The sequence below is a fragment of the Rheinheimera tilapiae genome (assembly GCF_042432165.1).
GTDB classification, from domain to species: Bacteria; Pseudomonadota; Gammaproteobacteria; order Enterobacterales; family Alteromonadaceae; genus Pararheinheimera; species Pararheinheimera tilapiae.
Map to the genome: position 1 here is coordinate 793,647 of NZ_JBHLXP010000001.1, position 115,343 is coordinate 908,989.

General features: G+C 53.3%; 84 protein-coding genes and 1 pseudogene (1 of these 85 only partly in view). 53 read left to right on the plus strand and 32 right to left on the minus strand.

Annotated features, from left to right (window positions below; all coding sequences use genetic code 11):
• Positions 1-237, minus strand: a 237-nt coding sequence (locus tag ACFFJP_RS03305) for a DUF3081 family protein (RefSeq protein WP_377240495.1), incomplete at its 3' end; no start/stop codon positions are given.
• 334 nt (positions 238-571) lie between these two features.
• Between ACFFJP_RS03305 and ACFFJP_RS03310 the strand changes: the two genes are divergently transcribed.
• The 3 genes and pseudogenes from ACFFJP_RS03310 to ACFFJP_RS03320 all read left to right on the plus strand — a co-directional run.
• Positions 572-2,197, plus strand: a complete 1,626-nt coding sequence (locus ACFFJP_RS03310; protein ID WP_377240497.1) for a methyl-accepting chemotaxis protein — start codon at positions 572-574, stop codon at positions 2,195-2,197.
• 228 nt (positions 2,198-2,425) lie between these two features.
• The gene (locus ACFFJP_RS03315) at positions 2,426-3,361 is read left to right on the plus strand and encodes a PAS domain-containing protein (protein ID WP_446686817.1); all 936 of its coding nucleotides are present in this window, start codon (positions 2,426-2,428) and stop codon (positions 3,359-3,361) included.
• Positions 3,354-3,737: pseudogene (locus ACFFJP_RS03320) on the plus strand (methyl-accepting chemotaxis protein); the annotation flags it as partial. The gene ACFFJP_RS03315 and the pseudogene ACFFJP_RS03320, both read left to right, overlap by 8 nt.
• 42 nt (positions 3,738-3,779) lie before the next feature.
• Here ACFFJP_RS03320 and ACFFJP_RS03325 read toward each other — a convergent pair.
• From ACFFJP_RS03325 to ACFFJP_RS03350, 6 genes are all read right to left on the minus strand, one after another.
• Positions 3,780-4,127 (minus strand): hypothetical protein, encoded by a 348-nt coding sequence (locus ACFFJP_RS03325; RefSeq protein ID WP_377240499.1) that lies wholly within the window; start codon positions 4,125-4,127, stop codon positions 3,780-3,782.
• Positions 4,128-4,199: 72 nt separating this feature from the next.
• A complete protein-coding gene (locus ACFFJP_RS03330; protein WP_377240501.1) occupies positions 4,200-4,454 on the minus strand; it encodes a TIGR03643 family protein in 255 nt (84 codons plus the stop codon).
• 628 nt (positions 4,455-5,082) lie between these two features.
• Positions 5,083-5,988: a pirin family protein gene (locus tag ACFFJP_RS03335; protein ID WP_377243350.1), complete on the minus strand. Its 906-nt coding sequence runs from the start codon at positions 5,986-5,988 to the stop codon at positions 5,083-5,085.
• 17 nt (positions 5,989-6,005) lie between these two features.
• Positions 6,006-7,013: a low temperature requirement protein A gene (locus ACFFJP_RS03340; protein WP_377240503.1), complete on the minus strand. Its 1,008-nt coding sequence runs from the start codon at positions 7,011-7,013 to the stop codon at positions 6,006-6,008.
• Positions 7,014-7,130: 117 nt separating this feature from the next.
• Positions 7,131-7,514, minus strand: a complete 384-nt coding sequence (locus ACFFJP_RS03345; RefSeq protein ID WP_377240505.1) for a low temperature requirement protein A — start codon at positions 7,512-7,514, stop codon at positions 7,131-7,133.
• Between the two features lie 38 nt (positions 7,515-7,552).
• Positions 7,553-8,290, minus strand: coding sequence for a sulfite exporter TauE/SafE family protein (locus ACFFJP_RS03350; protein ID WP_377240507.1), 738 nt, complete (start codon positions 8,288-8,290; stop codon positions 7,553-7,555).
• A gap of 277 nt (positions 8,291-8,567) precedes the next feature.
• Between ACFFJP_RS03350 and tkt the strand changes: the two genes are divergently transcribed.
• Positions 8,568-10,577, plus strand: a complete 2,010-nt coding sequence (gene tkt / locus ACFFJP_RS03355; RefSeq protein WP_377240509.1) for a transketolase — start codon at positions 8,568-8,570, stop codon at positions 10,575-10,577.
• A gap of 301 nt (positions 10,578-10,878) precedes the next feature.
• Here the strand turns inward: tkt and tal are convergent, their stop codons facing one another.
• Positions 10,879-11,826, minus strand: coding sequence for a transaldolase (gene tal / locus ACFFJP_RS03360; RefSeq protein WP_377240511.1), 948 nt, complete (start codon positions 11,824-11,826; stop codon positions 10,879-10,881).
• Between the two features lie 241 nt (positions 11,827-12,067).
• Between tal and ACFFJP_RS03365 the strand changes: the two genes are divergently transcribed.
• The 13 genes from ACFFJP_RS03365 to ACFFJP_RS03425 all read left to right on the plus strand — a co-directional run bounded on the left by ACFFJP_RS03365 (position 12,068) and on the right by ACFFJP_RS03425 (position 33,792).
• The gene (locus tag ACFFJP_RS03365) at positions 12,068-13,750 is read left to right on the plus strand and encodes a ribulokinase (protein ID WP_377240513.1); all 1,683 of its coding nucleotides are present in this window, start codon (positions 12,068-12,070) and stop codon (positions 13,748-13,750) included.
• Positions 13,747-14,439: an L-ribulose-5-phosphate 4-epimerase gene (locus ACFFJP_RS03370; RefSeq protein ID WP_377240515.1), complete on the plus strand. Its 693-nt coding sequence runs from the start codon at positions 13,747-13,749 to the stop codon at positions 14,437-14,439. Before ACFFJP_RS03365 ends, ACFFJP_RS03370 begins: the two co-directional genes overlap by 4 nt.
• A gap of 28 nt (positions 14,440-14,467) precedes the next feature.
• Positions 14,468-15,964, plus strand: coding sequence for an L-arabinose isomerase (araA, locus tag ACFFJP_RS03375; protein WP_377240517.1), 1,497 nt, complete (start codon positions 14,468-14,470; stop codon positions 15,962-15,964).
• 132 nt (positions 15,965-16,096) lie between these two features.
• Complete coding sequence (locus ACFFJP_RS03380) at positions 16,097-16,681, plus strand: HAD family hydrolase (RefSeq protein WP_377240519.1); 585 nt, start codon at positions 16,097-16,099, stop codon at positions 16,679-16,681.
• Positions 16,682-16,796: 115 nt separating this feature from the next.
• The gene (locus ACFFJP_RS03385) at positions 16,797-18,011 is read left to right on the plus strand and encodes an aldose epimerase family protein (RefSeq protein WP_377240521.1); all 1,215 of its coding nucleotides are present in this window, start codon (positions 16,797-16,799) and stop codon (positions 18,009-18,011) included.
• A 3-nt stretch (positions 18,012-18,014) separates the two neighbouring features.
• Positions 18,015-19,916, plus strand: coding sequence for a family 43 glycosylhydrolase (locus tag ACFFJP_RS03390; RefSeq protein WP_377240523.1), 1,902 nt, complete (start codon positions 18,015-18,017; stop codon positions 19,914-19,916).
• A gap of 546 nt (positions 19,917-20,462) precedes the next feature.
• Complete coding sequence (locus ACFFJP_RS03395) at positions 20,463-21,095, plus strand: hypothetical protein (protein WP_377240525.1); 633 nt, start codon at positions 20,463-20,465, stop codon at positions 21,093-21,095.
• Complete coding sequence (locus ACFFJP_RS03400) at positions 21,088-24,645, plus strand: LamG-like jellyroll fold domain-containing protein (protein ID WP_377240527.1); 3,558 nt, start codon at positions 21,088-21,090, stop codon at positions 24,643-24,645. The genes ACFFJP_RS03395 and ACFFJP_RS03400 overlap by 8 nt, the downstream gene beginning before the upstream one ends.
• 87 nt (positions 24,646-24,732) lie before the next feature.
• Positions 24,733-25,701 (plus strand): glycoside hydrolase family 43 protein, encoded by a 969-nt coding sequence (locus tag ACFFJP_RS03405; RefSeq protein WP_377240529.1) that lies wholly within the window; start codon positions 24,733-24,735, stop codon positions 25,699-25,701.
• 257 nt (positions 25,702-25,958) lie between these two features.
• Complete coding sequence (locus ACFFJP_RS03410; protein WP_377240531.1) at positions 25,959-28,799, plus strand: TonB-dependent receptor; 2,841 nt, start codon at positions 25,959-25,961, stop codon at positions 28,797-28,799.
• A gap of 192 nt (positions 28,800-28,991) precedes the next feature.
• Positions 28,992-30,395: an MFS transporter gene (locus ACFFJP_RS03415; RefSeq protein ID WP_377240533.1), complete on the plus strand. Its 1,404-nt coding sequence runs from the start codon at positions 28,992-28,994 to the stop codon at positions 30,393-30,395.
• Positions 30,388-31,347: a glycoside hydrolase family 43 protein gene (locus ACFFJP_RS03420; protein ID WP_377240535.1), complete on the plus strand. Its 960-nt coding sequence runs from the start codon at positions 30,388-30,390 to the stop codon at positions 31,345-31,347. The genes ACFFJP_RS03415 and ACFFJP_RS03420 overlap by 8 nt, the downstream gene beginning before the upstream one ends.
• Positions 31,348-31,368: 21 nt before the next feature.
• Complete coding sequence (locus ACFFJP_RS03425) at positions 31,369-33,792, plus strand: beta-L-arabinofuranosidase domain-containing protein (RefSeq protein WP_377240537.1); 2,424 nt, start codon at positions 31,369-31,371, stop codon at positions 33,790-33,792.
• A gap of 65 nt (positions 33,793-33,857) precedes the next feature.
• Here ACFFJP_RS03425 and ACFFJP_RS03430 read toward each other — a convergent pair whose 3' ends face one another.
• Entirely contained in the window at positions 33,858-34,877 is a 1,020-nt protein-coding gene (locus ACFFJP_RS03430) for an arabinan endo-1,5-alpha-L-arabinosidase (RefSeq protein WP_377240539.1), read from the minus strand.
• 105 nt (positions 34,878-34,982) lie between these two features.
• Between ACFFJP_RS03430 and ACFFJP_RS03435 the strand changes: the two genes are divergently transcribed.
• Complete coding sequence (locus ACFFJP_RS03435) at positions 34,983-35,978, plus strand: glycoside hydrolase family 43 protein (RefSeq protein ID WP_377240541.1); 996 nt, start codon at positions 34,983-34,985, stop codon at positions 35,976-35,978.
• A gap of 50 nt (positions 35,979-36,028) precedes the next feature.
• Here ACFFJP_RS03435 and ACFFJP_RS03440 read toward each other — a convergent pair whose 3' ends face one another.
• Positions 36,029-37,657 carry a sodium:solute symporter gene (locus ACFFJP_RS03440; RefSeq protein WP_377240543.1) on the minus strand — a complete coding sequence of 543 codons (1,629 nt, stop codon included), beginning with the start codon at positions 37,655-37,657 and terminating at the stop codon, positions 36,029-36,031.
• A 382-nt stretch (positions 37,658-38,039) separates the two neighbouring features.
• Here ACFFJP_RS03440 and ACFFJP_RS03445 point away from each other — a divergent pair, with 382 nt between their 5' ends.
• The 4 genes from ACFFJP_RS03445 (at position 38,040) to ACFFJP_RS03460 (ending at position 41,748) form a co-directional block, all read left to right on the plus strand.
• Positions 38,040-38,756, plus strand: coding sequence for a FadR/GntR family transcriptional regulator (locus tag ACFFJP_RS03445; protein WP_377240545.1), 717 nt, complete (start codon positions 38,040-38,042; stop codon positions 38,754-38,756).
• Positions 38,757-38,787: 31 nt separating this feature from the next.
• A complete protein-coding gene (locus ACFFJP_RS03450) occupies positions 38,788-39,567 on the plus strand; it encodes an SDR family NAD(P)-dependent oxidoreductase (protein WP_377240547.1) in 780 nt (259 codons plus the stop codon).
• A 535-nt stretch (positions 39,568-40,102) separates the two neighbouring features.
• Entirely contained in the window at positions 40,103-40,804 is a 702-nt protein-coding gene (locus tag ACFFJP_RS03455) for a sulfite exporter TauE/SafE family protein (RefSeq protein WP_377240549.1), read from the plus strand.
• 41 nt (positions 40,805-40,845) lie between these two features.
• Positions 40,846-41,748, plus strand: coding sequence for an SMP-30/gluconolactonase/LRE family protein (locus ACFFJP_RS03460; RefSeq protein WP_377240551.1), 903 nt, complete (start codon positions 40,846-40,848; stop codon positions 41,746-41,748).
• A gap of 11 nt (positions 41,749-41,759) precedes the next feature.
• On the opposite strand, the gene ACFFJP_RS03465 is transcribed toward ACFFJP_RS03460, so the two are convergent.
• The 6 genes from ACFFJP_RS03465 to ACFFJP_RS03490 all read right to left on the minus strand — a co-directional run bounded on the left by ACFFJP_RS03465 (position 41,760) and on the right by ACFFJP_RS03490 (position 49,788).
• A complete protein-coding gene (locus ACFFJP_RS03465) occupies positions 41,760-43,121 on the minus strand; it encodes a class II fumarate hydratase (RefSeq protein WP_377240553.1) in 1,362 nt (453 codons plus the stop codon).
• Positions 43,122-43,229: 108 nt separating this feature from the next.
• On the minus strand, positions 43,230-43,763 hold the full coding sequence (locus tag ACFFJP_RS03470) for a DUF6702 family protein (RefSeq protein WP_377240555.1): 534 nt from the start codon (positions 43,761-43,763) through the stop codon (positions 43,230-43,232).
• A complete protein-coding gene (locus ACFFJP_RS03475) occupies positions 43,760-46,180 on the minus strand; it encodes a M1 family metallopeptidase (RefSeq protein WP_377240557.1) in 2,421 nt (806 codons plus the stop codon). The genes ACFFJP_RS03470 and ACFFJP_RS03475 overlap by 4 nt, the downstream gene beginning before the upstream one ends.
• A 124-nt stretch (positions 46,181-46,304) precedes the next feature.
• Entirely contained in the window at positions 46,305-48,281 is a 1,977-nt protein-coding gene (locus tag ACFFJP_RS03480) for a propionyl-CoA synthetase (protein WP_377240559.1), read from the minus strand.
• A 250-nt stretch (positions 48,282-48,531) separates the two neighbouring features.
• Entirely contained in the window at positions 48,532-49,050 is a 519-nt protein-coding gene (locus ACFFJP_RS03485) for a helix-turn-helix transcriptional regulator (protein ID WP_377240561.1), read from the minus strand.
• A 9-nt stretch (positions 49,051-49,059) separates the two neighbouring features.
• Positions 49,060-49,788, minus strand: coding sequence for a cytochrome b/b6 domain-containing protein (locus ACFFJP_RS03490; RefSeq protein ID WP_377240563.1), 729 nt, complete (start codon positions 49,786-49,788; stop codon positions 49,060-49,062).
• 362 nt (positions 49,789-50,150) lie between these two features.
• Here ACFFJP_RS03490 and ACFFJP_RS03495 point away from each other — a divergent pair, with 362 nt between their 5' ends.
• The gene (locus ACFFJP_RS03495) at positions 50,151-51,254 is read left to right on the plus strand and encodes an HDOD domain-containing protein (protein WP_377240565.1); all 1,104 of its coding nucleotides are present in this window, start codon (positions 50,151-50,153) and stop codon (positions 51,252-51,254) included.
• A gap of 97 nt (positions 51,255-51,351) precedes the next feature.
• On the opposite strand, the gene ACFFJP_RS03500 is transcribed toward ACFFJP_RS03495, so the two are convergent.
• Both ACFFJP_RS03500 and ACFFJP_RS03505 read right to left on the minus strand, forming a co-directional pair.
• Positions 51,352-53,889: a TonB-dependent receptor gene (locus ACFFJP_RS03500; protein ID WP_377240567.1), complete on the minus strand. Its 2,538-nt coding sequence runs from the start codon at positions 53,887-53,889 to the stop codon at positions 51,352-51,354.
• 99 nt (positions 53,890-53,988) lie between these two features.
• On the minus strand, positions 53,989-54,228 hold the full coding sequence (locus ACFFJP_RS03505; RefSeq protein WP_377240569.1) for a hypothetical protein: 240 nt from the start codon (positions 54,226-54,228) through the stop codon (positions 53,989-53,991).
• A 131-nt stretch (positions 54,229-54,359) separates the two neighbouring features.
• On the opposite strand from ACFFJP_RS03505, the gene ACFFJP_RS03510 reads away from it, so the two are divergent.
• From ACFFJP_RS03510 to ACFFJP_RS03520, 3 genes are read left to right on the plus strand one after another with little or no spacing between them, the layout of a single operon-like run.
• Positions 54,360-54,974, plus strand: a complete 615-nt coding sequence (locus ACFFJP_RS03510; RefSeq protein ID WP_377240571.1) for a c-type cytochrome — start codon at positions 54,360-54,362, stop codon at positions 54,972-54,974.
• A 38-nt stretch (positions 54,975-55,012) separates the two neighbouring features.
• A complete protein-coding gene (locus ACFFJP_RS03515) occupies positions 55,013-56,344 on the plus strand; it encodes a cytochrome-c peroxidase (protein ID WP_377240573.1) in 1,332 nt (443 codons plus the stop codon).
• A 22-nt stretch (positions 56,345-56,366) separates the two neighbouring features.
• The gene (locus ACFFJP_RS03520) at positions 56,367-57,866 is read left to right on the plus strand and encodes a parallel beta-helix domain-containing protein (protein ID WP_377240575.1); all 1,500 of its coding nucleotides are present in this window, start codon (positions 56,367-56,369) and stop codon (positions 57,864-57,866) included.
• Between the two features lie 364 nt (positions 57,867-58,230).
• Here the strand turns inward: ACFFJP_RS03520 and ACFFJP_RS03525 are convergent, their stop codons facing one another.
• The 6 genes from ACFFJP_RS03525 to ACFFJP_RS03550 form a co-directional block, all read right to left on the minus strand.
• Positions 58,231-59,199: a transposase gene (locus ACFFJP_RS03525; RefSeq protein WP_377240577.1), complete on the minus strand. Its 969-nt coding sequence runs from the start codon at positions 59,197-59,199 to the stop codon at positions 58,231-58,233.
• 451 nt (positions 59,200-59,650) lie between these two features.
• Positions 59,651-60,154, minus strand: a complete 504-nt coding sequence (locus ACFFJP_RS03530) for a MarR family winged helix-turn-helix transcriptional regulator (protein WP_377240579.1) — start codon at positions 60,152-60,154, stop codon at positions 59,651-59,653.
• Positions 60,155-60,237: 83 nt separating this feature from the next.
• Positions 60,238-61,269 (minus strand): alpha/beta hydrolase, encoded by a 1,032-nt coding sequence (locus ACFFJP_RS03535; protein ID WP_377240581.1) that lies wholly within the window; start codon positions 61,267-61,269, stop codon positions 60,238-60,240.
• Between the two features lie 117 nt (positions 61,270-61,386).
• Complete coding sequence (locus tag ACFFJP_RS03540) at positions 61,387-61,803, minus strand: organic hydroperoxide resistance protein (RefSeq protein ID WP_377240583.1); 417 nt, start codon at positions 61,801-61,803, stop codon at positions 61,387-61,389.
• A gap of 548 nt (positions 61,804-62,351) precedes the next feature.
• Positions 62,352-64,169, minus strand: coding sequence for a ferrous iron transporter B (gene feoB / locus ACFFJP_RS03545; protein ID WP_377240585.1), 1,818 nt, complete (start codon positions 64,167-64,169; stop codon positions 62,352-62,354).
• 90 nt (positions 64,170-64,259) lie between these two features.
• Entirely contained in the window at positions 64,260-64,532 is a 273-nt protein-coding gene (locus tag ACFFJP_RS03550; protein ID WP_377240587.1) for a FeoA family protein, read from the minus strand.
• A 306-nt stretch (positions 64,533-64,838) separates the two neighbouring features.
• Between ACFFJP_RS03550 and ACFFJP_RS03555 the strand changes: the two genes are divergently transcribed.
• The 3 genes from ACFFJP_RS03555 to ACFFJP_RS03565 all read left to right on the plus strand — a co-directional run bounded on the left by ACFFJP_RS03555 (position 64,839) and on the right by ACFFJP_RS03565 (position 68,368).
• Entirely contained in the window at positions 64,839-65,528 is a 690-nt protein-coding gene (locus ACFFJP_RS03555; protein WP_377240589.1) for a TorF family putative porin, read from the plus strand.
• Between the two features lie 27 nt (positions 65,529-65,555).
• Positions 65,556-67,670: a methyl-accepting chemotaxis protein gene (locus tag ACFFJP_RS03560; RefSeq protein WP_377240591.1), complete on the plus strand. Its 2,115-nt coding sequence runs from the start codon at positions 65,556-65,558 to the stop codon at positions 67,668-67,670.
• A gap of 68 nt (positions 67,671-67,738) precedes the next feature.
• On the plus strand, positions 67,739-68,368 hold the full coding sequence (locus ACFFJP_RS03565; RefSeq protein WP_377240593.1) for a hypothetical protein: 630 nt from the start codon (positions 67,739-67,741) through the stop codon (positions 68,366-68,368).
• A gap of 146 nt (positions 68,369-68,514) precedes the next feature.
• On the opposite strand, the gene ACFFJP_RS03570 is transcribed toward ACFFJP_RS03565, so the two are convergent.
• The gene (locus tag ACFFJP_RS03570) at positions 68,515-69,129 is read right to left on the minus strand and encodes a hypothetical protein (RefSeq protein ID WP_377240595.1); all 615 of its coding nucleotides are present in this window, start codon (positions 69,127-69,129) and stop codon (positions 68,515-68,517) included.
• 24 nt (positions 69,130-69,153) lie between these two features.
• Positions 69,154-71,580: a collagenase gene (locus tag ACFFJP_RS03575; protein ID WP_377240597.1), complete on the minus strand. Its 2,427-nt coding sequence runs from the start codon at positions 71,578-71,580 to the stop codon at positions 69,154-69,156.
• Positions 71,581-72,785: 1,205 nt separating this feature from the next.
• Between ACFFJP_RS03575 and ACFFJP_RS03580 the strand changes: the two genes are divergently transcribed.
• The 7 genes from ACFFJP_RS03580 to ACFFJP_RS03610 all read left to right on the plus strand — a co-directional run bounded on the left by ACFFJP_RS03580 (position 72,786) and on the right by ACFFJP_RS03610 (position 79,714).
• Entirely contained in the window at positions 72,786-73,952 is a 1,167-nt protein-coding gene (locus ACFFJP_RS03580; protein ID WP_377240599.1) for a toll/interleukin-1 receptor domain-containing protein, read from the plus strand.
• A 114-nt stretch (positions 73,953-74,066) separates the two neighbouring features.
• Positions 74,067-74,903, plus strand: coding sequence for a putative phage abortive infection protein (locus tag ACFFJP_RS03585; RefSeq protein ID WP_377240601.1), 837 nt, complete (start codon positions 74,067-74,069; stop codon positions 74,901-74,903).
• A 529-nt stretch (positions 74,904-75,432) separates the two neighbouring features.
• Positions 75,433-76,101: an AbiU2 domain-containing protein gene (locus ACFFJP_RS03590; protein ID WP_377240603.1), complete on the plus strand. Its 669-nt coding sequence runs from the start codon at positions 75,433-75,435 to the stop codon at positions 76,099-76,101.
• 62 nt (positions 76,102-76,163) lie between these two features.
• Positions 76,164-76,871 carry a DUF4184 family protein gene (locus ACFFJP_RS03595; RefSeq protein ID WP_377240605.1) on the plus strand — a complete coding sequence of 236 codons (708 nt, stop codon included), beginning with the start codon at positions 76,164-76,166 and terminating at the stop codon, positions 76,869-76,871.
• A 91-nt stretch (positions 76,872-76,962) separates the two neighbouring features.
• A complete protein-coding gene (locus ACFFJP_RS03600; protein ID WP_377240607.1) occupies positions 76,963-77,778 on the plus strand; it encodes an SRPBCC domain-containing protein in 816 nt (271 codons plus the stop codon).
• A 138-nt stretch (positions 77,779-77,916) separates the two neighbouring features.
• Entirely contained in the window at positions 77,917-78,213 is a 297-nt protein-coding gene (locus ACFFJP_RS03605; protein ID WP_377240609.1) for a DUF6172 family protein, read from the plus strand.
• 106 nt (positions 78,214-78,319) lie between these two features.
• A complete protein-coding gene (locus tag ACFFJP_RS03610; protein WP_377240611.1) occupies positions 78,320-79,714 on the plus strand; it encodes a DEAD/DEAH box helicase in 1,395 nt (464 codons plus the stop codon).
• Positions 79,715-79,787: 73 nt separating this feature from the next.
• Here the strand turns inward: ACFFJP_RS03610 and ACFFJP_RS03615 are convergent, their stop codons facing one another.
• Positions 79,788-80,612: an alpha/beta fold hydrolase gene (locus ACFFJP_RS03615; protein WP_377240613.1), complete on the minus strand. Its 825-nt coding sequence runs from the start codon at positions 80,610-80,612 to the stop codon at positions 79,788-79,790.
• Between the two features lie 331 nt (positions 80,613-80,943).
• Here ACFFJP_RS03615 and ACFFJP_RS03620 point away from each other — a divergent pair, with 331 nt between their 5' ends.
• From ACFFJP_RS03620 to ACFFJP_RS03640, 5 genes are all read left to right on the plus strand, one after another.
• Positions 80,944-81,408: a GNAT family N-acetyltransferase gene (locus ACFFJP_RS03620; RefSeq protein ID WP_377240615.1), complete on the plus strand. Its 465-nt coding sequence runs from the start codon at positions 80,944-80,946 to the stop codon at positions 81,406-81,408.
• A 95-nt stretch (positions 81,409-81,503) separates the two neighbouring features.
• Entirely contained in the window at positions 81,504-81,983 is a 480-nt protein-coding gene (locus tag ACFFJP_RS03625; RefSeq protein WP_377240617.1) for a hypothetical protein, read from the plus strand.
• A 52-nt stretch (positions 81,984-82,035) separates the two neighbouring features.
• Positions 82,036-82,761: an SIMPL domain-containing protein gene (locus ACFFJP_RS03630; RefSeq protein ID WP_377240619.1), complete on the plus strand. Its 726-nt coding sequence runs from the start codon at positions 82,036-82,038 to the stop codon at positions 82,759-82,761.
• A gap of 72 nt (positions 82,762-82,833) precedes the next feature.
• Entirely contained in the window at positions 82,834-83,052 is a 219-nt protein-coding gene (locus tag ACFFJP_RS03635) for a DUF6500 family protein (protein WP_377240621.1), read from the plus strand.
• Positions 83,053-83,143: 91 nt separating this feature from the next.
• On the plus strand, positions 83,144-83,428 hold the full coding sequence (locus tag ACFFJP_RS03640) for a hypothetical protein (protein WP_377240623.1): 285 nt from the start codon (positions 83,144-83,146) through the stop codon (positions 83,426-83,428).
• A gap of 132 nt (positions 83,429-83,560) precedes the next feature.
• Here ACFFJP_RS03640 and ACFFJP_RS03645 read toward each other — a convergent pair whose 3' ends face one another.
• From ACFFJP_RS03645 to ACFFJP_RS03665, 5 genes are all read right to left on the minus strand, one after another.
• Positions 83,561-85,918, minus strand: a complete 2,358-nt coding sequence (locus tag ACFFJP_RS03645; protein WP_377240625.1) for a GH92 family glycosyl hydrolase — start codon at positions 85,916-85,918, stop codon at positions 83,561-83,563.
• A gap of 2 nt (positions 85,919-85,920) precedes the next feature.
• The gene (locus tag ACFFJP_RS03650) at positions 85,921-88,329 is read right to left on the minus strand and encodes a GH92 family glycosyl hydrolase (RefSeq protein ID WP_377240627.1); all 2,409 of its coding nucleotides are present in this window, start codon (positions 88,327-88,329) and stop codon (positions 85,921-85,923) included.
• A gap of 1 nt (position 88,330) precedes the next feature.
• The gene (locus tag ACFFJP_RS03655) at positions 88,331-89,557 is read right to left on the minus strand and encodes an AGE family epimerase/isomerase (RefSeq protein ID WP_377240629.1); all 1,227 of its coding nucleotides are present in this window, start codon (positions 89,555-89,557) and stop codon (positions 88,331-88,333) included.
• A 282-nt stretch (positions 89,558-89,839) separates the two neighbouring features.
• Positions 89,840-91,078, minus strand: coding sequence for a sugar MFS transporter (locus ACFFJP_RS03660; protein ID WP_377240631.1), 1,239 nt, complete (start codon positions 91,076-91,078; stop codon positions 89,840-89,842).
• Positions 91,078-93,489 (minus strand): GH92 family glycosyl hydrolase, encoded by a 2,412-nt coding sequence (locus ACFFJP_RS03665; protein WP_377240633.1) that lies wholly within the window; start codon positions 93,487-93,489, stop codon positions 91,078-91,080. Before ACFFJP_RS03665 ends, ACFFJP_RS03660 begins: the two co-directional genes overlap by 1 nt.
• 446 nt (positions 93,490-93,935) lie before the next feature.
• On the opposite strand from ACFFJP_RS03665, the gene ACFFJP_RS03670 reads away from it, so the two are divergent.
• From ACFFJP_RS03670 to ACFFJP_RS03725, 12 genes are all read left to right on the plus strand, one after another.
• Positions 93,936-94,943 carry a LacI family DNA-binding transcriptional regulator gene (locus tag ACFFJP_RS03670; RefSeq protein ID WP_377240635.1) on the plus strand — a complete coding sequence of 336 codons (1,008 nt, stop codon included), beginning with the start codon at positions 93,936-93,938 and terminating at the stop codon, positions 94,941-94,943.
• An 811-nt stretch (positions 94,944-95,754) separates the two neighbouring features.
• A complete protein-coding gene (locus tag ACFFJP_RS03675) occupies positions 95,755-98,691 on the plus strand; it encodes a TonB-dependent receptor (RefSeq protein WP_377240637.1) in 2,937 nt (978 codons plus the stop codon).
• A 21-nt stretch (positions 98,692-98,712) separates the two neighbouring features.
• Positions 98,713-101,547 (plus strand): discoidin domain-containing protein, encoded by a 2,835-nt coding sequence (locus ACFFJP_RS03680; protein WP_377240639.1) that lies wholly within the window; start codon positions 98,713-98,715, stop codon positions 101,545-101,547.
• A gap of 194 nt (positions 101,548-101,741) precedes the next feature.
• On the plus strand, positions 101,742-102,656 hold the full coding sequence (locus ACFFJP_RS03685) for a glucosamine kinase nucleotide-binding domain-containing protein (protein WP_377240641.1): 915 nt from the start codon (positions 101,742-101,744) through the stop codon (positions 102,654-102,656).
• Positions 102,653-103,726, plus strand: coding sequence for a glycosylasparaginase (locus tag ACFFJP_RS03690; protein ID WP_377240643.1), 1,074 nt, complete (start codon positions 102,653-102,655; stop codon positions 103,724-103,726). Before ACFFJP_RS03685 ends, ACFFJP_RS03690 begins: the two co-directional genes overlap by 4 nt.
• Positions 103,723-105,675 carry an endo-beta-N-acetylglucosaminidase gene (locus ACFFJP_RS03695; protein ID WP_377240645.1) on the plus strand — a complete coding sequence of 651 codons (1,953 nt, stop codon included), beginning with the start codon at positions 103,723-103,725 and terminating at the stop codon, positions 105,673-105,675. The genes ACFFJP_RS03690 and ACFFJP_RS03695 overlap by 4 nt, the downstream gene beginning before the upstream one ends.
• Positions 105,672-106,427 carry a copper homeostasis protein CutC gene (locus tag ACFFJP_RS03700; RefSeq protein WP_377240647.1) on the plus strand — a complete coding sequence of 252 codons (756 nt, stop codon included), beginning with the start codon at positions 105,672-105,674 and terminating at the stop codon, positions 106,425-106,427. Before ACFFJP_RS03695 ends, ACFFJP_RS03700 begins: the two co-directional genes overlap by 4 nt.
• 99 nt (positions 106,428-106,526) lie before the next feature.
• On the plus strand, positions 106,527-109,130 hold the full coding sequence (locus ACFFJP_RS03705; protein ID WP_377240649.1) for a beta-mannosidase: 2,604 nt from the start codon (positions 106,527-106,529) through the stop codon (positions 109,128-109,130).
• Complete coding sequence (locus ACFFJP_RS03710; RefSeq protein WP_377240651.1) at positions 109,130-110,941, plus strand: sodium:solute symporter family protein; 1,812 nt, start codon at positions 109,130-109,132, stop codon at positions 110,939-110,941. The genes ACFFJP_RS03705 and ACFFJP_RS03710 overlap by 1 nt, the downstream gene beginning before the upstream one ends.
• A 5-nt stretch (positions 110,942-110,946) precedes the next feature.
• Positions 110,947-113,199, plus strand: coding sequence for a GH92 family glycosyl hydrolase (locus ACFFJP_RS03715; protein ID WP_377240653.1), 2,253 nt, complete (start codon positions 110,947-110,949; stop codon positions 113,197-113,199).
• Between the two features lie 64 nt (positions 113,200-113,263).
• Positions 113,264-114,181, plus strand: coding sequence for an endonuclease/exonuclease/phosphatase family protein (locus ACFFJP_RS03720; protein WP_377240655.1), 918 nt, complete (start codon positions 113,264-113,266; stop codon positions 114,179-114,181).
• A gap of 150 nt (positions 114,182-114,331) precedes the next feature.
• Positions 114,332-115,343, plus strand: the 5' portion of a protein-coding gene (locus tag ACFFJP_RS03725; RefSeq protein WP_377240657.1) for a type II toxin-antitoxin system HipA family toxin. It continues 305 nt past the right edge of the window; the window shows 1,012 of its 1,317 coding nt (coding positions 1-1,012); the start codon lies at positions 114,332-114,334; its stop codon lies beyond the right edge, outside the window.

The window sequence follows — 115,343 nt, forward strand, 5'->3', positions numbered from 1 at the left end:
AATAAACTGATCTATCTGCTGCTCGTTTTGTGCATCGATATGATATTTCTGGTGAAAACCTAAAGTGAGGCTGACGCCTTCAGCAAAGAAATATAGGTCATAGCCATCAAAGCCGGTTGCCACCTGCATGCCGGCCAGCTCAAATCCATTGCCCACAGGCGTCTGCGCTGGCGCTCCTTGTTGTTCTACTTTGCTGAATACCTTCATCAGTTGTTTTGCATCGATCAAATTTTGCATTTCCAGCATTCCCGAACTAGTGTTTCCGTAACTGAGACTACACTCATCTTAGTGCACCAGGCAAAGATCGGCCTGACAGTAAGCAGAATACGCAGACAATGGATAGTCAGATGCAAGTAACCCAGATTTTGTTTCAGCAGAATTTTCCTCCTTAGTCATGTCTCAAATGTCCTTTATGTACAAAATTGCTGCCAATTTTAGCGATTGATAAAAAAGCTTAAACGATTTAATTACGTCTCAATTGTTGCTAGTGTCTCAATTGTCCTTTAGATTTATGGTCAGCGGTTAGCAACGATACAGCCAAAATTCGTTCCCCCCAAACGAGGTTGAAGTCATGCAGTTACAAAATGTCAGGATAGGTGTGCGACTCACGATAGGTTTTGCGTTCCTCGGGATCTTGTTGTTGATCCAAGGCGCCTTTGCCCTATACAGCATGAACTCGATGCACAAAATCACCGAAACAATAGATAAAGTCACGATCCCGAGTCTGGAGCATCTGGCGGCATTGAATCTGAATGTGATGCGGATGCGGGTGTTTACGCTGCGCTTGCTGATTGCGCAGAACGACAGTGAGCTGCAGGTTGCCAAAGATACAATTAAAGAAATCAATCAGCACATCGCAGATGCCCGCCAGCTTTATGAGCCGTTGATTTCCATTGAAGGTGAACAAGCAAGTTACGACCAGTTCGGCAGTGCTTTTTTGCGTTACAGCCAGCTGAAAACAGAGGTCGCGACGCTGGTAGACGCGAATCGCCATCAGGAAGCGACGACTTTAGCCAATACCGGCCTGGCTGATGCGGCAAATGAGATGGCCAAAGCACTATTGCAGCTCAATGAGATGATCACCAGGCACGCAACAGAGCAGGCCGAATTGTCAGAAGAAAGCTACGGCCACAGCTGGAGCTATGTGATAGGGATCGTGCTGGTGAGTTTAGCGATGGCGGCGGTTGCATCAGTGGTATTAAGCCGCAGCATCGTGATCCCGGTGCGGCGGGCGTTACGCCTGGCGCAGAAAGTCGCCGGCGGTGATTTAACCCAATCGATTGAAGTCAGCGGCAAAGATGAGATAGCGGAATTGGCCGAATCGATGCGGACCATGCAGCAAAACCTGCGCGAAACTATCCGGCATATCGTGGCGTCGTCGCAAACCCTGGCATCCGCATCGGAAGAGCTCAATACCGTAACCGACAGCGCCGCGGCTGGGATGACTCAGCAAAATGATGAGATCCAGCAAGCTGTTGCAGCCATTACCGAAATGAGTGCTGCGGTGGATGAAGTCGCACAGACGGCCATGGCAACTTCAGAAGCGTCGACTCAGTCTGCTCACAATACACAAGTCAGCAAACAACAAGTCGCACAGACAGTGACAGCCATCAAGGATATCAACAAAGACATGGCGATTAGTGCCGGTCTGGTTGGCGAACTGGCGGAGCAGTCGCAGCATATTGGCAAAGTGCTGGATGTGATCCGGGCTATCGCTGAACAAACGAACTTACTGGCACTGAACGCAGCGATTGAAGCGGCGCGGGCTGGTGATGCCGGTCGAGGCTTTGCCGTCGTGGCTGATGAAGTACGGGCGCTGGCGCACCGCACTCAAAGTTCGACCAAAGAAATCGAGCTGATGGTACAAAACATCCGCGGTGGTACACAGGCTGCTGTTGCTTCGATGCAACATAGCCGGGACAAAGCTGAGATGGCTTTAGACCAGGCGAACAAGGCGGGTGATGCCTTGGACATGATTGCCGCGCAGATCAATCGCATCAGTGACAGCAACCATATTATTGCCAGCGCCGCGGAACAACAATCCAAAGCTGCGCGTGAAGTGGATCGCAATATCATTAATATTAGCGATTTAGCGACACAAAGCGCGGCTGGCGCGCACGAGACCAGCGCGGCTGCACATGACTTGTCGCGTCTGGCAGTGGACCTCAACAGTCTGGTCGTGCGCTTTATCGTCTAACTGAATATCACTTCAGGTGGCCACCCTCTAATTTGGCCGCCTGTTGTTCATGCGTTCGCTGATACATCACCGACCGGAAGCTGGGGGGCCGAAGGAAGTCGATGTAGTCGTGACCGGGGCTCCGGGATGGAGCCCCTTTTTTAGCGGATCACCCAATACTGTTGAGTTGTTTTGCACAGGCATCGAACAACTTTCTGCTGATACAACTTATTCTGGTGAGGTAGTACTATGTTTAGCAACATCTTTGGTCGTCAGAAACAGCAAGCCGAAGCCCCTTCAGCAACTCTTGAGGATTTGTTTTTTAGCGCTGTCCACCAGGAAGCACCGATGTGTGTGTTTACGCCGGATGGTCAGTTCGTTGATGCCAATCCGTTATTTTTAACCATGCTGGGCTACACACGAGATGAATTGCTGGGCCAGCATCACCGGGTGTTTTGTGCGGCGTCTGATGTCAATACGGCAGAGTACAGCCAGTTCTGGCGCCAGCTTGGTCGGGGCATCGCGCAGCCTGGCACCTTCACCAGATATAAAAAAGATGGCCAGCCCATCATGTTGAAAGCAAATTACTTCACCGTCAAAGAGCATGGCAAGGTGCGCTGGGTGGTGAAATTTGCCTCAGATGTGACCGAAGAATATCGTCAGGCAGAAGATCAGCAAGCCATCATCAATGCACTTGATAAATCTCTGGCGGTGATCGAGTTTCAGCCAGACGGCACTATTGTCCGGGCCAATAGTAATTTTCTGTATACAGTGCAATACAAGCTACAAGAAATCGTCGGCCAGCATCATCGTATGTTCTGCACCACAGCTGATCTGGCGCACAATGCCAGGTTTTGGGCTGAGCTGGCCAGTGGCCAATTTAAAAGTGGCCGGTTTGAACGGGTGAACAAAGCCGGTCAAACGATTTGGCTGGAAGCGACCTACAATCCGATCTTTGACGACAACGGCCGAGTCGTGAAGGTCATTAAGTTTGCCAGCAACATTAGCGACAAAGTAACCCATGAACAAGACGTGCAAAAAGTCGCGAATATGGCGTTGCAGTCGTCAAAACAAACAGTGTCTGTGGCAGAACAAAAGCAAAATGCTGTTGCAATCGGTCTTACAGAATTCAGAATCGATTTCGTCAGAGGTAGCACATGCTTTTGGCTCAATCGCGCAACTTGATACCGAATCTAAAGCGATTTCTGCAATTGTGACCACGATCCGGTCCATCGCTGAACAAACGAATTTGTTAGCGCTAAATGCAGCCATTGAAGCTGCCAGAGCAGGGGACCAAGGGCGAGGTTTTGCCGTTGTAGCCGACGAAGTGCGGAATTTGGCGGCGCGGACCAGCGCTTCGACTATCGAGATTGAACGAGTCGTGGAACGTAACATGAAGCTGACACATGACGTGCTCGACAGAATGAAAAATGCCAGCAACTTTTCTGGTAACGGCTTGACCTTGGTTAACGAAGCCTATGATTCACAAGAAAAAATTGAATCGGTGGCCAATACAGTGGCGTCGACTATTGCGAATCTGACGCCGGCTTCAAAACATTAAAGCGCAGGTCTTTTGCTTAATAACCTGACCAATGGGGCGCTGCTATTTGCGCCCCATCCACAACCAAAAACCGACTAAAACCAGCAACATCGCACTGCCGAGCGTCTCCAGCGTGCTGTTGTGCTGTACCCGTTGCAGAGGGGCTGGCACCGGCGCCTCGGTTACAGCGGCTGGCTTGTCCAACTGGACATCCAGTTGCACCGGCATAACATTGGCCGGTGCTGCTACAGTTTCAGCGCAATGTTGTTGTCGTAGTTGCGGTGTCGCGGGGTCTGACTGGTTGAGCTGAGCACAGCGCTCCTCACTCCATTTCTCATCAGTATTTGCTTGCAGATGAAAGCCACAGCTAAGCGACAGCGTTAGCAGAATAAAGCAGGTGATGTTACGCATAGGAGCTTGCCTATGGACGACAGAACATTTGCCAATAGTAGCCGATTTATGGCGCTGGCGGCGAGTGGCCGCTTAGCGTTTGTATTGACTTGGACAATAGCCGCGGTTGATCTCCGGTGAGCGCAGTGCCAGGTGTTTAGTGCTGCGGCCACTGGTGCGGGCGCGCCATAAGCGGAAACTGCCAGCGTTCAGTTCACGTCGCATCAGCTTGATCAGCTGGTGTTGATTCAGACCATATAACAGTTCAATTGCCTCAAACGGCGTGCGATCTTCCCATGCCATTTCGATAATACGGGATAAGTCGGCTGGGCTAAATTTTTCGGACATGGGCAAACGCAGGTTAGTGGGCGATACGCTGGATACGCAGCGGCGACAGAGTTGGACCAATTGCGGACTTTAGCAGTACCGATGTGTGACAACCGTAGTGCGACAACCGTTGTGCGACAACCGGTGGGTTTCGCTTCGCTCTACCCACCCTACGTCTGTCTTTGTTGAGGTAGGGGGCAATGAGCTTGCGAATTGCACCGTGATACCCGCTATGCGATACCTGTTTCCGGTGGGTTTCGCTTCGCTCTACCCACCCTACGTTTGTCTTTGTTGGGGTAGGGTGCAATGAGCTTGCGAATTGCACCTTTGATACCCGTTATGCGATACCTGTTTCCGGTTGGTTTCGCTTCGCTCTACCCACCCTACGTCTGTCTTTGTTGAGGTTGGGGGCAATGAGCTTGCGAATTGCACCTTTGATACCCGTTATGCGATACCTGTTTCCGGTTGGTTTCGCTTCGCTCTACCCACCCTACGTTTGTCTTTGTTGGGGTAGGGTGCAATGAGCTTGCGAATTGCACCGTGTATGCGATACCCGGTATGCGATACCCGTCACAGCATTAGACAATCTGAACCGAATTTCCATAATTCGCTCAAACGATCCAGTCAATGCTGCGTAGATCTGACGTCATCATGGCAACGGAATAAACTCAGTTTCATCGCCGGGCACGGTCGGGAACTTGCCTTGTTGCCAGTCGGCTTTGGCTTGTTCGATGCGTTCGCGTTTGCTTGACACAAAATTCCATTCGATAAAGCGTTTGGCCATGACTTCACCGCCAATCAGGGCGATGCGGCTATCGGTTTTAGCGTGAATGGTCACAATAGTGTTGGCATCTAAGACCGCCATCTCGTATTGGTCAATCTGGTCGTCACGTAGCTGGATCTGGCCACTGGCGACATACAGCGCGCGCTCCGCTGCCTGTGGCAGCGCCAGACATTGGCCGGCTTTGAGGTGGGCTTCGATATACAGCGTCTGGGCAAATTGTTGTACTGGTGACGTTTGGCCATAAGCGCTACCCATAATCACCCGCACCTGCACATCATTGACGCTGACCGTCGGGATCTGGGCGCCCGGGTAATGATAAAATGCCGGCTCTGTTTCTTCGTCGGCTTCCGGTAATACCAGCCACAGTTGCAGGCCATGCAGCTGATGGTCTACTGCCGTCACTTCCGGTCTTTCACGCTCGGAATGCACAATGCCTTTGCCTGCCACCATCAGATTGATATCGCCGGGGACTATTGGCTGCAGGCTGCCGAGCGAATCACGGTGTAGAATTTCACCTTCGAACAGGTAAGTCACCGTTGCCAGATTGATATGTGGATGCGGCCGCACATTGATGCCAGTGCCCGCCGGAAAAAATGCCGGTCCCATATGGTCAAAGAAGATCCAGGGCCCGACCATCTGCTGGCCGGCGACTGGCAACAACCGGCGTACGGAAAAACCACCAAGGTCTTTTTCGCGTGGCCGGATGACTTTTAAAATAGCGCCACAGCCTGAATCTTCGGTGCAGTCGCCGGCACAATTACCTGAATTCATTGGGGTTAAGTTACTCATTATTCTACTCCGGTGACTGATAAATGATGGGCCTGACAACAGGCGTGACTGCTGCGCAGCAACACGGCCAAAAGCGTGAAAAGGGTGATGCACAGTAGCCCGGCAACCGGGCCAAACCCCGCTGCAAATAGGCTGATGGGTAGCAAGGCAACGGCAAAACCCAGCAGTAAATAACGGCTGGCGCCAGCAAAGACAAAACGGTCGCGCACCAGCCAGAGGCCAAACAGGTAAAGGGCGACCGGCAATGCCACCGCACCTGTGGCGACCATACTGCTGATGTGCGCTTTACCGGTAAGCACGTCAACCTGCACGGCAATACCGGCACCCACTGCAGCGCCTGCAGCATAAATCAGTAGATGACCATAACCCCAGGTCAGCGCCATCCGCAGATTTTGTTGCTGCAAATGTTCTTCACGCGAGAAATACAGCCACCACAGACTAAACAACAGGATCATCGCCAACAGTGGCACCAGACCCAGCGTCAGTAAGGGCAAGAAGCCACTTGTACTTTGCGCCAGCTGCTGCAGCTGACTAATCGCAACAGAGCCGGCTAACAAGGTTTCACCAAGCACGATCAAATTCAGTAAACTATAGCGTTCCATCATATGGTGGCGGTGCCACGGCGTAACACCCTGACGTTCAGCGATGGCAGGCACCGCCAGTTCCAGCAAAGTGCCAAAAGCAAACAGCAACAACAACACCGGCAAAGACAGCGGTTGTGCCAGCATCAGACCGACCCAATAACACTGCACCAGCACAAGCCCGAGCGCATAAGTCAGTGTGGTGCGACGCAGCGCCGGATGATGGCGGGCCGCGCGCAGCCACAGCAACACCATGCAGAGTCGCATCCAGACAAAGCCCAGCACTATCAGCTGCAGATCCCCCTGCTGGAAAAACGGCGCGATACCGGCAGACATGGTCAGCGATCCCATCATCAGTCCCATCGTCAACAGGCGGAAAATCGCATCATCATTGTCATAGGCGGAGGCGAACCAGCTGAAGTTCATAGAGAGCATCTTATAGTTTAATAAAGCGGCAGCAGCGATAAGCAGAATGGCCGCAGGCAAGGCAGATTTGCGAAGCTTTAGTGGCTCTAAAGCGAGAAAATCTAACGCCGCATGCGGTCATTCTGCTATCGCCCGTACGGGAGCGCCTGCAAGCGCCTCATGCGGCGTTGCCACAGCTCGAAAGAGCACCACTATTCCTTCGCTGTTGCGCCTTGCCTGAGGCGCTTGCAGGCAGCTCTGCTGTTCGCTTATTAAGCTATAAGGTGCTCTGACCCACCAAATAGCGAAAAAAGCTAAGACAAATTTGCCGGCGCCCTCAAGCGCGTGGCCATGCGCAACGGCATGATGTAACTCGCCGGCGGCTGCGGCGATGGCAATCACCGCCACTAAATCGAACAACAGCTCCAGCGGCGTTGAGGCGCGGTGATGTTCGTGCACATCCCGCGGTGGCATCGCGCGGATCCCCTGACTCCAGTATTGGTTTAACCATTGTTTTTGCATCGGCACTTCCTTGGTCACTGCGAAATAGTATTTAAATCTTAAGACTTTAATGCACCGGCGGTGATCGCCAGGCCACTCAGTAATAACAGCAAATATAACAAGCGGATAAAATACTGTTGTGGCAGGTTGCGCTGCACCCAGACGCCAGCCTGCACGGCGATAAATGCCAGCGGCGTGCAGTACAGAACACGCAGAATATCGGCCGGGTCAAACTGACCGGTCAGCCAGTAAGCCGGTACTTTCAGCAGATTCAACACGGCAAAAAACACCGCACTGGTGGCGATATAGCTGACCGGCGGCAGTTGGCGGGCCAATAAGTGCAGAGATAGCGGCGGGCCACCGGCGTGCAGCAGCGTTGAGCTGACGCCACTGATAAAGCCCAGGCTGATGCCGGCTTTGGCGCCGGCAAACAGACGTAAATCGGCATTGCCATAAAAATAACGCAGGGCGAACAAGGTCGCACCGATACCGATAAACAGCTGTAATTGCTGGATAGTCACCAGCAACAATACAAAGCTGGCTGCAACGATGCCGATAATGGCCGGCAACAATAAAAAGCGCAGGGCAGTCAAATCCCACTTATTCCAGCTACTTTGCAACGTAAATGCATCGCATAAGATCAGCACGGGCAATAGCAGTGCCAATGCCCGGTCAGCCGGAAAAGCCAGTAATAACAACGGCATGGCTAAAAGCCCCAAACTGCCGGCAAAGCTGGTCTTTGAGATGCCGGACAGCATCACCGCACCTGCCAGCGTCAGCCATTGCCACAGATCCATCGTTATTACTCCGTTTTGCGACTGCCGGCTGTTCCGGCGTTCAGTGCTGCTTATCCTAACGCATTGCCTGAGGTAAAACTGATGAAAAACCCATGATATTGTTTCGATTTTTTCGCAAAAAGCTGGCTGAGCTGCCTAGTTGTAAAAGCTGAGGACGTATCGTCTTCGATTAGCATTTGTATCAGTTGTTATGGCTGTCGCAGGCTTTCTTTTGTCGTTGCAATCTTATATTGTATTACAATATTAATAATGTGAAATGCTAACAATGGGTGACATCATGCATGCAACAACATCGCCACGGCAGCTGGCGAACACAATCCGCGTACTGGCCATGGATGCAGTACAACAGGCTAAATCAGGCCACCCAGGTGCGCCAATGGGCATGGCCGATATTGCCACAGTGCTGTGGCGTGACGTGTTAAAACACAACCCGCAGGATCCGTCGTGGCCGGATCGCGACCGTTTTGTGTTATCGAATGGTCATGGCTCTATGTTGCTGTATGCGCTGTTGCATCTGACCGGCTATGACCTGCCGATGAGCGAATTGAAACGGTTTCGCCAGTTACATTCGAAAACTCCGGGCCATCCGGAATATGGCTATACACCAGGCGTTGAAACGACCACAGGCCCGCTGGGCGCCGGGATCGCTAATGCGGTTGGTATGGCCGTTGCGGAAAAGACGCTGGCTGCACAATTCAATCAGCCGGGTTTTCCGCTTGTAGACCATTTCACCTATTGTTTTCTTGGCGACGGTTGCCTGATGGAAGGGGTGTCGCATGAGGCCTGCTCGCTCGCCGGTACGCTTAAGCTTGGGAAACTCATCGCGTTTTGGGATGATAACGGCATCTCAATTGATGGCCATGTTGAAGGCTGGTTTAGCGACAACACGCCACAGCGGTTTGCGGCCTATGGCTGGCAGGTGATCCCTGCGGTTGACGGCCACGACGCTGCGGCGATTGCGGATGCGATCCGTCAGGCGCAGGCTAATCCCGAGCAGCCGACGCTGATTTGCTGCAAAACGGTGATTGGCTTTGGTTCGCCGAATAAAGCCGGCAGCCATGATTGCCACGGCGCCCCTTTAGGTGAGGCCGAAGTCGCCGCAGTGCGCGCCCAACTCGGTTGGCCCTGGCCAGCGTTTGAGATCCCGGCCGAGATCGCCGCGGCTTGGGATCAGCGTGCCAAAGGCGTCGCCAAGCAACAAGTCTGGCAACAGCTATGGCAGGACTATCAGGGCCGCTTCCCGCAGCTGGCCGCAGAGTTCAGCCGCCGCGTACTGGATCGACAGTTACCGCCGCAGTTTGCCGACGTTGCGCGCGGCCATATCCTCGATTGTCAGCAGCAAGCGCAGACGATGGCGACCCGCAAAGCGTCGCAAAATAGTATTGGCGTCTTTGCCGGGATGATGCCGGAAATTCTCGGCGGTTCGGCCGATTTAGCCGGTTCCAACCTGACTTTATGGCCTGCAGCCAAAGCGCTGCATCAACATGCCGACGGTAACTATCTACATTACGGTGTACGCGAATTCGGTATGAACAGCATCATGAACGGTGTGGCGCTGCATGGTGGTTTCGTGCCTTTTGGCGGCACTTTCCTGATGTTTATGGAATATGGCCGCAATGCTGTGCGGATGGCGGCGCTGATGGGGATCCAGAGTATTTTTGTTTATACCCACGATTCGATTGCGCAGGGTGAAGATGGACCGACGCACCAACCGGTCGAGCAAGTCCCTAACCTCAGGTTGACGCCGAACTTATCGACCTGGCGGCCGGCCGATGCCACCGAAACGGCTGTGGCCTGGCAACATGCGCTCGAACGCAAGCATGGCCCGACTGCGCTGGTATTCAGCCGGCAAAATACCGAGGCGGTGGTGCCGAAAGATCTGGATGTCGATTTGATCCGCCGTGGCGCTTATGTGGTGGCGCAGAGCGGTGAACAGGCAGTGCCGGCATTAATTCTGCTGGCGACCGGCGCCGAAGTAGGGCTGGCGTTACAGGCTTATCAGCAATTGGCTGCAGCGGGGACGGCGGTAAGACTGGTGTCGATGCCAAGCACCGATGTGTTCGATGCTCAGGATGCTGCTTATCAGGCCACGGTGTTGCCGGCAGGCAGCAAAATCCTGGCGATTGAAGCAGCGCATCAGGATTATTGGTACAAATACACCGGCCGCGACGGCGCTATCATCGGCATGCGCAGCTTCGGTGAATCAGCACCAGGCCCGGCGCTGATGCAACATTTTGGCTTTAGCGTGGAGAATATTGTGGCTGCTGCGCAGCAGTTGCTGGTCTAGCATTTTGCCCTAGCGGGCGGCGTTGTTCTTTAATCATTTTTGCCTGTGCGGCGAGACCGTCTAGCAAAGATTTCACCTGACGGTGAGTTCCTTTCTTTTGGCAAGACACAATCGGACAAAGTCCGATTGAACAGCTTTAGCTGGCCCGGAGGATGAATGGCACAGCCATTCATAAAAGAAATAGGCTCACCGTCAGGTGAAATCTTTGCTAGGCGATCTAGCGGCTGCAAGCAAAAATGAGTACATAGAGCAAAGCCGCCCGCAGGGCAAAGCCTGCGCAGCGACAAAGCCAAGAGCAGCGTCACAACCCTCGCAGAATATCCTCCAGTTTCTGCTGGTCGGCGGCAAACTGGCGGATGCCTTCCTGCAGTTTGTCGCTGGCCATTTGGTCTTCCAGCATTTGCCAGCGGAATTGTGCTTCAGTCAAGGTCGACGGAGTCTCTTCAGCCGGGACCTCGGCATGTAACCGGCGCGGCACTGGGCCTGTGCTGTCGGCGAGTTCCTGTAGCAGGGCTGGGCTTATCGTCAACCGATCGCAGCCGGCCAGCTGGCGGATCTCCTCGCTATTGCGAAAACTCGCGCCCATCACGATGGTGGGGTAACGATGGGTTTTAAAATAGTGGTAAACGCGGCGGACAAACTGCACACCGGGATCTTGGTCGCCACTGAAATCTTGCGCCGGTTGCTGCTTTTTGTACCAATCGAGGATCCGGCCGACAAAAGGCGAAATCAGATAACTGCCGGCTTCGGCACAGGCGCGCGCCTGAGCAAAGCTAAAAATCAGCGTCAGGTTGCAGCGTACGCCTTGTTGTTCCAAGACGCGGGCCGCCTGGATCCCTTCCCAGGTTGCGGCAATCTTAATCAGGACCCGACTGGTATCTGAGCCTTGTGCCTGATACAGCTCCAGCAATTGATGCGCTTTTTCAATGGTCGCCATCGTATCAAAAGACAGGCGTGCATCGACTTCAGTGGACACATAACCCGGTACCTGTGCCATCAGCTGCTGGCCAATCAGCACCGCCAGTTTGTCCGCTGCCAGTGTGATGCGTGCATCGCCGTCGGTCGTTGTTGCGGCCCACTGTAAGGCTTCCGCCGCCAGATGGCGGTATTGCGCCTGTTCAATTGTTTTCAGGATCAGCGATGGGTTGGTCGTGGCGTCTTGTGGCTGATACAGCTGAATGGCGGCAAAGTCACCGGTATCGGCGACGACAGTGGTGAACTGCTTTAACTGGCTCAATTGGTCTGACATAACTTCCTCATTTATCATATTTAATTGTGGCAAAACGGCCTGAAAACTCTGTGTTTGAGCGCTACTCCTGCATGGGATGACGCTGATTTCAATGCTGTACACCTTATATTTGCTAAGTCATAACGAAAAAATATCAGTGAAAATCAAAATATATTTTTATATGATCTTTACAGTCATTAAATGGTGATATTATCATACAATTAATGATGTGTGATGTCGATGCTGACAGAGAAAGGTACTTATGTCGCTTTATGTAATTGGGATTGATTATGGCTCGGACTCGGTCCGGGCTTTGCTGGTGGATACCAGCAGCGGCCGCGAATTGGCAAGCGCTGTGGTGCATTACCCGCGCTGGAGTCAGGGCTTGTATTGTGAACCGGGCCGTGACCAGTTCCGTCAGCATCCGCAGGATTATCTGGATAGTCTGGAGCAGGTGTTGCAGGCCTTATGGCAACAAGCGCCGGCCGGCAGCAGCAGTAAAGTGGTGGGGCTCAGTGTGGATACGACCGGATCTACGCCGGTCGCTATTAATAGTGCCGGGGTACCGCTGGCTTTATTGCCGGAATTCGCGCAAAACCCAAATGCGATGTTTGTGCTGTGGAAAGATCACACTGCCGTCGCCGAAGCAGCAGAAATTACCGCTGCGGCGAATGATTATGCTGCACGCGCTGTCGGGCCGAATTATCTGCAGTTTATCGGCGGTATTTATTCATCCGAATGGTACTGGGCCAAAGCGCTGCACGTGTTACGCCAGGACGCTGCTGTGCGGGCTGCGGCTTATAGCTTTGTTGAGCACTGCGACTGGATCACGGCAGTGCTGACCGATACCACAGCTCCCGCTGATTTTGTCATGGGGCGCTGTGCCACCGGCCACAAAATGATGTGGCATCAACGCTGGGGTGGTTTTCCGCCCAATGCATTTTTCACCGGCATTGACCCTGTGCTGGACGGTTTCGCTACCCGCCTGAACGCTGACACCCGTACATCCGATCAAACGGCCGGCCGCTTGTGTGCGGAGTGGGCGCAGCGCCTCGGTTTACCCCGTGGCATCGCTATCGGTTATGGCGCCTTTGACTGCCATATGGGCGCGGTCGCCGCCAATGTGCGGCCCGGCGTGCTGACCAAAGTGATGGGAACGTCCACCTGCGATATTACAGTGGCAAGCCCAGAGTTGCTGGCCGACAAGCCGGTACGTGGGATCTGTGGTCAGGTCGACGGCTCAGTGCTGCCCGGCATGATTGGCCTCGAAGCAGGGCAATCCGCTTTTGGTGATTTATATGCATGGTTTCGCGACCTGCTGAGTTTTCCGCTGCAATTGTTAGGTCAATCTCTGACGCCTGCGGCACTGGAAGCCTTGCAGGCGCAGATCATTCCGGCTTTGTCGCTGGAAGCTGCCAAGCTGACGCCGGGACAAACCGGTATCACCGCGCTGGACTGGGTCAATGGCCGGCGTACGCCGGATGCCAGCCAACGGGTGGCCATGGCCATTAGCGGCCTGAAAATGGGCAGCCAGGCGCCGCACATGTTCCGCGCTTTGGTCGAGGCCACCGCCTACGGTTCCCGCGCTATTACCGAACGTTTCCGTGAACAGGGCGTGCCGGTCGATTCCATTGTCGTTATTGGTGGCATCTCGAAAAAATCGCCACTGGTGATGCAGATTTGTGCCGATGTCTGGAACTGCGAGATCGCCGTGCTCGACAGTGAACAAAGCTGTGCGTTGGGCGCTGCCATCTTTGCCGCAGTTGCTGGCGGCGTGTTCCCTACTGTTGCAGCAGCGCAGGCCGTTATGGCTTCACCGGTGTGTCAGACCTATCAGCCTAATGCAGTCAAAGCCGCAGTTTATGACCGTTTATATAAGCAATATCAGCAGCTTGGCGATTTTGTGAATGCCAGTGTTGCCGTGGAAAGTCAGGGGGCTGTATGAGCTATACCGAATTAAAACGCGAAGTATTTGAGGCCAATTTAGAGCTGCAAAAACGCGGATTGGTGATTTATACCTTCGGGAATGTGTCGCAAGTCGACCGTGCCAAAGGCGTGATTGCCATTAAACCGAGCGGTGTGGCTTATGAAGACATGCGCGCCGACGACATGGTGATTGTCGATTTGGATAATCAGATTGTTGAAGGCACTTTGCGGCCATCTTCAGATACCAAAACCCATACCCATTTATACCGCCACTTCGCCACGATTGGCGGCGTGACCCATACCCACTCCACCCATGCAACCGCCTGGGCACAGGCCAAGTTAGCGATCCCTTGCCTCGGCACCACCCACGCCGATTTTGTCTATGGCGAAGTGCCTTGTACTGCAGAGATGAGTGCTGAGCAAGTGGCACGCGACTACGAAGAAGAAACCGGCGTGCAAATTGTGCGCGCCTTCGCCGACCGGGACCCGCTAGCGGCTCCGATGGTCGTTGTTGCCGGTCATGCGCCTTTCACCTGGGGCAAAGATGCAGCGAAATCCGTCTATCACGCAGTGATCCTCGAGGAAATTGCGCGGATGGCTTTTTTAACCCGCACGCTGGCGCCACAGGGCGATCTGTTAGCGCGTTCGGTGATGGACAAACACTATTTCCGTAAACACGGCAAAAACGCTTATTACGGTCAGGCTTGAGCCGGCCGCAGCCAAGAGGAATTTGAAGATGATGAGTAACAAAGAAGTCTGGTTCGTCACCGGTTCACAACATTTATATGGCCCTAAAGTGCTGCAAACGGTGGCGCAGGATAGCGAAATTATCGTCGCTGGCCTCAACCAAAGCGGCAAATTGCCGGTGCGGTTGGTAGTGAAACCAACAGTGAAAAGCCCGGAAGAGATTTTCGCCGTCTGCCAGCAGGCTAATGCCAACCCTGATTGTGTCGGTCTGGTGCTGTGGATGCACACCTTCTCACCGGCCAAAATGTGGATCGCTGGCCTCAATGAGCTGCGCAAGCCGTTCCTGCATTTACACACTCAGTTCAATGCCGAGCTGCCATGGGCTGAGATCAACATGAACTATATGAACACGCACCAGAGTGCCCATGGTTGCCGTGAGTTTGGCTTTATCGGCACCCGGATGCGCAAAGAACGCAAAGTGGTGGTGGGTCACTGGCAAAATCCGACCGTGGTGCAGGAACTGGACGACTGGTGCCGGGCTGCACTGGGCTGGGCTGAAAGCCGCTCGCTGAAAATTGCCCGCTTTGGCGACAATATGCGTCAGGTGGCAGTGACCGAAGGCGATAAAGTCGCAGCGCAAATTCAGTTTGGTTATGAAGTGCATGCTTACAGCCTGGCCGATTTGGTGGCTGTGGTCGACGCCGTGTCTGACAGTGACATCATCAGCCAGCTCGACTTGTACCGGCAGGATTATGAGATTGCGCCGGCCGTATTTACTGATGATTACGCGCTGCAGATGCTGAAAAACGAAGCGCGGCTCGAACTGGGCATGCGCACTTTCCTGGAAAAAGGCGGTTTTAAAGCCTTTACCAACTGCTTTGAAAACCTGGCGGGTTTAACCGGTTTACCGGGTCTAGCTACGCAGCGTCTGATGGCTCAGGGTTATGGTTACGGCGCCGAAGGCGACTGGAAAACCTCGGCCATGGTACGCATCATGAAAGTGATGGGGCAGGGCCGCGCCGGTGGTTGTTCTTTTATGGAAGACTACACCTATAACTTTGGCAGCCGCGACCAGGTATTGGGTGCGCACATGCTGGAAGTATGCCCGTCCATTGCTGCCGCCAAACCACGGCTGGAAGTGCATCGTCATACTATCGGTGTGAAATGTGACGTTGCCCGTTTACTGTTTAGTGCAGCGCCAGGCCCGGCGATTAACGTCTCGCCGATTGATTTAGGCAACCGCTTCCGTATTCTGATCAATGAAGTGGACACCGTTGTGCCGCCGGCAGGCACACCAGAGTTGCCAGTGGCGTCTGCTTTATGGGAACCTAAGCCAAACTTAAGCGTGGCGGCTGCGGCCTGGATCCATGCGGGCGGGGCCCACCATACCGTGTTTAGCCAGGCGGTGACGACGGACATGGTGGTCGATTTTGCCGAAATGGCCGGCGTGGAAACGGTGATCATCGATGATGCCACTAATATCCGTCAGCTGAAAAACGAACTGCGGCAGAGCTCTGCTTATTATTTCCTGAAACAAGGACTGTAATAGTCTGCGGCATTGCCGCGGCTCTCAGACAAACAACAGGCCTGCGGGCCTGTTGTTTTTTATGGCGCTGCAGCGCTGTTTGATAACTCAGCGCTGTTTGATAACAACAATCGCAATTTGACCGGAGTACCGATGCTGGATTTATCCGCTTATCAGGCCATCGTTTTTGATATGGATGGCACTTTAATCGATTCGATGGGCAGCCATGGTATTGCCTGGCGTCAGACGTGCGAGCGCTATGGTTATCCGTTTGACCCGGCCTATATGCATAGCCTTGGCGGCGTACCCACGGATCAGACCGTGGTGCTGCTGAATGAAAAATATGGCTTGTCGCATGATGTCGAAACCGTGGCGCGGCTCAAACGCGAGTTGTGGGAGCAGCTCGATGAAGTGCCAACGCTGATCCCGGCCACCGTCGAAGTGCTGCAGTATTATCGTGGCCGGTTAAAAATCGGCATTGGCACCGGGGCCGACCGAGCTCACGCCCTGAAAATGCTAGCGCAAACCGGACTGCTGACTCAGGTCGATACGGTGGTGACGGCCACTGATGTTACTTTTGGCAAACCACATCCCGAAACCTTTTTAACAGTGGCGGCCCAGCTTGGTGTCGCGCCAGAGCACTGTGTCGTGTTTGAGGATACGGCGATTGGCCAACAAGCCGCCGCCGCCGCAGGCATGGACTGTATTCTGGTACAGAACGGCATGCTGCTGCGCTAGCCCTCCGATAGCGCAGCACGGCGATGAATAAAACGCTGTAGCCCCTTGTACTGAACTGGTTAATTGTATTATAAAACTACAATACAAAAACAAACGAACCAGACAAGGTGTGATCATGAAGATTTTCAAGCGATGGACGCCAGCGCCGCTGTTGTATAGCGCCTGTATCTGCCTGCAATTAACGGCTTGTAGTCCGGCGCCTGCGCCAGGTAACGCCGCAATCCCAACCCCGACCGCCACTTTAGCCGGAACTACCGCTATGACGCTTTCAATCCAACACCAGAGTTTTGGCCAACTGGCGGACGGCCGGGAAGTCAGTTTATACAAGTTAACCAATGCCAATGGTGTTGCGCTCGATGTGACTAATTATGGTGGCATCATTACCCGCCTGGTCACGCCGGATGCAAAAGGCCAGTTCGCAGATATCGTGCTGGGGTACGACAACCTGGCGCAGTATGTCGAAAACAACCCATATTTTGGTGCCATTATTGGCCGCTATGGTAACCGGATCGCCGCTGGCAAATTTGCCTTAAACGGCACCACCTATCAGCTGGCAACCAATGATGGCGCCAATCACCTGCATGGTGGTGTGCAGGGGTTTGATAAAAAGCTTTGGGATGCGAAAACCTTTCAACAGCAAGATGCGGTCGGTGTGGTGCTGAGTCTGGTCAGCCCCGATGGGGATCAGGGTTATCCGGGTACGCTGAAGGTGGAGGTGACTTACCGGCTCACCAACAGTAACGAGCTGCAGATGACCTTTGTCGCCACGACCGACAAAACCACTGTGGTGAACCTGACGCAGCATAGTTATTTTAATCTGGCCGGCGGCGGCGATATTCTTAGCCATGAACTGATGATCCCGGCGGATCGGATCACTCCGGTCGGTGCAGGCTTAATTCCAACCGGCGAGTTGCAGGATGTGACCGGTACTCCCTTTGATTTTCGCAGCGCCAAAGCCATTGGCCGCGATATTGCCGCTGAAGATGCACAGCTTAAACTCGGCCTGGGGTATGACCATAACTTTGTGCTGAAAAATAGCCCTGACTCGCAACTGGTCTTTGCGGGCAGGGTATTGGAGCCTAATAGCGGCCGCGTGCTGGAAGTGCTGACCGACGACATCGCCGTGCAGTTTTATTCCGGCAATTTTCTCGATGGCACGCTCACAGGCAAGGGCCAGACTTATCGGCATCGCAGCGGGTTTTGCTTAGAGCCGCAGCATTTCCCGGATGCGCCCAATCAGCCAGGCTTTGCATCCACAGTGCTGGAGCCGGGTCAAACCTATCAGAGCCGGATTGTCTATCGTTTCAGCACGCAAGCGACGAAGGAGTAACGGATGAAACACTTACTGCTGCCCCTGAGTGCTTTGTTGGTGGCGACCAGTTTCGGCGTCTCGGCGCTTGGAGTACTGGCGCAAGCCGAGACCAATACGGCCAGCACCAGTCCGGCAACGACCATACCGGCAGCAGCTGCCGGTGCTTTTACCAATCCGCTGTTTGAAAATGGCGCAGATCCCTGGCTGGAGTATTTCGACGGCAACTATTATCTGACGACAACGACCTGGACCTCGCAGCTGGTGATGCGTAAATCACCGACGCTGGCGGGCCTTGCGACCGCGACGCCGGTGTATGTCTGGTCAGATACAGATCCAAAACGCTGCTGCAATTTCTGGGCATTTGAATTTCACCGGCTCAAAGGCCCGAATGGTTATCGCTGGTACCTGATGTATACCGCCGGGCAAGACGGCACTTTAGATCATCAGCATCTGAACGTGCTGGAAAGCGCCGGCGATGATCCGATGGGGCCTTACCAATACAAAGCGGCGATGATGCCGGATAGCTGGAACATCGACGGCAGTTATCTGCAACACAACGGCAAACTCTACCTGCTGTATTCGCAGTGGCAGGGCGACGAACAGCTCAATCTGATTGCGCAGATGGATAATCCCTGGACCTTAACGGCTGGCAAAGCGCATCAGGTGCTGACCCGGCCTGTGCTCGACTGGGAGACCAGTGGGCGCAAAGTCACAGAAGGTGCTGCCGCACTGACCTATCAGGGCCGGACTTTTGTCACTTACTCGGCTAGTTTTTGTGACACGCCGGATTATAAACTCGGCTTGCTGGAGCTGGTCGGCGAGGATGCGCTGAACCCGGCGCACTGGAAAAAACACGACCAGCCGGTGTTTAGCCGGACTGAGCAAGTGTTTGGTCCCGGGCATAACGGTTTTTTCAAATCACCGGATGGCAAAGAGCAGTGGCTGATTTACCACGGCAATGACAAAGCCAGTCAGGGCTGTGGCGCCACCCGTTCGCTGCGGGCGCAGAAATTTGATATGGATAAGCAAGGCTTCCCGCAGTTTGGCAAACCATTGGCACCCGGTGTTCAGGTGGCGCGGCCTTCCGGCGAACAAGGCCCGCGCGTGGGCAAAGTACAGGGGCTGGCTTACCAGTTACGCGACAAAAACTCCGGCCAATGTTTATCAGTTGACGACAAAGGCCAGACCAAACTCAGCGCCTGTCAGACGGCAAACCGCTGGCAACCGGATGCGATGGCGACCGATGCCGTGCGTTTGCTGGACAAAGCAACAGATAAAGTGCTGGGCGCCGGTTCTGATCAACAGCCTGGAAGCCAGCAGTTACAGCCGTGGCGTGATGAATTAAGCCAGCAGTGGCAACTGAAAGCGGCCGCTGATGGCTGGCTGACGCTGACGAATCAGGCTGATGCCGCCGAGCTGCGTTGTGGCAGCGGGCAAACCCAATGCGGCCCCTGGCAGCTAGTTCCTGACGCGGTGTTTGCTGTGGTCAGTCAGCAGTCTGGTAAAGTCTTGAGTGCTGCGGGGTGTAGTGCTGAAACAAAAGATCGGGTGACGCAGCAAGGCTGGCGTGCTGGATCTTGCCAGCAATGGCAAGCGACCATTGCCCCAGTCGCGACAGCGGGTGGCGCAGCAGGCCCGGATGGCAGTGTGCAGTTGAAATCATTGCAGCAGCCTGAACTTTGTCTTGCGATCAGGGATGATGCTGTCGTGCCGGGCGCAGCCCTGGAGCAGAGCAGCTGTGCGGCGAAAACCGCGCGTTGGCAGCTACAACCGCAATCGGGTGGGGGTTGGGTTTTGCTCAACGCTTACAGCAAGCAGGTGCTTGATCTACCCAGTTGCGGCCTCGCCGATAACACAGCGCTGGCCCAGGCGCCGGCCAATCGCAGTGCTTGTCAGATTTTCCATCTGCGCGCGGTGAAATAACGCCAGTCAGGCCGTTACCTATTCATCTTATTCAGATCGTAGGTAACGGCAAGCAAAGCGTGCTGGCCGTCAGACTATTCCCAGGACACCCACCGATTCGTCCGCAGATCGTAGGTAACGGCAAGCAAGGCGTGCTGGCCGTCAGACTATTCCCAGGAGACTATTCCCAGGACACCCACCGATCCATCCGCAGATCGTAGGAGCCGGCAAGCAAAGCGCCGCCGTACGCATGATATTCCCAGGACACCCACCGCACTGTCATCGAAAAATTCCCGCTTTGATCTCTTTACAGCAACCCAGATCTTAGTTTATTAATATTGTAATACAATATTTCATTTGCATGGTTCGTAACACCGAACTGTGCCTGACGTCCTCCGGCCTTGTATTCCTTCGCCTGTCTCACTGGCACAGGCAGCGCTGTGTGGCCCACGACTTCAGACCCGCAGTTTTCATGTTTGTGGAAAACCGCAGACAGAGGAGCATCGCCCGTCTATTCGGGCAGATAACAAGGCCACCGCCAGATCGGTGGTACAACAGGAGAAGACGATGAACAAGACACTCCGGCGGTGTCTGCTGCCCATTTTGCTCGGATGTTCCGGCATGGCACAGGCAAGCCTGCTTAACGCTGATTTCAGTCAGGGCTATCAATATTGGCAAGCGGCGGTCAGTTGGACTGATCTGCAAGATGGCAGCTCTGCAACGGAAAGCGGCGACCTTTTTAGTACCTACCCGGCAGCATTCAGCCAGTCTGGCAGCAGTGTGACGCTGAGCACAGCGCTGCAAGCGCAGCGTGAGCTGTGGAGCCTGCTGATGTATCAGGACCTGCAATTAAATGCAGTTGGTGCCGGCAAGGCATTGTGGCTGCAGCTGGATATTCAGGCTGTGCTGAGTAGCACTGATGATTTTTATTTCGCCCAGCTGCGCGATCTGGACAGCAACGACGTGCTGGATTTATCCGCAGGTGGCCGTTTTGATCTGACCGCTTGGATTGGCCGCAATCTGACGCTGGAATTTGGGGTGCAGGACAATGACTTTGTCCTTGGTGATACCCTGACCTTCGGTCAGCTGCAGTTTGACACCCAAGAAGTGCCGGCGCCGGCCAGTCTGTTGTTAGTTTGTAGTGCACTGCTGTTGCTGCGACGCTCTGCACCTACCAAAGGAGCGCAGCATCATGGTTAAGCAGTTGCTTTCATTGATCTTACTCGGCCTGACTCCTGCGCTGCTGTTCAGTGTCCAGGCCGCACAATGGCAACAACTGACCGGCGCGACGGTGCAGCAGGGGGCCCGGGTAACAGTACGAAATGTCGGTTACTACACCGACAACAAAATTCTGCAGGCTCCGGCGCCGACAGCAGAACAGCCGCTGCGCCTGGTGATTATGAGCAGCACCTATGCGGTGACCAATGCGCATGGCAAAGACAGTGCCGGCCGGCCCTATTTTGATGTAGCGGCACTGACCACTCCGGTTCGCGTCTACTTCGCCAACAGTCGTGGCACTTTTAGTTACAGTGCCGCAGTGTTTCAGCAGTTGTCTGACAATAATCTGCCGGATCCGACCCTGCAAACGCCGGTGTCTTATCAAAACGCGACCGTGCATGACCCATCGGTGATCCGCCTGACCGATGGTCGTTTTTACGTGTTTGGTTCGCATTTGGCGGTGGCGAAAAGCACCGACCTGATGAACTGGCAGCTGGTGGCAGAAGGCGTCAACAACGCCAACCCGCTGTTTGCGACCTATCAAAGTGAGGCGGCTGAGGGCATCGCCTGGTCCGGTGGCCATGCCGGTTCCTGGGCGTCCGACGTGATCCAGCTCGCCGACGGCAAATATTATTTCTATTACAACCACTGTGCCTCGCCGGAAAACGGCGAATGTGACTCGTCACGTTCGTATTTGGGCGTCGCGGTGTCAGAACAGATCGAAGGCCCATACCGCAATCTGGGTTTAATGCTGAAAAGTGGCCATCGCGGCAGCGAAAACCCTGGCGTGGACGGCAATGTCTACAACGGCAATATTCATCCGAATGCGATAGATCCTGATGTATTTTTTGATAAAACCGGCCGGCTCTGGATGGTGTATGGCTCTTATTCCGGTGGCATTTTTGTGTTGGAGCTGAATCCGCAAACCGGCTTCGCGTTAGCGGGCCAGGGCTATGGCACCAAGATTATGGGCGGCTATTTCAGTGCGATTGAAGGGCCTTTTATGTTCTACAGCCCGGAGTCAGACTACTACTATCTGTTTACGTCCTTTGGCGGTTTCGCTCAGAAGGACGGCTACAACATGCGCATCGCACGTGCGCGCACGCCACAAGGCCCTTTCTTTGATGCCGAAGGTCGTAACATGCTGGGCGCATCCGGTGGCTGGTCGTCCATTGCCCCCTTTGGTGTCAAGTTGATGGGCGGACACCTGTTTGAGCACAACCCAGGCGATCCGGGGTCCGATCACGGTTATATGGCACCGGGCCATAACTCCGCTTATTACGATGCGGCAACCAAACAACACTTTGTCATTTTTCATGCCCGCTTCCCGGATAAAGGCGAAGGCCATGAAATTCGCGTGCATCAGTTGTTTGTCAATGCAGACGGCTGGCTGGTCGCGGCGCCACACCGCTATGCGCCGGTGCAGGGCGACAATGTGGTCGATAAAACCGATGTGCTGGGCACTTATCAGTTCATCAATCACGGCAAAGACATCAACCGGACCCCGCACCGGTCGGTCTACCTGACATTGAACGCCGACGGTAGCATCAGCGGCGACCTTGCTGGCAGCTATCAGCTTGGCGATAAGCAGCAAATCACGCTGAACATCAACGGCGTAGGCAGTTTTAACGGCGTGCGGTCCTGGCAATACAACGACAATACGGCACAACTGGTGCCGACATTCAGTGCTTTATCGATCAAAGGTGAGGCCGTTTGGGGCAGTCGTCTGCCGGTGCAAAGCGCGGCAGATTTAGTGCAACAAACCCTGAATAGCCTGACGTTGCCGGCTGAAACCGTGACAGATCTGGTGTTGGCAACCCGTGGCGCACAAGGTGCGGTGATCCAGTGGAGTTCATCCTTACCACAGGTCATTGCGGCGAACGGCAAAGTTGAAGCGCCATCGGCGGGCAGCAGTGACGCCGTCGTTGAGTTGACCGCCACCGTCAGTCTGCTGGGCGTCCAGCAACAAAAAACCTTCAGTGTGCTGGTCAAAGCGCGCAAGGCCTACAACCGCACAGCACTGTATCGCTTTGAACAAGACTTGACCGACAGTACGGGGTTGCTAACACCGGGTCAGGCGACCGGCAGCAGACCAGACAGCAGCGGAGTTGTCAGTTTTGCCAGCGGCAAAGCCGGGCAGGCATTGCAGCTTAATGGTCAGAACGGCGTGCGGTTGCCAGATGGTTTAATTCGTAGCCATACCTACACCGTTTCGTTGTGGTTGAAACCGGCAGTGCTGACCCAGTTTACGCCGGCATTTTTTGCTGCAGCCAACCCGGATAACTGGTTGAGTCTGGTGCCGCGCAGCTGGGATCAAAACACCATGCTGTGGAGCGGCAGTCAGGTCTGGTTTGATGGCAGCGCCGGTTTGCAAATTCCGCTCAATCAGTGGACGCACGTGGCTTTTAGCGTGCAGCAGGGCCAGCTCAGTCTGTATATCAATGGCGTGCAGAAGTTCACCGGCAGCAACTTTCGTGACCTGTTCAGTCAGGCGCAGGCAGTGTTCGCGCTGGGGGTGAACTACTGGGATATCCCGTTTAACGGCGCGATCGACGAACTAGCGGTTTATGAGACTGCGCTCAGTGCTGCTGAGATCAAAGCGCTCGATGTGGACCGCTTACAGGACGCGCAGTTGCTGCAAATCGCCGTCAACAACCTCAATCTCGGCGACATCACGGCGGTGCGCGCTGACTTAGCGCTACCACGAAGTGCAGCCTTTGCCAGTGTCGTGCAGTGGCAATCGTCCGATCTCAGCACGATAGATCTGCAAGGCAAAGTGACACGCCCGGGCCTGACGGAGCCGGATCGGCAGGTGACACTGACGGCAACGGTCAATCTGAATGGTCTGCAACAGAGCCGTGATTTTGTTGTGACCGTGCGTTCGTTAGCGCCGCCAACGCCACTGGCGAACTTCAGTTTTGATCTCAGTAACCTTGCCGATGCAACGGGCCGATTTAATGCGGGTAGCAGCACCGGCAGTAAACTGGATCAGGCTGGCGGTGCTTTGAGTTACCAGCCGGGTGTGCGGGGTCAGGCGCTGGTACTCAATGGTAGTTCGGGTGTCCGGCTGCCGGATAACCTCATCACAGACCATAGCTACAGTGTGGCTTTGTGGCTGAATCCGGCCCAGTTAACCAATTACACCACGGCGTTTTTTGGTTATGCCAATCTGAGCAGCTGGGTCAGTCTGGTACCGCGTGGCCATGGCGGCGTTGGCGAAAATACGATGTTGTGGTCAGGAACGGCCTGGTATGACGCAGGGATCGGTCAGCGGGTGGCGCTGAACAGCTGGTCGCATCTGACCTTTGTGGTCAGTGGTGGCACTGTGAAGATCTACCTGAACGGCCAGGTGGTGTTCAGCGGCAGTAATTTCCCGAATGTATTTGGCGTAACCGGCAACAAAGGCTTTGGTCTTGGCGTGAACTTCTGGGACACCCCGTTTAAAGGCATGCTGGATGAAGTGACTATCTACAGCGAAGCGATCAGTGCTGAGGATGTGTTGCAGTTGTATCAGCAAAGTGTATTGCCATGATGCTGTTTCATTTGTTTTAAATAGTACAATATGATGGTCGGGTGCTGTGCGCTGCGCCCGACCAGCTGCATAGAAAAAGGAATCCTGATGCGTCCATTTTTATTTCGATCCTTGTTGCTGAGTGGTCTCGCCATGTTGTTACAACTGGCAGCACCCGCGCAGGCGGCGAATCCGTTGTTTACTGACGTGCTGACGGCAGATCCCGCCGCCCTCGTGCATGGTGATAGGGTCTATTTGTACACAGGTCATGATGAAGCCCCTGATAACAATGGCTTTTTTGTCATGCATGACTGGCTGTTATTCAGCTCCAATGATATGAAAACCTGGCAGCGGCATGGGCCGGTGATGAAAGCGACCGACTTCAAGTGGGCCAAAGGGGATGCCTGGGCAGCCCATGCGATCGCCCGCAATGGCAAGTTCTATTTCTACACCACGGTACGCCATAAAGACGACAAACCCGGCTTCGCTATCGGTGTAGCGGTTGCAGACAGCCCGCTTGGCCCTTTTAAAGATGCTATCGGCAAAGCGCTGGTCACCAATGACATGACCACGCAGACCAAAAATGACTGGGATGACATAGATCCGGCCGTTTTTATTGATAAAGACGGCCAGGCCTACCTGTTTTTCGGCAATGTGGTCCCCAAGTATGTCAAGCTGAAACCGAACATGACTGAGCTCGATGGTGAAATTAAAACCATTGATTTAAAAGACTTTACTGAAGCTGCTTGGGTGCATAGCAAAGGCGATATCTATTACCTGTCTTACGCCTGCGGCTTTCCGGAAAAGATCTGTTATGCCACCAGCCGCAGTATTGATGGCCCCTGGCAATATCAGGGCATTCTGAATGAAATTGCCGGCAATTCAGAAACCAATCACCAAGCGATTATCGAATTTCAGGGCAAATCCTACTTCATCTATCACACAGGCGCAGTGCCACCGGCAGAAGGCCGGCCGAGTGGCGGCCGTTTCCGGCGATCTGTGGCGATAGATCCATTGCATTACAACGCGGACGGTACGCTACAACGCGTGATCATGACGAGTGAAGGGATCCGCTAACGCGGTCCCTTTTTAGGCAGAAAACACCTAAATAATTGATTTAAATCACGAAATAAAAATGTAGTGAAACAGCAACTGTTGTTGACAGTTAAATAATCATACAATAGTATTATAAAACTACAATAATTTGACAGTGCCGGTTTTGCAGTGGTATCAGTGCTCTGCAACTTGCACATGGACAAAACAATAAGCCGGAAGAGTTCGGGTTGTAATGGACTTACACGGCGTTCATACACAATGACGGGAGAAGACGACCCATGTTTAAGCGAAGCCACTTGTCCAGCGCCATCCTGCTGGTCCTTTCCGGCCAGGTTGCCTATGCGCAGGAAGCTGCAACCACCAAAACAGACAAAGAAACCGCTGAATCGATTGAAGTGATTCAGGTGAAAGGGATCCGCAGCAGTCTGAATAAAGCCTTAGCTGTCAAACGTCTGGAAGAACAGATTGTTGACGTGATCGTTGCCGAGGATATCGGCAAATTTCCGGATAATAACGTCGTCGAGTCGCTGCAGCGCGTGACCGGCGTGCAGGTCACCAACCGCGGCTCCGGCGAAGTTTCCGGCGTATCCATCCGTGGTTTAAGTGATATCACCACGACCGTGAATGGTCGCAACATCTTCACTGCTGCAGGCACCGCTGTTGCGCTGCAGGATATTCCGGCCAGCTTGTTAAAGCAGGTTGATGTCTATAAAACCCGGTCTGCCAGCCAGATTGAAAGTGGTATTGCCGGTGCTATTGATGTGAAAACGCAGCGGCCATTTGATTTTGAAGGTTCGAAATTTATCGTAGCCGGCCGCGGCATTTACACTGAACAAAACGAAGAAACCAACCCGACTATCAGTGCGTTGGCGTCGAATCAGTGGACCACCAGCGCAGGTCAGGTGGGTGCATTGGTTAACTTATCCTATTCCCGTCTGCGTTACCGCGATCAAAGCGTGACCGCCGGGGCCATGGTGCCTTTTATGACGGAAAGCACCACCGCGCCTTTTACCCCTTTTGAGCGGGTGTGGCCAAACCGGGGTGGCGTCAGTGAAGACCCAATCTGGCAGGCCGGCTTATTGGAAGGTTTGCCTTCAGCGGCAGGCTCGACTTTTAACATCAATGGCAAAGCCACGCCTTACATGCTGGGCCGTGATGCGATTTTCCAGAGCGATTACAACGGTGAACGTGAACGTCCGGCAGCTAACCTGTCGTTCCAGTTCGCCCCGGATGAAAACTCTGAATACGTGTTTGAGACTTTCTACAACGGTTATCGTAACGAAGGCTTTAACAGCCTGTTTTTCTCCTTCGCCGATTGGTGGGGCGACTATGCCGGTATGAACGCAGCTCAAGCGAAAGCGGCTGGTAACGTGGTGTTGCATCCAGGCACTAATATCGTCAAATCGCGTTCGGTATTACATCCGTGGGTCTTTACCAGCGGTGACTTATCAACCGGTAAAACCGACAGTTACCTGTACGCCTTAGGAGGAACCTGGCAGTTAAACGAAGATCTGACGTTAAAATCAGAAGTGGTGTATCAGGACAGCCAATACGACAGCGATTTCTTTGCAATGCGCTTTATTCGCCCGGGTGCGACTTACAAACTGAACGTGGACTTTAACGAACACAGTGGTGTGCCAGGCTTTAATTTTGAAGATGACCCGGCGACTGCGGCGTTAAACGAAGCGGATATGGTCAATCCGGCGTCTTATCTGATTGATGGCATGTACGACAATGCCAACAGCGACCAGGGTGATGCGGTGACTTTCACCTCAGATCTGAGCTATAGCCGCAGTGGTTTTATCACCCGGATTGATACCGGTGTGCGTTACGACAAACGCGGTGCTGAAACGGCCTTCAGCCGGCAGGATCGCTGCTGCGGCGGTGGTTTGAATGTCGCGTCGCTGGAAGGCCTGGCCTACACCAATAGCGGCTTTATGGATGGCGAAGCCAATGTACCGAGTAGCTGGACGGTCGCCAATGGCCACGAGATCCGCGGCAATGCAGATAAATACCGCGGCATTTATGGCATGACCAAGCTGGGTTTAAACCGCTCTTTTGACATTGAATCCACCACTTTATCGGTATACCTGCAAGGGAAATACGAAACGGAACTGGCCGGCCGTACTCTGGATGGCGAGATCGGTGTCCGTTACACCGGTATCGACACTGATTCGTTGTTTTACCAGGAAACCGCTCCGGGCGTACCACAGCCGGTCACTGGCGGTGACAGCAAAACCCGCAAACTGTTGCCAAGTCTGACCGCGCGTTATGAACTGACCGACGATCTGCAGGCACGTTTTGCCTATACCGAGACCCTGCGTTATCCATCATTCGGCGACTTAAACCCGCTGATTATCTATAACGAAGACGTGACCGGGATCGGCTACGGCACAGCGGGTGGTGGCAATCCGGATCTGGAACCCACGGAGTCGAAAAACTATGACTTGTCGTTGGAATGGTACTTCGCCAAATCCAGTTCGTTATACGGCACGCTGTTCCGCCGCGATGTCGATGGTTTTGTCGTCGGCTTCCGCCGTGCGGTAACGCATGACAAGTCTGCGACAGACCCAACGCCATACAAATTTATTCTGACCCAGCCGTACAACGCTTCCAACGGCGAGTTGTCCGGTGCTGAGCTTGGTCTGGTCTGGTTCCCGGAGAATCTGCCGCAATTGCTGGATGGTTTTGGCGTGCAAGCGAGCTATACCCGTCTGTCGTCGTCGCAGACCACACCGGATACGAACTCTGCAGGTGAAATCACCGGCTACAAAGATACCGATGTGTTTGGCGTGTCGGACTCGTCATACAGCGTTGTCCTGGCCTATGACAAAGATAAGTTAGGCATGCGGTTGTCGTATTCATGGCGTGATGACTTCCTGGCGAACTATGAAGCCGCGCTGTTTGCCAACCCGTTGGAAATGCGCCGTCGTGCTGAAGCCAGTATGGACTTCCAGCTGAGCTATCGCTTAAACGACAACTTCGAAGTGACGCTGGACGGTACCAACCTGACCAACGAGTTGTATCAGAGTTATTACGGTAGCAATGCCACAACAAATAACTTCGGTACCGCCTTGTACAGTCGCACTTTTGCGCTCGGTGTGCGCTACTCCATGTGATAGTTGATTTGGTGTGATGTGTTTTAGCCCCGCCAAGCGGGGCTTTTTTTAACCGGGTTTCAGCGTTAATGGTTGCACCAATTATCCTACAATATTATCTTGAACACACAACAATAAGGCAGCTTCAGGTTGCCAGACACAAGTACGGGTCAATGCATTGCAAGCGCCCGACAGACAGGGGAGAACCGCGTGATGAGCGCGCATAAATTATCGCATCTGGAAAAAATTGGCTTTGGTGCCGGGGATATGGCGGTCAACGTCGTGATCTCGGCGATGATGCTAATCATCACGTTCTTCTACACCGACGTCTACGGCATGAAGCCTTCGGATATGGCACTGATGTTATTGGTGGTCCGGATCCTCGACGCCATTACCGACCCGCTGATGGGCATGATCACCGATAAATATACCAGCCGCTGGGGCCGCTACCGGCCATATTTGCTGGTGTTTGCCGTGCCTTTTGGTCTGTCGGTGTTCTTAACTTTCAGTACGCCCGATCTGGATTACAACGCCAAGCTGGTCTGGGCTTACAGTACTTATATTTTTGTCACGCTGATGTTTACGGCGGTGACGATCCCTTATATCTCGTTGATCGGCGTGTTGACGGACGACCCGAAAGAACGCTTATCCGCCAATGGATATCGCTTGTTCTTTGCCAAAATTGCCGCCTTTTTAGTCACTATTATCGTCCCCATTCTGGCTGGGGCTGACTACTGGCAAGGCGACCGTGCCGCCGGGTATCAGGCAGCCATGGGGTTGATGGCGGTCCTGGCCGTGTTGTTTTTCCTGTTTTGCTTCTTCACCACAACAGAACGGCTGGAGCATCAGGTGGATAAGCAGCCGTTGGCGCAGCAATTTGCGCTGCTGCTGAAAAATGACCAGTGGCTGGTGCTGTGCGGCGTTTGTGTGCTGGGCACTGTCGGTTATGTCGTGCGCGGTTCTGTGGCGCTGTACTACGCCAAATACTATCTGGGCGGTGACACCACCCTGCAGTCGCTGTTTTTGTCGACCGGTGTCGGTGCTGCGATTTTGTCGATGGTGGCTTCGACCTGGATCACCAAAGTGTATTGCAAGGTCAAGTTGTTTAAATACAGCCAGATGGCCGTGGGTGCGCTGAGTTTGCTGATGTTTGTACTGGTCGGCCCCGGCGATGTGGTCTTGGCGTTTGTACTGTTTTTCCTGATTTCTTTTGTAGTGGATTTGCATGCCCCTGTGTTCTGGTCGGCGATTGCAGAAGCGGTCGATTACGGTGAACACAAAACCGGGCAACGCGTGGCGGGTTTGTCATTCGGCGGCATTTCATTCTGCCAGAAAGCCGGCATGGGTGTGGCGGGGGCCGTGGTCGGTTGGTTGCTGGCCGGTTTTGGTTATCAGCCGGATGTCGCGCAATCCGAACTTGCACTGACCGGCATCGCGCTGATGCTGACCGTGATCCCGGGCGTGTTCCATTATGGTGTCGGGGTGCTGATGCAGCGCTATCGCATTACTGACGCCGCATATCGCCAGTTATTGGCTGAATTACAGGTTACGCCGGTGGCCCGGCAAGCCGTTCCCGCTTCATCTGCAGTCCCAGAAGGAACTCCGACTCATGCTTAACAGCGCCGCTTTGAACAGCAATATCCCGTTAATCCCGCAACGTGCTGACCCTTTTATCTACCGGCATACCGATGGTTTTTATTATTTCACCGCGTCAGTGCCCGCTTATGATGGCATTGAACTGCGCCGCGCCCGGCAACTGGAAGATTTAGCGACCGCCCAAACGGTGATGGTCTGGCGTAAACCTGAACAAGGGCCTTACTCTGAGTTGATTTGGGCGCCGGAAATTCATTTTCATCAGGGCAGCTGGTATGTCTATTTTGCTGCGGCGCCAAGCCGCGCCATTAAAGACAATCTGTTTCAGCACCGCATGTATGTGATCCGGGCCACAGGGGATAACCCATTAACAGCGGCCTGGGAATTCGTGGGTCAGGTCGACACCGGCATCGATACCTTTTGCCTGGATGCGACGACGTTTTACCATCAGGACAAACTCTATTATCTGTGGGCACAAAAAGGCCCGGGCATTACCGGGAACTCGAATTTGTACATCGCCGAAATGGCCTCACCGGTGGCGATTAAAGGCACGCCTGTATTGTTGACGAAGCCTGAGCTGGACTGGGAAATTCGCGGCTTCTGGGTTAATGAAGGCCCGGCGGTGCTTAAAGGTCATGGCAAAATTTTTATCAGCTATTCGGCCAGTGCGACGGACGAAAACTACTGCATGGGATTGCTTTGCGCCGACGACAATGCCGATGTGCTGAACCCGGCGAGCTGGCACAAAGCGCAGCAGCCTGTGTTTCAGACCGATGCATCGGTGAAAATGTTTGGTCCCGGCCACAACAGTTTTACCACGCTGGCGGATGGCACCGATGTGCTGGTGTACCATTGCCGGCAATACACCGAAATCGAAGGTGATCCGTTATGGAATCCGGATCGGCATACGTTCGTGAAAACCATTCAGTGGGACCAAGACGGCATGCCGCGCTTTGGTAAACCCGGCCAGCCCTGAGTCTCTTACCCGGAACCGCTGATGCGCCTGATAAGATTTGGTTTTGCGTTGCTATTGGCCAGTGCTTTGTCTTTGACTGCCAATGCCGAAGCACCTGCGGTGCAGCCGTTTGGCCTGACGCAGGTGCGTTTAACGGCCGGACCTTTTTATCAGGCGCAGCAGACCAATCTGCAATACCTGCGCGATCTGGATATCAATCGTCTGCTGGCGCCTTTTGAGCGCGAAGCAGGCTTGACGCCTCAGGCGGCCGGCTACGGCAACTGGGAGCATAGTGGCCTCGATGGCCATATTGGCGGTCATTATCTGTCAGCGCTGGCATTGGCGGTCGCCGCGACCGGTGATGCCGGGCTCGATGCGCGGCTTGATACGCTGCTACAGCGGCTCGGCGCCGTGCAACAAGCCTATGGCAGCGGGACTGATGCGGGCTATCTTGGTGGCATCCCCGGAAGTCGCCTGTTGTGGCAACAAATCCGTGCCGGTCAGATCAACAGCGACTTATTCAGCCTGAACCAGCGCTGGGTGCCACTGTATAACCTGCATAAAACTTTTGCTGGTCTGGCCGATGTGTGGTTACTGACACGCAAACCGCAGGCGAAAGTGCTGTTGCTGCAGCTGGGGCAGTGGTTTTTGCGCGTCAACGCCACACTGACCGATGCGCAAATTCAACAATTACTGATCAGCGAACATGGCGGCATCAATGAAGCGCTGGTTGATCTGGCACAGATCAGCGGAGACTCGGCTTATCTGCTGCTGGCGCGGCGTTACTCACAACAAAGCTTGCTGCAGCCACTGTTAGCGAAAAAAGACCAGCTCAGTGGCTTGCATGCCAATACACAAATTCCAAAGGTGATTGGTTTTTGGCGCGTGGGCGCTGGTGCTGGCTTACCCGAGTGGCAGCAGGCAGCGCAGTTTTTTTATCAAACCGTGACCGAGCGCCGATCTGTGGTGATAGGCGGCAACAGCGTACGGGAACATTTTCATCAAACGGACGATTTTCGCCCGATGCTGGAAGATGTCGAAGGGCCAGAAACCTGTAATACATACAATATGTTAAAGCTGGCGAAGCTGCTTTATCTGCAAAGCGGTGATGCCCGATATCTCAGCTTTTATGAACGTGCCAGTTATAACCATATTCTCGCGTCACAGCATCCGCAGCATGGTGGTCTGGTCTATTTTACCCCGCTGCGTGCCGGTCATTACCGGATGTATTCATCGCATGACCAATCGATGTGGTGTTGTGTCGGGTCGGGTCTGGAAAATCACAGCAAATATGCCGAGCTGATTTACGCCCGCGCTGATCAGGAACTGCTGGTGAATCTGTTTATCCCGTCGACGCTGGCATGGCCGGAGCAGGGGCTGAAACTGGCGCTCGAAACGGCTTTTCCCGATGACATTCAGGTAAAGCTTCATGTGCTACAAGCGCCGGCGTCAGGTGAAATCCAGCAGATTAGTATTCGCCGGCCATCATGGCAGGGTGCGCCGTTGCAACTTCGGCGCAATGGCAAGGCGGTCAATACCCGGGAAGCCAGGCCTGGTTATGTGACTGTGGATCTGGCGTTACGCGCCGGTGATGTGCTGAGTTTTACACTGGATCCGCTGCTGCGGCTGGAGCAATTGCCCGGTCGGCAGACTGGCGATCAACAGGCCAACTATGCCGTGTTGTATGGTCCAATCGCCCTGGCGCAGCCGTTGCCACCATTACAGGGCGAGCAGCTGCGGTTTGTCGCGGATGATAGCCGGATGGGACATATCGCTGCCGGCGCTTTGTGCCCGGAAGGTGCGGCGCCGCTGCTAGTTGGGGAACCGACAGCATTTTTACAAAACCTGCGTCGGCTGCCCGGGCTGTTAGCTTTTGCGGCCCCCGGTCTGCAGGTGGCGCGGCCACAGATCTGGCAACAGCAACCGGTGGCGCAATTGGTGCCATTTTTCCGGGTCCACGACCAGCGTTATCAAATTTATCTGCAGCAAGTGGCCAGCGATGCATATCCGGCTTTTGTCGCCGCAGCGACAGCCAGGGCTGATGCCGAAGCCGCACTGGCCAGGCGGACGCTGGATCAGATCAAGCCGGGTCAGCAACAACCGGAAGTGGAACATCAGTATCAGGGGGCAGACAGTCAAAGTGGCAACAACAATGGCCGGCATTGGCGCGACAGTCGAGCCTGGTTCAGTTATCAGCTGACGGCCCCGGCGGAGCAAGACTTAATCCTGCGGCTGGAATATTTCAGCGGTGACGCTGGCCGGCAGTTTTCCGTGCTGCTCAATGACCAGTTGCTGGCGGACGTGACTTTACAGCCACAACTTAAAACCGGTGTCTACAGCATCGACTACGCCATCGCCAAAACGTTGTTACAGCGCAGCACGAACGGCAAACATCAGTTGAAGTTTATCGCCAAACCCGGCTCGGTTGCCGGCGGCATTTATGGCATTCGTTTGCTAAAACCCTAAATTGTTGAAGGTACTGGACAGCCGGCAGAAGCCGGCTTGGTGAAGGGATGTTATTTGCTGTCGGGTTATTTCGACTGCAAGGTCGTCCGGTACTGATTCAGCGCTTGCTGTTCGACCACAGGCCAGCCGTCTTGCCATTGCATTGGCAGCACTTTTAGTTTTTGCAGTGCTTTATCCGCAGTTTCATAGGCGTGAAACACCAGATAGTCTTTGCCATCAAAGCTGTAAGCGGCGTTATGACCGAGCGCGACCCAGTCTTTATCACCTTGCAACACTAAAGAGCCGCCACCCTGCAGCATGGCTTTACCGGTTTTGTCGACATAAGGCCCGGTCAGGCTTTTACTGCGGCCGACCATGATTTTGTAATCACTATCTTTGCCGCGGCAACATTTATCAAAAGAGACAAACAGGTAGTAATAGCCATTTTTATGGAAGATATATGGCGCTTCAATGGCACCATCACCCGGCTCGCCATCAGGGAGCGCTGGGTTGCGTGGCCGTTTCGCGATGCTGTGCCACTGCTGCGGTTCGGCCACACGGGTCAGGCTGGCGTCCAGTTTGACCAGTTTTAAACCTTCCCAGAACGAGCCGAAACTCATCCAGTGATCGCCGCGTTCATCACGGATAATTGCCGGATCAATGGCATTCCAGTGGTCACGCTCCGGCACTGATTGCAGCACGATGCCCTGGTCCTGCCATTGGTAGTTTTTCGCCGTGGGGTCCAGCGTTTTGTTGGTGGCCACACCAATGGCTGAGGTGTTTTTGCCAAACGCAGAGACCGAATAATACAGATAAAACACGCCGTCTTTTTCGATGATATCCGGCGCCCATAGATGGCCGTCAAAACCTGGCGCTATGCTTTTTGCCCATGCCGGTTCTGTGGCGAACACGCGGCCGGCAGGTTGCCAGTGCTGCATGTCTTTGGACTGATAAATGGTGATGCCGGGGCCTGTGCTGAACACATAATACTGACCACCGGCTTTGGCCATCACCGGGTCATGCACTTCCAGTTGTTTCGCTTGTGTCAGCGTGCTGCACAATAGCAGCGCGAGACTCGTCAATGTGGTGGTGATCCGATCATGCATCTTTGCTACTCCTGCCCGGTTGATTCTTGATAATAAGTAATACAATATTAATAGTACAGAATAGATCCGGCGCTCACAAGAGCGGCGACCACAGGAGATTGAACGATGCGTTTGGCTGTTTTCACTTTGGGCTACTTGCTTGCCTTTCAGGCTGGTGCTGCCGTCACTTTGCCGCAAAATCCATTACTGCTGCAACGGGCAGACCCTTTTATCTATCGCGATGCACAGAGCGGTTGTTATCACTTTACCGCCACAGTACCGGATTTTTCTGCGCTGGAGATCCGATCCAGCTGCAGCCTGGCCGGGTTAAAAACGGCGAAAGCGGTGCAGGTCTGGCAGAAAAAAGCCAGCGGACCGATGAGTGCCAATATCTGGGCGCCAGAGCTGCACCGCATTAACAATGTCTGGTATCTGTATTTTGCCGCGAGCCGCATCGACGCCCCGTTCCACATCCGGATGTATGTGTTATCGAACAAGGCGGCAGACCCAACCCAGGGCAGTTGGCAGGAAGAAGGTGAACTCACCACCCATCTGGATACTTTTGCGCTGGACGCCACCACTTTTGAGCATCGCGGCCAGCGGTACCTGCTGTGGGCGCAACAAGATGTGGCCCAAACCTATAATTCAGCGCTGTGGATTGCTGCGATGGACGGTCCTACGAAGATTAAAGGCACACCGGTGAAACTCAGTGAGCCGACCTTACCCTGGGAAACTCACGGCTATAAGGTCAATGAAGGTCCGGCGGTGCTGGTGAAGCATGGCCGGGTATTGGTGACCTATTCAGCCAGTGCCACTGATCATCGTTATGCCATGGGGTTGCTCTGGGCGGATGCCAACGCGGACCTGCTCAATCCGGCCAGCTGGCAGAAGCGTGCCGAGCCTGTGTTTGCAAGCGATGCTGCGTTAAAACGCTTTGGTCCCGGGCATAATAGTTTTGTGCTGGCCGAAGATGGCAAAACCGACTTGATGGTGTATCACAGCAGAGATTATAGGGACTTGCAGGGCACGCCGCTGACGGATCCGAACCGCCACACCCGGTTGCGGGTGTTGCCATTTGATGCAGAAGGATTTCCAATGTTTGCGCCGGAACAGGCGGATTAAAGCTTGAAAACGGAAGCCGGCAGTGCCGGCTTCCGCACAGCGGTGACTCTTTACCAGAAGCGCCAGTAGATAAAGGCAGTGATCCCCAGAATGATACCGGAATGGATGTAATCCCATTTATCCAGTCCCTGGATCACTTGCTGCATTGTATCTTTGCCTAAGGTCGAGAATGTCAGACCCTTCACATTGTCTTCGCTCGGTGCTTTGGTGACAAAACTCAATGCAATCACAATGATACAGACCAGCACAAACAGCAGGACACAGTAATACAGCCAGTTCATTTCGACGATCCAGGCGATGGGCGTACCTGCAATTGCATCACGGAACGGCAGTAACACCAGACGGATCATACCCAGCACAAAGCCAGCAACAAGACCGACGTAACCGGCGGTCGGCGTGATGTGCTTGCTGCAAATCCCCAGTAAAAACACTGCGGCAATACCCGGCGCAATAAGCGACTGCACGCTTTGCAGATATTCATACAACACATCGGCGATCAGACTCATCACCGGGATCCATAAAATCCCTAGTACGACGACCACCACAGTAGCAATACGACCCACTTTTAACAGCTGCTGTTCAGAAGATTCCGGTTTGTATTTTTTATAGAAGTCGATGGTAAAAAGCGTTGCGGATGAATTGAACAAAGATGCCAGCGAACTCATCAGCGCGGCGACCAGGCCACCGATGACAATACCTTTAACGCCGGATGGCAGCAGTTCGGCCACCAGCGTCGGAAACGCCTGATCGGCGCTATCAAACGAAATCAGACCTTTGGCTTGTAACGCATGGGCGATCAGACCTGGTACCAGAAAAATAAACACGGGCAGCAATTTCAGATAGCCGGCGAAAATGGTGCCACGACGTGCGGCTTGAATGCCTTTGGCTGACAGCACACGCTGCACAATGTATTGATCGGTACACCAGTACCAGAAACCAATAATAAAGGAGCCAAACAGAATGCCCGGCCACGGAAAATCTGGGTCTGTGGCTGCGCGCATCAGGTGCATATTTTCACCATTCAGCCGTTCCATCTCCGCCCAGCCACCGACTTTATCCAAACCAACCACCAGGATCACCACAGAGCCAATAATGAGTACCGGTGTCTGGATCACTGAAGTCCACATAATGGCTTTCATGCCACCGAGTACGGTGTAAATACCGGTTAGCACGACCAGCCCCACGGCCGAGATCCAGAAAAAGTCGATGCCCCAGATACTTTCGATGCCCAGAATGGTTTTAAAGGCGACACCGCCGGCATAGACCGTGACCGCGACCTTAGTCAGTACATAACTGACCAGCGAAATCACCGACAAAAAGCTGCGTGATTGCGAGTTGAAACGCCGTTCCAGAAACTCCGGCATGGTGTAGACATTGCTACTCCAGTAGAAGGGCACAAAAATCCAGCCAAGCAATAAGATCATCCAGGATTGTAATTCCCAGTGCGCCAGCGCCATACCCGATTCTGCACCTGAGCCCGACAAACCGACCAAATGTTCGGAGCCGATATTTGAAGCAAAAATTGACGCGCCAATCACCAGCCAGCCGGCATTACGACCGGCCAGAAAGTAGTCGGTGGTATCTTCTTCTTTTTGTCGCATCGAGGCGACAACCACCCCGATCATCAACAGACCAAAACCAGCCAACACCAGCCAGTCCATCGTACTTAGTTCAACCATGTCCTCTGTCCTTTTTTGAGCACATCGCGCCGCCGTGGCATCAGGACCATGGCACTGGATGAGCAATTATTGTTCATAAAGCATATTATAATACAAAATTAATAATAGGAAGCCTGATCAGTGTGGCTCGTCGGCGGTCAAAGCGGCTGGGCTGTCGCCGGTAAGATGTCGGCGGAAAATCGGTTTAAAGCTTGAATTTCATCTGGTTTTTCGGCAAGTTGTTACATTGCGACATCTGATCTGGACGCAGGCGCTGAGCGAGAGTCGGTGCCTCATTCCATGCGGGCGTGCAGGTGTTTGGCGGATATCGTCACAACATATGTTAATATGACAGCATCCGCGGCAATCAGACGCCAGCCCAACTTTGTCTGGAGGAGCCATCATGGTTCGTATCATTGAGAATTTAAATCTGTCCGAGCAAGTGACCAACGATCTGGGACGTGCCATTGTGGCCGGTGAATACAGCTGCGAATCAGGTTTACCGACGGAAGCACAGCTCTGTGAGGAATACGGTATCAGCCGCACCGCAGTGCGTGAAGCGGTAAAAATGCTGGCAGCCAAAGGCCTGATTTCATCCCGGCCGCGTCAGGGGATCAGTGTTGAACAGCCCAGCAACTGGAACCTGTATGACACCAGCGTATTGAGCTGGTTGCTCGACAGCAGTCCGTCATTACACGTATTAAAAGAATTCCTGCAAATGCGGCTGGCGATTGAACCCCAGGCCGCGGCGCTGGCCGCTGAATTTGCCCTTGATGAAGATATCGCTCAGATTGAAAAAGCCGTTGAAGCGATGCGCGTCGCAGCGGTAGACCCCAGCGCCAGCATGCATGATGCCGATCTGGCGTTCCATACCAGTGTGTTGTTTGCCAGCCGTAACCGCTTCTTTTTCCAGTTACGCGATTTTATCAGCACGGCGCTGAATGTCAGTATTCAGCACACGACACCGGCCAAAGCCAATGATGTAGCGGTGGCAGAAGATCACGCCAAAATCTGTACTGCGATTCGTAATCGCCAGCCAGAGCGTGCAAAGAATCTGATGACGCATTTGATCGATGAAGCCATGACCTTTATCGAAGCTGAAATTAAAAGACGCAGCTAAGCGACTCCACCGGCAGTACACAGGGATCACTATGCAACAACAGCTGAACCACAAAGCGAGTTACCCCAGTTTGAACGGCAAAGTGGTGTTTATCAGTGGTGGTGGCACCGGCATTGGCGCCCGAATGGTCGAACGGTTTTGTCTGCAAGGCGCCAAAGTTGCGTTTGTTGATATCGCCCGGGAAGCCGGTGAAGCACTGGTGCGGCAATTGGGTCAACAAGCTGCGGATGCGCCACTGTTTATGTACTGTGATATTCGCGATATCGCTGCGTTGCAGGCTTGTATTGTGCAGGCACAACAACATTTTGGTCTGATTAGTGTGTTAATCAATAACGCTGCTGACGACACCCGCCATCAAGTGGAAGAACTGAGTGTTGAATACTGGGATGATCGTTTTGCGGTGAATTTACGGCATTATTTTTTCGCCGCGCAGGCGGTGTTGCCGCAGATGCAGCAACTTGGTGGCGGCAGTATCATTAATCTGGGCTCTATCAGCTGGCGGATTAAACAAACCTGTATGCCGGCATATACCACTGCCAAAGCAGCGATTGAAGGCCTGACCCGCACACTGGCCGGGCGTTACGGCGTCGACCATGTCCGCGTTAATAGCCTGATCCCGGGCTGGGTGATGACAGAGCGTCAGCTGGCGCGCTGGCTGGATGCCGATACGGTGAAAGAAATTAACCGGCACCAGGCGATCAAGCAACCATTAGAACCGGACGACATCTGCGATATGGCCTTATTTCTCGCTGCTGACGACAGCCGGATGCTGACAGCCCAAAGTGTCATCGTTGATGGCGGCTGGGTGTAGCCACTCGATATTCCCTTCAGAGCAAACCCGTTCAGTTGCAGCTAGAGCACCATATAGTTTAAAAAAGCGGCAGCAGCGATAAGCAGAATGGCCGCAGGCAAGGCAGATTTTTGAAGCTTTAGTGGTTCTAAAGCGAGAAAATTTAACGCCGCATGCGGCCATTCTGCTATCGCCCGTCCGGGAGCGCCTGAAATTGCCTCATGCGGCGTTGCCACAGCTCGAAAGAGCGCCACTATTCCTTCGCCGTGTCGCCTTGCCTGAGGCAATTTCAGGCTGCTCTGCTGTTCGCTTATTAAACTATATGGTGCTCTAGGTTCGCTTTGTGGCAGACACGATCATTTGACGGGCCAGTCGACTCCTGTATCGCATCGGTGATCTGCAACTCGGCCTTTTCAACGGCAATGTGCCAATCCGCTCACTGAAATTCTCCCGGTCTGATTTTGCAAGTCGATGTCTTCTCTTGCATTTTTATAATTGTATTATAATATTTAAATTGATTTACTTTCTGTGCCGCGATGCTCAAGAGGCTGTCTGATTGATTGAAGTATTACTGGTAAACCTGATCCTGCTGATTGGTGCTTGTTTGCAGGGCTTGTTGGGTTTTGGTCTTGGCCTGTTCAGTGCACCGCTGCTGTTTTTGCTGGCGCCGCAATATGTGCCGGGGCCGATGATCCTGAATGCTTTGCTGTTGACGTTGCTGATGTCGATCCGCAATCATCAGGATCTGCAATGGCGTCAGACCAGCTACGCACTGGCCGGTGGCACTGTCGGTGTGTTAGGTGCGGCCTTGCTGATGTCGGTGCTGATTTTTTCGCAATATCGCATGTTGTTTGGCGCACTGATTGTCATTGCGGTGTTGTTGTCTGTGATTGGTGCGAAACCGCAACTAAGCCCACGCAATAACTTTATTGCCGGTATTTTTTCCGGTTTTATGGGCACCGCCACATCTGCGGGTGGCGCACCGATGGGCTTGTTATACCAGCATGCGCCGCCAAAACTGCGTAATGCGAACCTCAGTGTATTCTTTCTCTATATCAATGTGTTTGGCATGGTGGTGTTGTGGTTAGGTGGCATCTCCGGCTGGGCTGATCTCTGGTTGTTTCTGCAATCTGTGCCGGCATTACTGATTGGTTGGGGCATGTCGGGTTTTGTTGGCCGCCATTTACCGGGCCAACGTTTACGCCAGTTGATTCTGCTGGTAGCCTTTGCTGCCGGCCTGATGTCTGTGTTGCTGTAAACCGTCGCCGGCGCGTCCAGAATTCAAACAACGAGTATCAGATGTCATCCATTCAAGCTATTGCTGCAGACCAGGCGGAAGTCTGCCCCGGAGCCGCCGCCGCGCTGGCAGAGGGGATCCATTGGGATCCCGTGCGACAAAGGCTGTTTTGGGTTGATATTCTGCATCCTTGGTTATATTGGTTTGAACCTGCCAGCCGGCAGGCGGGCCGTATTGCGTTGCAGGAACCTGGCTGCTGGCTGGTCGGTAGTGCAGGGCGGTTATTGCTGTTGGGAATGTGTCGCAGCATTGGTTGGCTTGATCCGGATACCGGTCTGGTGACGCCCTTTGAGATAGCGCAGCTCAGCACAGAGCCAGCAGGGAACCGGCTGAACGATGGTGGTGCCGACCGCCAGGGCCGGCTCTGGTTTGGCACTATGGACAACGCCGAACAAGCACCGACCGGGCAACTTTACCGGCTTGATCATCGAGGTTTGTCTTGTGTCGATACCGGCTATGTTGTCAGCAATGGTCCTGTGTTCAGCGCTGATGGTCGTTATTTGTTTCATGCCAGTTCAGCCAGCCGTGAAATCTATCGTTTTAGCGTCTCTGCTGACGGCGATCTGTCTGATAAACAGTGCTTTATCCGTTTTACTCCCGCACATGGCTTTCCAGACGGTATGGCGCTGGATGCTGCAGGTGGCCTGTGGGTCGCGCAGTGGCAGGGCGGCGGCCTTTGTCGGTTTGATGCAAATGGCCTGCTAACAAATCGTGTTACGCTGCCAGTCAGTAATGTGACGAATCTGGCGTTTGCCGGACCAGACCTGCGCCAGCTTTACATCACCACAGCCCGGGTCGGTCTAACTGCTGTGCAGTTGCAACAACAACCGTTAGCGGGACGGCTGTTCCGGTTTGACGTTGCGATCCCCGGTGTAGCCGTGCCAAAGGTGGACTTGCCCTATTAGACCGGTTACAGCTACACCAGCCGCGCCGGGTCCAGTAACACACGCAATTGCGCTTCCGGTAAACCGGATAGTTCCAGAGCCACCTCCAGAATGGGTCTTTGCTGATGATAGGCTTGTTTGGCGATCAGCGCCGCTTTTTCATACCCAATCAGTGGATTCAGTGCAGTCACCAGAATTGGATTGAGCGCGAGCACCCGGGCGGTGTTGTCGGCGCGCACTTTCATCTGGGCGATACACTGCCGGGCAAAGGCCTCGCAGCTACCGCTGAGTAAATCAATGCTGCCGAGCAGGTTATTGGCAACCAATGGCAACATCACGTTCAGTTCAAAGTTGCCGGACTGGCCGGCGATCGTGATGGCGGCATCATGACCAATCACCTGGGCGCAAGCCATTGCCACCGCTTCCGGGATCACTGGATTAACTTTCCCCGGCATGATGGAAGAACCGGGTTGTAGTGCCGGTAACTCGATTTCAGCCAGACCCGCCAGAGGCCCAGAGTTCATCCAGCGCAGGTCATTGGCAACTTTCAGCAGCGCCACCGCCAGTGTTTTCAGCACGCCGGAGCAGGCCACCGCGGTATCCTGGGTGCTCATGCTAAAGAAAAAATTGCGACTTGGTACAAAGGGCAGGCCGGTGAGCTGACTCAGTTCAGCCGCAAAGCGATTGGCAAAGCCCGGCGCAGCATTCACACCAGTCCCCACCGCAGTACCGCCTTGTGCCAGCTGTTGTAAACGTGGCAATTGTTCCTGCAGCAACACCTCAGCATGATTGAGCTGTGCCTGCCAGCCGGCAAAGACCTGGGCAAATTTCACCGGCATCGCGTCCATCAAATGAGTACGGCCGGTTTTTAAGATGGCGCCGGATATAGCGCTTTGTGTTGTGATGGCTTGCTGCAGTTCTGTGAGTGCCGGCAACAGTTGCTGCGATATGGCGAGTGCCGCACTAACGTGAATAGCGGTCGGCACTGTGTCGTTACTGCTTTGGCCAAGATTGACGTGGTCATTCGGGTGTACCGGTCGGCCCAGCGCCTGACTGGCCAGCGTCGCCAGTACTTCATTAACATTCATATTGCTGCTGGTGCCGGAGCCAGTTTGATACACCGGCACCGGATATTGCGACCAGTCGGTGACGGCGAGCTGGCTGGCGGCGGCGTGGCTAATCGCGCTGGCGATCTCAGTGTCGAGCAGTCCCAGCGCGCTGTTGCTGTGGGCGGCGGCCTGTTTAAGCAATAACATGGCGCGGATAAAACCGGCCGGCATCGGAGTGGGGCTGATGCGGAAATTCTGCACTGCGCGTTGGGTTTGTGCCTGGTACAAAGCGCTTTGCGGCACTTCAAGTGCCCCCATGCTGTCGTGTTCGGTGCGGGTGGTCATCAACTGTCCCTCTTTTTCTGCCAGAGGGAACAGTATAGGCCAGGCTCGCGGCAGCGGCCTGGCCTGAAGCTACAGGGGAAGTTGCAGGTTTAAAACGATGCCAGCAGGTTAATGTTGGGCTGGCGAGTCAGGTTTAGCTTCAGCACTGAAATTAAAGCTTTGCTGCGGTTCCTGCTTGCTCAGCTTCAGTGTTCGCACCTGGCCACGCCCTTCGAGATTGACCACATTAATTTGCGCCGGCCAGATGTTCATCAGGGAATCATGACGCACGCTCAGCGTGTTCAGTTCGGCCTTTGGCAACGCAATTTCCTGATAAACCCAGATATGCCGGCCATCCAGTTCGCTGCCAAGCAGCTTTAACTGCAGCGGTTCGCCATTCAGTGTCAGACTGAAATGCGTCGCGACATAATCGGCAAACTGCGCCCGTGCGGCTTCTTGCTGATGGATATCGGCGGCTTTGCCCTGCAGGTGTTTGACCGCATGTTCAGCATCATGCAGATAAAAACGGTGCATCACTTCGAGCTGGCCGCTGCGATCATTAAACAGCAGCTTGGTGATGGCCGTTTTCATCTGATGCGCCTGCAGCGGCGCAGCAAAGCACAACAGCACACTTAGCAGCAGCCACAAGCTCTGGCGTATCATGGCTGTTTCTCATCTTTGTCATCGGCACTTTTCAGCTTGGTTTTGCTGTCTTGCATGATGTCCCGCTGCGTGTGGCCTTTGCGTTTTTCCCGTTTAAAGGATTCGATCCGTGATTCAATGATCTGCCGTGGATAGACGTTGTTATCAACATCCACATCAGCAGTCAGCCATTTCGGATCGACTTCGGCTTTCACCAATACCTTGTCGCTGACCAGCAGTTTGCTGACCGCATGCGGCGACTGGCGCCAAATCTCGGCAGCGATATATTGCTGTTCGGTTGAGCCGTCTTCATAAGTCAGTTGCAGCAGAATGGGCATCACCAGACCGCCCAAATTACGGAACTGCAGCACATAATAGTTTTTGTCTTCTTTGACCGCACGGTCCAGTACCCGCCGCTCCCAGGGTTTCAGGTCTTTCAGGAATTCCTGATAGCTGTTGCGCTCTTTATTGGTGACAGTGAATTGATCGTTTTTATCATAAAAGTCAGTCACGTCTTTGTTGTTGTCGACCCATGGCGTTTTGCCTTCTTTGACATTCAGCTCAGCGAAGTAGGACGCCGGTTTTTTCCGATCTTCCTGCCGCTCCCGGTCCAGATCGATATCCGGATCTTCCGTGTCGAGCCGCAGTTTGTAGACTTTTTCCAGCGCAATATCGACATGATCAGTGCTGTAGAACCAGCCGCGCCAGAACCAGTCCAGATCGACACCGCTGGCTTCTTCCATGGTGCGGAAAAAATCGGCCGGCGTCGGGCGTTTGAATTTCCAGCGCGTGGCGTATTCACGGAAGGCAAAATCAAACAACTCGCGGCCCAGAATGACGTCACGCAAAATGCCAAGCGCCACAGCTGGTTTGGTGTAGGCATTAGGCCCGAGGCTGGTTACGCTATCGGACTGGGTCATAATCGGTTCTTGCTGGTCGCCTTTCATATAATCGACGACGTCACGGGCTTCCACGCCCCAGGGCATTTTCGGGTCCCACTCTCGACCAGCGACGGCATCTAAAAAGCTATTAATGCCTTCATCCATCCAGGTCCACTGCCGTTCGTCCGAATTCACCACCATCGGGAAATAGATATGGCCAACTTCATGGATCACGACGCCAACCAGGAACAGTTTTTCCGCCAGTGAATAGGTGCGGCTGCCATCTTTTTGCAGCTCGGTGCGTGGGCCGTTAAAGGTGATCATCGGATATTCCATACCGCCGACCGGACCATTGACGGACTGCGCTATCGGGTAGGGGTAATCAAACGCAAAGCGGGAATACACCTGCATCGTGTGGATCACGGCTTCGGTAGAATACTTCTGCCACAACTCACCGCCTTCTTTCGGGTAAAACGACATCGCCATGACAAAAGGCTGCTCGCTGCCGCCTTGCTGATAGCCTTTGGCATCCCAGATAAATTTACGCGACGAAGCCCAGGCAAAATCGCGCACGTTGTCGGCTTTAAAGCGCCAGGTTTTCTGGCTGTTGCTGCCGTCTTTTTCGTTTTCCAGCGCTTCGGCCGGCGTAACCACCATTACCGGACGCTTGGCGGTTTTCGCTTGTTCCAGCCGCTGACGTTGGGCGCTGGTCAGCACATCGGCCGGGTTTTGCAGCTCACCGGTGGCAGAAACAATATGGTCAGCAGGAACCGTCAGGGCCACATCGTAATCGCCGAATTCCAGCGTAAATTCGCCCTGGCCAAGAAATTCTTTGTTAGTCCAGGCTTCGTAATCGGTGTAAGCCACCAGCCGTGGAAACCATTGCGCCAGCAGGAAAATGTCATTACCGCCTTTACGCGCATCGTCCGGGAAATGTTCGTAGCCGGCGCGTTCATTCACCGCATCTTCTTCAGCGATGTTAAACGCGTAATCCAGTGTGAATTCAGTTTGCTGGCCCGGTTTTAACGGAGTTGGCAGGTCAATCCGCAGTTGCGTGCCGACGATGACATAACGCAGTGCTTTGCCATCACTGACTAGTTTATTGATGCTGTAGCCGAGTTCGGTATCGGCCATAAATTGCTGGCGGCGCAACTGGTCGAGGCTAATGCGGGCCGGTTTGCCGTCGCGTAATTCTGCTGCGCCAAAAGTGTCGGTCATTTCCGCCATCGAATCGTTTTTTAATACGTTCTGGTCAAGCTGCAACCAGAGGTATTTCAGCGTGTACGGCGAGTTATTGCGATAGGACACTTGCTGGCTGGCACTGAGCCGGCGTTTTGATTCGTCCAGCGTGGCTTTGATCTGATAATCAACCTGCTGTTGCCAATATTGCTGACCCGGTTCGCCGGCGGCGTTGCGGTAGACATTAGGCGTTGGCAATTCTTCATCAAGCTGACGGAACTTGTCGACAAAATCACCTTTGGTTTGCTGCACTGCAGCGACAGCAACGGTACTGCTGAGCAGCAGGCTCAGCGTGAGCAAAGTTTTTACACCGGACATAACAGCCTTGTTCAGATCGGAATGAGGGAAGATAGAACACCCTAACCGGCGGGGCCGACAGCGACAAGTCGCTGCCGGATAAAATGCGATGACATTCCATTTCTGCTGGTTCAGTGCACAGCCATCATAGCTGCCCGACCAATTGTTTCTCCGCCATGATGTGTTGTATCTCAGCCAGACAGGCCGGATCGTCGATGGTCGACGGAATGCTGTACTCGCTGCCGGCGGCGATTTGCCGTAATAACTTGCGCAGGATTTTTCCGGAACGGGTCTTCGGTAAGCGTTTGACGATAATCGCTTTTTTAAAGCAGGCCAAAGCGCCGATCTCCTTTCGCACCATCGCCGCCAGTTCAGCTTCGAGCACGGATTCTTCGATAACGCTGCCATTTTTTAACAGCACCATCGCCAGCGGTTGTTGGCCTTTAATCGCTTCATGAATGCCAATGACACAGCATTCAGCCACTGCCGGGTGACTGGCGACAATCTGTTCCATTTCGCCGGTCGACAGGCGGTGGCCGGCGACGTTGATCACATCGTCGGTGCGGCCCATCACGAATAAATAACCATCTTCGTCCAGATAACCACCGTCGCCGCTGGCGTAGTAGCCGGGGAAGGTGCGCAGATAACCGTCGACAAAACGATCATCATTGCCCCAAATGGTGCTGAGGCAACCCGGCGGCAGCGGCAATTGGATCGCGATATAACCCTGTTCCTTCGGTCCGAGTCGACTGCCGTCGTCGCTTAAAATCTCCACCTGATAGCCGGGTACCGGCACTGTGGCGGAACCGGCTTTGGCCGGTAACAGCGCCACGCCAGCCAGATTGGCGCTAATGGCCCAACCGGTTTCGGTTTGCCACCAATGGTCAATCACCGGTTTGCCAATCTTGTCGGTCACCCAATAATAAGTCGCCGGATCTAAGCGCTCACCGGCCATAAAAATGTATTTCAGTGCCGACAAATCATAAGTTTGCAGCGCCGCTTCCGGATCTTCTTTACGCACGGCGCGAAAGGCGGTTGGGGCGGCGAATAACACTTTGACTTTGTATTCGGCGCAAAGGCGCCAGAAGGCGCCGGCATCCGGCGTAAATACCGGTTTTCCTTCGTACAAAATGCTGGTGCAGCCGGCGATTAACGGTGCATAGACAATGTAGGAGTGACCGACCACCCAACCGACATCAGAGGCGGCAAAAAACACGTCGCCGGGGCCGCAGTCATAAATGGTGCGCATGCTGTAAGACAATGCCACCGCATGGCCACCGTTATCACGCACCACGCCTTTGGGTTTGCCGGTGGTGCCTGAGGTATAGAGGATATACAACGGATCTGTCGCTTTGACCGGCACACAAGCGGCCGGGCTGGCGCTGGTCATGGCTTGGTTCCAGTCCAGATCACGGCCTGGTTGCAGCTCGGCTACTAACTGTTCGCGCTGAAAAATAATGCAATGTGACACCTGATGCTGCGCCAGTTCGAGTGCTTCATCGAGCAGTGGTTTATAGGCAATCAGCCGGTTAATTTCGATGCCGCAGGACGCACTGACAATGACTTTCGGCGTGGCGTCGTCGATCCGCAGTGCCAGTTCATGCGCGGAAAAACCACCAAATACCACTGAATGCACAGCGCCAAGTCGCGCGACGGCCAGCATCGCAATCACTGCCTGCGGGATCATCGGCAGATAAATCACCACACGATCCCCTTTGCCAACGCCTTGTTGCTGCAACACACCGGCAAACAGTGCCACTTCATCCAGCAGCTGCAAGTAGCTGTAATTGCGTTTGCTGCCGGTGACCGGCGAGTCATAAATCAGCGCGGTCTGATCACCGCGGCCTTGCTTGACCTGACTGTCGAGCGCCAGATAACAGGTATTGAGCACCCCATCGGCAAACCACTGGTAATGATCGCCATCCTGCTGCGTTAAGATCTGCGTCGGCGCTTCAAACCAATCGAGCAGTGCAGCCTGCTGTTGCCAGAACAGTTCCGGCGCGCTGGCGGCATGGCTGTGCAGTTGCTGATAAGTGCTGAGTGGCTGATTACTCTGCTGAGTGTTGTGCTCAGTGCTGTGCTCAGTGTGCTGTTGGTGAAAGTGTTGATTCGAGCTGGTCATGGCAGGCGTTCCCCGGCGAAAAATACCACACAGACTGTAGCGGGTTTTCTCTGGCAAAGAACTTAGACTTTCGGCGGGGGCGATGCGCTATGCAAAGTCAGAGTTATGGCGTTTTGTGGTCGGTTTTCTGGCTCAGGTTGGTGTCTCTGCCGCTTGTGAATTTTGTGACGATGCGCAGGGGCTGGCTGGTCGTCACAAGATCGCCCTTGCCGGCCATCCGCGAAATTGGAGAAAAAATGACACGCAGAGGTTAATGACCAGCGTCTGTTTCAGGCAGCAGGTCCTCAAGAAAAAATGCTGACAATTCAGAGCGGCCATTCAAGCCAGACTTGGCGTAAATCGCGGTGGATTGCACACGGGCTGTTTTTTCGCTGGTATTTCGAAGCGAAGCAATTCCCTTCAGGCTCATCCCTTTGAGTAAGAAAAAGGCAACTTCCCGCTCCGAAGGCGTAAGGCCCCAAGCATGCAGTTGCTGGTCAATCATCACGGATAGGCCTGCCAGATAGGCTTTTGATTGCGCGCGCCATTGTTCAGATTCTTGTTGCCAGGCCGCAGATAGCTGACGCTCTGTTTGCAGAGCGCCTTTGAGCTGAAATTGTTGATGAAGCAGATACAGAATTCCGACCAGAGCAAGAACTCCGGCAGATCCCTCGACCAGAATATGCCACAGAATGACGCCCTGCGAAGTGTCAGTAATAAGATCTACCGCCACAACCAACACGATCAACAGTAAGGTTAACAACAACACCCAGCGTTCATTTGTCTGCATAGTGATTCTCTAATCGTCATCGTTTTCTTCGGATGCGTTTTTGTTGCTGCTGTGTTCCCCGGCTTCACTGAGTTGTAATGTCGTTCCCAACAGATGAAGAGTTCCGGTGGCGGGGGCGAAGTTCTGCTGCAGGTACATACCAAAGCTCAATGTCAGACAGACAAACAGCAACCCTAACAGTCTATGTGAGCGAACACTCAGGGTGCTTTGATCTAAACCCTGTTTATCTCCAGATAGCATGCTTTTACTGAGTTGATCCTGATGTTTCAGGTTATGTAGCACGAGACCTGCAAGATGAAGGAGTACCACGCCAATAAACAGGTCAGCCATGAGTTCATGGGCATCTTCCAGCACGTCTCCTGCTGAACCTGATGCCATCAGATAACCCGACACCCCAAGGCCGATAGCCAGAAGCATCATCAGCATCGCAGCCCAGCTCGACGCTGGATTATGGCCAGCTCTGGGAATATTGTTTCCGGTAAACACTCCGTTAATGTATTGAAAAAGCGCGGCTGGATTGAGGTGAAAATCACTGAATCTCGCGTGCTTCGTACCAACAAAGCCCCAGACTATCCGCAACAGCACAGTAAACACCATGATAAGCCCGGCCAGCATGTGCCAGGCGAAGGCTGTTGATTCATCGTCGATCGTATTGGCGATGGTGAATGCTGTTAAAAAACTTCCGGCAAAGAGCCAATGAAACATACGGGTGGGTAAATCATAAATACGCGTTGTCATGTCGTTCAACCTTCTATGGGCACCAGTTACTGGTTCGGATGCTAGGTTGAACAGCTAAAACTGGATATCAGGCAAATGACCTAGAGGCTGTTTTTCGGCGGTATCGGTCCCCCCTGATAGGGTCCTGCAGGCGTTGTTTGGCTCATCTGTCGCGCTTGTTTCAATTATCTTAATCGATTAAACTGGGCGCAGCGAAAAATTGATACTTTGTGTGGCTCCAATGCAGGGCCACATGCGTAGGTACCAATGCACTGCGAGTGCTTTGGATTTGTAGTGGGAACTAGCTTCTCAGTGCTCAAGTCTGAAGTGATGCTCCGGATAGCTGAACCAATCAGATACATATTCTTGGTTGAAAGGACAAGATGAAAGCCACGGTACTCTTTATCGACGACGACCCGTTTATGCTCAAAGCACTGGAGCGGATAGCCAGAATGTTGCGGCCAGATTGGCGAGTGTTGACTTGTGCTGAGCCCAAAGTCTGGCAGGCAGCATGCATGGATGTGCAGCCCGATATCGTGTTTTGCGATTTTTTAATGCCCGGCTGCAAAGGAGATAAAGTTCTGGCTGAATGCAGAGCAATGTTCCCTAATTGTCTGAGAGTATTGTTAACCGGTGACTTGAGTGAGGAGATTATCAGCGATGCGAGTCATGATGCGCATTTTGTGCTGAGTAAACCGTTTCAAAACGCCGATATCGAAAGTGTCTTTGTGGCCCTCAGCAGATTACTGAGTTTCAATCTGCCTGATGCATTGCGTGCGCAATTAACCAGTGGATTGCGCTTACCGTGCTTGCCGCTCATTGCCAGAAAAGTCCGGGCAAAAGTCCGGCAGCCCGAAGTGAATATCCACGAGATCGCCGTCGTGATCTCGCAAGATACCGTGATCTCGGCGCGGTTAGTGCAGCTGGCAAATTCCGCGTTTCTAGGATTCAAACATCCGACACATTCGCTGGCTGTTTGTCTGATGCGGTTGGGGACGAGTCTGGTTGAAGTGATTGTGACGGCGATGGCGCTCGAATCGCATTTGCCTGAGCATGCGCATTATAGAGCTGCAAATGAAAAAGCGTTCCAACAGGCAACCATCAGCCAGGTGCTGTCAGAGGCACAAGGGCTATGCCATGATGAGCAGGAAAAAATCTTCACCGCAGCCATTCTGTCGGGCTTAGGCCGGCTGGCAGCGTTAGCGCTTAAAGATCAACATGTGCAATTACCGGACTTGCTGTCTGGGATCAAAACCGAAGCGTTGTTAAGTTGGTACTTACTAACGTCCTGGGGCTATGAAGAGGATATCATTCAGCTGATCCTCGACAGCACGAACGATAACTATCTGCAGCAAGACGAATCCGCTTTGATCCTGGCATTATCGGGTTATTTGGTTGATGGCATCAGCGATGAATATTTCAGGAATCTGATTGCGAAGCTTCCAGACAACGCATTAAAGAAAACGCTGAAAGAATGGCCGAATTAGTGGTGAACACAGGTGTTTCTTGCGTGCGGTAAGGTGCAGAAAAAACCTGCAGCAGCAAGGGGAGAGCGCGCTGCCACAGGTTACAGGTTAAATCCGCTCAGAACTGATACTTCACTTCCACACCGGCGGTGCGTGGCGGATTCAGTGACGTGATTGGCGTGCCGAGCACTGCGGCAGCAAAACCACCGATGCCACCGGTCATTTCGTTGTCCGTCAGGTTTTTACCAAAGACTGCGACTTCCCAGTGATCGCTGTTGCTTTGCCAGCTGATGCGCGCATTGAGGTTTTTGCTGTCGGCAAAATATGCCGGAATTTGTTTGGCAATCGCCAGCATGTCCGGGTCGTCGGCGCGGGTGTTTTCTTCATAAACGTAGTCAACATGCACTTTCCACTGGCCATCACCAAAGGCCCAGTCAGGCGTCCAGTCTGCGGTCAGCGTATAGGCATCGGCGCTGGAGTCTTTTTCAGTGTCGGTGACTAAGTCGCCGTCGCCGTTGTAGAACTGCTCCCAGCTGGATTCAGTTTTGCGGTACTCAGTGACCACACCCAGTTTCAGCGCAGAGGTCGCCTGCCAGTCGACAATCAGCTCCATGCCGCGAATATCCTGGTCGCCGTTGATGATTAGCGGCACTGCGACACCGTCGCCCGGCCTTTTACTACTGACAGAACGTTGGCGGTTGGTCAGGTCCATATTATAAATCGAGGTTTGTACCCGCACGCTTTGCCACAGTTCGGCTTTGTAGCCTAACTCGATGTTTTTGACCTCTTCCGGCGCATAGGGATTGGCAGCAGAGGTTGGGTCTAATGAATCATAACCACCTGATTTATAACCAGTAGAATAAGATAAAAACCACAGCTGGTCTGCATCAGGCTGGAAGCGCACCACAGCACGACCAGTCAGTTTGCTCCAGTCTTTGCTGGCTTTGAGGTTCGTCACCAACGGGAATAAAAACTCGGTCAGGCTTGGCAGTGACGCGCCAAACGAGCGTTCGCGGATATCCCAGCTGAAGTCCTTTTCATCGCGGCTATAGCGAAGGCCCGCGGTGAAACCCCACTGGTCGTTGTACTGATAATCGACGTCGGAATAAATGCCGTAGGAATTAAACACGCCATTGTTGATGATGTCTTCACTCCACATCTTGCCGGCGTAGGACGGGCCAAAAATCTCAGCAATGCCAAGGCCACCGCCAATTAGCTGATAAGTCAGGTCGCCGGTGGCGCTGATCGCAGCCGCCAGTTCCGGGCTGAAGGGTTCGGCGCCCAACTGTTGCAGCAGGCCAGCCACGGACGGGTCGACCATCGCCAGAATGCTCAGCACGCTGGCCCAGTCGGCCGGTTTCCAGATATGGTCAATCGGCAGGCCCATCTGCCCCAGTGCTTCGGCCGGCACGCCGGCTTGCATCAGGGCACCACCGAGCATCTGGTTCAGGTTGTCGCTGGTCAGCCGCGCGATGGTATCGGCGGTGATATCCAGCGTGGTGGTCTGGTGCACATTTTCTTTGCTGTAGGTGATACCACCGACGTAGTTCAGCTTGTCGTGGCTGTAGTTAATTTGCAGCTCGTTGTAGAAAATGTCGGAATCTTCGAAGTTAATGGTATCGAGGTAACGGGTTTTATCGGCGGTGCCGTCGGCGTCATCGCGGCCTGACACTTGCCATTGCCGCTTGCTGGAAATCAGTTTGCCGGACCAGTCGCTGTTAAATTCGTGATTAATTTTTAAGGTCCAGGCGTCCATGTCGCGTCGCTCGTGGCCGTCGATCACATCGTTTTCGATGGTGCGGTCAAGCGGGTTCATGCTGTAGGCGTATGGGCTCAGGCCAATCGCCGGCGAATAACCCTGATCCATGTCGTCATAATCGTAACTTAGCTGGACTTTAGTGCTTTGGGTGGGTGTCCACAGAGCGGCTGCGCGGGCGGCCTGGTGGTTGGCGTTGCCGAGTTCTTCGCCACGGTAATCTTGGTAAACGTTGTCGAGATAGCTGTCGCGTTGGTTCGACATCGCGTTGACGCGGATGGCGAACTCATCCGATAACGCGGTATTCGCCATGCCTTCAAAACGCTTTAGGCCATAGTCGCCAAGCGTACCTTTAACAAAGGCTTCGTCGCTTTGCTCTGGCGCGTTTGGCACCATGCTGACCACACCGGCTGCGGCGTTTTTACCAAACAAAGTCCCTTGCGGGCCTTTTAAAATTTCGATGCGCTGCATGTCGGCAAACAACACACTTTGTGCGGCACGCGGCAGATAGACGTCGTCATAGAAAATCGCCACCGACGGGTCGCCGCCGGTGCTGATATTGGAGCTCGACACACCGCGCATTGTGGCCGTCGCCTGAGCCACGCCGTCTTTACTGAATTTAAAACCCGGCGTGTAGTCGGCGATATCGCCAAGCAGCACTGAGTTGGTTTCTTCTAAATCTTTGGCTGACACCGAATCGATGGCGACCGGCACATCCATCAGGTTTTGCACCCGTTTTTGTGCTGTGACTGTCATTACTTCGATTTGTTGTTCGGTATTTTTGTCGTTGTTTTGTTGTTCTAACGCGTTGCTGACCTGGCTGTACAGCGCACTGCTGCAGACCAGACCGATGTAAAACGCGAGGGGAGTCTTCCTGTGTTGCTGGTTCACACCTGTCATCTCTGTTCTCCGGATTATTTTAGTTATGGTCGGCAGATACCGGTCTGCCTTGGTGTGCGCCTGAGCCTGTCATTGGGACAAAACCGCCGCTGCACCCGCTTAGCCGATAATATCGGGGTGCAGGTTGAACGCAACACAGGCCCCGCCGCCATGCTCTGCTGGTAAAGTGGTATAGCGATGCAGATTTTTGCTGGTAATAGCAAGGAGTTGTCGTCTGGATGTCCAGATTTGGCGTGGCTTGCAGCCGGATTTCTGCTTGTTGCTTGCAGGGGGGGCGACGGCTTTGACGATGTCCGGTTTTCGCACATTGCAGGCCCGATTTTGTACACTTTTGTACACTATTTTGTTTGCTGCCAGACAACCGCCGACGCACCCTACAAGCATTAAAGCCTAATCACCGGTGGGGTGTGTGTCTGTACATCAGACAGGGCTGATGCCCATACCTGGTTGAAACCGATGCAGGAGTTCGTGTGAGATTAAGTCCATTCTGCAGCAGTTTGTTTCTGCTACTCAGTGCCACGTTACAGGCCGCCCCAGCGGCGCTGCCGCTGTGCCAGAGCTGTCATCAGACGGATGGCTCCGGCAACGCAGCGCTGCAGGCTCCGGCGTTAGCTGGCCAGCAGCAGGATTATTTACTGCGCCAGTTACAGCATTTTCAAAGCGGCTCGCGTGGTGCGCATGCCAAAGATGCCACTGGCGCGCAGATGCGTGCGGCCTTGCCGAAGGATTTAACCACAGGCGAGCTGACGACGCTGGCCGGGCACTTTGCCGGCTTGCCGCTGCCGGCCAAAACTGCCGCACAGCCGGCAGATCCGCAGCAAGTCGACAAAGGCCGGCGCATCTACATCAATAGTTGCGGTGCTTGTCATGGCGCCAAAGCCGAAGGCGTTGCTGCACTGCAAGCACCGTCGCTGCATCAGCTCGATGCGGCTTATTTAACGCGTCAGCTCGAGTATTTCCGTACTGGCGTGCGCGGCAGCGATAAAACCGATAAACCGGGCCGGCAAATGGCGATGATGGCACGCACTCTTCCTGGTGAGCAGGAGATAACGCAGGTGATTGCTTACATCAGGTCTTTGCCATGAATGCTTTGCTATGAGTGCCTTGCGATGAGTAATTTGTCATGAAAATTTGGCTGAGTTTTGCAGTGTTGTGCTCCGCCGCCACGACCGCTGCGCCACGGCTAGCGGTTACCGGCTTTGTCAGCGCAGATATTGCCGCGACAGTACCGGTACAAATCGAGCTTTCCAGCGCCTGCCCGCCGAGTTTCGAACTGGTGGGCACGCAGTGCAAACTGGTTAATCTGTATCAGCAATATGATTCGTTGCACGATAAAGGAGTTGGAGGCACCAAAACGGCGTTACCGGCGGCACGCGATGGCTTTAGCCCGCAGCAGATTGACCTCGGCCGCTTCCTGTTTTTTGACCCGCTGTTATCTGCCAACAAACAACAAGCCTGCGCCAGTTGCCATCAGCCGGACAAAGGCTTTACTGACGGCAAAGCAGTCAGTACCGGCGCTTTTGGTCAGCAGGGGAAACGCAGCGCGCCGACTTTGTGGAATGTCGGCTTTTTGCAAAAACTGTTTTGGGATGGTCGCAGCCCAAGCCTGGAGCTGCAAGCGGCGGGGCCTTTGTTTGCGCCCGACGAAATGGCCAATACGCCAGAAAAACTACTACACGATTTAAATGCCAATGCGGTGTATCCGCGTCTATTTGCCGAGGCTTTTGCCACTAAAGGACCGATTGAACTGCCACAGGTCGTCACGGCGCTCGCCGCCTTTCAAAGTTCGTTAATTTCCCTCAATAGCCGCTATGACCACTATGCGCACGGCTTTCATCAGGCGCTGAATGAGACTGAAATCAAAGGCATGAACGTGTTCCGCTCTTTTGTCGCGCGCTGCGCCGAGTGCCATACGCCGCCGCTGTTTACCAATCAGCAAATTGCCGTGATTGGCACGCCGGAGCCTGAAGGTAAGCCCTTTGATGTTGGCGCCGGCACCACCGATGAAACCGCTAAACTGCGGGGGGGTTTTAAAGTGCCGACGCTACGCAATGTCGCGCTGACCGCGCCTTATATGCATTCTGGCCGTTTCGCTACTTTAGAAGAAACGGCCGAGTTCTACAGCAAAGGCCGGGGTCATGCCGTGCCAAAAGGCGAGAAGCTGCTGCTGCACTGGCATATCTGGGAGCCCAAATTAAGCGCGGAAGAAAATCAGCAAATCGCGGCATTCTTACAAACCTTAACCGATCAAAGCCTGACACCGCTGCTGCCACAGCGGCTGCCGTCCGGCTTGCCATTGCCGGTGGAGGTACAGCCAGCAGTCGCAGCGACAGCACAACAACAAACCACTGCGTCACAACCACTGCGTGGACACCCACTTCAACCACTGCTGTCTGCAACGTTGCAACGTGGACACCCACACCAAACAACTCAATCGGCCAAGGCGCAGAATTAGCGAAAAACGGGGAGCACAAATAATGAAAACAAACTGGATTTTGGCGGCACTATTGCCGGTCACTTTAGCCGGTGGGTATCTGTGGGGGCAAAAACCGCAGGCGCCGGCGGCCGTGGTGCAAGAAGCCAGCCTGCAAGTCAGTGGCGCCAATTCAGGTGTTAGCAGCAACGCGAAAAAGTCAGTGCTACCGGATACGCCGCCCGGCAAAGTGCATCAGGTCAAACCGGGCATGCTGATAATGGATGCGGTGAAAGCGGCCGCGCCGGGTGATGTGATCCAGGTCTGGCCGGGCGATTACGTTGAAACCGTCTACATCGACAAAGACGGCATCCGCTTAAGCGGCGTCATTATTGATGGCAAAAGACCGCGCTTGTTTGGTGAAGAACGCCTCAACGACGCCATTTTGTATTCAGGCAACAATATCCTGATTGAGAACTTCCTGATTACCAAATACAAAGGCAACGGCATCATGGGCCAGGCCGGTAATAACTTTGAAATTCGCAATAACATCATCGACGACACCGGCGTGTACGGCATTTTCCCGCAGCTCGGCGAAAACGGTCTGATTGAACACAATATTGTGTCTGGTATTGAAGATGCGGCGATTTATGTCGGCATGAGCGACCATATCCATGTCGCCAATAACGAAGTTTTCGACAGCGTGGCCGGTATTGAAATCGAAAACAGCCGCTATGCCGTGGTCGAAAACAACTTTGTCCATAACAACACCGGCGGCATTCTCGCCTTTGTCACGCCGGGCTTGCCAATTAAAGACACCCACACGGTGATTATCCGCAATAACTGGATCCGCAATAACAACACCGCTAACTTTGGTGCGCCAGGTTCGATGGTATCGGGCATTCCTGCTGGTACCGGCATTCTGATCATGGCGGCGGATAATGTGATTGTTGAAGACAACCTGATAGTCGATAACAAAGTGGCCGGTATAATTATCACTGACCATGAAAATGCGCCAAATGCCTCGTTAGATCCGGAATCTGACCCGACGCCGGATAAAATCCAGCTGTTGAATAACCTGATGTATCACAACGGTTTTGACACAATTCCTGAAGCCAAAGTATTACTCGGTGCTGAACTGAAACAAGGTGAGCCGGACATTGTCCGTGTCGGTAAAGTTAATGACAGCTGTATCGCCAACCCTGAGCGTTATGTCACAGCGGGCGTCGGCGGCTGGCCGGCCTGTAGTTTCACCAATACCGATACGGTCGCCAGTTATTTGCTGGAAGCACCGGCTGGCCCGCGCAACACCGCAACGGCCGACAAAGGTAAATATGCCTATCTCGGCATCTGTACCGGCTGCCACGCCTACACCGGCCGTTTAATTGGCCCACCGGTGCAAGTGATCCAGTCTTTGTACATGGATGACCCGCAAGCGTTAGCAAACTTTATCGCCAACCCGGTGAAAAAACGCGAAGACTACCCAGCAATGCCAAAACAGGATTACCTCGACGCCGAAACCCGGCTGGCCGTGGCGAAATACATGTTGAGTGTGGAGAAGTAGGGTTCTATCAAATCTTCTAAAAGGGTGTGCTTTGCATGCCTTTTTTTATGGGGATGGAAGTCGTAGTGACCTTGTTGGGCTGCCGAAATGTTTAATTGTATAGGAGTAGGGGCACCCCTGGTGGGTGCTTGCAATCCACGTGCAAAACAGTGCAAAACAGGACATCCATCGCTACAGTATCCATCGATACAGAGATAAGCAGAGATGACTCCCCAAGTTGTCGGGAAATCGGTGTGTTCTGTTGGTTTGTTGCATATGTAGGGCAAGTTCTGGGGATGGCAGAGGGTAAACACACTGATTTTAAATGTGCGTATCTATGGCTGTTGGCATGCCGGGTGGATTTACAACTTTATAAAGCTAAGCATCAGCCAAAAGCCAACCTTGCTGCTGTGATCCCTACCACTCGCTGTTGTCTCAATTTATCACAGAATTCCTGCAGGCGGGCGCTACTACCAATTACGCGATGATAATCGCGCTCCAGATGTTGGCAGTTATGTAACCAGGCCGAAGTGTTCATTTTCAGCCGCTCAAAAATCGGTGGGATGTTGTCTTTGATGTAACCCCGCTTACCGGCTCTGATTTGTCGGCCAGTCCAATCAACCAGTTGAATGTATTCGATAATGTTGTATGGGATGTGCTCAGGGTTATTGCTCTGATGAGTATCGCCGGCAAAAGGTAATAGCTGCGGTTTCATTGGGGATGGAGACTTATCAAGCCGGTTTTGAATAGACGTGAAGCCACTGTTTTCCAGAGAATCAGCAATCTGTGCACGAATGGGGTTTAAATCGACATAGGCCATGGCCTGTAACTCAGCACGCTCGTCGAGCAAAGCCTGTGATTTAAAACGACCTTCCCAAAACCGGCCGGTACAACCATCTTCCAGATTGGCTATGCGCGCAATCGGCTCATTCAAACACCTCATAAACCAGCTTAAATCGTAAAGCCGTTCACGTCGTATTTCAATTTGTCGCATGGCTTCATCGAGCTCGACGTCAAACATTGCTTCATTGTCTGCGAAACGCTTTGCTAAACACGGCAGAGAAAACAAAGAACTCCAGCGGGCAATCACATCCGAAACAGATAATTCCAATGCCCGTTGTTTCTGAATGCGCACTACCAGATGGTAGTGATTGGCCATGATGGCGTATGCGGCAATATCTATGCAAAACAACTGAGTGAGTTCGGCAAGTCTTGCAACGATAGCATCGCGGCGGTGACTGAAATCTTTGTTATCGACGACACCAAACAAAAAAGTGCGCCGAACACAGCGGCTGACAACGTGATAACTGGGCGTGGTATCGACGGACACCAGCGCTTTACGAGGCATGGGCATAGGATTTCCTTGACGGTCCTTGTCGAGGGTAGCCTTTTACTATGGTTGCTGAAATGTTAATGTCAAGGTGTATCTGGGGCAGGTGGGTGTCCTCGGAATGCCTCTCTCAGATGGATGTCCTCGGAATGCCTCTCTCAGATGGATGTCCTCGGAATGCTCGATGTCAAGGTGTATCTGGGGGCAGGTGGGTGTCCTCGGAATGCCTCTCTTTCAGATGGATGTCCTCGAAATGTTCAGATGGATGTCCTCGGAATGCTCTTTCAGATGGATGTCCTCGGAATGCTCCAGATGGATGTCCTCGGAATGCTCGCTCGTCCTCGGAATGCTCGGAATGTTCGGTGTCCTTGGAGCGTTTCGAATGTTTCTCCTCGGAATGTTTGCCGCGACAAACGATCTCGCAGCAAAGGCGAAAACGTGACAAAGATTCAACAGTTGCCCAGCAGAACCACCCTCACGCTGTTAAAGTCTGCCGTAGCTTAATTAGCTGGTCACGCAGCGCAGTCACTTCAGCGAGCGAATCGCCGCAACTGAGTGCGATATGCTGATTAATCTTCAGCGCTTCCTGCTGCATCGCGCGGCCGGCGTCGGTTAAGCGGATCTCCAGCGTGCGTTCGCTGTGTGGGCTGCGGGCGCGGATGAGTAACCCCATCTCCTGCATCCGTTTTAATACCGGGGTCAAAGCGCCGGATTCGGTATGCAGTTTCTCGGCAATATCACGCAGGGCCACGCCATCCTGTTGCCACAAAATCAGCATCACCAGATATTGCGGGTAAGTTAGACCTATGTGTTCCAGCAGGGGTTTATAGGTTTTGGTCATTGCCAGCGAGGTGGAATACAGCGCAAAACATAGCTGATTATCCAGATGCAAAGCGCTGGCTGGCCAGGCACAGCCGGGATCGCTGAGCAGTGGTTTTAACTGCTTTGGCTCGGATTGGGACTTTTTTGCATCTGCCATTTCAATTCTCTTTTATCTGATTTATTCGCTCTGATGAAACAAGCCGGCAGGGCCGGCTTGTCGGGAGCAGTGTCAAATCTGCCTTATTTCAGGTGTTGTTGCAACGCGCTGGCTGCATGGTCCAGCTGGGCTTGTACAGTTGGGACTGTGCTCAGCGGGTTTAACAGGCCGAAGTCGTGGATCATACCGTTATATCGCACCGAGGTCACGGTCACACCGGCCTGGTCCAGTTTTATCGCATAAGCTTCACCTTCATCTCGCAGGACATCCATCTCAGCGGTCTGTATCAGGGCTGGTGGTAAACCCTGCAGCTGGGCGCTAGTGGCCCGCAGTGGCGAGGCATAAATCTCGTTACGCTCAGCCGGATTGGTGGTGTAGTTATCCCAGAACCAGTGCATCATATTGCGGGTCAGGAAGTAGCCTTGCTGGAACTGCTGGTAAGAGCCGTTCTCAAAGCTGGCATCGGTCACTGGCCACATCAGCAGCTGGAATTTCAGCGCTGGCGTGCCGGCCGCTTTGGCTTTGAGCGCGACCACTGCCGCCATATTGCCACCAACACTATTGCCGGCAACGGCTAAGCGTTTGCCATCGACCTTAATTTCTGCGCCATGTTCAGCCACCCATTTTGTGGCGGCATAAGCCTGGTTAATCGCCGTTGGATATTTGCTTTCCGGTGATGGCGTGTAATCAACATACACAGCCGCTGCGCCGGAGCGGGCGACTAAATCACGGATTAAACGTTCATGGGTTGGGAAATCACCCAGTACCCAGCCACCGCCGTGGAAGAACATAAAGGCGGGTAAGGTGCCTTTGCTGCCGGCCGGGCGCACAATCACCAGTTTTAATTTCTGGCCATCGGCGACAATCCATTTTTCACTGACATCCGCAGCCGGCAACGCTGCACCGGCCTGAGCGCCTATTAACACCGCACGGGCGTCTTTCGGGCTTAACTGTTCCAGCGGTTTGCCACCGCCTTGTGCCAGTACATTTAAAAAGGCTTCAGTATTTTTTTCTACGCCCGGGATCTCCGCCGCGTATAGGGTGTTACTACCAACGGCGCTTAACAGGCCTAATGCGACAATGCTGTAACCAATAGATTTCTGTAAATTTTTCATCTCTAGCTCCGGTATTCAGTTCGCGGCCTGTGGCACGCCTTGGGTTAACATTTGTTAGCTCGACATATATTATCGCGATAACTATTTACTGAAAAAAACGTCCGGGACGGACGCTGGTTACACCAGCGTCAGACGGACTTGAAGTGAGTTACGGGTCGCATTTGAGTACGGACATACCTGATGCGCTTTTTGCACCAGGTCGTTCGCGACATCAGCAGCAACACCTGGCAGGTCGATAAAGAGTTCAACGTCCAGACCAAAACCACCCGGGATTTGGCCGATGCCAACTTCAGCGCGGATATTGGCGTCAGCAGGAATGACGATTTTGCTCTGGCCAGCGACGTACTTCAGGGCGCTTAAGAAACAGGCTGAGTAGCCAGCCGCAAACAGTTGTTCCGGGTTAGTGGCTGCACCACCGGCACCGCCCAGTTCACGTGGCGTGCTTAATTTCACATCGAGGTTGTTGTCGCTGGATACAGCGCGACCGTCACGGCCTGAAGTACTGGTTACAACTGCTTTATAGATAACTTGCATGATAGAGCTCCTGATTATGTTGATGGTTTCGCGTCTTACGTATTCCGCAAAGTATTATCGCGATAACTGTTTACTTAAAAAAACAACCTTTGTTTTGCTGCTGCCCGTATCGTTTTTACCGTGCCGCAGTCTGTTCACCAGGTCATTTGTGTTCTGGCTTGAGATGAAGGTATCGCGATAACAGTTATCGCGCAAGTATTATTTTTTTAGTTTGGATAAATTCGAGTTATATCTTTGATTATTAAGCAATAAATATTTCTTTGATTGCTAGGTTTGCCAGGTGGTTCTGACCTTGCGGCTAGTTAAATATTGGCTTGGTGGCTTTTGTGGACATTAAAACTGGGCTTCATTGTACGGCGACGCTTCGCTCGCTGATACCTTCTAATTCATTCGCAGCGTAGGTATCGGCAAGCGTCAGCGCCGCCGTACAGAACCTGTCAAACGATTACAACTTGCTTCTGGACGCCAAGATCAGCACGGATGGTTACGGTAGATGGAAGAGGAATGGATCGGGCGATTGCCGGTAGCAATCGCCCGATCGGGAGCATTTACAGCAGATTCGCTGCCAGATAGGCCAGTGCGTAGGCGAGCAGGCCATAACCGATGACTAAGCCGGCGGCGATGCGGTTGCTGCCGGTTTCGGCGCGGATGGTGGCGACTGTGGCGACACATTGCAGCGCCACCACGTAGAACAGTAACAGGCCAACACCGGCACCAAGCGCCAGGCCGTCGGCCTGAATATTGGCGGCAAGACCGGCGATGTTTTCGTCGGCACCGTCGATACCAAACAGCGTGCCCAGTGCACCAACAAAGACTTCGCGTGCCAGGAACGACATCAGAATCGCCACGCCATAACGCCAGTCGAGGCCCAGCGGCGCAAATACCGGCTCAATAAAGTGGCCAATCTGACCGAGGTAAGAATGCTCGAGGCCACCGGCGTCATGCGGGAAATACCCAAATAACCAAATCAGCACGGTCACGGCAAAGATCACCGGGCCTGAGCGATACACAAAGCTCTTGGCGGCGCTGATCACGCGCACAATCAGCGGCTTCCAGTGTGGCAACCGGTAGTTCGGCAGCTCCAGAATAAACGGCATATCGGATTTTTCGTCGCGGTTTATCACAAACCGCGACAGCATCAGGCTAACCAGCAGCGCAATCACAATGCCCATCAGGTACAAACCAAAAAACGCCACACCCTGCAGATTGACCAGCCCGCCCAGGTAGGCCCGTTCCGGGATCAGCACCGAAATCAGCAGGGCATAGACCGGCAGCCGCGCCGAGCAGGCCATCAGCGGAATGGTCATCATGGTGATTAAACGTTTACGCGGCGATTCGATAGTGCGCGCCGCCATAATAGCCGGAATGGCACAAGCATGACCGGATAAATACGGAATAAAACTGCGGCCGGACAAGCCGAAAAAACTCAAAGGCCGGTGGCAAATCAGCGCGGCGCGCGCCAGATAACCGCTGTCTTCTAACAGGCCGATGATCAGCGTCAGCATCATGATTTGCGGCACAAACACCAGGAAAGAACCTACGCCGCCAAAAATCGCGTCGTTGAGGAAATCAGTGGTGGTACCTGCACCAATAAAGCCGGTGACGAACTGTGCCAAAGCGCCGATGCCGGCTTCCACCGCGTCCATCAAAGGCGCGGCGAGCGTGAAAATACTTTGGAATAACAAAAACATCACAGCTAAAAACGCCAGACCGCCGCTCAAGTTATTCAGCATAAAGGCGTCGATGCGGTTTTGATTTTTCAGCACCAGACTGGCCTGGATGCCGTATTGGCGCGACAGGCTACGGCTCAGATCGCGTAGTGCCTGTTCATCGCCATGATCGGCTGCAGGGACTGCCGGCTCGGCGGCACTTGCCAGTGCCAGCACGCCCTGGCGGAATTCGTGAATGCCCAATAAGGTTTTGGCGGAAATGGCAAACACCGGGCTGCCAAGCGCAGCACTGAGTGCGACAGTATCCAGCTGATGGCCAAAGCGCTGCAGTTCGTCGGCCATATTCAGCGCAAACACCACGGCTTTTTGCTGGCGACGGGCCAGCGCCTGCACCTGCAAACCAAACATCAGACTACTTTCCAGCCGCGTCGCGTCCAGATTACAAATCACCAGTGCGGTGGCCGGATCCTGCAGGGCGTCGTTGAGTTTACTGACGGCGATTTCTTCATCGCGCGACAAACTGCTGAGCGAATAAGCACCAGGATAATCAATCAGTTCAAACTGCTCAAAACGACCGGATTTCAGTTCGACCGTGACACCGGGGTAGTTTGCAACTTTCTGCCGTAAACCGGTCAGCTGATTAAATAACAGGCTTTTACCAGAATTGGGTTTGCCCACCAGAACGATTTTTTTCATCAGAAGCCTTTTATACAACGTCGCGCCTGTTGCCTGGGCAAGGCGCTTTGGGTGTTGGCAGGTCGGTTGACCTGAGCCCGCAATAACTGTTTAAAGCTGCGGTTGGATCAGAATATGTTGGGCGACTTGCCGCTCCAGCGTGTAGACGCAGTCCTGGATCTGAACGACCAGCGGACCGTTAAAAGGCCCACGACCCAGACTCAGCAGCTGCTGCCCCGGTTCCAGACCCATTTCGCGTAACCGGTTGACCACCAGCGGATTTAAACCAGCCAGCAATTCAACGACTAAGACCGACGCTTTTTTCGGCGCATCCCACAAGGTGTGCCGCACTGGCGTGTGGATAGCGGTGGTGTGAGCAGTCATCAGACACAAACTCCCGGCAAGCTAAATGATAATAATTGTCATTGTCGCTAAATTAGCTGCCGAATTCAAACCCAATTTCTGTTTGTCGCGTTGAATGCTGTCAGGTGGGCGCTGACAGGCTCTGTGGCGTGGATTGCAGCGGTAACAGATCCGAATCAACGGCCCTGGCAGGCGCCACTGTCAATTTACTGCTATAGATCAGTCTCATACTTCAGTGTTTGCAGGATAAACAAACACTTGTCTGCCGTGCAAGGCCCTACAGGTGTTGGCTGACCGGCCTCATTGCCTGCTCCATACGAGGTTTTCATGAGAAAAATTGCACCTGTTTTTTCGGTATTAGCAGTGCTGATATCCGCCGCCGCTCAGGCTGAGCTGAGTTCCACAGTCACGCTGACCAGTGATTATTTGTTTAACGGGGTGACCCTGACTGACCACGATCCGGCGTTGCAGCCAAGTTTGGACTGGAACAACGGCTCCGGTTTATACGCCGGTTTCTGGGCATCCAATGTCAAGTTTGCCGACGGCACCGATCTGGAGCTTGATGCGACGGTCGGCCACTGGTGGCAACTGAATGCCGACTGGCTGCTCGACGCCGGGATCGCGCAGTACACCTACCATGGCTCCGACGGTGCGCAAAGCCGTGGTTTTAATTTCCCCGAGGCGTATCTGAAAATTGCCTACCGCAAAACCAAATTATCCTATTGGTATACCTCCGATTATTTTGGCGCCGGTGGTGGCCATTATATTGTCGCGCTAAATCATGGTATCCCACTTGGTCAGGGGGAACTGTTGTTACAGGTTGACCGCTCTACTTCAACGCAAACCGATAAGTTTATGCGTGACAATGACGGGACTTACCATCATTGGCGGCTGGCCTATCAGCAAGCGGCGTGGGGGATGAATTTCCTGCTGGCGTTTGATGATACAGATCTTGAGTTACCGGTGCTGGGTGATGCCCGGCTGTCGCTCAGTGTCAGCAAAACTTTTCAGTGGTAACTGCCGTTTTTTAGCTTGGGGTGTTTTATGCAGGTCGATTCGTTACGTTTTAAATTAAGCGCCGGTATGGCGGTGCTGATCACGCTGGTCGTGACTTTACTGACTGTACTGGGTTGGTTCTCAACCAAAAGTAATAACGATGCAGCCATCGCACTGCTGCAACAGTCGCTGCAACAACAGGCCGAGGCGACGCTGTCTGATGCCGCCGGCGGTATTGCCCAAGAGACATCTGCGCTGATTAACCGCAATTTTGATCTGGCCCGGTCGATGTCGGCGTTACTGAGTAGCACAGCGCATGGCAGTGCTGATACCCCGTACAGTCGTGAACAGGTACAGCAACAAGCCGGAGTTTTACTGCGCAGCAATGCCGGCATCAGCGCGTTGTACGCCCAGTTTGAAGCCAATGGTTACGATCAGGCAGACAGCCAGCACGACGGCAGTCAGCAACATAGCTCAAAGCAAGGCACCATGGAAATTTATTGGGTGCGCGACGGCCAGGACGTTAAGTTTGTTCAGGTGCCGGATCCGGCGGTGAAATATGTCGAAACGCGCAATCAATATGGCATCCGCGAAGCAGAATGGTATCTGTGCAGCCGCGACAGCCTGAAACCTTGTCTGATGGAACCGTATTTGTGGGAGATCACCCCTGGCAATTCGGTGTTGTTGACGTCGCTGGTCTATCCGGTGGTCACTAACGGGACTTTCCGTGGTGTCGCCGGTGTCGATATGAACCTGCCGGTGTTGCAGGAATTGGTCGAACGGCAGGCGGCGCAGCTGTATGGCGGCAAAGTAAAACTGTATCTGCTCAGTAAACATGGGCTGGTGCTGGCCAGTAATGTGCTGGCAAAGGACCTTGGTAAAGCCTTGCCGGATCTGGATAAAGGGTTGCACCAGCACCTGCAGCAGCATAAAGCCGAGCTTGCCGTGTATCAGGACGATTTAGTGATAAGCAGCCCGCTGCGGGTCGACGCGGCGAATGCCGACTGGCAGGTGGTCGTTGCTGTTCCGCGCGCAGTCGCCCTTGCGGCAGCACGGCAGCTGGAGCAACAACTGAACAGCGCCGCCGACAGCACTTCGGGCCGCATGCTGATGCTCGGGCTGGCGCTGCTGGTGGCAGGGGTATTGATCGTCGCGCTGTGGCTCAAACGTGCCATGAACCCGGTGATGCAGATGGGCCAGCTGATGCAGGAGCTGGCGGGCGCCGAGGGCGATCTGACCCGGCAGCTGCAAAGCCACAAAGCGCTGGAACTGCGGCTGATGGCCGAGGGTTTTAATGCGTTCACAGCGAAATTAAGGCAGATGATCACTGCGTTAAAGCAATCGTCGGTGGCGCTGCAAGGCCAGTCAGATCATCTGGTCAAAATCGGTCAGAAAACCAATGACGCCACGCATTTGCAGGCGGCTGAGGTGCAAAGTGTTGCGTCGGCCATGCATGAAATGACGGCAACGGCGCATGAAGTAGCCAACCTGGCCAGCCGCACCGCCGAAGGCGCACAGTCCAGTCTGCAGTCGCTGCAACAGGCGAATCAGTTGTTCCGCACCACTGTGTCGGCATTCGAAACAGTCGCAGCCGATTTTGAACAAACCCGCCAGGCCGTGCAGTCGGTGTCGCAAAGCAGCCAGCAAATCAACGGCATCATCGAAGTGATCCAGGCCATTGCCGAGCAAACCAACCTGCTGGCGCTGAATGCCGCCATTGAAGCGGCCCGCGCCGGTGAGCAGGGACGTGGTTTTGCTGTAGTCGCCGATGAAGTGCGCTCACTGGCGGCTCGCACGCACAGTTCGACCGACGAGATTAAAAAGCTGATCCACGATCTGCAGAAACAGGTGGCCGGCACCGTCAGCCAAATCACCGCCAACACTAACAAAGTGACGGTCACGCTGCAGGAAGCGGAAACTTCCTACACCCAGTTGTCGGCGGCGACCAGCGGCATTTCGGCGATTGCCGATAATGCGTTTCAGGTGGCGGCAGCGGCGGAGCAGCAGAACCAGGTCAGTGAAGAGATCAACCGCAATATCACGGCGATTGACGATGCCACCCGGCAGCTGGAGCAACTCTCCGGCGACAATCTGCAAATTAGTCAGCAGATTGGCAATATCACCGATGACATCAATGGCCAGCTGGGTCGGCTGCGTAACTAAACACAGGCTGATCCCGGCATAGCCTTTGCAATTCCCGCCTCAGGCATCTTCACCTAAGGCGGATTAACATGTCACTTCAACTCCAGAGCGCAGCCAGTCTGTGGTCGTCTAGCACCGGTTTATCCGGCAATCTTGGCTTACTGCAACAAAATGCCGCTGATCCGGCAGAAAACGGCAACGACCTTAGCGCCGATTTTGCCGCGGCGATGGCGCAATCGCAGACAGTGCAACAGCAACTTGCTGCTGCGCCTGCTGAACAGGAGCAGGTCAGTCCGTCTGGCGCCGGTCAGAGTAACGGTCAGAGTGTCAGCGGCAACAGCCAGACCGGCGGATCTGCAGGCAAAGAAGCCAATAGCGAACAAAACAGCGAGCAGGCGCAGAAATTTCTTGATGGCCTGATGGAGCAATTGTTGGCCAACCGGCTTGGGTTGAATAAAAAGGAAATGGACCGGCTGAAAGAAAAAATTGCTGAGCTGGAGCTTAAACGCAAAGAGTTGATGGCGCAGGCCAGTCAGGGCGGCGATTCGGCTAAACTGACCACCGCCATCGCGCAAGTCGATACGCAGATTAGCCAGTTACAAAAGCAGTTAGAGCAGCTTATTCGTGAATACGAGTTGGCAAAAAACAATCCGGACGATGATAAACGCCGCGAATGGTCGGCACAAAGCCTGGGTCAGAGCCTGGATCAAGCGTTGTAGCAGCACAATAACAAGGTGCAATCATCGTCGGGTTGGGTGTTGTTGAGCGAAGTGCAACGCACCGAACGGTGATAATAAATGGTGATAAAGGTGCAATGCGCTGCGCTTATTGCACCTTACGTGATCTCACCTGGTACCTGACGGATCTAACGCTGTTCGCTGACCTGGCCCGACTGACGCTGGCGCACCAGCAGCAATAACAAACCACACATCAGCAGCAATGGTGCCGGTGCCGGCACTGTGGCGCTATCTGTCACGTTAAAGCTGGCTCCAAGCCAATCCGGCGTTTGTAAATCGCCGCCGGCAGTCAATAAACCAAGATACGCCGGGTCCAGGTTCAGGCTGAACTGGCCGGTACCGAGCGCTTTAAACTTGATAGTCGCCAGAATAAAACTGCCATTTTGCTGCGCTGCCAAAGTGGCCAGCGCTGCCGCCCAGTCGGCATATTCTTCCAGTGCCAGACTGCCGCCGGCCTGATCGGCAGAAGAGAACCGATACGAGCCAAAGCCATCGTCAAAGCCATTACCAAAGCTGAAGTTCTGCAGCGCCAGCTGAGCGGGCTGATATTGCAGCGCCAGGAAAAAGCCGGTCAGTACGTCGCTAAGCGCACTGGCGCGCAGCGTCGCCGTGATCAGCTCGCCATTCTGATAACTGCTTTTGTTAGTTTCAATCTGAATGACGCCAGCTTGGGCCGTGCTGCACAGACCGCAAGCGCTGGCTGCCAGCAACAGGCCACCTAATAATTTCTTGATTTTATTCATGATGTTACTTCCATTGTTAAAAGATTAAGGCGCGATCGCACAACGGGCGCGGTCACAGAGTTTGCTCATCGCAGTGACGTCGCGCTGATCGACTTTTTTGTCGCCGTTAAAATCCAAATCCAGCGTCAGATTGGTTTTAGTGCGCAGGCGCTGGTTAAACAGGTCGATGTCGCGGCTGTCGACAGCGCCGTTTTTATCCAAGTCAGCCGGACGGAACAAACTGCAGTTGCCGGTCTTGGCGATCAGACAATCCAGCCACTGATGGAAACCCACGTCAAAACTGCTGCCCCAGCGCGTCAGGATGTCCTGATAAGGTGTATAAGGTGGCAGCTCAGATTCTGCAGTTTTTTGCTGGCCACAGGTCCAGACCCAGTAGCCTGAACCCCAGGCGCTATCGTCATACAACCAGCTCCAGTTATTGGCGATGGCGGTCGGTTTTTCCTGCCAGCCCCAGGCAAAGCTGCACGGTGCGCTGGAGATCACATATTTGGCAGCGCGTAAGGTTGGCAGCAGTGGCTGGTTGATTTCAGCGCGTTGACGCTCAAACATGTAACGCACCGCCAGATAGCCCCAGTGGTAGGTGCGGCTGGTATTGCTGTTGGCGTAGGTAGTCTGGAAAAGCTGGCTGAGCTGATAGGTTTTTTGTGGCGCTGCGGCTAACGCATTGGCATTGGTCGGCGGTTGCGACAGATATTCGGCCAGGCCTTCGCTCCACCACACCGAGTTTTCCGGCTGATCGCTGAAGCTGCCCCACTGGTTATAACGGCCGTCCAGATAGTGGATGTATTCGTGCTCTAAGTTCCACACCACAAAAGCCGGCTGCAGCCAGGTGGCCTGATAAGCGATAAAACGCGCCTGATTGTCCGGATCTGAAGGTGTACCTTCCAGGTACATCCCGCCATTATTGGTATTAATATCAAAGAATTGACCGGCATAATTCTGGTAGTCGGTGGAGGACTTAAAGATCACCATCTCCAGATCGGTGTTCTGGTCATTGGCCACCGGCTGATTGCTGTTGGTGCCAAACGTTTGATGGAACAGCTGCTCTTCCGCACCCAGTTTGCTACAGATCTGGCTTAAGTTAGCGGCACTGATGCTGCCCTGATAGCGCAGTTTTAACGTTTCACTGCACTGATGTTTGCCGGATAACACGGTCGCTTCAAGATTAAAAGCACAGGCGTTGCCGTACATCGCGCAGTTGGCGCTGTCGTAGGCTTTGACCATGCCTTGCGCATTGACCCAGGCTTGTGAGCCAGTGCCGCCGTAGCTGTAAGTGCTCAGAATATGCTGCAGCGCCGGACGCACGGTATCGGCCACCGCGCCACCGAGCTTCAGCAGCCGGCCCAGTTCAGACACCGCATCATTCAGTTGATATTCGCGGGTATGACCGAGCAGCCACTGGCCATCGCTTAAGACAAAATCACGCAGCCGCGTGACGATTTGCGGCTGTTGCGCCAGCAAGGTTTGCAGCTCGTCAGAACCCTGATTGACTGCATTAAAATAATGCGTCAGCAGCTGGGTCATGCCGTTTTCTTCATAGGCGACGCCCCAGTTATTGGCGCGGTTAATGGTATTGGCATAACCGGTGATTGCGGCGCTGATGCGCGGTAAAAACTGCAGCGGGTTGGTGCCAGAGCTGTTAATTAAAATCAGCATTTCATAACGCAGCATAAAGTTACGCGACGCCATGCCATCAAACTGCACAAAATGCGCGCCATTGACATACTGGCTAAATGCTTGTTGCAGCTGGGTTTTGTAGCTGCTCGGGAAAGTGCGGCCGCCACCGGATTCGGCCCAGTGCACAGCGCGCAGGTAGGTGACCAGCTTTTCCAATACCGCAGCGCCTGTGGCGTCTGAGCCGTCAAAACCGGCCAGTTTGCTGTTGATCGCCGTCGCGACGGTCAGCAGTTTCTGATCGCTGAAATGCGCAGTACCGACATACGCCATGTTGTACAGCTGATACAAACAGCCGGTCAGGCTGCTGTTACTGATCGCATCAATCAATGCCTGATCCTGCAACGGCAACAAGTCAGCCGGGCTGCTACAACCCACAGCCAGCTGGCTGTTATTTTGTCGTGCGTCGTGACTGAGGTTTGATTTTGCTTGAGCGCTTAACGCTGCTGCGGATGGCACATCGGCCGTTAAATACGCCTGCTGCGCCGCTGTTTGCCACTTGGCCGATAATGTCACGCCCTGATGTTCGGCATAAATCTGCGCCTGCACTTTTTCAAATTCCGCCGGCGACATCAGCCGCGGCTGTTGCGGTGCTGTTTGAGCAGTAGGTGGTGCAGTAGGCGTGGCCTTATGCGCTTGTTGCAACGCTAAACGCTGCTGCAGATGTTGTTGCTGTAAATCCTGATTAATTTGTCCCGGATGCGACAAATTCACGTCCTGCGCCATGACCAGGCCACTACCGAGCAAAAGCGGCAGTAGAAGAGGTTTGAGTTTCATTATTTGTTCCCTGTTATGTGTCGTTATCGTTGTGTCGCCTGCGCAGGCATCACAAACTTAGCACAAAGGATATTGTATACAATATCCTTTGTGGATTTATTTTGCGTGGAATTTCAGCTTTTTAAGATGAATTGGTTATAAAAGCAGCGGGGTGGGATTGGATTTAGAGATCGGGTAGGTACGCGGGTAGGTACACGCAAGCAAAGCCCGCTGGCCACCACGTGGCGTACGTTCACCGTCGCGGCAAGCTCAAAGTCCAACTAAAAAGATCGCAAACTCAACAACCAAGATTTTAAACGGACCATATTTTGCGTAGGTACGCGCAAGCGAAGCGCCGCCGTACGATCGAAGCCCGCTGGTCGACGATGGCAACCACGTGGCCTACATTGGTCATCACGTGGCGTGTTATCGAATCCAGCAAGTTCGAGACTCTAGGAGATCGCAATCTCAATAACCTGAATCTTTAACGGGCGTAGGTACGCGCGAGCGAAGCGCCGCCGTACGCGGGCCACCACGTGGCGTAGGTTTCCTCCGTGCATTTACCCATATGTTGTGACTCGCTGGCCACCACCGGCCTAACGTTAACAACTTCCAAATCCCGCGAAACCAAACCCAACCGCCGATCAAAATCAGTCACACCCGCCAATCTACCCGGCCGCAGTTTTAACCGATGATGTAAATGGAAGGTAACCAACTAACTTTGCGGGTTTATCCACGATTTGTGTCTACTGGTCAGACAATATTGGGTACAAACGCTTGAGAGCCTTAAATTTTTGCGTTAGCTTGATGTTATCTGAAAAAGAAATCGAGGATGCACCACGCTTAAAAGCGCGGTCCGCCCTTTTTATGAAGTTGTTAGCCGTTAATCGGTTTTATAGTTTTTGGCTGGTTGTGCAGCTAACGCCAGGGTCGGTGGCTTTGTTCGGGCGGTGCGTTGCTTGGGTAAAGTGCAAACGGAAATTGCGTTCTTCGTTTCCCTTCTGGTAGTTTGCTGTTTACCAATTATTTACAGGCTCCGCTCAGCTGACTTTGGCAGCAAGCTGCCAAAGTCAGCTGAGCGCGGGCTTAATTTTAAATTTGCACGTGCGGCATTGTTTGGGTCTTCGTGTGTCCCTTATTCGAGCTTTCGGCTAACACTGCACGGCACTTGCGGCTCACTGGCGTTCGCGCGCGTGCCCTAAACGTTAAATTTCAAGGAGAGATCCGTGGTTACAAATCCGAAAGTATTTATCTCATATTCTCATGACAATGAAGAGCATAAAGATTGGGTTTATAAACTTGCTACTGAATTGATGGGTAAAGGGATAGAAACGATTTTAGATCAATGGGACTTAGAGTTGGGAGCAAATCTACCTAAGTTCATGGAACATGGACTTCAAGAGTCTGATCGGGTACTGGTAGTTTGTACTGACAACTACAACACAAAATCTAACGAGGGTACAGGTGGTGTTGGCTATGAGAATAATATATTAACTGCTGAGTTGATGTTTAATCAAAGTACTACAAAATTTATTCCTGTAATCAGGTCTGTAAGTACACAATTGAAAACTCCTATTTGCTTAGCATCTAGGCTATATATTGATTTTTCAGACGATAACACTGTTGAAGAATCGTTGAAACAACTAGTTCATGAAATTTATGGCTTAAAGTTAAGGCCAAAACCGAAGTTAGGTCAAAACCCATTTTTGACGAAAAAAGCAACTCTTCCAGAACTGCATGAATCGAGTACATCTCATTTCCATCAGTTATTTTCTTCAGCATTCCCTGGAGTGCGAGGTATAGAGTGGTTTGAAGGTAGTACAGCAAATGAACGTTTAGAAATTTTACTTAAATTGCCGCTAGTATTTTCAGGAACAACACCAATTTGGTGGTGGGGACATGGAGATTTGCAAATTTCAAAGTTTGAGATTGAAGATAATGGCATTGCCCTGATGAATTTTGACGAACTAAAAATAAAAAGAATAGCCGCAGTAAATTGTGGAGCTTATTATCAGTCATTTGTTTATGTGGAAACAGAGGCTATGGAACCAACGGGTCTATATGAATTTAAAGAGGATGATAATATTTTGCATGAACTAGGGTATCGCTCAGAAGAATATGCGAATTTTAGAGGTCAAAAAATCTCAAGAAGCGAATTTGATGATGGCGCTGCGATTATTGATGGTAAACCTGTAGAAATACGCGGGGAAGCTGAATTTAGAGTTAGATATTTGTCCCCTTATAATTTCATTATCGCTCCTCAAGGTACGCCAATAAACAATAATAGTTTCGATTTAAGGCGTAGAGAACTACTTAAAGAAATAATATTTGGTCACCAAACAGTAGAGCAAATGGTAGAAGAGGTACTTAAACTTCCTAAAAATAGAGAGTAATAAAAACTTAACAAGGCATTAAAGTTGGATTCGTAACAGTTGGCTCCGCTTCACATTCTAGCCAACAATTACTAGCCGTTTAAGACGGCGTTAGGCATTCTATATGGAGTATTTATGAAAATAAGGACTTTAAGTTGGCTGATGATCGGCGGGGTGCTTTCCGCCGTCTTAATATATGGATGCGTCCTACTTGCTCTAACTTGGCCAATTAGTGAGTTTTCAATCAGCAGCTCTGGTGTATTCGGTGATAGTTTTGGCGTTTTAACTTCTCTATTTTCAGGGCTCGCTTTTGCGGGTTTAATTATCACAATAGTAATGCAGCGTGACGAACTGGCTTTACAGAGACAAGAATTAAATTTAACACGCGAAGAACTCAGCGGTCAAAAAGAGGAAATGAGGGCTCAAAACGAAACGTTGAAAGTTCAAAGATTTGAAAGTACTTTCTTTAAAATGCTTGATTTTTTAGAGGGTTGTAGACGTGATGTCTTTTATCAAGGATTTCAAGGGCCGGCTGTAGAGGGGCGTGATGCCATCAAAGCGTTGTATGATGCATTTACTGAAAATTTTCTTTGTAAATGGGTTCAAGATTCAAGCTTGGAATACAAAATGGTATTTAAAGATGAGTGTAAAACACTAGAAGGAGTTTCGGTAGAATACAGCAATTTTTATGCTAAGTATGGTGATGAGCTAGGGCAGTATTACAGAACATTATACAACCTTCTAAAGTTAGTAGATCGTGCCGAATTTGTCGATGATAAGACAGTTTATACCAATCTTGTACGCGCACAGCTATCGAGGTATGAACTACTGCTTCTTTTTTATAATTGCATTAGTAGATTTGGCATAGAGAAAATGGCTCCTTTAATAAAAAGATATAATATCCTTAAGCACATAGAAAATACAATGCTGCCAGTAGAGAATAAAAAAATATGGGATATGTTCAATGAATAACAAAGAATCGCAGCGGACAAGCCGCTGAATGCGGTGTTATAGGTAATCCAGATGGATCATGCAGGTTTGGGAGTAAAAGGCATAGACCGGTATTTACCAACACAAAGATCGAAAGTGTTGGCATTTCTCATAATCCCATCAGGCGTGTCAGCATATCCGTTTGTTTTCAATGGAATATCCAAAATATTTTCAGGTTGGACACCAATAGAGCAAATGCTCCTTACATTGCTAATAAGTTTATTCATAGCATTTTTAGCAACCCTAGGTTTAGTTGTTGAGCTCGTTACTGTTAGTTATCAAAAAAGTCATTCACGCATATATCATTATACCTATCACGCACCAAAAATGAATATTAAGTGGCTGATTTCAAACGCTAGGCCAAAAAATTACCTTTTTTATTATTATTGTTTCTTGCTGGGTATTTTTGTGGCCAGTACCTATAACAAGGCGCGGTATTTTGTGGTCTGCGGCCGCAGCGACGCTCACCAAGGTTCGCGCGCGCATAGTTACGTATCAATTAGAGATCAGTATGTACATTGAATACCAGGAACACTTTTCAAATGAGGTATATCAAGCAACTGCGTGTTATGTCATTTGGAAAAACCTCCAAAATGAGCCGGCTAACGATGAAGACCTTCTTAAGGCGATCAATGTAACACCGGTAAGCTGGATCTTTATCCGCCATTCGATGATGGTTAGCCTGATAATGGCTCTCGGGAGGATCTTCGACACAGACGGGGATGCTGTATCAGTCGACGATTTAATCAAAAGCTGCATCACCGATATCAATCTGTTCTCAAAGGAAAGACTCAGGGAAAGGAAGTCAAAGGCTTACAACGCTAGTGAGTGGATCGAGGATTACATGGAAAATGCATACGAACCCACGTGTGAGGATTTCCAAAGAATGAAGCCGCACATCAGGCACTTTCGTGAGATTTACAATACTTACTACAAGCCGCTGAGACACAAAATATTTGCCCATGCAGATAAACAGTATCACTCCAAAACTGATGAGCTCTGGCTGGCGACAAAAAACGCAAACATGGAGGATATGCTCAACTTTCTAGAGGATCTAAACTTCGCGATCAGAGAAGCATACCTAAATGGTCGAAAGCCCGAACTCATAAATCGGAAATTCGATGAACAGTGGTTTGCAAAGGATATCAAGCACCTGCTGGACCGGGTGAAAAATGCGTAACAAACACAGGCAGCACGACGCCGAAAAGCAGCGCATCAGCTGCGAGGGTTAGGCAATAACCCATGCCATTTACCATCTCACACGCCATTGTGGCTTATCCGGTGCATCATCTGGCCCGCAAAAAGATCCGGGTAATGCCTGTTGTGATTGGCAGTATGTCGCCAGATTTCCCATATCTGTTTTTGATGACGCCGGTGCATGCGCCGGGCCATTCTGTGCCTGGCGTGCTCATTTACTGTCTGCTGCCTGCGTTATTGATTCTTGCTTTGTGGTATCGCTGGCTGGAAAAGCCCATTTTGAAATTGCTGGCGCTGCCACGGGCGCAAATATCTTTTAATATCGGCGAGATACTTCTCATTATCCTGGGCGTGCTGATTGGCGCCTATAGCCATGTGTTATGGGATGCGACCAGTCATGCTTATGGCTACTTTGTGCACAATAGTGATTTTTGGCACACTGAGGTTTTTGACCTGCCGTTGTATAAGCTGAATCAATATGGCAGTGGCATACTTGGTCTGTCTGGGCTGGTGTTTTGGTATGCAAAACTGAAAGAAAAAAGCCTGGAAGTGACGGAATTACCTCATATAAAAATGGCATGTGTCATCTACACCTGCAGTATCTTATTTTTTGTGCTGGCCGCTAATCTGCTGCACGATGCTGCGGGCCTGTCTTATATTGCGGTTCGCTCGGCCATTGGCTTGATCAACGGCATCGCCATTGGCAGTGTCATTTATGCACTTTGCGTCCGGCAAAATTTGCATCCAGCCTGACACAGGCCATCACAAAGTGCAGACCGCAACTGATTTAAAACCAGAGGCCAAGCGCTATTACTTAAAACAGAGAAATTGCGGAGCACTATCGATGACCGAGCAAAACACTTTTAGCACCAGCCGGATCCTGCCGTTTTCGGCCAGTGCGATTTATCGCGCTTTTGCCGCGGCAGAGCAATTGGCCGCATGGTGGGGGCCGGCCGGTTTTACCAATAGTTTTGAAGTGTTTGAATTTCAGCCGGGCGGGCGCTGGCGGTTTGTCATGCGTGGCCCGGACGGGCGCGAATACGCCAATGCCAGCATTTTTACTGAACTGCAGCCCAATCACAAAATCGTGATCCGCCATGATTGTGCACCGTTTTTTACTTTAACGGTGTTGCTGACGCCACAAGACCAAGGCCGGCACACGCTGCTGAGCTGGCAGCAGGTGTTTGACGATGCCGACATCGCGCAGGCGGTGCGGCAAATTGTGGAACCTGCTAATGAGCAGAATCTGGACCGGCTGACGCAGTTACTGCAACAGCGCGCCCAACCGGTGTCGCCCTCAGCAATAGCCGCCAGTCTGACCGAGTTATGGTCGCCACGGATTGTCGGCGAAGTGGATGACAGCTATGTCAAAGTCGCCAAAGTACAGGGCACGCTGGCCTGGCACAGTCATGCACTTGAGGATGAACTGTTTCTGGTGTTAAAAGGCCAGTTGCAGATTGAAATAGAAGTCGGTACTGAGGTGCAAACGCTGGTGCTGAATGAAGGCGATATGTATGTGGTGCCCAAAGGCGTGCGTCACAATCCAATCGCGCCAGAGGAGTGCCATATTCTGCTGATTGAACGCAAAACGACTTTGCATACCGGGGATGTCGAGACCGAGAAAACCCGCTCTTTGGCCGAGCAATTACGACCGGTCTGAGCAGCACCTTGTGATGGTAGCAGGCCGATTTCACCGCCAATTCGCAGATATTGGCGGTCAACTGTCGCGTATCCATGTAGAATAGTGACATTAAGCTTTACGCTTTTTACTGTTGACTGCCCCTCTGTAGGAATTCCGATGAAAAAAACCTTCACTTTCGCCCATCCTAAACTGCAACCTGCCCGCGTTGCAGACTCGATCAAACATGAAATTAAAAAATATCTGAACCGGGAACGCCGTAAGCCGCTGCCGGCTGGTATGGATTACTGGACCTTTGATTGTCGGTTTGGCGCGTCCGCTGACACAGCCGCAAAAGTGTTTACCCCTGAAATCAATAAACATATTGATGCGGCAATGGCGCAGGAACTGACTGAGTTTTATGTCGAAATTCTGGCCCGTGCTTGTCAGCATCAGCCACGCACAAACGCAGAGTAAATCAGCCGCGTTGCACAAAATGCAAACAAAGCTCTGCCTGGACGGCGAAATGCTGTATATTCCGCCCCTCATTTTTTGACTGTAGCAATTCTACAGAGGATTTTTTATGCAATTTTCATCTTTAGATTTGGCTCCGGATCTGCAGCGCGCGCTGACAGAATGCGGCTACAGCGAAATGACTCCGGTGCAGGCACAAGCCATTGTGCCGGCGCGTCGTGGTAAAGATTTACAGGTTACGGCGCAAACCGGTACCGGCAAAACCGCTGCTTTTGCGGTGCCAGTATTACAGCGCATGCTGGACACGCCAAAACCTACCCAGGAAAAACGGCCACGCTGCCTGATCCTGACACCAACCCGTGAACTGGCGGAACAAATCGCCGACAATATCACCGCCTATGCCAAACACCTGCCTATCAGTATCACCGCGTTATACGGCGGCGTGAAAATGGGCGGTCAGGCCAATAAACTCAATGCCGGTGTTGATATTGTGATCAGCACACCAGGCCGCTTGTTAGAGCATATGTCGCTTGGCAATGTGATTTTATCTGACGTCGAATTTGTTGTGCTGGATGAAGCCGACCGGATGTTAGATATGGGTTTCAGCGCCGATGTGCTGAAACTGCTGCAAATGACCGCGACTAAACGTCAGACCATGCTGTTTTCTGCCACCACCTCACCGGCGGTGAATGAGCTGTCGCATAAAATTCTGCACAACCACCAGCAAATTCGTGTGACCAAGGTCAACAGTACCGCAGACACCGTGCACCATGTGGTGTATCCGGTGGAAGAAAGCCGCAAAATCGAATTGTTTGAACAGCTGCTGGCCGAGCAGAACTGGTTCCAGGTGCTGGTGTTCACCAGTACCAAAGAGCAGGCCGACCGTCTGCTGGCCGGTTTGCAACAACGTAAAATCAATGCCGCTGTCTGTCATGGTGATAAAAGCCAGGGCGCCCGTCGTCGCGCTATTGCTGAGTTTAAATCAGCGAAATTACAGGTGTTGATCGCCACTGAAGTGGCGGCCCGCGGTCTGGACATTCAGGGCCTCGATTACGTAGTGAATTTTAACCTGCCGTATTTACCGGAAGATTATGTGCACCGCATTGGCCGCACCGGTCGTGCCGGCGCCTCTGGTCATGCCGTGTCTTTTGTCAGCCGCGAAGAAGAGTTGACGTTAGAGCGCATCCAGAAACTGATTGGCAGCAAAATCAGCCGCGTGATCAAGCCAGGTTTTGAAGTCAGCAACCGCGTGTCTTTGCTGAAAAGCATTTCGCGCAAAGTCGTCTCAGGCCGTTCGAACAAAGCCAGTGAAACCTTTATTGAACTGGGCAGTTCCGGTAACGCCCAGCCAAAAGGCAAACCACGTCGCAGCAAACCAGCGCATGAAGTCGGCAGCGACGCAGCGAAAAAACCAGCAGCAAGACCACAGCAGCTGAAAAAGCCAACGGCGCCGAAAAAACCGGCCGCTGGTAACAGCAGTGGCCGTGGCAAACGCGCTTCTTAATTCACTGCTTTGATGTGACCGATGCCGCCACAGCTTGCTGTTGGCGGCATTGTTTTTTTCTACGACGCCTTTTTTACGGCTGGCGGATAAAATTCAGCAAATCTTCAATCAGCCGCAGTTTGTCACTGACAAACAGACCATGCGGCGCGCCGGCGTATTCCAGCAAGCTGGCATGCGCTATCCCTTTGGCGGCCAGCCGGGCCGAGGCGTCGATCGGCACTGTGTGATCTTCGGTACCATGTATGATCAGCGTCGGCACTTTAAAATGAACCAGATCCGGGCGGAAATCGGTGCTGGAAAACGACTTCAGGCAAGCCAGCGTGGCCTTAAAACTGGACTGCAGCGCGATCGTCTGCATCTGCGCCAGTAACTCGGCGCTGACCTGACGGCCCGGCTGGTCGGCGCCAAAAAAGCTGCGGAAAAACTGACTGAAGAATTTGGCGCGGTCGGTATGCAGCAGCCGGGCGGTGTCGTCAAACGCCGATTGAGCGGTACCGGTCGGATTGTCCGGGGTTTTCAGCCGAAACGGGACTACTGAGGAAATCAGCGCTGCTTTGGCTACTGATTTGCCGCCATGGCGCGACATGTAACGCGCCACTTCACCGCCGCCCATCGAAAAGCCGGCAATGATAGCGTCTGAGGAGCCGGTATGGTCGATCACGGCGGCGAGGTCATCACTGAGTGTGTCGTAGTCGTAACCGCTCCACGGTTGCGCCGAGCGGCCAAATCCGCGCCGGTCATAGGCGATAGCGCGAAAACCGGCATTGGCAATTTCCATGGCCACTTCATCCCAGCTGTCGGCCGATAAGGGCCAGCCATGGATTAGAATGACCGGCTGGCCGCTGCCCCAGTCTTTGACATAAAGTCTGGTGTTATCTTTGCCGCTGATATAGTTCATGCCGTTGCTCCTTTTTAGGTCAAATATCGCTGCGGCCATACGTCGCGCCGGTGCTTTGGCTGAATATATCTGTGATCTGCGCTGCGTACTGTGCGCCAGCAAACCGATAGCGTTATGCCGCCAGGCTGTGGTTTTCAGCTGAGGTTTTCAGCTGCGGTTGGCGGCAGGTAAAAGCTTGAGACCGCGAGTTATTTACGGTAGCGTAACGGTCTGTTAAAAAATGATGTTCAGAGGCGCTGTCACGAGGCCGGAATGACTATTTGCGCCGCACGAGAGGGCGAAAAGCTCACGATATCGCCAAATTCAGTTTTTAAGTGCTTACAAGGTTTTTATGACGGACGTGTTATTAAGAAAGGCCGTGCCTGCTGACATCGGGCAGTTGGTCGAGTTGTGTCAGTTGCATGCCCAGTATGAAGGGGCGACTTATGATCCGATGGGGAAGGCGGATAAATTAGCGCAAGTCTTAGTTGCCGACCCTGCTGTGCTGCATTGTCTGGTTGCCGTTTCAGGTAGCACCCTGCTGGGTTATGCCACTGCGACGAAAGAATTTTCTACCTGGGATGCCGACTATTACCTGCATATGGATTGCCTGTATCTGCGCGCCGAAGCCCGGGGGGTGGGGCTTGGTACGCAGTTTATTAATCAGTTGAAAGCCCTGGCGCGGCAGCTGAACTGTTCGCATCTGCAGTGGCAGACTCCGGCGAACAACGACAAAGCCATAGCGTTTTATCACCAACAGCAGGCACGCAGTAAAGATAAAAAGCGTTTTTATCTGGATGCTGGTGTCGAAGAATAAAACGGCATAGTCGTTGAGCCAATCGTTTTTATCGAAGTTAAAACAGGAACACTGATGAAATTTTTAAGTCTGGTTATCATCGTTTGAGGACTTTTGTGTATCTGTTAAATATCAATAAATTAAAGAATAAAATCCTGACAGGTAACTTCGGCGAGCGGGATCGTTTTCTCTATTTGCTGATGTACCTGTTGTTAAACGCGGCGTCAGGAGAGTATTTAACGACTACAGCGCGAGCCGAGGCCGGCCTTCGTGATTATTTGCTGTCGATTTACTCTGTATCGCTGGTTGGTGTTGGCACTTATCTCGCCTACCTGGCCAATGGCGCTGCCGCGGGTCGAGATTTTGTCGGTAAGTTTTTTGCAGTCAGTCTGATCATGACGATTCGTTTTTTGCTGTTCATACTGCCACTGATTGCGGGCTGGGTTTATTTCAGTTTTTCTGCTGCTATGCGCGGTGAGTCGGCTGTTGGTGATGCTTTTATCTTGGTCCCATTTATTGCCTGGGGCTTGTTGTTGTATTACCGGATTTACCGCCATATGGCGGATTTAAAAGATGCGCCGATGGCGCAAAGCTAGTAGTGCTGTCCCGCTAACGCGCGCCTGCCTACTTTTATCAGGAGCTGTATTTATGAAATTCGTTCTCGCTGTCGCCCTTGCGCTAAGTAGTTTTGTTAGTCTGGCCTCGCCGTTGCCGGATTTCCCCTTTGTCGCCGTGACCGGCCAAAGCAGTAAACAAGTGGCGCCGGACAGTGTCACTGTGACCTTTAGCATTACCACCTTTCACCAGACTGCCGAAGTGGCAAATGCGCAACTCAGTCAGGCCAGCACAAAGGTGTTGGCAGTATTAAAAGCCAATGGCGTGAGTGATGAGCAGGTCACTGCTTATGAGCTGGAGAAGTCGGAAAAACGTAAACGCGATGACAACTATAACGAGCTGGAGATTCTCGGTTATGACTTAAACCGCCGCTTTGAAGTCCGTCTCAGCTCATTAAAACAATATCCGACCTTGCTGGCGCAGCTATACGCCGCTGAATACGTGCACAACCTCAATAGTGTTTTTGACACCAGTGAGCGCGATGTGGTTGAAACGGCTTTGATCAGTGCGGCAGCGGCACAAGCGCGCAAAAAAGCTGAACAGATGGCAGAAGGGCTGGGCGTAAAAATCCACAGCGTATTCGCCTTTAATGATTCCGGTTCGTTTAGCAGTTTTTTTGCCACTTTTGGCGTCAGTGATAGCACCTTAGTCAACGCCGAGATGTCGGCGAGCCGAACCGGAGCTGCTCAGCAGGTGTTGGTGCCACAATTTATTGAAATCTCTAAAACCGTCAATGTGATTTATAAAATTACGCCCTGATTTTATTGGTAGTTTTATCAACGAATAAGACCTGGCCGTTAGTGGGCTGTGACAAACAAAACCGGGATAGCGATGCGTGCATCATTAAGGGAAAAAATCCTCGCGGTCTGTGACAAACAAATCCAGGCTAAAGGCGAGACTGTTGGGTTGTCATTTTATGCATTTTTTGCCAATAAAAATGACGATCCGGCGCTGCTGATGGAAGCGGCCAGTTGGTGGATCCAAACGCATCAGCTGGACCATTTTGAAAAAGCCCGGAAAATCAGAACCATGGTGGCTGCGGGGCTTTAAACCGCTTGCTGATATTTTTAGCGGGATCTGGCATGGACAGGTTAATGTTGGATGTGAACCGGTGTCTTGGCATGGTACCGGGAGTGCTTTGATGCTGAACCTGAAACAGCCGCGTTTGGCGCTGGTGACGGTGTTGTTATGGCTTGGCGCTGTGCTGGCTGCTTTGTTCAGCGCTAACCCAGGCTTATTCTCAGTAGTGGCTGCGCTGGCCACGGCGGCGCTGTTTTTCTTCCCAATCCGCTATGACGCGCGCGATGTCGTTGCGGAAAAGGCCCGCACACCATTAACGGTGGCGATTTCGCCGTTATTGTTGTGGGGCCTGCTTGTTGTGTTGTTTCTCGGGTTTTGCGCACTGGTGTTTGGTTTTGGGCGGTGACCGTACGGCGTGTGACGCCCAGCGGGCTGCGCTGGCCGATACCTACGATCGAATTTTAAATGGTAGATACGGTAAGCAACGCGCCACCGTACAAACGCGTCATAGTTAAATGTTCCATTACCTGGTTGTTGATTAATCCTTCGCACTTAACTCCAATACACCGCCTTGCACCAGCGCCTGATGCGTAACAAAGGGCGTTGGCAGCGCCTGTTGATTCCATAACAACTGACCGCTGGTTTTCTGTTTAATTTCAATTATTTTGCCCGGATAAAACTGCGGGTCCAGCGCGATGCGGGCGGCTTTGATGCGGGGTTGAAACAGCGTGTAATTCGGTGTGCCCGGCTCGGTGGGGTAGAGACCAAGCATGCTGAACACCAGCCAGGCCGACAGCGTGCCGGCGTCGTCGTTGCCGGGTAAACCGGCCGCAGTCAGGCCGTAATGCTGTTGGATTAACTGTTGAACCCTGAGGCTGGTGGCGGCGCGGCTGCCGGGGCGATCTGTTTCTAAGTAATTGTATAAAAATGGATAACTGATATCCGGCTCATTCGCCATATCAAACTTTTTTAAATCAAAGGTTTGGTCGAGCGCAGTGCGAAAGGCTTCTGGCCCGCCGAGTAAAGCAATCAGCTGCGGCATCGCGTGCGGCAGATAAAACCGATAATTCCAGGCGGTGCCTTCGATGTAACCTGATGTAGGTTCAAAATTCCTGCCACCATCCGGATTAAAGCCGCTAAGCCACTGACCGTTTTTTTGTTTTGGTCTGAACATGCCGGTGCCCTTTGTAAGAGCTGAGTCAAATAACCGGCTATACAACTGCGCCTGCGCGGCAAAAGAAGCCGCATCGGCATCATGGCCCAGTGCTTTGGCAAACCCAGCCAGATTAAAGTCGGCGAGATAATATTCCAGGCTAGTCGACACTGAGCCATCAAACGGGCCTTCATCATCAACCGGCACATAACCAAGCTGCAGATAATCACTGTTTTCTGGCCGGATCGGGTTTTTTGCCTGCATCCGCGCGGCTTGTTGCTGGCCAGGTTTGGCGTTGAAATCCGGCTTGCTGACGCTGGAAGGGGTCAGCGCGGCGCGGCGCATCGCCTGATAAGCGGCGGCGTGGTCAAAATCAGTCAGGCCACGCTGATAACTGTCGTTGACCATCACCGTCGCCGGGTCGCCGACCATCACGGCTTTTTCCATGCCGGCCAGTTCCCACTTTGGCAAGTAACCAGCTTCAGTGCCCATCGCGACCACCGATTGCAGCATCTGCGTCTGAATGGCCGGATATACCAGACTCAGCAGCGGGTGCAGATTGCGATGGGTGTCCCACAACGAAAACACGCTGTAACGCGGGCTCTTGCCAGTGCTATTGCCGTTGCCACTGCCGGCCGGGCCAAACTTAGGATAATCGCCGTTGACGTCACTAATCACCGAAGGGTGGATCAGGCTGTGGTACAGCGCGGTATAAAAGCGGATTTTATCTTCAGTTGTCGCGTCAATATCGATGCGGCTTAACAACGCATCCCAGGCCATACGGGCTTTATTGCGCGTCTCGTCGAAGGCAAATTGCGCTTGTTCCTGTGCTAAATTTTGCCGGGCATTGGCGATCGAAACAAAAGAAATCGCCAGCTGCAATTCAATCTGTTCGCCTTGCTTCAGGTCATAACTGAAATAAGCGCCGATATCATCGCCGGCCAGCTCCTGGCGGTAATTCGGATATGGCTTGTAGCTTTGATTATGCGAACTCCAGTCTGCTTCGACTGCGCGCACCGCCGGCATTTTTTTATACAGGCCAGCCACTTTGGGCGCTTTGTTGACGCGGGCGACAAAATACACCGGCCGCGCCTGTTCGCTGTGATAACAAAAAGTGCCGATTTGGCGATAGCCTTCCACTTCTGTGTCCGAAACCAGCTTCGCCATGGCGCCGCTTTCATTACTGAGGCCAAGGCCCAAATTCAGCAGAATATGCGCTTCACCGGCCGCAAAGGTGTAGCGGCTAATGCCACTGCGTTGTGTGCTGGTCATCTCAGCACGCGTTTGGTATTTGCTTAAAGTGGTGGCGTAATAGCCGGCATTGGCGCGCTCATCCTGATAAGTACTGCCGTATAAAGCTGGGTCCAGCTGCAACGCGCCTGTGGTCGGCATGGCCAGTAACACGCCGAGGTCCGGGCAACCGACACCGCTTAAATTGACATGACTGAAACCGGTCAAAAATTGGTTTTCTTTGACGTACACCCGCGAATTCCACGCGGCGTCTTTGTCAAACGGATTTAACTTACCGCCCAAAGCCACATTAAACGGCGAGACCGACAACAGCGCATGCGGATATTGGGCGCCGGGGTGGGTGGCGCCAAAATTTGCGGTGCCAATCATCGGGTCGACATATTGGGAAGGCGCCGGGCTATAAGGCGCTGGCGTTGTTGCCGTCGCCTTTGTGGTGGCTAGGGCCGCCGGGACCAGCAGCGAGCTAAATAACAAAACCAAGTTTCTACGCATGGTTAAAAACCCCCGGTTGGCGCTGGACTTGCGCTCATATCAAATTCCAGCACACCGCCTGCCAGCAGCGCCTGATGCGATAACAGCGGCCCTGTCACAGCTCGACCATTCAGCCGGACCACTTTGACATAAGGATGCTGTTCACTTTGATTATTCGCGATAATTTTCAGCACTTTACCATTACCAAGCCGAAGCGTCGCCTGCCGTACCAGCGGCGAACCCAGCACATAGTCGCCCGACACCGGGTCGACCGGATAAAAGCCCAGCGCGCTGAACAAATACCAAGCGGACATCTGACCGGCGTCTTCATTGCCCGCCAGACCATCCGGCACAGGCTGATACAGCGTTCGCATAATCTGCCGCACTAAGGCCTGCGTTTTATCCGGCCGGCCGGCGAGGGCGTATAAATACGGCACATGATGGCTTGGTTCGTTGCCATGCACATATTGGCCAATAAAACCGGAGATCCATTCCGGCAGGCCGTGATTGTCGCCAAGCGTGTCGGTGCTATGCACAGGCGCAGCAGCGCCTTTTTTCTGTTGTCCGGTTAAAAACATCGCATCCAGTTTGGCAACAAAAGCCTGCTGTCCGCCATGCAGGGCAATTAGTCCAGCCACATCATGCGGGACAAAAAAACTGTATTGCCAGGCATTGGCTTCACAATAATCTTCCGGGTGGTACGCCTTTGGGTCAAACGGCAGGCGGAACTGGCCCTGGTTGTCTTTGGCGCGCATAAAGCCGCTGGCCGCATCAAAATGCTGGCGGTAGTTCTGCGCGCGCCGGCTAAATTCGGCGGCGATGTCGGCCTTGCCAAGCCGGTGGGCGAGGCGGGCAATGGCCGAGTCGTCAAAAGCATATTCCAGCGTCAATGCGACGTTCCAGGGTCTTTCGCTAAAAGGCACATAACCGAGCTGGCGGTAGCTCTGGATGCCAAATTGGTCGTCGTTGGCACTGGTCATCGCTGCCTGCAAAATCATCGCGCCGAGCTGGCCATCCGGATCTGGCAATAAACCTTTGAGGTAGCTGTCGACCAATACCGGCACTGCGTGATAACCCAGCATCATGTCGGTTTCATTGCCCTGGAAATTCCATACCGGCAGCCGACCAGCGCTTTGATAATGTTCCAGCAGGCTTAACATCATCGCCTGATGGCGTGGTGTATCAAACAAGGTTTTCCATGGATGCAGCGCGCGGAACGTATCCCACAGGCTGAAAAAGTCATAATGCTGATTGCTGCTTAGCGCCTGCCCGGCGTTGTTGTGGTGACTGCCCAGCGGGGAATTGGCGCGCTGCAGGCGATGCACCTGGCCATCCGGGCCGCGATATTGGCCATCGGCGTCGCTATAGACGCGGGGCGCTAAGGCGCTATGGTACAGCGCAGTATAAAACTGAGTTTGGGTCTGTGCATCCGCGTTTATCTGCACTTGCGACAGTTCGGCGCGCCAGGCGGATTGCGCCTGCGCCAGTGTTGTGGCGAAGTTGCCGGTTTGCTGGTCAGGCGCGGAAGCTGTGGTGGTTTGTGTCGCCAGATCGGCCGCTAAATTGGCCGCAGCTCCGGCCACGCTGACGGAACTGAGAGCAGTGCGCAACAGTACTTCATTACCCGCGCTGGCATCGAGTTGCAGCTGAAACAGCGTTGGTCCGGCCTGTGCGCATTGGCTTAAGTCCGCCGGCAGTGCTGTGGGCAAGCTGCGAGCCGCTTTGAGCGGGACAGAGCTTTTGCTGTAAAAAAACACTTTTTGATCTTTGGCCCAGCCGCTGGAAAAGCGGTAGCCGGCCAGCGTGTAGGCGTCAGGCTGATACAAGCAAGTAGCGGTGGTGCTGTCCCAGTTGCGACTATAAGTGAGATCCAGCTGCAACATCGCCGGCGTGCCAGATTGCAAATATCGGTAGCGCTGCAGACCGGAGCGCAGCGCGGCGGTCAGTTCTACCTCAATCTGACTGTCCTCAAGCAGCACCCGGTAATAACCGGGGCTGGCCTTTTCATTGCTATGGCTGAAGCGCTCAGTCCGCACGCGGGCATCCTTACCACCTGCTGCCGGCAAGGTTTGGAAAAAGTCACCGCTGAACGGTAAAAACGAGATGTCGTATAAATCGCCGGCACCGGTGCCGGATAAATGCAAATGACTGAAACCAGCAATTTGCGTATCCGGGTAAAAATAGCCGCTGATCCAATCCCAGCCGCTGCGGCCATTGTCGGGGCTTAACTGCACCATGCCATAGGGCACTGTCGCGCCTGGGTAAGTTTTGCCTTTGCCGTCGGTGCCAATTAGCGGATTGACCCACTGCAGCGGGTCTGCAGTAGTGAGGGGCGACGATGCTGTCTGTTGCTGGCAACCAGTCAGCACCAGACAGGTGACAGGGAATACAGAGGCCAGCAGTGCCAGCCGGACTTTCTGACCCCGGCCCATGTTAAACCGCACTCCCGTGGTTAGCAGTGTCGCCCAGCGTGGTGACGCCCATACCACGCAGCACTTCAATCACCGCGCACAGCGTGTGGTAGTCACATTTAGCGCCAGCCGCTGATTTTTCATTGCTGACTTTTTGATTGGAGCGGGTCAGCAAGCGGAACCAGGCACCATACTGATGGTCGACCATATGCTCCCAGCTGTATTGCCACAACGCCTGATAAGCAGCCATATAACTGATACTGCCGGTTGCCTGATACAGCAGGGCAGCGGCAGCCATCGATTCGGCTTGCACCCAGAAATACTTGTCGTCGTCACACCAACGGCCGTCCGGCGCGAAACCATAGACCAAACCGCCATGCTGATGATCCCAGGCCTGCTCATAGGCGCGGTCAAACAATGCGCGGGCGCGGTTCAACATCCAGGCTTCGTTTTTGTGCCGGTGCAGAATAAGCAGCAACTTGGCCCATTCCGTTTGATGGCCCGGCTGGAAACCCCAGGGGCGGTACAGGTTTTTCGGATCGTCTTTGTTGTACTCAGTGTCGATTTGGAAATCCGCCGTGTAATGCTCCCAGACCAGACCGTCGGTCAAATCGGCCTGACGCACAGCGATATTTTCCGCCAGGGTCGAAGCACGGTCCAGAAACAGCGTATCGCCACAAGCTTCAAACGCGGCCAGCATCGCTTCACATAAATGCATATTGGCATTTTGGCCACGGTAGCTGCTGAGCACACCTTGCTGGCTCAGCTCGTCCGCGTACAGACCAAAATCAGCCTGCCAGAAACGTTGTTCCAGCAGTTGATACACACGATGCAGCTGCGCTTTGTCGCGCAGGCCAGCTTTGACCGCTGCGGCGTAGGCTAGCATGACGAACGCATAACCATAGGCCTGTTGGGTGTTATCGACCGGCTGATGGTCCTGCAGGGTCCAGGCATAACCACCGGAGCCATCGGCCATTAATTGCTCGCGCCAGTGCACGTGTTCCAGATACTGCAGGCCATGTTCGGCAATAGCTTTGTAGTCGTCACGGCCAAATAACAGCGCCGCGCTGACATAGTTGACGATAATGCGGGTGCTGCTGACCAACTGGCGAAAACCCGGCGCAAACAAAGTGCCGTCATCGAGATAGTTATGAAAATAACCGCCGGACGGGTCGACCACTTTGTCATCGTAAAACTTCAGGATGTCCTGGCAATGCTGTAATAAAAATTCTGTGGTGTAAAAATTCATGGGCTCACCTTTTTGTCGAAATAAATTCAGTTGTCGGGATCTGTATGCAATACCCGTAATGCGATAACCGGTGGGTGTCGCTTCGCTCTACCCACCCTACGTTTTGGCTCTGGCGTAGGGTGTAATGAGCGCAGCGAATTGCACCGTGATATACCCGTTATCCGTTATGCGATAACCGTTATGCGATAACCGTTATGCGATAACCGGTGAGTGTCGCTTCGCTCTGCCCACCCTACGTTTTGGCTCTGGCGTAGGGTGCAAAAAGCGCAGCGATTTGCACCGTCAGTTCCTGCTGGCACGCCAGTGCCACAATGCAAATCCGGCGATATAGATATAAGCCAGCAGCGGCACGATAAAACTCTGTTGCACGCCAACAGTGTCAGCCGCAATGCCTTGCAGCAAAGGGAGCAACGCGCCGCCGACAATGGCCTGACATAACAAACCCGAACCGCGGCTGGTCAGGCTACCCAAGCCGGCGATGCCGTGGGTGAAAATGGTCGGGAACATAATCGAATTAAAAAAGCCGATGGCAATGACCGCCACCGCGGCCAGCATGCCGGTTTGGCTCATCGTCAGCAGTAACAGCGCAATCGCAATAACCGCGTGTACGGCCAGCACCAGTAACGCATTGATATAGCGTGTGATCACGGCGCCGGCAAAGCGGCCCAGCATAGCGCCGCCCCAATAATAACTGACCCAGGTGCTTGCGGTTTGTTCGTTAAAAGCGCCGAGTTCCGGCAGTGCCAGATAGTTAATCAGGAAACTGCCAATCGACACTTCTGCACCGACATACAGGAAAATCGCCGCGACGGCGCCGTAAAAATGCAGTGGCAGCTGCTGTTTGGTTGAGTGTGTAGCCGGTGCTGTGACTGTGACATCAGGTTCAACCTGTAAAGTTGGCAGACGAAGCCGGGCAAATATCACTGTCACCACCAGACAAAATCCAGCCAGTAACAGGTAGGGCAGCTGCACAGCTTTGGCACCGGCACTGGCGGCGCCAAAAATCAGCGCTGCACCAAATAGTGGTGCTAACGTGTGACCCAGCGAATTCACCGCTTGTGCCAGGCTGAGCCGGCTGGCGGCCGTGCGGGCGCTACCAAGAGCTGCAACATAAGGATTCGCCGACACCTGCAGCAGTGTGATACCGCCAGCCAGTACAAACAGCGCGGTCAGGAATAGCGGATAGGTCGCCAGTTCCGCCGCCGGGTAAAACAACAAACAGCCGGCGGCCAGCGTCACCAGACCACTCAGGATGCCGCCTAAAAAACCAATCCGTTCAATCAGGCGGCCGGCCAATGGCGACAGTAAAAAATAGGCGCCAAAAAAACATAGCTGCACCAGCATGGCCTGGGTGTAGCTCAGGTCAAACGCCGCTTTGAGGTGCGGGATCAGAATGTCATTTAGCGCTGTGACAAAACCCCAGATAAAAAACAATGAAGTCATCGCCAGAAACGCGAAATGACCGCGTGGGGTGTCACCAGCGCTGTTTGCCGCAGTCGCGGAAGTGGGCATAAAAGCCATTAGTGGGTGTCCTTGTTGAGGTGGCTGTCCGCCATTGTTGTTGCTTCCGCCGCGGTTGAAACTGAATAAGGCCGGCTTTGTTCATTGACCCCACGGCTGGTATTGGGCGTGGCGCTCATGTCAAACCGCAGTTCGCCACCTTGCAGCAGTTCGTTATGGCGCAGGAAGTTCTGCTCTACCGGTTGACCATTCAACTGCAGTGCCTGCACAAAAGGTCTGTCCTGTTGATTGTTTAACGCATTGATTTGCAGCTGTTTACCTTGCGGCAAGGTCAGAGTGACGGCATTAAACAGCGGGCTGCCAATGACATATTCCGGCACACCAGGCGTCACCGGATAAAAACCGAGCGCCGAGAACACATACCAGGCTGAGGTTTGGCCGTTGTCCTCATCACCGGCATAACCGTCCGGCGCCGCGCTGTAGAGTTTTTGCATGATCCGGCGTACTTCGGCCTGAGTGCGCCACGGTTTGCCGGCATAGTTGTACAGATAAGGCATATGTTGGATCGGCTGATTGCCATGGGCGTAATTGCCAAAATCAACAATCTGCATCTCGCGAATTTCGTGGATGGTGAAGCCGTAGTAGGAATCATCGAAGCCTGGCGCCATGTTAAACACGGTGTCGAGTTTGGCACTGAACAGCTCGTCACCGCCCATCAGTTGCTTCAGGCCAGCGATGTCATGAAACACCGACCAGCTGTAATGCAGGCTGTTACCTTCGGTAAAGGCATCGCCCCATTTCAACGCATTAAACGGGCTCTGGAATTGGCCGTCTTTGTTACGACCGCGCATCCAGCCACTGTCGGCATCAAATAAGAGACGATAGTTTTGCGCTTGTGCGGTAAAGCGTTTGGCATCCTCAGTTTTGCCCAAAGCCGTGGCTAAGCGCGCCAGGTTAAAGTCGGCAAAAGCGTATTCCAGTGTGCGGGCGGCGTTTTCGTGAATGCCGACGTCATAAGGCACATAACCGAGCTGATTGTAAAAGTGCAGGCCTTCACGGCCGACTGATTTGGCCGGCCGGCCGGCTTCAACCCGGGTATTTTTCAGTGCAGCCTGATACAGCGTATCGATATCAAAACCGCGGATACCTTTGGCATAAGCGTCGGCGATGATCACCGCTGAATTCGAGCCAATCATCACGTCGCGATGGCCTGGGCTCGCCCATTCCGGCAGCCAGCCGGATTCCTTATAGGTGTTGACCAGACCTTGCATGATGTCACTGGCCAGTTCTGGATACATCAGATGGAAAAATGGAAACACGGCACGGAAGGTATCCCAGAAACCGTTATCGGTGAACATTTTGCCGGGCAGCACCTGACCATTGTATGGGCTGTAATGCACGGTTTGGCCGGTGGCGTCGGTTTCATAAAAGCGCCGTGGGAACAACAACACGCGATACAAAGCTGAATAGAAGGTTTTAATGTCATCCGGATAACCTTGTTGCACCCGGATGCGGCCAAGTTGTTGTTGCCACTCGGTATCGGCTTTGGCCAAGGTGTCGGCAAAACGGTCGTTGCCAATTTCCTGCTGCAGATTCAGCTCGGCCTGGGCGGAACTAATAAAGGACGACGCCACTTTCACTTCAATCTGTTCGCCTTTGACCGTGTCAAAACCCAGAACGGCGCCGACGTGCTGGCCGCTCTGTTCAATACTGTTCGGCTGTAACTGATAGCCATCGCCAAAGGTATGCTGCAGCTTAAATGGCTTACTGAATTCTAAAACGAAGTAGTTATGAAAGTTGTCCGGCACGCCGCCATGGTTATTGCGGGCATAACCAATAATTTTGCGCTGCTCGGGCAGGATTTTGACCATCGATCCTTTATCAAAGGCATCCAGCACTATGTACGACGCTTTATTTTCCGGGAAAGTGAAGCGGAACTGGGCAGCGCGGGCGGTCGGCGTGACTTCGGCCGTCACGTCATAATCGGCCAGATAGACTTTGTAATGATGCGGTTTGGCCGTTTCGGTTTTGTGCGAGAACCAGGAAGCGCGGTCGTCTTGACTAAACTTCAAAGCGCCGGTCACCGCCATCAGCGCAAAAGCACCGTAATCATTGAGCCAGGGGCTGGGTTGATGGGTTTGTTTGATGCCACGGATTTTGTGCTGATCGTATTGATAGGTCCAGCCATCGCCAATTTTTGCCGTCATCGGCGTCCAGAAATGCATGCCCCAGGGCATCGCGACTGCCGGATAGGTATTGCCGTGTGACAGCTCAAAGCTTGAGTCTGTCCCCATCCGGGTGTCGACATAACTCAATAAGTTCTGCTGCGGCCGGATCTGGTCAGTGGGGAGTGGTGCCGGAAGCAGTGCAGACTGCGTTGCGGTAGCCGTCAAAGCCGGGCCTGGTTGTTGTTGGCAGGCCAGCAGCGTAGTGAAGCTACTGCATAGCAGCAAGGTTCTGATTTTAAACATGAAATTTCAGCCTCTTCTGGAGTCCTTGCCACTTTTCTCAACGCAACTGCACCAGCGATTACGCCGGAATCATTCAGCTAAAGGTTGCAAGGACGGATAAAATTTGCCCGACTGTAATCGATTACATTTAAAATTGTCCAGTGGATTTTCGGCTGGTACAGCCAGTGTGATGGCAGGCCTTGATGTGTATGGTTAGATGTTTTGCTGCTATGCTAAGTTTTGTTCCAATGTTAACGTTTACATTGTGTTGTGCGACAATACTTGCGCATTCGCTTTGGCAGTGGTTATATAGCTTTTGTCGTGTTTGAATTCGCGCTAAGATGGTCAAATAACTTGCTGATCTTTAATAAGATGATCTTGTTACAGTTGTTTCTGTAACAGATGAATCTGAATAACGCGAACAGTCAGATCTGTGTATTTACATTCCGCTGTGGGAAGGTTCCGCAATGACCAATATTAAAAAAGTCAGTGAGCTGGCAGGTGTGTCGACCGCAACAGTGTCCCGCACGCTAAAATCACCGGACCAGGTGTCGGAAGCGACAAGGGAAAAAGTGCTGGAAGCGGTCAAAGCCGCCGGCTACCGGCCGAACTGGCTGGCCAGCAGCGTCAAATCTGGCCGCTCGAATACCATTGTGGTGTTGGTGCCCAACTTGGTGAACCCGTTTTTTATGCGCATTATCGGCGGTATTGAACAGGCGGCGCAGGAAAAAGGTTTTTCAGTGCTGCTCGGCGATACGCAAGGCTCACCCGAACGCGAACATGAATATGCCAGCATGGTGCTGACCAACCGCGCCGATGGCTTGATCCAGCTCGACCATTCGTTTCCATTTTCAGCAGCAGACGCGGATTTAGCCGGTGATTTACCGATGGTCAGTGTCTGTGAGCGCATCCATAGCGAGAAAAAATATCCGGTGATTGAGCTGGATAACTACGCCGCGAGCCGTGCCTTAGCGCACCATTTGTTGGGTTATGGCCACAAACATTTTGCTGCCATTGTTGGTCAGGTCAGCAGTCAGATTTACCGCGAGCGTTTAGCCGGGATCCGTAGTGTGTTGCAGGAAGAACAAATCCCGTTTGAGCAAAGCCAAATCACCGGCGGTGCTTATACCATTGAAGCCGGCATCGCCGGGATAGCGCATCTGTTGAGCTTGCCGCAGCGGCCGACTGCGATTTTTTGTTTTAATGATGATATTGCCATCGGCGCCGTGCATGCGATTAAAAAAGCCGGGCTGCGGGTGCCGGAAGATATCTCCGTGGTCGGTTTTGATAACATCAAAGTGTCGGCGTTTATCGATCCGCCGTTGACCACTGTCGACCAGCCGGCCTATGACATGGGCCGGCGTGCGGTGGATGTTTTGGTCAGCCAAATTCGTGGTGAACCCTTAGCTCGCAGCAAAGAAGTCCTGCCATTTCAATTGATTGAACGCGAAAGCAGCGGCCCGGCGCCGGTGTGATACCCGAGATGTGATACCCAGTTTTCGGTATCTGGTGGGTTTCACTTCGTTCTACCCACCCTACGTTTGTCTCCGCCGTAGGGTGCAATGAGTTTGCGAATTGCACCGTGATACCCGGTATGTGATACCCAGTATCCCGTATTTGGTGGGTTTCGCTTTGCTCTACCCACCCTACGATTGTCTTTGTTGGGGTAGGGTGCAATGAGTTTGCGAATTGCACCGTGATACCCAGTATCCTGTATTCGGTGGGTTTCGCTTCGCTCTACTCACCCTACGTTTTGCCACCCTACGTTTTGCCACCCTACGTTTTGCCACCCTACGTTTTGCCAGCCTGCGAATTGAACCTTGACCTCGCCGTTAGCGATACCCGCTATTCCTGCACATCCAGATGGCTGTTACCGATTACAATTGCCTATCTTTGCCAAAATTTACTGGTCTGAACAGCCCGCAAACGGGCAGTTTTATCGCCGTATTGCACCAATCTGACGCAATAGTCATTATTTATGTAATTGAATTTAAATAAAAAATATTAGATTACATTTTGTTTGCACTGATTTGAACTTTTCGCGATTGTACAGATTGACAGCAATTTGCCGCTTCGCTAGTATCAATGGCGTCATGTAATCGATTACATTTAATCGAACAGCATTAGACGCAACATCCAGATTTTTTTATGGCGTTGCAGGGGAGACGGATTTGTACTGGCCTGATGGCTGGCGGATCCTAAACCAACACCATGAAAAATAATAAAAAATAAAGGGACAAGCCGGAACACACCGGTGCGTTTTCACATCTCACTGTGGAGAAGACCATGGTTAACAGGATAGACAGGACTATGTGGCAGCAAGGATTAAAATTATCTGTGCTGTCGCTGGCGGTGATCGCCAGTCTGAATACGGTCGCCGCCGAACAGGCAGCGCAGACGAAGCAAGACAACACGCCGGCAACTGCTGCGGCTAAGAAAAAAGCCGCCGAAAAAGAAAAAATCGAAGTCATTGAAGTACGCGGCATTTTGTCCAGTATGAGCGAAAACTTACTGAACAAACGCGCGTCCGACAGCGTGGTCGATGTGATCACTGCCGAAGACATCGGTAAATTCCCGGATAAAAACGTCGCCGACTCATTACAGCGCGTGCCAGGCGTGGTGATCCAGCGCGACGGTGGTGAAGGCGCCACTGTTAGTATTCGCGGCCTGTCTTCTGATCTGACATTAAGCCAGCTCAACGGCAACTTTATTGCCTCTTCACCGGGTGAACCAAGCCGGTCTTTCTCTTATGCGCTGTTACCTTCGACGATGATCGAGCGACTGGAAGTATTCAAATCCTCCGAAGCGCGCCTTGATGAAGGCGGCATCGGTGGTACCGTGATCATGCACAGTCGTAAGCCGCTGTCGATGGACCAAAGCTCTGGCGTGCTGAACGTCGAATACAGCAACGCCGATATCACTGACAAAAATGAACCGCAGTACAGCGGTATTTACTCGTGGAAAAACGATGCGGAAACTTTCGGTATGCTGGTGGGTTATACCCGGCAGGACCGTACCAACCGCTCACAAAGTTCGCGCGTCAACATCATGAACAAAAATTTCCTGTATCAGGAGCGTAAGGACAACCAGCTGGTCGCTAATGGCGCCAAAGGGTATGCCGCGCAAAGTATGGTGCAGGAAGTGCTGGAAGAAGAGCGTAACCGCGAAGGGTTCCAATTCACCAGCCAGTGGCGTCTGACCGACAAACTGGAAGTCGGCATGAACTACTTCCGCTTCACACTGGGGCAGAACTCGATTCTGAACCAGCTGGAATATCCGGAGTGGAACAACAACGACAACTACTGGACTGATGTGCGCGTCGATGCAGAGGCCGAGTTTGTTACCGGTATTGATTACTCCACCGGCGTATCTGGCGCGCAGAAACTGTCGCCGATCCCACGGATTAACGGTGAATACAAAATCGAAGAATCGACCTCAGATACCTTTGATTTTTATGCCATATATGAAGGTGACGATGTTAAATCGAAACTGACTTTTGGCCGTACCGAAGCCGAAGGTGGCCCGTCAGAGAAATACCGCGCTGCTTATTATGCCAATGAAGCCTCCGCATTTTACGGCTACGACCTGTCTGGCAAGAAAATGACCACCTACATGGACCCGAACATGATCAATAACCTGGTGGCAGGGATTGGTGGTCAGGCTGACGTAGGCGCGACAGATTCGAGTTTTATCACCGGTACGCAGGAAGAAAAATACGCCAGTTTGGACATCGATTATTTCGCCGACTGGGGCATTATCGACACAGTGCGCTTTGGCGCGAAATATCGCGACGGTAAAATTCACCGTGATTCGCGTAACACCTTTTATCTGGCCAAAGATTTTGATGTGGCAGCGGCAGAAGCGGCTGGTGGCATTGACCTGGACGACGACTATTCACGCAATGGCGGCATCCCGAATATCACCACAGTGGTGCGGCCAGAATCACTGGGCAACTTGTCCGGCGTGATCAATACCAACCTGTTTCCTGCGGTAGACTGGCATAAATATCAGCAACATCTGGTGAATAACTTCCAGAAATATACGCGGATTGAGCCGAACTACGTGTATGGCGTGCAGGAAGAGATCGCCGCAGCTTATGCTCAGGCCGATTACAAATATGAAAACCTGCGCGGTAACTTTGGTCTGCGTTTTGTCCGCACCACAACTACTTCTGGTTCGTCCGACAAAATTCTGTATCGCTTAGACTGGAAAGATGCCAAAGGCAATCAACTGCCGGAAGCGCAACAACGCGTAGAGAATTTCGTTTACATCGAAAAAGAAAACACCGAGAACAAAGTGCTGCCAAGCGCCAACTTGGTGTGGGATATCGATGACAACTGGGTCTGGCGTTTTGCTGCCGCCAAAGTCATTGCCCGCCCGGGTTATGATGATATCGGTCAGTTCCAGACGCTGCGCTATACGTCCAACGAATACTCAGCCGACCGCTCTGCGGCCGATGACTTTGACCCGATTTATGACGGTGAAGGCTGGGTCGGTTCAGGCGGCAACAGCGCGCTGAAACCACTGGAATCGACACAGTTCGACAGCTCTCTCGAATACTACTACGGCAAAGGCTCAGGTTTTGGTGTTGCGGTGTTTAAAAAGGACGTCGACAACTTCGTCGTGCCTTTAATCATCGACACTGTGCGTAACTTACCTGTGGTGAATTTCACGTTACCAAACGCTGGTGGCAAGCAAATCACCGCCGGTGGTGATGGCCTGACGGTACGGAACTTCAGCACAGTCGCCAACGGCACCAACGCCAGCTCCAAAGGCGCGGAAGTGTTCTGGCAACATTTCTTCGGCGGCGGTTTTGGTGTCTATGCCAACTACACCCGCAACAATACCAACCAGGCCAACGTGGAGCTGGACGGCCAGAAAGTCGGTGAGTCGCCATTAATCGGCAGCTCGAAATACCAGCTGAACTTCTCGGCGTTTTATGAAGATGACCTGTTTAACCTGCGGGCCTCTTACAACAAACGCGGGCCAAGTGTCGGCGGTTATAACGCGTCGTGGGAAACCAACTACTACAGCGCGGCTTATGACCAAATCGACCTGAACGCCAACTACAACCTGACCGAAATGCTGGTGGTATCAGCCTCTGTCATCAACCTGACCAAGTCAGAAACCTATGTCCACCTCGGCAACGATACCGACAAGCGCTTTATCCAAAACGCTTATGGCGGTCGTCGTTACTACATGGGTGCCACTTACCGGTTCTAAGGCTCAGATACAGAGGGATTAATGATGAAACAGTTTAAAATCAATATGATGTATGGGGTTGTCGCGCTGGCGCTGACCTCGCTGTATGGCTGCGGTGGTGCTGGTGAAGCAGATCCGGCCAATATTCCGGTGACTCTGGACACCACGGCTGCTGATATCAGCGGCTCGGCGGTCAAAGGCACCTTACGCAATGCCAAAGTCACGGTGTCGCAGCTGAACGGCTCGGCCATCACTATCGGTAGCGGTGATCGTACCGGTAACAATGGCAAAGTGGCGTTTTCGGTGACAGCCAAAGAAGGTTTTGGCCTCAACAGCATGCTCAAAGTGCAGGTGCTGGCTGATGCGCAGTCCAGCATGGTTTGTGATGCAGTCAAATGCGGCACTGTGGCGCTGGGAGATGTTGTCAGTGGCGCCGCACTGACCGGTACCAGCTTCACCACATTGACCTGGGTGCAAATGCCATACGCATCGAAATCAGACGGCGTGGTGGATGCGCGTTTCCAGGCCAATGCCCTGACCACTGTCGCCAGTAAACTGGTAGCCGCGGATGTAGCAGCCGGTCGCAATGTGTCGGTGCGTCCTTTATATGAGATGGCACTGGCGGATAACTCTGCGCTGCTGCTCAAAGCGCTGGGCGTTGCTGTCAAAGCCAACGTCTTCACGACAGATTTAGTCAGTGCCGAGGCCTACCAGAATATGGTGACCGGCGAGACCTGTGACAAAGGCGTCTGTAAAGACACTTTAGTTGCGCCGGATATCATCAAACTGTCGCTGTTAAATGCCGCTTTTGCTGCCATCGGCGAAGGTGAAAACTTTAACCAGCTGATGAACGACGTCGCTGCCGCTATTCCTCTGGCACAGGAAGGTGATGTCACTGTATTAAATCCGCTGCGCGAACGCATGCTGGCCGCGATCAGTGGTCTGCCATATTTGGCCAAAGTCGGCCTGAAAGCTGAAGACGTGGTCGACCTGAAACTGGCGTTTATTGATGCTGCTGTCAGCTCAGGCCCAGTGCGTGAAATCACCACTGACGCGGTAGTCGCCAGTGCCGTGATCACCGGCAGCAACCGCATTAGTGCGGCCGAAGCCGAAGCGATGGCTTTTGATGGCAACAACAACACCAAATGGCTGGATCACAACGACTGGAAAGGCGCGCCAAGCGTGGCCAAACCAAGCTGGGTGCAAGTGAAATTTGCCGAGCCACAAGCGGTCAACAGTGTGCTGATCACCAGCGCTAACGACGCACCGGCACGGGATCCGGAAAACTTCCAGGTGTTAGCGTCCAACGACGGCACGAACTGGGTCACGCTGGCTGAGTTTATCGGTGAAAGCTTTGACAAACGTTTTGAACGCAAGCAGTTCCGCTTCGTCAACGGTCTGGAATTCAGCTATTACCGACTCAACATCACCAAAAACAAAGGTGATGACACGCTGATGCAAGTGGCTGAGATTGAGTTTGTCGGCCCGGTTTATACCAGTGCTGACCACACAGATCCGGTCGGTACCGGCGTTATCACGGCGCGCAACCGCATTGGCGCCGGCGAAGGCGAAAGCAAAGCCTTTGATAACGACGTGAACACCAAGTGGCTTGATCACAACGACTGGAAAGGCGCACCGACTGCTGCTAATCCGGCCTGGGTGCAGATTGATCTGCCTGAAGCTAAAGCGGTGGATACGCTGGTACTGACCAGTGCCAACGACTCACCGGCGCGCGACCCGGAAAACTTCAACCTGCAGGGTAGTAACGACGGCGGTAAAACCTGGACCACGCTGTCGGCTTATATCGGTGAGAGTTTTGATAAACGTTTTGAACGCAAGCAGTTCAGCGTGGCGAACTCACTGGCGTTTAGCAGCTACAAGCTCAATATCAGCAAAAACAAAGGCGATGACACGCTGATGCAAGTAGCGGAAATTGGTCTGGTTGGGCCGAAATTACCGGACCTGAACCATGGTTTGATGGCCGGTGTGGTGATCACCGCGCGTAACGCTATTGGCGACGGTGAAGCCGGACCAAAAGCCTTTGATGGTCGCTCAGATACTAAGTGGCTGGATCACAATAACTGGAAAGGCGCACCGACCGAAGCTGCACCAAGCTGGGTGCAGGTGCAGTTCCCAACGCCGGTGACTGTGAACAAGCTTGGCTTAATCAGCGCCAACGATGCGCCTGCACGTGACCCGGAGAACTTCAATATTGAAGCCTCTAGTGACGGCAAAAACTGGATAAAACTGGCCAGCTGGATCGGTGAAAGTTTCGACCAGCGCTTTGAGCGCAAGGTGTTTAACTTCAGTAACGACCTGGGCTTTAGCTATTACCGGTTTAATATCAGCAAAAACAAAGGCGATGACACGCTGATGCAAATTGCCGAAATCGAAATGATTGGCCCGCAGTATCAGTCAGTCGACCACTCTGCGGCCTCGGGTGTGACTTTCACTGCGCGTAACCGTATCGGTGCCGCTGAAGCGGAAGGCAAAGCTTTTGATAATGATATCAATACCAAATGGCTGGACCATAATGACTGGAAAGGCGCGCCGACTGAAGCCAATCCATCCTGGGTCCGTATCGATTTGCCTAAAGCGCAAATCGTGTCGAGCCTGGCGATCACCAGCGCCAACGATGCAGCGGGTCGCGATCCGGAGAACTTCAATATCGAAGGTTCAAATGATGGCGGCACAACCTGGGTACGCCTGGGCAGCTGGATCGGTGAAGGGTTTGATAAACGCTTCGAACGGAAGTTGTTTGAAATGGGTAATGGCTTTGCCTACAGCAGCTATCGCATCAACATCACCAAAAACAAAGGCGATGATACCTTGATGCAAGTCGCTGAATTTGAACTGATTGGTCCCGTTCTACCATAAGTAGGGCCATAGCCAGAACTTTAAGCTGTATCTTTTGTGTGACCTGTGTGCATGGAAGGCGGGGCCAATGATGGCCCCAAATTCCAATCCTGACCGACCGGTTTCCGGTTTTGTGTTTCCCCCGGTGCAGCCATTCTGCACCGGTTTTTTCCGCGAAAAGCCTGAAGCTGTTGGCTTTCCTGTTGAGGAATATTATGAATTCGATCGCAACTGCCTTATCGAAACACCCCCGCGCCGCGGACTCGCTGCCGGTGGGGATTGGCATTGACGGTGGCGGCAGTCATTGCCGCGCCTGGGTGTTTAATGCCAAAGGGCAGGTGCTTGGGCAGGGCCAGAGTGGCCCGGCCAATCCGGTGGGGGGCTTAACTGAGAGTTTTGCCGCCATCACTGACGCTGCAGTCGCTGCACTGCAGGACGCAGCGTTGTCACCAGGTATGCTGGCGCAGCTCCCGCTGGCGGCCGGTCTCGCCGGCTTGCATTTACCGCAGTTTTATCAGCAATTTCAGCAGTGGCAACATCCGTTTGCCAGTCTGCATCTGACCACCGATTTACAAATCGCTGCGTACGGTGTGCATCAGCAACAGGATGGTGCTGTAGTCATTCTGGGCACTGGCTTTAGTGCTTTAGCCAGTGTTGGTTTAGATCGGATTGAGCTTGGCGGTTATGGTTTTCCTATTAATTGCAACGCCAGCGGTTCCTGGTTTGGCCTCGAAGCGGTCAAAGCGGTGTTGCTGGCGCGTGACGGCCTGGCGCCGGCCACAGTGTTAACCGAACGACTGCCGGATGCCGAGACCTCGGCCAGTCTGGCCAATCAATATCTGGGCCAGGGGCCGGCTGTGTATGCCCGGCTGGCACCGTTGGTATTACAGGCGGCGCTGGACGGCGATGCCGTCGCACTGCGTATTCGCGCTGAAGCGGTGCAGTTTGTCGAATTGGTGGTTCGCCGGTTGTTGGCGGTCGGCGCGCCTGCGGTAGGGCTGGTTGGCGGCATCGCCGGTCAGTTAGTGCCGCTGCTGGAGCCGAGCCTGCCGTGCCATTTTGTCGCCAATGCCGGTGAACGCGGTAGCTGGTGTTGGTTAAGTCAACAATTGGCGGAGTTGCCGGCATGACCAAGTCCACGATGCATAAGTCCACCTCGTCGAAGCAAAACAAATCACTGTTACAAGGCCGTCGCGATTTACTCAAGCTGGCGGCGGCGTTGCCGCTGGCGGGCAGTTTAGGTGCTTGCGCCAGCGCGACCGCGCCATCAACCACAACTGTTGCGGCGTCAAAAGCGCCGGTTGGTAAACCGCCGATCCAAAAACCGATAGTGGTTTCAACCTGGGAGCATGGCATGCCGGCAAACGCGGCGGCCTGGCAGGTTTTAAGCCAGGGGGGCAATGCGCTCGATGCCGTCGAACAGGGCGCGCGGGTACCGGAAGCAGATCCGGCGGTACGGACCGTTGGCCTCGGTGGTTATCCGGATGCGTCCGGCGAAGTGACCTTAGATGCCTGCATCATGGACCATCAGCTCAATTGCGGCTCTGTGGCTGGCCTCAAACGCATCAAACATCCGATCTCAGTGGCGCGGGCCGTGATGGAAAAAACGCCGCACGTGATGCTGGTCGGTGAAGGTGCGCTGGCGTTTGCCAAAGCGCAGGGCTTTGTTGAAGAGAACCTGCTGACCGAACAAAGTAAACAAGACTGGCTGCTGTGGCGCGAACAAGGCAAAGCCAAGTCGCAGATTAATCTGGAGAATCACGACACTATCGGCATGCTGGCACTCGATAGTCACGGTCATCTGGCCGGTGCCTGCACCACCAGTGGCGCGGCCTATAAACTGCCGGGCCGGGTTGGCGATTCGCCGTTGATTGGTGCCGGTTTATATGTCGATCAGGATGTCGGCGCCGCCACGGCCACTGGTCTTGGCGAGTTGATGATTAAAACCGTTGGTTGCCATCTGGTGGTTGAACTGATGCGCCAGGGCCTGAACCCGCAGCAGGCTTGTCAGCGTGCGGTTGAGCGCATCGCCGCGAAAATCCCCAATGCCGCTGAGGCACAGGTCGGTTTTCTGGCGTTAAGTGTCAACGGTGAAGTGGGCGCTTATTGTCTGCATGGTGGTTTTAACTATGCAGTGCAGGACGCCAGCGGCGCGACGCTCACCGATGCCATTCATCTGCTGCCCGGAGTAGTGGCATGAAGGCATTGTTATTGACGCAGGGATTGCTGCTGACCTTGCAGTTATTGACTATTCAGGCACAGGCTGCCCAGTTGCAGTCGACGCAGACTCAGGGCTCCGGTCTAAGTCCAGACCTACCGCCGTTTGCGTTGACATTGCAACAGACTAAAGCCTGGACGCCGCATGGCGCAACAGCGAGCAAAGCCAACATCAGTCAGGTGCCGCTGGCTCAGCGACTGCCCGCGCCACTGAACTCTTCGCTGACGATGAATCCGCAGGCACAGGCGCTGAACCTGCAGGCACAGGTGTTGTACGCACCGGATGGCATGAACAATTTCGGCAATTATCTACAGCCCCAACCGAAAGCAAATCTGTATAGCTTTAGCAACTGGTCGCAGATCGACATCCTGAACTGGTTTGCCGGCACCGCCGATTTATCCGTGCAAATACCGGCACGGCCCTGGGTCGAAACCGCACATAAAAATGGCGTCAAAGTGCTGGGGTCGGTGTTTCTGGGCATCGCAGAGTGGGGTGGCAATCCGGACACGGTTGAAAAGCTGCTGGAGCAGGACGCGCAGGGTAATTTCATCATGGCGGATCAGCTGCTGCGTATTGCCGGTTATTACGGCTTTGACGGCTGGCTGGTCAATCAGGAAACCGATTTAACTGTGGTCAAAGACGCGCAAAATCAGCTGGTGATGGCTGCGAACGGAAAACCACAACGGGATAAAGAACGAGGACAGCAACTGGCAGCCAAAATGCTGGCTTTTATGCAGTATCTGACCGCCAAAGCGCCGGCCGACATCGAGATACACTGGTATGACGCGATGATTGCCGACGGTACTGTGCGCTGGCAAAACGAACTGAACGCCAACAATCAGGCCTACTTAAAGACTGACGTGCAAGCAGGCGGTAAAGCCGGCTCGCATGCGATCTTCCTGAATTACTGGTGGAATGGCGCCATGGTGCAGCAGTCGGTCAAACGGGCTGAAGCGCAGGGGCTGTCACGTTACCAGCTGTTTTTTGGCGCCGATTTATGGCCGGAACGTGACGCGCAGCAGGCTTTTGTCCAGACACAGTGGCTGCGCGATTTGTTTGACCACAATGTAACAGACGGGCATAAGGCACTAACCTCGATCGCGCTGTTTGCGCCCAATGTGAACTTTAACTTTGCCGGGGATAAAACCACGCCGGCTTACAGCACTTTTGCCAAAGATCCGCAGGATATCCGCCGGTTTTATCAGACGGAGCAACGCTTGTTTACCGGCGATGATTTGAATGTGGCGGTGCCAGATCCAGCCAAACGCTGGCCTGGTCTTGGCGCTTATCTTAGTGCCAAAACAGTGCTGACCCGACTGCCCTTTGTCAGCAGTTTTAATACCGGCCAGGGCTTGTATTGGTTTGAGCAGGGGGAGCGCCAGCCTGCGCCTTTCCTGAACGCAGCAAAAGATGCGACAGCGACAGCAACGAACAGCGGCTGGAGCGATATCAGTCAGCAAGACATCTTACCGACCTGGCAATTTGCGCTGCAAGGCAGTGCTGCAGCTGCATCGACACTGCAATACGACTTTAACCAGGGCTGGTCTGGCGGCAGCAGTTTGTTGCTGCAAGTGCGCAAAGCCGGTGATTTGACCATCCCACTCTATCAGTTTGCGCTGACGCTGCCGGCTACCGCGCAGTTGCAGTTGCAACTGCAAACCGATGCGCCTGGCGCCGTGGTCCTGCTGCTGCAAACGGAAAAGGGTGTCCATCGTTTCCCACTTGGCGATGTAGCACAGGCGCAGCAATGGCAGGCGCAAACCATTGATATTTCGGCGCTGCAAGGCCAGCAATTACAGCGCATCAGTCTGGCGCTGCAAAGCAGCAGACCGGCGAAATTGCAGTTCAGGCTGGGGCAAATCGCGCTGACCGATGCCACTGCGCGTGATTCGGCAGCAGCTGAATTGGTAGCGCAGGGAGTGAAACCATGATTGCACTGGAATTATGCCTGCAAACGGAAACCCATCTGGCAGCTAATGTCAGCATGGCGCGCGAGTTTGGCGTGGCGCGGCTGGAGTTGTGCAGCCGGATGGATTTGTCGGGCCTGACGCCCACACCGGCACAAGTCGCACTGGCACGCCAGCATTGGGGCGACGGCCCCGGTCTGGTGGCAATGCTACGTCCGCGTGGCGGCGATTTTTGTTATGACGCGGCCGAGATTGCGTTACTGCGCCATGACATGGCACAGCTGGCAGCCGCCGGCGCTGACAGTGTCGTGCTCGGTCTGTTAACCGCTGAACAGAAGCTGCAGCAAAGTGCTGTCGCCGAGTTGGTGGAATTCGCCACTGTACTGGGGCTGACTGTCGCGTTTCACCGTGCCATTGATGCCAGTGCCGACCCGGCACTGAGCTGGCTACAATTGAGCCGGCTGGGTGTCAGGCGGGTGCTGAGCGCCGGTACGCCCTGGCACCGCCAGTTACCGGCGACGCAGGGCATTGCACAGTTGCAGGCGTTTCTGGCCGCTGGCGGGCCTGAGCTGGTGATTGGCGGTGGTGTGACGGCCGGCAATATTGGAGAGATCCGAGCACAATTGCCTGCCGACGCAGCTTATTCCTTCCACTTGCATTCTGCAGTCCAGCGACAGGGCAGGCTTCAGGCTGATTTGTTACAGGCTGTGCTCACGCAACTCAAATGCCCATTAAGTAGCCAGTTAAGTAGCCCGTTAAGTTGCCAGCCAGGCTGATTTTTTTCTGAGGATTATCGTTTGAATATAAACATTTCTGCTGCCGCATCAGCGTCAGCCTCTGCCCTTGTTATGTCTGCAGTGTGCTTGGAACGGGCGTTGACCGGTTGGCAACTGCGGCAGCTGCCAACAACTGCGACGCCATTTTTGCGCATCACCGACGCCATCGCGGCGGCAGTGCCGGGCTGTAATTTCACCGATCTGCTGGCCGCCGGCGCTATCCCGGATCCGTATTTTGGCGCCAATGAAACCCAGTTACAGGACATTGAACTCAGTGATTGGCTGTATCAGTGTCAGTTTGACGTCAGCGCAGCAGATCTGGCCCAGGGCCAGTGGTTTTTGCGCGCCGATGGCCTCGATACTTTCTGTGAGGTGCGTTTAAACGGCGTGTTGATCGGTGAGACCGACAATATGTTTGTGCCCTGGTCGTTTGCGCTGGCTGGCGCGTTGCAGGTCGGCAGGAATCAGCTGGAACTGACCTTTCGCTCACCCATTCTGCGCGCCAGGCCGTTGCAACAGGCGGCCGGACTGATTTATCCAGCCGAGAATGACAAATCGGATGACAAGCTGTCCGTGTTTGTGCGCAAAGCGCCATGCCATTTTGGCTGGGACTGGGGCCCGCGCTTTGTCTCCAGCGGTATCTGGCGGCCGATCACACTGCAATGTGTGCCGTTGGGGCGGATTGTGGACAGCCATGCGCAGGTGGTGTCGTTGAGTGATACTGAGGCTCAGTTGCTGATTGGCGCTGAGGTCGAGTTGCCAGACGGAGCCGGCACGGATCTGCAGCTGGAGTTACGCTGTGACTTGCTGAACCTGTGCCAGAGCATCGCGGTCACGCCGCAGGCTGGCCGCCAGACGTTGCAGTTTGCTGTGTCTGTCGATAATCCGCAGCTGTGGTGGCCGGCTGGTTTTGGCGACGCATTTTTATATCCGTTTGAACTGACGCTGCGCGCTGGCGCGACAGCAGCGACGACACCAGCGGCTCAGGCGATCGACGTCCAGGCGTTGCCGGTTGGGATCCGCCAGATTGAAGTCATCAACGAACCGGACGCCGACGGGGTCTGTTTTTACCTGAAAGTGAATGGCGTGCCGGTGTTTTGCAAAGGCGCCAACTATATTCCGGCCGATGCCTTTCCGGCCCGGGTAAGCAAAGCGCGGCTTGATGCGGAATTTGCTGCTGTCACGGCTGCCGGCATGAATATGCTGCGCGTCTGGGGCGGTGGTTATTATCAGGATGAGTATTTTTATCAGCTGGCCGACCAGCATGGTGTGTTGATTTGGCAGGACTTTATGTTCGCCTGTAGCTTGTATCCGGCAACAGAGGAATTCCTCGCCAATGTGCAGTGCGAAGCCAGCGCCAATATCCGTCGTTTGCGTCGTCATCCGTCGGTCGCACTGTGGTGTGGTAACAACGAAGTGGATATGGCGATCAGCTGGTGGGACTGGCCAGCCAAGTTTGGTTATAGCGACACGCAATGGCAGCAACTGAAGCAGGACTATCACCGGTTGTTTGGTGAGTTGTTACCAGCGCTGATGCAACAGCTTGATCCAACAAGTTTTTATCTGCGCTCGAGCCCGCAGGGCTTTTGGGAAGACAATGCCGACCATATTGGCAATCAGCACTATTGGGGCGTCTGGCACGGCGAAGCGCCGTTTAGTGAATTTGCCCGCCGCGTGCCGCGTTTTATGACCGAATATGGTTTTCAGTCCTTTCCGTTGCCGCAGAGTTTTGAGCGGTTCCTCGCACCGGCCGACTGGGATTTACAGGCTGACGCCTTTAAAGTGCATCAGAAACATCCGCGTGGTAATCAGCTCATTCGCAGTTATATGCAAGGTGAATATGCAGCACCGGCTGACTTTAAAGCGCTGACGTATTTAAGCCAGGTCCAACAGGCGCAAGGCATGCGCCAGGCCTTTGAAGCGCATCGCAAAGCCATGCCGTTTTGTATGGGCACTTTGTATTGGCAGCTGAATGACACCTGGCCAGCGGCAAGCTGGTCTGGGATTGATTATTTTGGCCAGTGGAAAGCGCTGCACTATCAGGCAAAACGCTCGTTCGCGCCGCAATTGCTCGTTTTTAGCGCATCAGACAGTGCGGTCGATGAGGCAGGCCATCTGCAGCTGCAGTTAGTCTCCGACAGCCGGCTACCGCTTACTGCGACGCTGCAGCTTCAGCTGCTGGATTTTGATGGCCAGGTACTGTGGCAACAGCAACAACAGTTTCAGGTGCAGCCGCTGTGCAGTGAAACTATCTGGCAGGGCCAGCCGCTGGTCACGGCGCCGGCGCGGTCTGTGCTGCAGGCGCGGTTGTTTAGTTGTCAGTCTAGTGGGCAGTCTAGTTGGCAGCCAAGTGAGCAGGAAGGCGCAGAACCACAGTTACTGGCCGAACAGTTGTGGTATTTTGTGCCGCCACTGGCACAGCAATTGACGGTCGGTACGCCTGAAATTCAATGGCTGCGACAAGGTAACCAGCTGCAGTTAACGCTGCACAGCAAAGTGCTGCTGCGCCAGCTTTGGCTCGCGGTGACGCTGGCGGATAACCCGGCTTTGGTGTGGAATTTCTCCGATAATTTTGTTGATCTGTTACCGGGGCAAGCGCGCAGCGTCACGCTGGACGTGACCGGGTTCACCGATGCACAGTGTCAGCAGTTGATGGCCTCACTAAGCTGCTACTCCATTGCCGATACAACAGGAACACATTGATGGATAACGGACAAACCGCAATGCAACTGGGCTGGCTCGATGGCGGCGTCATTGTCGCTTATCTGCTGGGCACTTTATGGCTCGGTCTTTGGGTGTCGCGCCGGGCCGGTGCTAATTTGCAGGAATATTTCCTCGCCGGCAAAACCATGCCCTGGTGGCTGCTCGGTATTTCCAATGCGTCTGGCATGTTTGATATCGCCGGCACTATGTGGCTGGTCACTGTCTGCTTTTTGTATGGGCTGAAAAGCGCCTGGTTGCCTTGGGTTTGGCCGATTTTTAATCAGGTATTCCTGATGGTGTATTTGTCGGCCTGGCTACGCCGCTCCAACGCGTTAACTGGCGCCGACTGGCTGAAAAGCCGTTTTGGTGACGGTCCCGGCAGTTTGTGGTGTCAGGGCGTGGTGGTGTTATTTGCCGTGGTCAGTGCTGTTGGTTTTGTCGCTTATGGCTTTCAGGGCATTGGTAAATTTGCCGCGGTATTCCTGCCGTGGGATTTATCGTCTGACACTTATGCGCTGATTATTTTTGCCCTGACCACGCTCTATGTGATTAAAGGCGGCATGTACGGCGTGGTGATGACCGAGCTGCTGCAGTTTATCCTGATGACGCTGGCGGCTGTGGCGGTCGGCATCATTGCGATGCAGCAGGTCAGTCCGGAGCAATTGGCGGCGGTGATCCCGGCCGGTTGGGATTCGTTGTGGTTTGGCTGGAATTTAGACCTCGATTGGTCGGCGCAATTGCCGGCGGCAGCAGCGCAGATTGAAAAAGACGGCATGCAGCTGTTTGGCATCATGATCATGCTGATGCTGTGCAAAGGCGTGTTGTTCAGCATGGCCGGGCCGGTACCGAACTACGATATGCAGCGCATTCTGGCGGCGAAATCACCGAGTGAAGCGGCCAAAATGAGCGCTGTGGTGTCGCTGGTGATGTTTATTCCGCGTTATTTGATGGTGGCTGGTTTTGCTGTTCTGGCACTGGTGTATTTGCGCCCGGAAATTGCCGCAGCTGGCAGCAATTTTGACTTTGAACGGCTGTTGCCGGTGGCGATTGAACGTTTTGTGCCGGCAGGCCTCGCCGGGCTGTTGATCGCCGGTTTACTGGCAGCATTTATGTCGACGTTCTCAGCGTCACTGAATGCCGCGCCGGTGTATCTGGTGCACGACGTCTATCGCAAGTTCATCAACCCCAATAGATCCGAGCAGTTTTATGTCAGCCTGAGCCGTTATGTGGCGGTGGCGTTGGTTGTAGTAGGCACCTTGCTGGGCCTGATGCTCAATAGCATCAACGACATTATGCAGTGGATTTTTGGTGCTTTGTTTGGCGGTTATGCCGCGGCCAACTTACTGAAGTGGCACTGGTGGCGTTTTAACTCCTGGGGTTATGCCGCTGGTATGCTGACCGGCCTGATTGCCTCACTGGCGCTGCCGTTGTTGTACCCGGAGCTACCACCGCTGCAGGCTTTTCCCTATCTGTTAGTGGCGGGGCTGGTGGGCTCGGTCGCTGGTACTTTGCTTACCAAACCAGAGCCGGACGCGGTGCTCTGTCAGTTTTACAAACAAGTGCGGCCCTGGGGTGTATGGGGGCCGATCGCAGCCAAAGTGCAGGCAGCGGATCCGGGTTTTGTGCCGGATCAAACGCCGGGGCGCGACGCGCTGAATATTCTGGTCGGCATGGCCTGGCAACTCTGCCTGGTGGTGTGGCCAATTTGCCTGGTGATCCGCCAATGGTCTGGCTTTTGGGCGGCAACTGCACTCTTTGCGTTGACCAGCCTGTGGCTGTACCGCTTCTGGTATAAAACCCTCAAGGACTAATCAACATGCTGAAAATATCATCAACAGCGCTCGGCTTTGCCGCAGCGCTGACGCTGAACGCTTGCTCTTTGCCAGCCGAACAGCCCGCATCATCTGCAGCAAAACCTGCCGCCGATGTGCTGCCAGACGTACTCAGGTATGTCGATCCATTTATTGCCACCGGCGGCCATGGCCATACCTTTCCGGGCGCTGTGGTGCCTTTTGGTATGGTGCAGTTAAGCCCGGACAATAAATCCAAAGGCTGGGACTGGACCTCGGGTTATCACTATTCCGACAGCGAACTGCTGGGGTTTAGTCATACCCATTTGTCGGGCACCGGTGTCGGCGATTTACTGGATATTTTAGTGCTGCCATTTCACGGGGATTATGCGGCCACACTGAAAAGCCCGGCCGGTCGGCCGGTGGCGACCTACAGCCATGCCGATGAACAGGCCAGTCCCGGTTATTATGCGCTGAACCTGCCGGCACAAGGCATCAGCGCCGAGCTGACGGCAACGGAGCGGGTCGGTGTGCATCGCTATCAGTTCAGTCAGGCCAAAGACGCTCAGCTGCTGATTGATTTAGGTTATGCGCAGAATTACGACAAAGCCGTGATGGGCTTTATCCGGCAGGTCGACACGCACACTCTGGTGGGTTATCGCTTCTCCACCGGTTGGGCCAAATTGCAGCCGCTGTATTTTGTCGCGCGGTTTAACCAGCCGTTTCAGGCCCAGCTGTATCAGGATGGCGTGGCAGTAAAAGGCACATTGTTACAAACAGAAAAGGCTGCGGCAGTGCTCAACTTTGCTGACTTACGGCAAAAACCGCTCGAAGTCGCTGTGGCGCTCTCTTACGTCAGTATTGATGGTGCTAAGAAAAATCTGGCGGCTGAACTGCCGGTACTGGATTTTGCGGCAGTCAAACAGCAAGCGGCAGCCAAATGGCAGGCGCAGCTGGGCCGGTTTCAGGTGGATGCCGCTACTGATCCGCAAGGCGACACCAATAAAACCAAGTTCTATACCGCGCTTTATCACAGCTATTTAGCGCCGCAGTTATTCAGTGACGTCGATGGCCGTTATTTTGGTGCCGATGGTGCTGTGCACCAAGTAAATCAGGCTGTGCATCAGCAAAATCCGCAGATGCCGCGTTATACACTGTTTTCGCTGTGGGATACCTTCCGTGGCCTGCATCCGCTGCTGACCATCACAGATCCGGGCCGGGTTGATGGCATGATGCATTCGTTATATGGCTTTTATCAGGAACAAGGCCTGCTGCCAACATGGGATCTGATGTCGAATGAAACCGATGTGATGATTGGTTATCATGCGGTGCCGGTGCTGGCTGACGCCTATTTTAAAGGCCTGACCACGTTAAGCGCCAAACAGTTACTGGACGCCTCGTTGGCCTCGGCGCGCCAGTCCCGGTTTGGTATCGACTTATTTGGCAAATATGGTTATGTGCCGTCAGATCTAGACGTCGAGGCCGTGTCGAAAACGCTGGAATATGCCTTTGATGACCATGCCATTGCACGACTGGCAGAGGCCGCCGGTGATGCCAAAACTGCGGCAGAATTTACTCAACGCGCCGCTGCCTGGCAGCAACTGTTTGATAAGTCTTCAGGTTTTATGCGTGGCAAAAAGGCCAATGGTGAATGGGTCAGCCCGTTTAACCCGATTTATGTCGCGCATCGCACCACGGATTACACCGAAGCCAATGCCTGGCAGTACAGCTTTTTTGTACCGCATCAGGTTGATGCGATGATAAAGCGTTATGGCGGCGATCAAGCTTTTGTCGCACGGCTCGACCAAATGTTTGACATGAGTTCTCACATGGAAGGCGATGTGTCGCCGGATATCACCGGCTTAATTGGTCAGTACGCGCATGGCAATGAGCCGGTGCATCATGTGCCTTATCTGTATGCCCTGGCAGGCGAGCCGGCCAAAGGCGAAGCGCGCATCCGCTTTATTCGCGACACCATGTACCACGCCAAACCGGATGGTCTGGCCGGCAACGACGATCTGGGCCAGATGTCGGCCTGGTATGTGCTGAGTAGCCTCGGGTTTTATCCGGTGAATCCGGTCGACAGTGGTTATGTACGCGGCACGCCGCAATTTCAATCCGTCACACTACAGCTGGATAATGGCAAACAGCTGCGGATCCTGGCGCGTGGCGATCGGCTCAAGCCAGTCAAACGCTGGAGCCTGAACGGGGTTGAACTGCCGATCAGCGTCGATTATCGTCAGCTGATGCAAGGCGGTGACTTAGTGTTTGAGTTCTGACTTTAAGTGTCAACTTGAAGTTCGGCTTTAGATGTTAACTGTATCTTTGACTTGGAGGCGGCGGATGAAGCAGGGACGTTTAGGCAGTTTTTTGACCATGGCGGTGTTGTTACTGACGGCGTCAGCTGCCATTGCTGACCCGATCAAAGCTGTCAGCTGGAACATCCGCCTCGACACACCGCATGATGCCGAGCTCGCCTGGCCGCATCGCGCCGGCAACGTGATCCGGCAACTGCAGCAACAACAGCCGGATATTGTTGGCCTGCAGGAAGTGATGTTCCATCAGTTGGTGCGGATTGAAAGCGCCATGCCGGGTTATCAGCGGATTGGCGTTGGCCGGGACGATGGCAAAAATGCCGGCGAATTCAGTCCGTTGTTGATCCGCAGCAGCCGTTTTGCCGTCATAGACAGCGGCACTTTTTGGTTTCACCCCAGCTGGTTGCCTGATGCGCCGACGCAACATGGCCCAGAACAAATCGGCTCTGAATTAATAGGCCTTGGACTCATAGGCCAGCCGGGCTGGGACGCCGCCTTGCCGCGCATTTGCAGCTGGGCCTTGTTGCAGGATAAACACAGCGGCAAAGCGCTTAGGGTGTTAAATCTGCATCTGGACCATCAGGGCGCTTTGGCCAGGCGCGAATCGGTGCAGCTGATCGCCGCGAAAATCAACAACTGGCAACAAAGCTCCAACGCGCCTGTGATCATCATGGGCGATTTTAATCCCGCCGCCGGGGATGGCTTGCTGGCACAAATCCAAAAGTCGTTGCCGCAGTATCAGGATGCACTGGAGCTGACCGCCAAACCACAAGGCCCCAGCTACAGCTTTATCCCATGGCGAGGCACTGAAGCTGATGCCGTGCGGCTCGATTTTATGCTGCTGCGTGGCGATCAATTCAAAGTGCCAGCCGCCGGCATTATTGCCGATGGCCCACCGACACGAAATTCTGACCATCTGGCACTCTGGGCTGAGCTGGTCTTATAAGTCAGCGCTGAGGTTCAGCTTTAACTTTGCACCGGTAATAAACTACCGGAATTGAGTCGGATTTACTATAAAAGCGGAATCAAACTACTGTTCATAGCGAAAAAACGGGTCTAAACTACCGTTTATCTTCTTACACTTTGGTGCGAAACCATGTTGCTGCAACTGTATTGGGCAGGGAGTTGGCATGACGCTGCGATATTAAGCTTTGCCGGAACTGGTAAAGACAGCACCGTCAATATCGACTATTTGCCGGATTATCTGCGAAACCCGGCAGTGCAGTACGAATCACACTGTGAACAAGCGGTGACTGTGAACGCCGCCGTAACGGCAATTCCAACTGAATATCCGCGTTGGCCAGGTCTGCTGGATGATTTGTTGCCCGCAGGCAAAACCCGGCAATGGTGGCTAAACCGGCTGGATATTGGTCACCTGCCGGTGTTTGAAGCGGATTGTCAGTTGCTGCGTCATACCTGTATGTCGCCGGTTGGAAATATCCGGATTAAAGAGGCGGTGCAGCCTGCTGAACAGGCGTTAATGCGCTTTCCTATTCAGCAAGTATGCAGCCTGCAACATGATTTTCTCGAATATGCCAATAGCCAGGGCGCTGCTGTCGGTGGCGCCACAGGTGCAGTCGGCGTCGCGCCAAAACTACTATTGATGCTGGAAGGCAACGATGTTTACATCGATGGTGATTTTGCCGGAAAACCCTGTACGGCAAGGCCTTATCTGGTGAAGTTCGCCCGTAATCTACGCACCGCGCGCGACAATCAGGTTCTGCTGGCAGAGGGCGCTTACTATCGGGTTTTGACATTGTTGCTGCAACAAAGCGGGATCCGCACTATCAACAGTCAGCAGATGCAAATCCATCAGGTGGAAGGCCAGGTCAGCTTGTGGCTGCCCCGGTTTGACGTCATGGAGCAGGATGGCTGTTTACATCGGCTCGGCATGGAGAGTGTGTATTCAATCCTGGATGCCGGACCCGGCAGTGCATTGGATCACTTTGATGTAGTGCGGGTGCTGTGGCAAAAGCTGGCAGGATTATTGGATCAAAGTCGGGAACAGTTTGTCACCGAGTATGTGCTGCGGGACTTGCTGAATCTGGTTTTTGGCAATTCCGACAACCATGGCCGGAACATGTCGTTCCTGAAAATCGACGGCAAAG

Bases quoted from the DNA above. Each gene is read 5' to 3' on its own strand.
- ACFFJP_RS03310 (WP_377240497.1), top strand. From the start codon at position 572: ATGCAGTTACAAAATGTCAGGATAGGTGTGCGACTCACGATAGGTTTT.
- ACFFJP_RS03315 (WP_446686817.1), top strand. From the start codon at position 2,426: ATGTTTAGCAACATCTTTGGTCGTCAGAAACAGCAAGCCGAAGCCCCT.
- ACFFJP_RS03325 (WP_377240499.1), bottom strand. From the start codon at position 4,127: ATGCGTAACATCACCTGCTTTATTCTGCTAACGCTGTCGCTTAGCTGT.
- ACFFJP_RS03330 (WP_377240501.1), bottom strand. From the start codon at position 4,454: ATGTCCGAAAAATTTAGCCCAGCCGACTTATCCCGTATTATCGAAATG.
- ACFFJP_RS03335 (WP_377243350.1), bottom strand. From the start codon at position 5,988: ATGAATTCAGGTAATTGTGCCGGCGACTGCACCGAAGATTCAGGCTGT.
- ACFFJP_RS03340 (WP_377240503.1), bottom strand. From the start codon at position 7,013: ATGAACTTCAGCTGGTTCGCCTCCGCCTATGACAATGATGATGCGATT.
- ACFFJP_RS03345 (WP_377240505.1), bottom strand. From the start codon at position 7,514: ATGCAAAAACAATGGTTAAACCAATACTGGAGTCAGGGGATCCGCGCG.
- ACFFJP_RS03350 (WP_377240507.1), bottom strand. From the start codon at position 8,290: ATGGATCTGTGGCAATGGCTGACGCTGGCAGGTGCGGTGATGCTGTCC.
- tkt (WP_377240509.1), top strand. From the start codon at position 8,568: ATGCATGCAACAACATCGCCACGGCAGCTGGCGAACACAATCCGCGTA.
- tal (WP_377240511.1), bottom strand. From the start codon at position 11,826: ATGTCAGACCAATTGAGCCAGTTAAAGCAGTTCACCACTGTCGTCGCC.
- ACFFJP_RS03365 (WP_377240513.1), top strand. From the start codon at position 12,068: ATGTCGCTTTATGTAATTGGGATTGATTATGGCTCGGACTCGGTCCGG.
- ACFFJP_RS03370 (WP_377240515.1), top strand. From the start codon at position 13,747: ATGAGCTATACCGAATTAAAACGCGAAGTATTTGAGGCCAATTTAGAG.
- araA (WP_377240517.1), top strand. From the start codon at position 14,468: ATGATGAGTAACAAAGAAGTCTGGTTCGTCACCGGTTCACAACATTTA.
- ACFFJP_RS03380 (WP_377240519.1), top strand. From the start codon at position 16,097: ATGCTGGATTTATCCGCTTATCAGGCCATCGTTTTTGATATGGATGGC.
- ACFFJP_RS03385 (WP_377240521.1), top strand. From the start codon at position 16,797: ATGAAGATTTTCAAGCGATGGACGCCAGCGCCGCTGTTGTATAGCGCC.
- ACFFJP_RS03390 (WP_377240523.1), top strand. From the start codon at position 18,015: ATGAAACACTTACTGCTGCCCCTGAGTGCTTTGTTGGTGGCGACCAGT.
- ACFFJP_RS03395 (WP_377240525.1), top strand. From the start codon at position 20,463: ATGAACAAGACACTCCGGCGGTGTCTGCTGCCCATTTTGCTCGGATGT.
- ACFFJP_RS03400 (WP_377240527.1), top strand. From the start codon at position 21,088: ATGGTTAAGCAGTTGCTTTCATTGATCTTACTCGGCCTGACTCCTGCG.
- ACFFJP_RS03405 (WP_377240529.1), top strand. From the start codon at position 24,733: ATGCGTCCATTTTTATTTCGATCCTTGTTGCTGAGTGGTCTCGCCATG.
- ACFFJP_RS03410 (WP_377240531.1), top strand. From the start codon at position 25,959: ATGTTTAAGCGAAGCCACTTGTCCAGCGCCATCCTGCTGGTCCTTTCC.
- ACFFJP_RS03415 (WP_377240533.1), top strand. From the start codon at position 28,992: ATGAGCGCGCATAAATTATCGCATCTGGAAAAAATTGGCTTTGGTGCC.
- ACFFJP_RS03420 (WP_377240535.1), top strand. From the start codon at position 30,388: ATGCTTAACAGCGCCGCTTTGAACAGCAATATCCCGTTAATCCCGCAA.
- ACFFJP_RS03425 (WP_377240537.1), top strand. From the start codon at position 31,369: ATGCGCCTGATAAGATTTGGTTTTGCGTTGCTATTGGCCAGTGCTTTG.
- ACFFJP_RS03430 (WP_377240539.1), bottom strand. From the start codon at position 34,877: ATGCATGATCGGATCACCACCACATTGACGAGTCTCGCGCTGCTATTG.
- ACFFJP_RS03435 (WP_377240541.1), top strand. From the start codon at position 34,983: ATGCGTTTGGCTGTTTTCACTTTGGGCTACTTGCTTGCCTTTCAGGCT.
- ACFFJP_RS03440 (WP_377240543.1), bottom strand. From the start codon at position 37,657: ATGGTTGAACTAAGTACGATGGACTGGCTGGTGTTGGCTGGTTTTGGT.
- ACFFJP_RS03445 (WP_377240545.1), top strand. From the start codon at position 38,040: ATGGTTCGTATCATTGAGAATTTAAATCTGTCCGAGCAAGTGACCAAC.
- ACFFJP_RS03450 (WP_377240547.1), top strand. From the start codon at position 38,788: ATGCAACAACAGCTGAACCACAAAGCGAGTTACCCCAGTTTGAACGGC.
- ACFFJP_RS03460 (WP_377240551.1), top strand. From the start codon at position 40,846: ATGTCATCCATTCAAGCTATTGCTGCAGACCAGGCGGAAGTCTGCCCC.
- ACFFJP_RS03465 (WP_377240553.1), bottom strand. From the start codon at position 43,121: ATGACCACCCGCACCGAACACGACAGCATGGGGGCACTTGAAGTGCCG.
- ACFFJP_RS03470 (WP_377240555.1), bottom strand. From the start codon at position 43,763: ATGATACGCCAGAGCTTGTGGCTGCTGCTAAGTGTGCTGTTGTGCTTT.
- ACFFJP_RS03475 (WP_377240557.1), bottom strand. From the start codon at position 46,180: ATGTCCGGTGTAAAAACTTTGCTCACGCTGAGCCTGCTGCTCAGCAGT.
- ACFFJP_RS03480 (WP_377240559.1), bottom strand. From the start codon at position 48,281: ATGACCAGCTCGAATCAACACTTTCACCAACAGCACACTGAGCACAGC.
- ACFFJP_RS03485 (WP_377240561.1), bottom strand. From the start codon at position 49,050: ATGCAGACAAATGAACGCTGGGTGTTGTTGTTAACCTTACTGTTGATC.
- ACFFJP_RS03490 (WP_377240563.1), bottom strand. From the start codon at position 49,788: ATGACAACGCGTATTTATGATTTACCCACCCGTATGTTTCATTGGCTC.
- ACFFJP_RS03495 (WP_377240565.1), top strand. From the start codon at position 50,151: ATGAAAGCCACGGTACTCTTTATCGACGACGACCCGTTTATGCTCAAA.
- ACFFJP_RS03500 (WP_377240567.1), bottom strand. From the start codon at position 53,889: ATGACAGGTGTGAACCAGCAACACAGGAAGACTCCCCTCGCGTTTTAC.
- ACFFJP_RS03515 (WP_377240573.1), top strand. From the start codon at position 55,013: ATGAAAATTTGGCTGAGTTTTGCAGTGTTGTGCTCCGCCGCCACGACC.
- ACFFJP_RS03520 (WP_377240575.1), top strand. From the start codon at position 56,367: ATGAAAACAAACTGGATTTTGGCGGCACTATTGCCGGTCACTTTAGCC.
- ACFFJP_RS03525 (WP_377240577.1), bottom strand. From the start codon at position 59,199: ATGCCCATGCCTCGTAAAGCGCTGGTGTCCGTCGATACCACGCCCAGT.
- ACFFJP_RS03530 (WP_377240579.1), bottom strand. From the start codon at position 60,154: ATGGCAGATGCAAAAAAGTCCCAATCCGAGCCAAAGCAGTTAAAACCA.
- ACFFJP_RS03535 (WP_377240581.1), bottom strand. From the start codon at position 61,269: ATGAAAAATTTACAGAAATCTATTGGTTACAGCATTGTCGCATTAGGC.
- ACFFJP_RS03540 (WP_377240583.1), bottom strand. From the start codon at position 61,803: ATGCAAGTTATCTATAAAGCAGTTGTAACCAGTACTTCAGGCCGTGAC.
- feoB (WP_377240585.1), bottom strand. From the start codon at position 64,169: ATGAAAAAAATCGTTCTGGTGGGCAAACCCAATTCTGGTAAAAGCCTG.
- ACFFJP_RS03550 (WP_377240587.1), bottom strand. From the start codon at position 64,532: ATGACTGCTCACACCACCGCTATCCACACGCCAGTGCGGCACACCTTG.
- ACFFJP_RS03555 (WP_377240589.1), top strand. From the start codon at position 64,839: ATGAGAAAAATTGCACCTGTTTTTTCGGTATTAGCAGTGCTGATATCC.
- ACFFJP_RS03560 (WP_377240591.1), top strand. From the start codon at position 65,556: ATGCAGGTCGATTCGTTACGTTTTAAATTAAGCGCCGGTATGGCGGTG.
- ACFFJP_RS03565 (WP_377240593.1), top strand. From the start codon at position 67,739: ATGTCACTTCAACTCCAGAGCGCAGCCAGTCTGTGGTCGTCTAGCACC.
- ACFFJP_RS03570 (WP_377240595.1), bottom strand. From the start codon at position 69,129: ATGAATAAAATCAAGAAATTATTAGGTGGCCTGTTGCTGGCAGCCAGC.
- ACFFJP_RS03575 (WP_377240597.1), bottom strand. From the start codon at position 71,580: ATGAAACTCAAACCTCTTCTACTGCCGCTTTTGCTCGGTAGTGGCCTG.
- ACFFJP_RS03585 (WP_377240601.1), top strand. From the start codon at position 74,067: ATGAAAATAAGGACTTTAAGTTGGCTGATGATCGGCGGGGTGCTTTCC.
- ACFFJP_RS03590 (WP_377240603.1), top strand. From the start codon at position 75,433: ATGTACATTGAATACCAGGAACACTTTTCAAATGAGGTATATCAAGCA.
- ACFFJP_RS03595 (WP_377240605.1), top strand. From the start codon at position 76,164: ATGCCATTTACCATCTCACACGCCATTGTGGCTTATCCGGTGCATCAT.
- ACFFJP_RS03600 (WP_377240607.1), top strand. From the start codon at position 76,963: ATGACCGAGCAAAACACTTTTAGCACCAGCCGGATCCTGCCGTTTTCG.
- ACFFJP_RS03605 (WP_377240609.1), top strand. From the start codon at position 77,917: ATGAAAAAAACCTTCACTTTCGCCCATCCTAAACTGCAACCTGCCCGC.
- ACFFJP_RS03610 (WP_377240611.1), top strand. From the start codon at position 78,320: ATGCAATTTTCATCTTTAGATTTGGCTCCGGATCTGCAGCGCGCGCTG.
- ACFFJP_RS03615 (WP_377240613.1), bottom strand. From the start codon at position 80,612: ATGAACTATATCAGCGGCAAAGATAACACCAGACTTTATGTCAAAGAC.
- ACFFJP_RS03620 (WP_377240615.1), top strand. From the start codon at position 80,944: ATGACGGACGTGTTATTAAGAAAGGCCGTGCCTGCTGACATCGGGCAG.
- ACFFJP_RS03630 (WP_377240619.1), top strand. From the start codon at position 82,036: ATGAAATTCGTTCTCGCTGTCGCCCTTGCGCTAAGTAGTTTTGTTAGT.
- ACFFJP_RS03635 (WP_377240621.1), top strand. From the start codon at position 82,834: ATGCGTGCATCATTAAGGGAAAAAATCCTCGCGGTCTGTGACAAACAA.
- ACFFJP_RS03640 (WP_377240623.1), top strand. From the start codon at position 83,144: ATGCTGAACCTGAAACAGCCGCGTTTGGCGCTGGTGACGGTGTTGTTA.
- ACFFJP_RS03645 (WP_377240625.1), bottom strand. From the start codon at position 85,918: ATGCGTAGAAACTTGGTTTTGTTATTTAGCTCGCTGCTGGTCCCGGCG.
- ACFFJP_RS03650 (WP_377240627.1), bottom strand. From the start codon at position 88,329: ATGGGCCGGGGTCAGAAAGTCCGGCTGGCACTGCTGGCCTCTGTATTC.
- ACFFJP_RS03655 (WP_377240629.1), bottom strand. From the start codon at position 89,557: ATGAATTTTTACACCACAGAATTTTTATTACAGCATTGCCAGGACATC.
- ACFFJP_RS03660 (WP_377240631.1), bottom strand. From the start codon at position 91,078: ATGGCTTTTATGCCCACTTCCGCGACTGCGGCAAACAGCGCTGGTGAC.
- ACFFJP_RS03665 (WP_377240633.1), bottom strand. From the start codon at position 93,489: ATGTTTAAAATCAGAACCTTGCTGCTATGCAGTAGCTTCACTACGCTG.
- ACFFJP_RS03670 (WP_377240635.1), top strand. From the start codon at position 93,936: ATGACCAATATTAAAAAAGTCAGTGAGCTGGCAGGTGTGTCGACCGCA.
- ACFFJP_RS03675 (WP_377240637.1), top strand. From the start codon at position 95,755: ATGGTTAACAGGATAGACAGGACTATGTGGCAGCAAGGATTAAAATTA.
- ACFFJP_RS03680 (WP_377240639.1), top strand. From the start codon at position 98,713: ATGATGAAACAGTTTAAAATCAATATGATGTATGGGGTTGTCGCGCTG.
- ACFFJP_RS03685 (WP_377240641.1), top strand. From the start codon at position 101,742: ATGAATTCGATCGCAACTGCCTTATCGAAACACCCCCGCGCCGCGGAC.
- ACFFJP_RS03690 (WP_377240643.1), top strand. From the start codon at position 102,653: ATGACCAAGTCCACGATGCATAAGTCCACCTCGTCGAAGCAAAACAAA.
- ACFFJP_RS03695 (WP_377240645.1), top strand. From the start codon at position 103,723: ATGAAGGCATTGTTATTGACGCAGGGATTGCTGCTGACCTTGCAGTTA.
- ACFFJP_RS03700 (WP_377240647.1), top strand. From the start codon at position 105,672: ATGATTGCACTGGAATTATGCCTGCAAACGGAAACCCATCTGGCAGCT.
- ACFFJP_RS03710 (WP_377240651.1), top strand. From the start codon at position 109,130: ATGGATAACGGACAAACCGCAATGCAACTGGGCTGGCTCGATGGCGGC.
- ACFFJP_RS03715 (WP_377240653.1), top strand. From the start codon at position 110,947: ATGCTGAAAATATCATCAACAGCGCTCGGCTTTGCCGCAGCGCTGACG.
- ACFFJP_RS03720 (WP_377240655.1), top strand. From the start codon at position 113,264: ATGAAGCAGGGACGTTTAGGCAGTTTTTTGACCATGGCGGTGTTGTTA.